Source organism: Paracoccus sp. SSJ, assembly GCF_030234105.1.
In the GTDB taxonomy this organism is placed as follows: domain Bacteria; phylum Pseudomonadota; class Alphaproteobacteria; order Rhodobacterales; family Rhodobacteraceae; genus Paracoccus; species Paracoccus denitrificans.
This window is the reverse complement of record NZ_JASSPE010000005.1, coordinates 1-112,177: the sequence shown is the minus strand read 5'-3', so window position 1 is coordinate 112,177 and position 112,177 is coordinate 1. Positions and strand designations below refer to the sequence as shown.

108 protein-coding genes and 2 pseudogenes (1 of these 110 cut by a window edge) are annotated in these 112,177 nt (G+C 68.0%); 57 read left to right on the top strand and 53 right to left on the bottom strand.

Annotated features, from left to right (window positions below):
* The 5 genes in view from QPR87_RS07125 to QPR87_RS07105 are tightly spaced (at most 45 nt apart) and all read left to right on the top strand, a layout consistent with a single transcriptional unit that may run on beyond the window.
* A protein-coding gene (locus QPR87_RS07125) for a chromosome segregation SMC family protein (RefSeq protein WP_285049031.1) crosses the window boundary here: on the top strand, positions 1-574 show its 3' portion. It extends 2,870 nt beyond the left edge of the window; 574 of the gene's 3,444 nt are visible here — the last part of the coding sequence; its start codon lies off the left edge, out of view; the stop codon is at positions 572-574.
* A 45-nt stretch (positions 575-619) separates the two neighbouring features.
* Positions 620-1,072, top strand: coding sequence for a YbjN domain-containing protein (locus QPR87_RS07120; RefSeq protein WP_011749012.1), 453 nt, complete (start codon positions 620-622; stop codon positions 1,070-1,072).
* 9 nt (positions 1,073-1,081) lie between these two features.
* Positions 1,082-1,522 carry a RidA family protein gene (locus QPR87_RS07115; RefSeq protein ID WP_011749011.1) on the top strand — a complete coding sequence of 147 codons (441 nt, stop codon included), beginning with the start codon at positions 1,082-1,084 and terminating at the stop codon, positions 1,520-1,522.
* Complete coding sequence (locus QPR87_RS07110) at positions 1,522-2,277, top strand: glycerophosphodiester phosphodiesterase family protein (protein ID WP_285048915.1); 756 nt, start codon at positions 1,522-1,524, stop codon at positions 2,275-2,277. Before QPR87_RS07115 ends, QPR87_RS07110 begins: the two co-directional genes overlap by 1 nt.
* Positions 2,278-2,309: 32 nt before the next feature.
* Complete coding sequence (locus QPR87_RS07105; RefSeq protein ID WP_285048913.1) at positions 2,310-3,455, top strand: GNAT family N-acetyltransferase; 1,146 nt, start codon at positions 2,310-2,312, stop codon at positions 3,453-3,455.
* Here the strand turns inward: QPR87_RS07105 and QPR87_RS07100 are convergent.
* Both QPR87_RS07100 and QPR87_RS07095 read right to left on the bottom strand, forming a co-directional pair.
* Positions 3,442-4,239: a TIGR02186 family protein gene (locus tag QPR87_RS07100; RefSeq protein ID WP_011749008.1), complete on the bottom strand. Its 798-nt coding sequence runs from the start codon at positions 4,237-4,239 to the stop codon at positions 3,442-3,444. The genes QPR87_RS07105 and QPR87_RS07100 overlap by 14 nt on opposite strands.
* A complete protein-coding gene (locus QPR87_RS07095) occupies positions 4,236-5,159 on the bottom strand; it encodes a sulfite exporter TauE/SafE family protein (protein WP_011749007.1) in 924 nt (307 codons plus the stop codon). The genes QPR87_RS07100 and QPR87_RS07095 overlap by 4 nt, the downstream gene beginning before the upstream one ends.
* Positions 5,160-5,350: 191 nt before the next feature.
* Here QPR87_RS07095 and surE point away from each other — a divergent pair, with 191 nt between their 5' ends.
* Genes surE through QPR87_RS07080 form a run of 3 tightly spaced genes read left to right on the top strand, consistent with a single transcriptional unit; the run spans position 5,351 to position 8,005 of the window.
* Entirely contained in the window at positions 5,351-6,145 is a 795-nt protein-coding gene (gene surE / locus QPR87_RS07090) for a 5'/3'-nucleotidase SurE (protein ID WP_011749006.1), read from the top strand.
* An 8-nt stretch (positions 6,146-6,153) separates the two neighbouring features.
* The gene (locus QPR87_RS07085) at positions 6,154-6,804 is read left to right on the top strand and encodes a protein-L-isoaspartate(D-aspartate) O-methyltransferase (protein ID WP_011749005.1); all 651 of its coding nucleotides are present in this window, start codon (positions 6,154-6,156) and stop codon (positions 6,802-6,804) included.
* 31 nt (positions 6,805-6,835) lie between these two features.
* Positions 6,836-8,005, top strand: coding sequence for a M23 family metallopeptidase (locus QPR87_RS07080; RefSeq protein WP_011749004.1), 1,170 nt, complete (start codon positions 6,836-6,838; stop codon positions 8,003-8,005).
* Positions 8,006-8,082: 77 nt separating this feature from the next.
* Here QPR87_RS07080 and QPR87_RS07075 read toward each other — a convergent pair whose 3' ends face one another.
* From QPR87_RS07075 to QPR87_RS07035, 9 genes are all read right to left on the bottom strand, one after another.
* The gene (locus QPR87_RS07075; RefSeq protein ID WP_285048909.1) at positions 8,083-8,871 is read right to left on the bottom strand and encodes a hypothetical protein; all 789 of its coding nucleotides are present in this window, start codon (positions 8,869-8,871) and stop codon (positions 8,083-8,085) included.
* Between the two features lie 26 nt (positions 8,872-8,897).
* Positions 8,898-10,292, bottom strand: coding sequence for a TolC family outer membrane protein (locus QPR87_RS07070; RefSeq protein WP_011749002.1), 1,395 nt, complete (start codon positions 10,290-10,292; stop codon positions 8,898-8,900).
* A 22-nt stretch (positions 10,293-10,314) separates the two neighbouring features.
* Positions 10,315-10,968 (bottom strand): protein-L-isoaspartate O-methyltransferase family protein, encoded by a 654-nt coding sequence (locus tag QPR87_RS07065; RefSeq protein ID WP_285048906.1) that lies wholly within the window; start codon positions 10,966-10,968, stop codon positions 10,315-10,317.
* Positions 10,969-11,290: 322 nt separating this feature from the next.
* Positions 11,291-11,710 carry a PaaI family thioesterase gene (locus QPR87_RS07060; protein ID WP_285048904.1) on the bottom strand — a complete coding sequence of 140 codons (420 nt, stop codon included), beginning with the start codon at positions 11,708-11,710 and terminating at the stop codon, positions 11,291-11,293.
* Between the two features lie 67 nt (positions 11,711-11,777).
* Positions 11,778-12,143 carry a hypothetical protein gene (locus tag QPR87_RS07055; RefSeq protein ID WP_285048902.1) on the bottom strand — a complete coding sequence of 122 codons (366 nt, stop codon included), beginning with the start codon at positions 12,141-12,143 and terminating at the stop codon, positions 11,778-11,780.
* A 94-nt stretch (positions 12,144-12,237) separates the two neighbouring features.
* Entirely contained in the window at positions 12,238-13,281 is a 1,044-nt protein-coding gene (selD, locus tag QPR87_RS07050; protein ID WP_285048900.1) for a selenide, water dikinase SelD, read from the bottom strand.
* Positions 13,278-16,376: an efflux RND transporter permease subunit gene (locus QPR87_RS07045; protein WP_285048899.1), complete on the bottom strand. Its 3,099-nt coding sequence runs from the start codon at positions 16,374-16,376 to the stop codon at positions 13,278-13,280. Before QPR87_RS07045 ends, selD begins: the two co-directional genes overlap by 4 nt.
* A gap of 3 nt (positions 16,377-16,379) precedes the next feature.
* Positions 16,380-17,549 carry an efflux RND transporter periplasmic adaptor subunit gene (locus QPR87_RS07040; protein ID WP_285048897.1) on the bottom strand — a complete coding sequence of 390 codons (1,170 nt, stop codon included), beginning with the start codon at positions 17,547-17,549 and terminating at the stop codon, positions 16,380-16,382.
* Positions 17,550-17,707: 158 nt separating this feature from the next.
* Positions 17,708-17,881, bottom strand: a complete 174-nt coding sequence (locus QPR87_RS07035; RefSeq protein WP_036751458.1) for a DUF1674 domain-containing protein — start codon at positions 17,879-17,881, stop codon at positions 17,708-17,710.
* A 54-nt stretch (positions 17,882-17,935) separates the two neighbouring features.
* Between QPR87_RS07035 and QPR87_RS07030 the strand changes: the two genes are divergently transcribed.
* From QPR87_RS07030 to QPR87_RS06985, 10 genes are all read left to right on the top strand, one after another.
* Positions 17,936-19,210, top strand: coding sequence for an RsmB/NOP family class I SAM-dependent RNA methyltransferase (locus QPR87_RS07030; RefSeq protein ID WP_285048893.1), 1,275 nt, complete (start codon positions 17,936-17,938; stop codon positions 19,208-19,210).
* A gap of 30 nt (positions 19,211-19,240) precedes the next feature.
* Positions 19,241-20,890 (top strand): heparinase II/III family protein, encoded by a 1,650-nt coding sequence (locus QPR87_RS07025; RefSeq protein ID WP_285048891.1) that lies wholly within the window; start codon positions 19,241-19,243, stop codon positions 20,888-20,890.
* A 39-nt stretch (positions 20,891-20,929) separates the two neighbouring features.
* Positions 20,930-22,519 carry a bifunctional phosphoribosylaminoimidazolecarboxamide formyltransferase/IMP cyclohydrolase gene (gene purH, locus QPR87_RS07020; RefSeq protein ID WP_285048889.1) on the top strand — a complete coding sequence of 530 codons (1,590 nt, stop codon included), beginning with the start codon at positions 20,930-20,932 and terminating at the stop codon, positions 22,517-22,519.
* Positions 22,519-23,205, top strand: a complete 687-nt coding sequence (lspA, locus tag QPR87_RS07015; protein ID WP_350310447.1) for a signal peptidase II — start codon at positions 22,519-22,521, stop codon at positions 23,203-23,205. The genes purH and lspA overlap by 1 nt, the downstream gene beginning before the upstream one ends.
* 31 nt (positions 23,206-23,236) lie before the next feature.
* Entirely contained in the window at positions 23,237-23,809 is a 573-nt protein-coding gene (locus QPR87_RS07010) for a DUF3035 domain-containing protein (protein ID WP_011748991.1), read from the top strand.
* Between the two features lie 100 nt (positions 23,810-23,909).
* The gene (locus QPR87_RS07005; protein WP_285048886.1) at positions 23,910-25,328 is read left to right on the top strand and encodes a M16 family metallopeptidase; all 1,419 of its coding nucleotides are present in this window, start codon (positions 23,910-23,912) and stop codon (positions 25,326-25,328) included.
* Positions 25,325-26,638, top strand: a complete 1,314-nt coding sequence (locus QPR87_RS07000; protein WP_285048884.1) for a M16 family metallopeptidase — start codon at positions 25,325-25,327, stop codon at positions 26,636-26,638. The genes QPR87_RS07005 and QPR87_RS07000 overlap by 4 nt, the downstream gene beginning before the upstream one ends.
* Before the next feature lie 43 nt (positions 26,639-26,681).
* Positions 26,682-28,502 carry a DNA mismatch repair endonuclease MutL gene (mutL, locus tag QPR87_RS06995; protein WP_285048883.1) on the top strand — a complete coding sequence of 607 codons (1,821 nt, stop codon included), beginning with the start codon at positions 26,682-26,684 and terminating at the stop codon, positions 28,500-28,502.
* Entirely contained in the window at positions 28,499-29,146 is a 648-nt protein-coding gene (locus tag QPR87_RS06990; protein WP_011748987.1) for a sulfotransferase family 2 domain-containing protein, read from the top strand. Before mutL ends, QPR87_RS06990 begins: the two co-directional genes overlap by 4 nt.
* 49 nt (positions 29,147-29,195) lie before the next feature.
* A complete protein-coding gene (locus tag QPR87_RS06985; RefSeq protein WP_011748986.1) occupies positions 29,196-29,567 on the top strand; it encodes a DUF3775 domain-containing protein in 372 nt (123 codons plus the stop codon).
* 183 nt (positions 29,568-29,750) lie between these two features.
* Here the strand turns inward: QPR87_RS06985 and QPR87_RS06980 are convergent, their stop codons facing one another.
* The 6 genes from QPR87_RS06980 to QPR87_RS06955 all read right to left on the bottom strand — a co-directional run bounded on the left by QPR87_RS06980 (position 29,751) and on the right by QPR87_RS06955 (position 34,774).
* Positions 29,751-30,707 (bottom strand): PQQ-dependent sugar dehydrogenase, encoded by a 957-nt coding sequence (locus QPR87_RS06980; RefSeq protein ID WP_285048879.1) that lies wholly within the window; start codon positions 30,705-30,707, stop codon positions 29,751-29,753.
* Positions 30,704-30,934, bottom strand: a complete 231-nt coding sequence (locus QPR87_RS06975) for a hypothetical protein (protein ID WP_285048877.1) — start codon at positions 30,932-30,934, stop codon at positions 30,704-30,706. The genes QPR87_RS06980 and QPR87_RS06975 overlap by 4 nt, the downstream gene beginning before the upstream one ends.
* Before the next feature lie 63 nt (positions 30,935-30,997).
* Positions 30,998-32,053, bottom strand: coding sequence for a saccharopine dehydrogenase (locus QPR87_RS06970; RefSeq protein WP_285048876.1), 1,056 nt, complete (start codon positions 32,051-32,053; stop codon positions 30,998-31,000).
* A 22-nt stretch (positions 32,054-32,075) separates the two neighbouring features.
* Positions 32,076-32,924: a C40 family peptidase gene (locus tag QPR87_RS06965; RefSeq protein ID WP_285048874.1), complete on the bottom strand. Its 849-nt coding sequence runs from the start codon at positions 32,922-32,924 to the stop codon at positions 32,076-32,078.
* A complete protein-coding gene (locus QPR87_RS06960; RefSeq protein WP_285048872.1) occupies positions 32,921-34,324 on the bottom strand; it encodes a leucyl aminopeptidase family protein in 1,404 nt (467 codons plus the stop codon). Before QPR87_RS06960 ends, QPR87_RS06965 begins: the two co-directional genes overlap by 4 nt.
* Before the next feature lie 72 nt (positions 34,325-34,396).
* A complete protein-coding gene (locus QPR87_RS06955) occupies positions 34,397-34,774 on the bottom strand; it encodes a hypothetical protein (RefSeq protein WP_041530300.1) in 378 nt (125 codons plus the stop codon).
* A gap of 143 nt (positions 34,775-34,917) precedes the next feature.
* Here QPR87_RS06955 and QPR87_RS06950 point away from each other — a divergent pair, with 143 nt between their 5' ends.
* The 4 genes and pseudogenes from QPR87_RS06950 to QPR87_RS06935 all read left to right on the top strand — a co-directional run bounded on the left by QPR87_RS06950 (position 34,918) and on the right by QPR87_RS06935 (position 38,733).
* Complete coding sequence (locus QPR87_RS06950) at positions 34,918-35,568, top strand: carbonic anhydrase (RefSeq protein WP_285048868.1); 651 nt, start codon at positions 34,918-34,920, stop codon at positions 35,566-35,568.
* A gap of 914 nt (positions 35,569-36,482) precedes the next feature.
* Entirely contained in the window at positions 36,483-36,866 is a 384-nt protein-coding gene (gene tnpA, locus QPR87_RS06945) for an IS66-like element accessory protein TnpA (RefSeq protein ID WP_285048866.1), read from the top strand.
* Between the two features lie 28 nt (positions 36,867-36,894).
* Positions 36,895-37,158, top strand: coding sequence for an IS66 family insertion sequence element accessory protein TnpB (gene tnpB / locus QPR87_RS06940; protein ID WP_285049029.1), 264 nt, complete (start codon positions 36,895-36,897; stop codon positions 37,156-37,158).
* A gap of 150 nt (positions 37,159-37,308) precedes the next feature.
* Positions 37,309-38,733 (top strand): annotated as a pseudogene (locus QPR87_RS06935) (IS66 family transposase).
* A gap of 21 nt (positions 38,734-38,754) precedes the next feature.
* Here the strand turns inward: QPR87_RS06935 and QPR87_RS06930 are convergent.
* The 6 genes and pseudogenes from QPR87_RS06930 to QPR87_RS06905 all read right to left on the bottom strand — a co-directional run.
* Positions 38,755-39,146: pseudogene (locus QPR87_RS06930) on the bottom strand (transposase); the annotation flags it as partial.
* 110 nt (positions 39,147-39,256) lie between these two features.
* Positions 39,257-40,357 carry a flagellar basal body P-ring protein FlgI gene (locus QPR87_RS06925; protein ID WP_285048864.1) on the bottom strand — a complete coding sequence of 367 codons (1,101 nt, stop codon included), beginning with the start codon at positions 40,355-40,357 and terminating at the stop codon, positions 39,257-39,259.
* Complete coding sequence (locus QPR87_RS06920) at positions 40,354-41,373, bottom strand: flagellin N-terminal helical domain-containing protein (RefSeq protein ID WP_285048862.1); 1,020 nt, start codon at positions 41,371-41,373, stop codon at positions 40,354-40,356. The genes QPR87_RS06925 and QPR87_RS06920 overlap by 4 nt, the downstream gene beginning before the upstream one ends.
* A complete protein-coding gene (gene flgK, locus QPR87_RS06915) occupies positions 41,370-42,830 on the bottom strand; it encodes a flagellar hook-associated protein FlgK (RefSeq protein ID WP_285048860.1) in 1,461 nt (486 codons plus the stop codon). The genes QPR87_RS06920 and flgK overlap by 4 nt, the downstream gene beginning before the upstream one ends.
* Before the next feature lie 55 nt (positions 42,831-42,885).
* On the bottom strand, positions 42,886-44,226 hold the full coding sequence (locus QPR87_RS06910; RefSeq protein ID WP_011748976.1) for a flagellar hook protein FlgE: 1,341 nt from the start codon (positions 44,224-44,226) through the stop codon (positions 42,886-42,888).
* An 87-nt stretch (positions 44,227-44,313) separates the two neighbouring features.
* The gene (locus QPR87_RS06905; RefSeq protein WP_285048858.1) at positions 44,314-45,114 is read right to left on the bottom strand and encodes a flagellar motor protein MotB; all 801 of its coding nucleotides are present in this window, start codon (positions 45,112-45,114) and stop codon (positions 44,314-44,316) included.
* Positions 45,115-45,376: 262 nt separating this feature from the next.
* Between QPR87_RS06905 and QPR87_RS06900 the strand changes: the two genes are divergently transcribed.
* The 5 genes from QPR87_RS06900 (at position 45,377) to QPR87_RS06880 (ending at position 49,983) form a co-directional block, all read left to right on the top strand.
* Entirely contained in the window at positions 45,377-46,057 is a 681-nt protein-coding gene (locus QPR87_RS06900; protein WP_011748974.1) for a paraquat-inducible protein A, read from the top strand.
* A complete protein-coding gene (locus QPR87_RS06895) occupies positions 46,054-46,713 on the top strand; it encodes a paraquat-inducible protein A (protein ID WP_011748973.1) in 660 nt (219 codons plus the stop codon). Before QPR87_RS06900 ends, QPR87_RS06895 begins: the two co-directional genes overlap by 4 nt.
* Complete coding sequence (locus tag QPR87_RS06890) at positions 46,710-48,776, top strand: PqiB family protein (protein ID WP_285048855.1); 2,067 nt, start codon at positions 46,710-46,712, stop codon at positions 48,774-48,776. Before QPR87_RS06895 ends, QPR87_RS06890 begins: the two co-directional genes overlap by 4 nt.
* 1 nt (position 48,777) lies before the next feature.
* The gene (locus QPR87_RS06885) at positions 48,778-49,428 is read left to right on the top strand and encodes a PqiC family protein (RefSeq protein ID WP_104493842.1); all 651 of its coding nucleotides are present in this window, start codon (positions 48,778-48,780) and stop codon (positions 49,426-49,428) included.
* Between the two features lie 78 nt (positions 49,429-49,506).
* Positions 49,507-49,983, top strand: coding sequence for a DUF2867 domain-containing protein (locus tag QPR87_RS06880; protein ID WP_230999554.1), 477 nt, complete (start codon positions 49,507-49,509; stop codon positions 49,981-49,983).
* Between the two features lie 6 nt (positions 49,984-49,989).
* Here QPR87_RS06880 and ferA read toward each other — a convergent pair whose 3' ends face one another.
* From ferA to QPR87_RS06860, 4 genes are all read right to left on the bottom strand, one after another.
* Positions 49,990-50,535, bottom strand: coding sequence for a flavin reductase FerA (gene ferA, locus QPR87_RS06875; RefSeq protein WP_011748969.1), 546 nt, complete (start codon positions 50,533-50,535; stop codon positions 49,990-49,992).
* A gap of 60 nt (positions 50,536-50,595) precedes the next feature.
* The gene (locus tag QPR87_RS06870; protein ID WP_104493843.1) at positions 50,596-51,417 is read right to left on the bottom strand and encodes a 3'(2'),5'-bisphosphate nucleotidase CysQ; all 822 of its coding nucleotides are present in this window, start codon (positions 51,415-51,417) and stop codon (positions 50,596-50,598) included.
* On the bottom strand, positions 51,404-52,756 hold the full coding sequence (locus tag QPR87_RS06865) for a TldD/PmbA family protein (protein ID WP_285048852.1): 1,353 nt from the start codon (positions 52,754-52,756) through the stop codon (positions 51,404-51,406). Before QPR87_RS06865 ends, QPR87_RS06870 begins: the two co-directional genes overlap by 14 nt.
* Positions 52,757-52,851: 95 nt before the next feature.
* A complete protein-coding gene (locus QPR87_RS06860) occupies positions 52,852-54,402 on the bottom strand; it encodes a DUF2125 domain-containing protein (protein ID WP_230999553.1) in 1,551 nt (516 codons plus the stop codon).
* Positions 54,403-54,488: 86 nt separating this feature from the next.
* Between QPR87_RS06860 and QPR87_RS06855 the strand changes: the two genes are divergently transcribed.
* Complete coding sequence (locus tag QPR87_RS06855; protein WP_285048849.1) at positions 54,489-55,106, top strand: enoyl-CoA hydratase/isomerase family protein; 618 nt, start codon at positions 54,489-54,491, stop codon at positions 55,104-55,106.
* Positions 55,107-55,190: 84 nt separating this feature from the next.
* Here QPR87_RS06855 and QPR87_RS06850 read toward each other — a convergent pair whose 3' ends face one another.
* The 4 genes from QPR87_RS06850 to QPR87_RS06835 form a co-directional block, all read right to left on the bottom strand.
* Positions 55,191-55,532, bottom strand: coding sequence for a DUF2853 family protein (locus QPR87_RS06850; RefSeq protein WP_011748964.1), 342 nt, complete (start codon positions 55,530-55,532; stop codon positions 55,191-55,193).
* 77 nt (positions 55,533-55,609) lie between these two features.
* A complete protein-coding gene (locus QPR87_RS06845; protein WP_104493846.1) occupies positions 55,610-56,059 on the bottom strand; it encodes an HIT family protein in 450 nt (149 codons plus the stop codon).
* A 62-nt stretch (positions 56,060-56,121) separates the two neighbouring features.
* Complete coding sequence (gene ahcY, locus QPR87_RS06840) at positions 56,122-57,513, bottom strand: adenosylhomocysteinase (protein ID WP_011748962.1); 1,392 nt, start codon at positions 57,511-57,513, stop codon at positions 56,122-56,124.
* 69 nt (positions 57,514-57,582) lie between these two features.
* Positions 57,583-58,026, bottom strand: a complete 444-nt coding sequence (locus tag QPR87_RS06835) for a hypothetical protein (protein WP_285048846.1) — start codon at positions 58,024-58,026, stop codon at positions 57,583-57,585.
* 163 nt (positions 58,027-58,189) lie between these two features.
* On the opposite strand from QPR87_RS06835, the gene QPR87_RS06830 reads away from it, so the two are divergent.
* The 7 genes from QPR87_RS06830 (at position 58,190) to QPR87_RS06800 (ending at position 69,885) form a co-directional block, all read left to right on the top strand.
* Positions 58,190-59,113, top strand: coding sequence for a glucokinase (locus tag QPR87_RS06830; protein WP_011748960.1), 924 nt, complete (start codon positions 58,190-58,192; stop codon positions 59,111-59,113).
* 91 nt (positions 59,114-59,204) lie between these two features.
* Positions 59,205-61,088: an autotransporter assembly complex protein TamA gene (locus tag QPR87_RS06825; protein ID WP_011748959.1), complete on the top strand. Its 1,884-nt coding sequence runs from the start codon at positions 59,205-59,207 to the stop codon at positions 61,086-61,088.
* Positions 61,088-65,593: a translocation/assembly module TamB domain-containing protein gene (locus QPR87_RS06820; RefSeq protein WP_285048845.1), complete on the top strand. Its 4,506-nt coding sequence runs from the start codon at positions 61,088-61,090 to the stop codon at positions 65,591-65,593. Before QPR87_RS06825 ends, QPR87_RS06820 begins: the two co-directional genes overlap by 1 nt.
* 120 nt (positions 65,594-65,713) lie before the next feature.
* Entirely contained in the window at positions 65,714-66,145 is a 432-nt protein-coding gene (locus QPR87_RS06815) for a MarR family winged helix-turn-helix transcriptional regulator (protein ID WP_041529991.1), read from the top strand.
* Positions 66,142-67,803, top strand: coding sequence for an efflux MFS transporter permease (locus QPR87_RS06810; protein ID WP_285048844.1), 1,662 nt, complete (start codon positions 66,142-66,144; stop codon positions 67,801-67,803). The genes QPR87_RS06815 and QPR87_RS06810 overlap by 4 nt, the downstream gene beginning before the upstream one ends.
* Complete coding sequence (locus QPR87_RS06805; protein WP_011748955.1) at positions 67,800-68,882, top strand: HlyD family secretion protein; 1,083 nt, start codon at positions 67,800-67,802, stop codon at positions 68,880-68,882. The genes QPR87_RS06810 and QPR87_RS06805 overlap by 4 nt, the downstream gene beginning before the upstream one ends.
* A gap of 106 nt (positions 68,883-68,988) precedes the next feature.
* A complete protein-coding gene (locus QPR87_RS06800) occupies positions 68,989-69,885 on the top strand; it encodes an alpha/beta hydrolase (protein ID WP_285048842.1) in 897 nt (298 codons plus the stop codon).
* Between the two features lie 69 nt (positions 69,886-69,954).
* Here the strand turns inward: QPR87_RS06800 and QPR87_RS06795 are convergent, their stop codons facing one another.
* From QPR87_RS06795 to QPR87_RS06785, 3 genes are all read right to left on the bottom strand, one after another.
* Complete coding sequence (locus QPR87_RS06795; protein ID WP_285048841.1) at positions 69,955-72,639, bottom strand: DNA translocase FtsK; 2,685 nt, start codon at positions 72,637-72,639, stop codon at positions 69,955-69,957.
* Positions 72,640-72,642: 3 nt separating this feature from the next.
* The gene (locus QPR87_RS06790; protein WP_285048840.1) at positions 72,643-73,836 is read right to left on the bottom strand and encodes an aminotransferase class I/II-fold pyridoxal phosphate-dependent enzyme; all 1,194 of its coding nucleotides are present in this window, start codon (positions 73,834-73,836) and stop codon (positions 72,643-72,645) included.
* Between the two features lie 128 nt (positions 73,837-73,964).
* A complete protein-coding gene (locus tag QPR87_RS06785) occupies positions 73,965-75,290 on the bottom strand; it encodes an amidase (protein ID WP_285048839.1) in 1,326 nt (441 codons plus the stop codon).
* Positions 75,291-75,383: 93 nt separating this feature from the next.
* Here QPR87_RS06785 and QPR87_RS06780 point away from each other — a divergent pair, with 93 nt between their 5' ends.
* Both QPR87_RS06780 and QPR87_RS06775 read left to right on the top strand, forming a co-directional pair.
* Entirely contained in the window at positions 75,384-76,643 is a 1,260-nt protein-coding gene (locus QPR87_RS06780; protein ID WP_011748950.1) for a UbiH/UbiF/VisC/COQ6 family ubiquinone biosynthesis hydroxylase, read from the top strand.
* 89 nt (positions 76,644-76,732) lie between these two features.
* Entirely contained in the window at positions 76,733-77,329 is a 597-nt protein-coding gene (locus QPR87_RS06775; protein WP_285048838.1) for a LolA family protein, read from the top strand.
* A gap of 14 nt (positions 77,330-77,343) precedes the next feature.
* Here QPR87_RS06775 and QPR87_RS06770 read toward each other — a convergent pair whose 3' ends face one another.
* From QPR87_RS06770 to QPR87_RS06750, 5 genes are all read right to left on the bottom strand, one after another.
* Positions 77,344-77,922, bottom strand: coding sequence for a transglycosylase SLT domain-containing protein (locus tag QPR87_RS06770; protein ID WP_011748948.1), 579 nt, complete (start codon positions 77,920-77,922; stop codon positions 77,344-77,346).
* 74 nt (positions 77,923-77,996) lie between these two features.
* Positions 77,997-79,052, bottom strand: a complete 1,056-nt coding sequence (modC, locus tag QPR87_RS06765; protein WP_285048837.1) for a molybdenum ABC transporter ATP-binding protein — start codon at positions 79,050-79,052, stop codon at positions 77,997-77,999.
* Positions 79,052-79,756 carry a molybdate ABC transporter permease subunit gene (gene modB, locus QPR87_RS06760; protein ID WP_011748946.1) on the bottom strand — a complete coding sequence of 235 codons (705 nt, stop codon included), beginning with the start codon at positions 79,754-79,756 and terminating at the stop codon, positions 79,052-79,054. Before modB ends, modC begins: the two co-directional genes overlap by 1 nt.
* Entirely contained in the window at positions 79,753-80,493 is a 741-nt protein-coding gene (gene modA, locus QPR87_RS06755; RefSeq protein ID WP_285048836.1) for a molybdate ABC transporter substrate-binding protein, read from the bottom strand. Before modA ends, modB begins: the two co-directional genes overlap by 4 nt.
* 66 nt (positions 80,494-80,559) lie before the next feature.
* The gene (locus QPR87_RS06750; RefSeq protein WP_104493856.1) at positions 80,560-80,916 is read right to left on the bottom strand and encodes a winged helix-turn-helix domain-containing protein; all 357 of its coding nucleotides are present in this window, start codon (positions 80,914-80,916) and stop codon (positions 80,560-80,562) included.
* 104 nt (positions 80,917-81,020) lie between these two features.
* On the opposite strand from QPR87_RS06750, the gene QPR87_RS06745 reads away from it, so the two are divergent.
* Positions 81,021-82,202 carry an acetyl-CoA C-acyltransferase family protein gene (locus tag QPR87_RS06745; RefSeq protein ID WP_285048835.1) on the top strand — a complete coding sequence of 394 codons (1,182 nt, stop codon included), beginning with the start codon at positions 81,021-81,023 and terminating at the stop codon, positions 82,200-82,202.
* A 404-nt stretch (positions 82,203-82,606) separates the two neighbouring features.
* Here QPR87_RS06745 and QPR87_RS06740 read toward each other — a convergent pair whose 3' ends face one another.
* From QPR87_RS06740 to QPR87_RS06715, 6 genes are all read right to left on the bottom strand, one after another.
* Entirely contained in the window at positions 82,607-83,221 is a 615-nt protein-coding gene (locus QPR87_RS06740) for a queuosine precursor transporter (protein ID WP_011748942.1), read from the bottom strand.
* A gap of 98 nt (positions 83,222-83,319) precedes the next feature.
* Positions 83,320-84,453, bottom strand: a complete 1,134-nt coding sequence (locus tag QPR87_RS06735; RefSeq protein ID WP_285048834.1) for a serine hydrolase domain-containing protein — start codon at positions 84,451-84,453, stop codon at positions 83,320-83,322.
* Entirely contained in the window at positions 84,450-85,418 is a 969-nt protein-coding gene (locus tag QPR87_RS06730) for an esterase-like activity of phytase family protein (protein ID WP_011748940.1), read from the bottom strand. Before QPR87_RS06730 ends, QPR87_RS06735 begins: the two co-directional genes overlap by 4 nt.
* Positions 85,391-86,263, bottom strand: coding sequence for a penicillin-insensitive murein endopeptidase (gene mepA, locus QPR87_RS06725; RefSeq protein WP_285048833.1), 873 nt, complete (start codon positions 86,261-86,263; stop codon positions 85,391-85,393). The genes QPR87_RS06730 and mepA overlap by 28 nt, the downstream gene beginning before the upstream one ends.
* The gene (locus QPR87_RS06720) at positions 86,260-87,618 is read right to left on the bottom strand and encodes an MFS transporter (RefSeq protein WP_285048832.1); all 1,359 of its coding nucleotides are present in this window, start codon (positions 87,616-87,618) and stop codon (positions 86,260-86,262) included. Before QPR87_RS06720 ends, mepA begins: the two co-directional genes overlap by 4 nt.
* Positions 87,619-87,684: 66 nt before the next feature.
* Positions 87,685-88,257 carry an acyl-CoA thioesterase gene (locus QPR87_RS06715; RefSeq protein ID WP_285048831.1) on the bottom strand — a complete coding sequence of 191 codons (573 nt, stop codon included), beginning with the start codon at positions 88,255-88,257 and terminating at the stop codon, positions 87,685-87,687.
* A gap of 142 nt (positions 88,258-88,399) precedes the next feature.
* Here QPR87_RS06715 and QPR87_RS06710 point away from each other — a divergent pair, with 142 nt between their 5' ends.
* On the top strand, positions 88,400-88,693 hold the full coding sequence (locus QPR87_RS06710) for a YggT family protein (protein ID WP_024842699.1): 294 nt from the start codon (positions 88,400-88,402) through the stop codon (positions 88,691-88,693).
* A 2-nt stretch (positions 88,694-88,695) separates the two neighbouring features.
* Positions 88,696-90,729 (top strand): DNA helicase RecQ, encoded by a 2,034-nt coding sequence (gene recQ / locus QPR87_RS06705; RefSeq protein WP_285048830.1) that lies wholly within the window; start codon positions 88,696-88,698, stop codon positions 90,727-90,729.
* 107 nt (positions 90,730-90,836) lie between these two features.
* On the opposite strand, the gene QPR87_RS06700 is transcribed toward recQ, so the two are convergent.
* The 7 genes from QPR87_RS06700 to fliF form a co-directional block, all read right to left on the bottom strand.
* The gene (locus tag QPR87_RS06700) at positions 90,837-93,932 is read right to left on the bottom strand and encodes an efflux RND transporter permease subunit (RefSeq protein WP_285048829.1); all 3,096 of its coding nucleotides are present in this window, start codon (positions 93,930-93,932) and stop codon (positions 90,837-90,839) included.
* Positions 93,929-95,029 (bottom strand): efflux RND transporter periplasmic adaptor subunit, encoded by a 1,101-nt coding sequence (locus tag QPR87_RS06695; RefSeq protein ID WP_104493864.1) that lies wholly within the window; start codon positions 95,027-95,029, stop codon positions 93,929-93,931. The genes QPR87_RS06700 and QPR87_RS06695 overlap by 4 nt, the downstream gene beginning before the upstream one ends.
* Entirely contained in the window at positions 95,026-96,090 is a 1,065-nt protein-coding gene (locus tag QPR87_RS06690) for an efflux RND transporter periplasmic adaptor subunit (protein ID WP_285048828.1), read from the bottom strand. The genes QPR87_RS06695 and QPR87_RS06690 overlap by 4 nt, the downstream gene beginning before the upstream one ends.
* A 222-nt stretch (positions 96,091-96,312) precedes the next feature.
* Positions 96,313-97,038, bottom strand: coding sequence for a flagellar type III secretion system pore protein FliP (gene fliP, locus QPR87_RS06685; RefSeq protein ID WP_011748932.1), 726 nt, complete (start codon positions 97,036-97,038; stop codon positions 96,313-96,315).
* Entirely contained in the window at positions 97,035-97,292 is a 258-nt protein-coding gene (locus QPR87_RS06680) for a FliM/FliN family flagellar motor switch protein (RefSeq protein ID WP_011748931.1), read from the bottom strand. Before QPR87_RS06680 ends, fliP begins: the two co-directional genes overlap by 4 nt.
* Positions 97,293-97,294: 2 nt before the next feature.
* Positions 97,295-97,855 (bottom strand): FliH/SctL family protein, encoded by a 561-nt coding sequence (locus tag QPR87_RS06675; RefSeq protein ID WP_285048827.1) that lies wholly within the window; start codon positions 97,853-97,855, stop codon positions 97,295-97,297.
* Complete coding sequence (fliF, locus tag QPR87_RS06670) at positions 97,852-99,417, bottom strand: flagellar basal-body MS-ring/collar protein FliF (RefSeq protein WP_285048826.1); 1,566 nt, start codon at positions 99,415-99,417, stop codon at positions 97,852-97,854. The genes QPR87_RS06675 and fliF overlap by 4 nt, the downstream gene beginning before the upstream one ends.
* A gap of 102 nt (positions 99,418-99,519) precedes the next feature.
* Between fliF and QPR87_RS06665 the strand changes: the two genes are divergently transcribed.
* From QPR87_RS06665 to kynU, 16 genes are all read left to right on the top strand, one after another.
* The gene (locus QPR87_RS06665) at positions 99,520-100,002 is read left to right on the top strand and encodes a flagellar basal body-associated FliL family protein (RefSeq protein WP_011748928.1); all 483 of its coding nucleotides are present in this window, start codon (positions 99,520-99,522) and stop codon (positions 100,000-100,002) included.
* On the top strand, positions 99,999-100,346 hold the full coding sequence (locus QPR87_RS06660; RefSeq protein WP_011748927.1) for a hypothetical protein: 348 nt from the start codon (positions 99,999-100,001) through the stop codon (positions 100,344-100,346). The genes QPR87_RS06665 and QPR87_RS06660 overlap by 4 nt, the downstream gene beginning before the upstream one ends.
* Positions 100,339-100,881 (top strand): MotE family protein, encoded by a 543-nt coding sequence (locus tag QPR87_RS06655; RefSeq protein WP_011748926.1) that lies wholly within the window; start codon positions 100,339-100,341, stop codon positions 100,879-100,881. Before QPR87_RS06660 ends, QPR87_RS06655 begins: the two co-directional genes overlap by 8 nt.
* Positions 100,882-100,889: 8 nt before the next feature.
* Positions 100,890-101,756, top strand: coding sequence for a flagellar motor stator protein MotA (motA, locus tag QPR87_RS06650; RefSeq protein ID WP_104493866.1), 867 nt, complete (start codon positions 100,890-100,892; stop codon positions 101,754-101,756).
* Positions 101,753-102,022 (top strand): hypothetical protein, encoded by a 270-nt coding sequence (locus tag QPR87_RS06645; protein ID WP_104493867.1) that lies wholly within the window; start codon positions 101,753-101,755, stop codon positions 102,020-102,022. Before motA ends, QPR87_RS06645 begins: the two co-directional genes overlap by 4 nt.
* A complete protein-coding gene (locus QPR87_RS06640) occupies positions 102,019-104,103 on the top strand; it encodes a flagellar biosynthesis protein FlhA (protein WP_285048825.1) in 2,085 nt (694 codons plus the stop codon). Before QPR87_RS06645 ends, QPR87_RS06640 begins: the two co-directional genes overlap by 4 nt.
* Complete coding sequence (locus QPR87_RS06635) at positions 104,100-104,858, top strand: flagellar biosynthetic protein FliR (RefSeq protein WP_285048824.1); 759 nt, start codon at positions 104,100-104,102, stop codon at positions 104,856-104,858. The genes QPR87_RS06640 and QPR87_RS06635 overlap by 4 nt, the downstream gene beginning before the upstream one ends.
* Positions 104,855-105,961, top strand: a complete 1,107-nt coding sequence (flhB, locus tag QPR87_RS06630; protein WP_285048823.1) for a flagellar type III secretion system protein FlhB — start codon at positions 104,855-104,857, stop codon at positions 105,959-105,961. The genes QPR87_RS06635 and flhB overlap by 4 nt, the downstream gene beginning before the upstream one ends.
* Complete coding sequence (locus QPR87_RS06625; protein WP_041530287.1) at positions 105,958-106,344, top strand: hypothetical protein; 387 nt, start codon at positions 105,958-105,960, stop codon at positions 106,342-106,344. Before flhB ends, QPR87_RS06625 begins: the two co-directional genes overlap by 4 nt.
* On the top strand, positions 106,341-106,493 hold the full coding sequence (locus tag QPR87_RS06620) for a hypothetical protein (RefSeq protein ID WP_285048822.1): 153 nt from the start codon (positions 106,341-106,343) through the stop codon (positions 106,491-106,493). Before QPR87_RS06625 ends, QPR87_RS06620 begins: the two co-directional genes overlap by 4 nt.
* A 3-nt stretch (positions 106,494-106,496) precedes the next feature.
* Entirely contained in the window at positions 106,497-106,709 is a 213-nt protein-coding gene (locus tag QPR87_RS06615; RefSeq protein WP_285048821.1) for a hypothetical protein, read from the top strand.
* Between the two features lie 152 nt (positions 106,710-106,861).
* A complete protein-coding gene (locus QPR87_RS06610) occupies positions 106,862-107,506 on the top strand; it encodes a TetR/AcrR family transcriptional regulator (protein ID WP_285048820.1) in 645 nt (214 codons plus the stop codon).
* Between the two features lie 120 nt (positions 107,507-107,626).
* Positions 107,627-107,965: a hypothetical protein gene (locus QPR87_RS06605; RefSeq protein WP_104493871.1), complete on the top strand. Its 339-nt coding sequence runs from the start codon at positions 107,627-107,629 to the stop codon at positions 107,963-107,965.
* Between the two features lie 3 nt (positions 107,966-107,968).
* A complete protein-coding gene (locus QPR87_RS06600; protein WP_285048819.1) occupies positions 107,969-108,256 on the top strand; it encodes an I78 family peptidase inhibitor in 288 nt (95 codons plus the stop codon).
* Positions 108,257-108,571: 315 nt separating this feature from the next.
* Positions 108,572-109,600 (top strand): substrate-binding domain-containing protein, encoded by a 1,029-nt coding sequence (locus tag QPR87_RS06595; protein ID WP_285048818.1) that lies wholly within the window; start codon positions 108,572-108,574, stop codon positions 109,598-109,600.
* A gap of 17 nt (positions 109,601-109,617) precedes the next feature.
* The gene (gene kynU, locus QPR87_RS06590; protein WP_285048817.1) at positions 109,618-110,862 is read left to right on the top strand and encodes a kynureninase; all 1,245 of its coding nucleotides are present in this window, start codon (positions 109,618-109,620) and stop codon (positions 110,860-110,862) included.
* A 9-nt stretch (positions 110,863-110,871) separates the two neighbouring features.
* Here kynU and QPR87_RS06585 read toward each other — a convergent pair whose 3' ends face one another.
* The gene (locus tag QPR87_RS06585) at positions 110,872-111,642 is read right to left on the bottom strand and encodes a DeoR/GlpR family DNA-binding transcription regulator (RefSeq protein WP_011748899.1); all 771 of its coding nucleotides are present in this window, start codon (positions 111,640-111,642) and stop codon (positions 110,872-110,874) included.
* A gap of 189 nt (positions 111,643-111,831) precedes the next feature.
* Between QPR87_RS06585 and QPR87_RS06580 the strand changes: the two genes are divergently transcribed.
* Positions 111,832-112,177: FGGY family carbohydrate kinase (locus QPR87_RS06580; protein WP_285048816.1), on the top strand; the 346-nt coding region annotated here is incomplete at its 3' end.

The following is a 112,177-nucleotide window of genomic DNA, read 5'->3' as shown; positions in this document are numbered from 1 at the left end:
GACCGAGCGCGACCGGCTGGCGACCGAGAAAGAGGACCTGACCGAGGCGATCCGCAAGCTGCGCCAGGGCATCGGCAGCCTGAACCGCGAGGGACGCGAGCGCTTGCTGGCCGCCTTCGACACGGTGAACGCCAATTTCACCACGCTGTTCACGCATCTTTTCGGGGGCGGCGAGGCGCGGCTGGTGCTGGTCGAATCCGACGACCCGCTGGAGGCGGGGCTGGAGATCATGTGCCAGCCTCCGGGCAAAAAGCTCAGCACGCTCAGCCTATTGTCGGGTGGCGAGCAGACGCTGACGGCGTTGGCGCTGATCTTTGCGGTCTTCCTTGCCAATCCGGCGCCGATCTGCGTGCTGGACGAGGTGGACGCGCCGCTCGACGATGCCAACGTCACCCGGTTCTGCGACCTGATGGACGAGATGACCCGGCGGACCGAGACGCGCTTTCTTGTGATCACGCACCATGCCGTCACCATGTCGCGCATGGACCGGCTGTTCGGCGTGACCATGGTCGAACAGGGCGTCAGCCAGTTGGTCAGCGTCGATCTGAAACGCGCGGAAGCTCTGGTGGCCTGACGCGCAAAGCGGTAATCAGCGCGCGATTCCGTGACGGAGAAAATGATGCGAACCTTGGTTCCCCTTGTGCTGGCGGCGCTGATGCAGGCGCCCGCGGCGCAGGCACAGGTCATGGGCGATCCCGAGGTGATTCGCCTGATGATGATGGATTTCGGCCTGCCGACCAAGCTGACGACCGATGCCGCCGGCGATCCGCTGATCGAAAGCCGCATCGACGGCACCAGCTTTCAGGTCTATTTCTACCAATGCGAAAAGACCTGCGCCGCGATCCAGTTCTCGGCCGGGTTCGATCTGGACGATTCGATGTCCGAAAGCATGGCGAACCGCTGGAACCGCGAAAAGCGGTTCGGCAAGGTCTGGCTGGACGAAACCGGCGATCCCTTCATCGAGATGGATATCGGGGTTGCAGGCGACGGCATCGGACGCAAGAATTTCGACGATGCGCTGGACACCTGGCGCATCGTGCTGAGCGATTTCCGCGACTTCATCGACTGGTAGGAGGATAGCATGTCCATCGAGACGAAACTGGCAGAGCTGGGGATCACGCTGCCCGACGCACCCGCGCCGGCCGCGAATTACGTGCCCTATGTGATCACGGGCAACCTGCTGTTCGTCTCGGGCCAGATCAGCCCGGCCAAGGGCCGCCTGGGCGCCGATCTGGCGGTCGAGGAGGGCGCCGAGGCGGCGCGCGGCTGCGGCCTGGCGCTCTTGGCGCAGGCGCGGGCGGCGCTGGGGTCGCTGGACCGGGTGGTGCGCGTGGTCAAGCTGACTGGCTTTGTCAACTCGACGCCTGAATTCACCGACCAGCCCGAGGTCATCAACGGCTGTTCGAACCTGATGGTCGAGGTGTTCGGCGACAAGGGCCGCCATGCCCGCGCCGCCGTTTCGGCTCCGGCCCTGCCGCGCGGCGTCGCGGTCGAGGTCGAGGCGATCTTCGAGTTCGCCTGATGCGCCTTGCCCCGGATTTCCTGCGCTTGCCCATCGCTCATCGTGGGCTGCACGGGCCGGGCGTGCCGGAAAACAGCATGGCGGCGTTCCGCGCCGCCATCGCTGCCGGCTACGGCATCGAATGCGACATCCAGCGCGCCTCGGACGGCACGGCGCTGGTCTTTCACGACGACGACCTGCCGCGCCTGACCGGGGCCGAGGGGCTGGTCAGCGCCCTGGGCATCGACGCCTTGTCGCAATTGCGCATCATGGGCAGCGCCGAACCCATCCCGACGCTTGCCGAATTGTTGGACGAGGTTGCGGGCCGGGTGCCGCTGCTGATCGAGATCAAGGACCAGAGCCTGCGCATCTCGGCCGAGGTCGGCGATCTGCAGGCCGAGGTGGCGCGCCTGCTTTCCGGCTATGACGGGCCGGTCGCGGTCATGTCCTTCAACCCGCATGCGGTGGCGGCCTTCCATGCCGCGGCGCCGGGGGTGACGGTGGGGCTGACCACCTGCGGTTATGAGGCCTGGGACTGGCCGATGCTGGACGAAGCCACCCGCGCGCATCTGGCGGCGATCCTCGATTTCGACCGGGTCGGGGCCAGCTTCATCTCGCATGACCGCACGGATCTGGACAATCCGGCGGTGGCGGCGCTGAAGGCGCGGGGCGTGCCGGTGCTGTGCTGGACCGTGTGTTCGCCCAAGGAAGAGGCGATTGCCCGCCGCGTGGCCGACAATATCACATTCGAGCATTACCTGCCCGCCAAGCCCTGACAATCGCCGCGCCCGCGCCTATGTTTCCCGCCATGAGCGAGCTTGCCGTTTCCGTCCTGCCTGCGATTTCCGGGATCGACGCCGCCGAATGGGACGGCTGCGGGGCGGGCGCCAATCCCTTTACCACGCATCGCTTCCTGTCGGCGCTGGAGCAATCCGGCTCGGTCGGCGACGAGACCGGCTGGCACCCCAGCCATCTGGTCGCGCGGCTGGACGGGCAGGTCGCGGGCGTCGCACCCTGCTATGTCAAGACCCACAGCCAGGGCGAATACATCTTTGACCACGGCTGGGCGCAGGCCTATGAGCGCGCGGGCGGGCGCTATTACCCCAAGCTGCAATGCGCCGTGCCCTTTACCCCGGTCAGCGGGCCGCGGCTGATCGCCTCCAGCCCTGCCGTGCAGCGCGCGCTGCTGGCGGCCATGGCGCAATTCGCGCAGCAATCGGGCCTTTCGGGCGCGCATGTCACCTTCTGCACCGAGGCCGAGGCGCAATTGGGCGAGGCGGCCGGCTTTCTGCCCCGCGCCAGCGAACAGTTCCACTGGCTGAACCAGGGATATGAAAGCTTCGACGACTTCCTGGCGCAACTGTCCTCGCGCAAGCGCAAGGCGATCCGCAAGGAACGCGAGCGGGCGCAGGCCTTCGGCGGCAGCATCCGCAGCCTGATGGGGGACCAGATCCAGCCCGGGCATTGGGATGCCTTCTGGACCTTCTACCAGGATACCGGCGGGCGAAAATGGGGCCGGCCCTATCTGACGCGCGCCTTTTTCGACATCCTGCACCACACCATGCGCGACGACTGCCTGCTGGTCCTGGCCGAGCGCGACGGCCGCCCCATCGCCGGGGCGCTGAACCTGATCGGGCGGGACGCGCTTTACGGCCGCTACTGGGGCTGCGTCGAGGACCACCCCTTCCTGCATTTCGAACTGTGCTATCACCAGGCCATCGACTGGGCCATCGCCCATGGCATTCCCCGCGTCGAGGCCGGGGCGCAGGGCGAACACAAGCTGGCCCGCGGCTACATGCCCAGCCAGACCCATTCGCTGCATTGGGTTGCGGATCGCGGCTTTCACGGCGCCATCGCCGATTACCTGCAACGCGAGCGCGAGGCCGTCGGCGAGGAAATGGCGATCATGGCCGAGATGGGGCCGTTCCGTCGCGGCGAGGTCAGGGACGCTTGACCAGCCGGAACGCGGCCGAGGCGGCCCAGCCCGCCGCCACCGCGATCGCCAGCGACATGATGCCGTAGATGAAGGGCTGCTCCAGCGCCAGGCGATAGAGCCAGCGTTCCAGCCCGACCTTGCGCACCTCGATGGGCGCGCGGAAGGTGTCGATGACCTGGCCGTCGCGCAACAGGAAGATGCGTGTGCTGTAGAAGCCCTCGACCAGGTTCGCGGGCAGGCGGACGTCGGCGCGGAACAACGTCTGTTCGGCCAGCCGCACCGTGCCGTCGTCCTGGCGGTAAAGCCCGTTGGCCTGACGCAGGCGGATCAGCGCCGCGGTATAGGGCACGGCGTCCTCGACCTCCATCGGTCCGGCAAAGGCGCGCATCGCCAGCGGAATCGAGACGCGGTAACGCTGGTCCTCGGCCGGGGGCAGGATCAGGTGCAGCGGCCGGGTCGTCGCCACGGCATAGAAGCTGGGCGCCGAGCCGATGCTGACCCGGCCGGTATTGATCCAGATGCCCAGCCGGCGTTCCTTGTGGCGCACGGTCAGGGTCTGGGCCGGGCCCTCGACCGCGACGATCACGTCCAGCGGATGGCCCTGCGGAATGCGTGTCTCGCGCTTGATGGCGCCATAGATGATGATCTCGGAGCCGTCGAAGCTGGTGGTGATGTCCACGTCGTCCCGCGACAGCCCGGCGACGATCTGCTCGGAGGGCGGGGCAGGGGCCGGCGCCTGCTGCGCGGCCAAGGGCAGGGCCAGCAGCATCAGGGCCAGCAGCGGGGCAAATGCGCGTCTCATCGCAATATCCCCGGCGTGATCGAGTAAAGCTCGTCCGGGCGCAGGAACAGGTCCAGCGCCAGCCTGCCGCAGACGGCCAGCACCAGAAGCGCCAGCAGGATGCGCAACTGCTCGGCCCGCAGCCGCGCGCCCAGATGGGTGCCGATCTGCGCCCCGGTGACCCCGCCGACGATCAGAAGCACCGCCAGCATCACGTCCACCGTGTTCGACGAGACCGCATGCATCAGCGTGGTATAGGCCGACAGGAATGTGATCTGGAACAGCGAGGTGCCGATGACCACCTTGGTCGGCATGCCCAGCAGATAGATCATCGCCGGCACCATGATGAAGCCGCCGCCGACGCCCATGAGCGCACCCAGAACGCCCACCGCGGCGCCGACCAGCAGCACCGGGATCGAGCTGATGTAAAGCCCCGAGGCGCGGAACTTCATCTTCAGCGGCCATTTGTGGACCCAGCCGTGCTGGTGGCGGCGCATCGGCTTGATCGGCCCGCTGCGGCGCGCGCGATGCAGCGCGCGCAGGCTTTCCTGAAGCATCATCGCGCCGATGAGCCCCAGGAAGACGACATAGCAAAGCTGCACCACCAGGTCGACCTGGCCCAGCCGCGACAGCAGGTTGAACAGCAGCACCCCCGCGGACGAGCCGACAAGGCCCCCGGCCAGCAAGACCCAGCCCATGCGGAAATCCACGGTCTTGCGCTTGACATGCGCCAGCACGCCGGAAAAGGACGAGGCCACGACCTGATTGGCGCCGGTCGCCACCGCGATGGCCGGCGGAATGCCGATGAAGAACAGCAGCGGCGTGATCAGGAAACCGCCGCCAACCCCGAACAGGCCGGACATCAGCCCGACGATGCCGCCAAGACCGATCAGCGTCAGCGCATTGACCGCCACTTCGGCGATGGGAAGATAGATCTGCATGTCCTGCCCGGCTTATTGCCTTGTTCCGATGCTGCCCCGGCAACAGCCCTGCGTCAAACGCTTCCATGGCTCTTCCGGCGGGTTGTCGCAAGGCTGTGGCGCGGATAAAGCAGATGTGACAGGCAGATAACGGCGAGAGGCGCGGGCGGCGCGGACAACGCCCCCGGCGCGGCGGCCGGACAGGGAAAAGCATGCGCATTCTGATCACCAACGACGACGGCATCAACGCTCCGGGGCTCGAGACGCTGGAGGCGATCGCGACCGAAGTCGCTGGACCTGCGGGCGAGGTCTGGACCGTCGCCCCGGCCTTCGAGCAATCGGGCGTCGCGCATTGCATCAGCTACGTTCACCCGACGCTGATCGCCGAACTGGGGCCGCGCCGCTTTGCCGCCGAGGGCACGCCGGCCGATTGCGTGCTGGCCGCCATTGCCGACGTGATGCGGGACAATCCGCCGGACCTGGTGCTGTCGGGCGTGAACCGCGGCAACAACTCGGGCGAGAACGTGATGTATTCCGGCACCGTGGGCGGTGCGATGGAGGCGGCGTTGCAGGGCCTGCCCGCCATCGCCCTGTCGCAATACATGGGAAGCCGCACCGCGGTGCTGGACGATCCGTTCCAGGCGGCGCGGATGCACGGGCCGCGGCTGATCCGGCAATTGCTGGATTACGGCGACTGGACCTCGGACGAGGATTTCCGGCTGTTCTACAACATCAACTTCCCGCCCTGCGACGCGGGCTCGGTCAAGGGCACGCGGGTGGCGCCGCAGGGCCGGCGCCAGGGCGTGCGCTTCGAGGTCGAGCCCTATCACGCGCCGAACGGGCGGCGGTTCCTGTGGGTGCTGGGCGGCTCGCAGACCGCCGAGGCCACGCCGGAGAGTGACGTGGACGCAAATATGCGCGACTATATCTCATTGACGCCGATGCGGCCGGACCTGACCTGCCACAAGACCCTGGCCGAACTGCGCGGCGTTCTCGAAGAGGGCTGAACCTGGGCATGAGCGACGATCCCGAGACTGCCGAACGCAAGATGCGCTTCCTGTTCGCGCTGCGGCAGCGCGGGGTCACCGATCCGCGGGTGCTGGAGGCGATGGAGCGCATCGACCGCGGCGAATTCGTGCGCGGCCATTTCGAGGATCGCGCCTATGACGACACGCCCTTGCCCATTCCCTGCGGGCAGACCATCAGCCAGCCTTCGGTCGTGGGGCTGATGACCCAGGCGCTGGAGGTCGGGCCGCGCGACAAGGTGCTGGAGATCGGCACCGGCTCGGGCTACCAGGCGGCGGTGCTGTCGCTCTTGTGCCGGCGGGTCTATACCATCGACCGCCACCGCCGTCTGGTGGCCGAGGCCGAGGCGCTGTTTCGCCACCTGGGCCTGCCCAACATCACAGCGCTGGTGGGCGACGGTTCGCGCGGGCTGCCCGAGCAGGCGCCCTTTGATCGCATCATGGTGACGGCGGCGGCCGAGGATCCGCCAGGGCCGCTCTTGGCGCAGTTGAAGATCGGCGGTATCATGGTGGTGCCGGTCGGGCAGTCGGATGCGGTCCAGACCCTGATCCGCGTGCGCCGCGGCGAAAACGGCTTTGACTATGACGAATTGCGGCAGGTGCGCTTCGTGCCGCTGGTCGAGGGGTTGGGACAGACATGACCCCCGGCCGTCCAGAGTGAGGAACGGGCAGATGATCAAGATCAGGCAGTTGGCGATGCTCGCCGGCGCTGCGGTGGCTTTGGTGTCATGCGGGCCGCAGGGTGGCCTGGATTTCAGCAATTTCGACCCCGACCTGCGCCGCTGGGGCGGCGGCGGGTTGGAAACCGCCCAGGCCGCGGCGCGCGCCCAGCCTCGGCCGGCCCCCGACCAGCGCGGCGTGATCTCCTATCCAGGCTATCAGGTCGCCATCGCGCGGCAGGGGGATACCGTGGCGACGATTGCTGCGCGGTTGGGGCTGAACGCGGCCGAACTGGCCAGATACAATGCCATCGAGGCCAATACCGTGCTGAACCCCGGGGCGGTGGTCGCCCTACCGCGTCGCGTTGCTGCCGGGGCTCCTGCGGCGGCGCCCATCGTGTCGTCGACCGGGCAGGTCAGCGATCCCTTTGCCGGACAGGGGATCAAGCAGCCGAACGTGCCCGCGGCCTCGGGCGCCGGAGCGGTGACGTCGCAGACCCTGCCGGCTGCAAGCCAGCCCAAGCAGCATGTCGTGGCGGCGGGCGAGACGGCCTGGTCCATCGCGCGCAAATACAACGTCTCGGTGAACGACCTGGCCCAGTGGAACGGGCTGACGCAGGATATGACCCTGCGCACCGGCCAGCGCCTGCTGATCCCCGTCGCCGGGCAAAGCCGCCCCGCCACGGCGGCCGTCACCGCGCCCGGAACGGGCAGCCCGACGCCGAGCCCGCCGTCTTCGGCCCAGCCGTTGCCGAACGAGAAGACGCAGCCCGCCGCGAGCCCGGTGGACAAGCCGGCCGGACCCGATCTGGGCAAGACCCGCACCGCCGCCTCGGGCAGCGGCAAGTTCCGCATGCCCGCCAATGGCGCGATCATCCGCACCTATCAGAAGGGCAAGAACGACGGCATCGACATTGCCGCCGCACCGGGCAGCACCGTTGCAGCCGCCGGTAGCGGCACCGTCGCCGCGATCACCCGCGACACCGACCAGGTGCCGATCATCGTCGTTCGGCATGACGGCAACCTGATGACCGTCTATGCCGGCCTCGAGGATGTCGCCGTGACCAAGGGCCAGACGGTCAGCGCCGGCACCCCGCTGGGCAAGACCCGCAACCAGGGCGTCGTGCATTTCGAGGTGCGCAACGGTTTCGACAGCGTCGATCCCGAGAAATACCTGAACTAGCCTGCCGGGATCCTTCTTTCGGTCCCGGGGCCGGCAAGCTGCCAGCCGGACGGTTTTGCCGGCCCGGTGCGGCGTGCTCAGTCCCGCTCGCACATCTGGCGCAGGGCCATTTCGATCTCGTGACGGATCATCTGTTGCAGGTTGCGGCTGAGCCGGTCGCCGATTTCGCCCTGAAGTTCCTGCCGGATCGCCTCGCGGATCATGCCGCGCAGATGGGTGCCCTTTGGCGTATCCTGATCTTGCGGCGCGAAAAGACGCGGCTCGCCATTGTCGCAGGCGATGGCCTCGGCGGCCCGAGCGGCGGCGGCGGGATTGATCGGGGTCGCGGAAGCATTCGCGTGCAGCATGGTTTCCTCCAATTGTCGGGTGGCGGCGGTCGGCGCCGGCGAAGAAGGCTGGGTCGGTCCTGGATCGATGTCGGAAAAAAGCGAGGGCCCGGAGGAACCGGCCGAAGGCTCGGCCATATTCGCCCGGTCGGCATGGGTTGCGCCGATGGCAGCCCCTTTGTCCGGTGGAACGGGCGGCCAGGCATCCAGTCGCCCCGGCTCGGTGGAGTGCAGTTCTGCCGAGGTCTCGCCCCTTCCCACCGCCTCGATCCGTAGCACGGGATCGGGCGCGACCAGAGTGCTGTTGTCCAGCACCAAGGGGGTGATTCGCGTCGAAGATGGGGGACGGGCCGGCTGCACCAGCTTGATCGGAGCGGCCGGCGGGCCGTCCTGTTCCGGCAGCCGTCCGTTCAGCGCCGGGTTCTGGATCCGGCATCCCGCTCCGTCCTGCGCGATGAGCCGCCGGATCGAGGCCAGCACGTCGCCGACATTGTCCGATCCGGGCGAGGGGACCGGATGGCGCATCGCTTCATGTTGCATGATGCGCCCCCGGATCGCGGGCGGTGTCAGTCCCTGCCGATCGCGCGCAACACCCGGTCAAGGCTTTCGCCCTGCCTGCTGGTATAGGGTGCGTCCTGCACCGCATTGTAATAGGCTGATGGGTCATAGGTCGGTATCCCCAGTTTCAGGTTTTCCACCGTCAACAGACCCATAGCAGCCAGAAGTTGATAATGTGCTAATTGCAGATTGGCCTCGGCCGAAATCTTGTCGGCCCGCGCTTCGAGCAGCGATTGCTCGGCATCCAGCACGTCCAGAGTGGTGCGAGCGCCCAGCGTCGCCTCCTCGCGCACGCCTTCGTAGGCCTGCTGCGCGGCGACGATCTGCTCGTCGATGGCGCGGATCTGTGCCCGCGCCACATCGATTCCCGCCCAGGCCCGGCCGACCGCTTCGTCGACCTGGCGCGAAACCTGAAGCAGTCCCGCCCGCGCCTCGTCCCGCCGCGCCATCGCCTTGCGATGGGCCGAGGGCAGGCGCCCGCCGGAATAGATCGTCTGCGACAGGCTGAGCGAGGCGCCAAGGCTGTTGCGGGTCGATTCCTGACCCTGGATCGAAAGCTCGTGCGAGCGGCCGATGCTGGCCTGGCCGCTCAGCGTCGGATTGCGCTCGGCGGCAGCGGCGGCGACGCCCAGTTCGGCGGCAGCAGCCAGGCGCTGTGCCTGCGAGATCGCGGGATGGCTGCGCTGGCCGATCTGCCGTGCCGTCTCCAGCGAGGCGGGCAGCGACGGGGTGGGCGGCGGCGGATCGAGCTGGCCAGGCGCCCGGCCGGTCGCGGCCCGATAAACTTCGCGCGCCACCTCCAGATTGCCTCGTGCGGCCGCGAGGCTGGCGCGCGCCGCGGCCAGGGCGGCATCGGCCTGCGACACGTCGGTCTGAGTGATCTCGCCCACCTCGAAACGATCTGCGGCTGCCTGCTGTTCCTGCCCGATCACGCGCACGGAATTGGATTGCAGATCAACCTGTTCGGTCGCGCTGCGCACATCCAGATAGGCCTGGACCGCGCCCAGAAGCACGTCCTGTTCGACGCCCACCAGCGCGGCGCGAGTGGCCAGCACGGTTTCCTTGGCGGCGTCGATGGCGATGGCGTTGCGACCCCAGTCGTAAAGCGTGATCTGGGCTTGCAGGCCGATGCTGGTCGAGCGGCCGATCGCCAGGCCGTTGATCTTCTGGAAACTGTGCTCGGCGATCCATTGCACAACGGGGCGCAATTGCGCCAGGGCGGTCGCCGCATCCTCGTCCGCGGCGCGCAGGACGGCGCGGTTCTGCTCCAGCAATGCCGAATGGCGATAGGCTGCGACCATGGCATCGGCCAGCGATTCGGCGCTTGCCGGAACGGCCGTCGCGCCAGCGAACAGGGCCGCGATCAGCGGGCGCCGCAGTGTTCTCAGCGTTTTGCGAAACATGCCATGGCCTTTCCTGTCGGCATCACAAGACGAAGCCCCGCGGGCGCGCAAAGCCCGGCAGCAGCGGGGCGACGGCATTGAAGGCAAAGCGCCAGTTCACGCGCCCGTCCAGCTTGTGGCCAAGGCGGACGATGCCCAGATTGCCCTCGCGGAACAGGGCGACGATGCGGCCGCCCTCGCGCAGTTGCTCGGTCAGCGCCTCGGGCACCTGCTCGACCGCGCCTTCGATCAGGATGACGTCATAGGGGGCCTGGCCGGGGCAGCCCTCGGCCAGCGCGCCCTGGACGACGGCGACGTTGAACACGTCCTGCGCGGCCAGCCGGCCTTCCGCCTCGGCAGCCATCGCGGCATCCTCCTCGACGGCGACGACGGCCTCGGCGATGCGGGCCATGACCGCGGCGGAATAGCCGTAGCCGCAGCCGACATCCAGAACCAGGTCGCCGTTCTGCAGGTTCAGGATATCCATCATCTTGCCCAGCGTGCGCGGCTCCAGCAGCACGCGGCCGGGGGCAAGGTCGATATTGTTGCCGACATAGGCGACATCCCGGCGCGATTCGGGGACGAACTGCTCGCGCGGGACGTTCAGCATCGCCTCGATCACGGGATAGCTGGTCACTTCGTTCGGACGAACCTGAGTATCGACCATCATGGTGCGGCGCTGCGCGAAATCGGTCATTTATGCGAACCCTGCTCTCGGTTGGCTTTGTGCTCTCTTGCCACGAAAATCCGATGCGGGCAACGGCGCCGGAGGTTCTTGCCGCGACGGTGTGGCCGTGGCGGGTCAGCGGGCACGAGCGGCCATCCGTTTCCCCGCTACCGCCTGTTGCGCCGCCTGTTTCGGCGCTGGAGGCGGGATTCCCCATCAACCGCCTTTTCCGCGCCGGCCACGACCATGCTGCCCATGCCCGCCAAGATGCTCTGCGAGGCGCTGTTTCCTTTCCGAAAATGCGGCCCTGCGGTGCGGCAAAGTGGCGCGACCATCGGTCCGGCGAAACGGATCAGGCCGGCTCCTTCCATTCCAGCACCAACTGGGTCTGGATCACCACGGCGGCGAGCTTGCCGTCGCTGCGCAGGATATCGGTCTGCCAGATCATCGTGGTCCGGCCCAGGTGCAGCGGCCGGGGTCGCGCCTCGGCCACGTCGCCCAGCCGAATCGGCCGCAGGAAATTCGTCTTGCTCTCCAGCGTGGTCGTGGCGGCGCCGGGCGGCAGGCGCAGATAGGTGGCGGTGCCGGCGGCATGATCGGCCAGACTCATGATCGCGCCGCCATGCAACACGCCGTTGCGATTGGTCAGCGTCCGCGTCACCGGCATGCGCAGGATGACCTCGTCCAGGGTTGCCGCAACCACCTCCATCCCCAGCGATTCGGAATAGGGCGAATGCGCCTCGATGGCGGCGGGCATCTGGCTGTCGTTCATCACGCTCCCCTTGTTTTCCCGCATCTTCGGCGGCGGGAGGGGCCGCGTCAATCGCCCGTCGCGCCGGTCAGCAGGACGGGACGGGTTCGGCACGTCCCGCAAGGTCGAGGCCGCGGGCGGTGGGCGGCTGCCAGGTCCTGGTGGCATGATGCGCGCCCGAGGGGTTGGTGCCGATCTGCGACCCGCCGGTGCCGCCGGTCCAGCCGGTCGAGCCGGAATTGTCCGGTGCCGTGCCGTCGGTCGAGGCGGTCTGGGGTGTCGCGGGTTCGGCCATGCCGGCCGCGGGCGGGCATTCCCCGGCAGGGGCGGCGGTGGCGGCGGCCTGCGCTGGCTTGGGCGCGTCGGCCGGGGCGGTCTGGGCCGAAAGCGGCGCGGCCAGGCAGGCCAGCGCAAGGCTTAGGGCCAGCGAGGGCAGTGAGGGAAACTGGGGCATGGGCTGCGTCCTCCTGCGCCCCAACGCCCGCCACTGCGCCGGGTTCCGCATGGCCCCGGCTTCACCGTTTCCCAAATACTCGAGAATCCCGGCGCTATTCGACCGAGATACCCGCAACCCCCTGCTCGGCATGGCCGACGATGGCCGCCAGCGGGAAACCCGCATCGCGGATGAAATCCAGAACTTCACCGGCCGCCTCGGGCGCGCAGGCGACCAGCAGCCCGCCCGAGGTCTGCGGATCGGTCAGTAGCGCCCGCTGCCACAGGGGCAGGCCCTCGGGCAGCGCCACCTCGGCGCCGTAGGCGGCCCAGTTCCGGGTCGAGGCGCCGGTGACGAAGCCTGCCTCCGCCAGCTCTGCCGCCCGCGACAGAAGCGGCAGGTCCGTGAGCCGCAGCCGCAGCCGCAGCCGGGCGCCGCGGGCGATCTCCAGCCCGTGGCCCAGGATGCCGAAGCCGGTCACGTCGGTGATGGCATGGACATCGGCGCGCTTTGCCAGATCGGCGCCGACCCGGTTGAGCGTCGTGGCCGATGCGACCATCTCGGCCACGCCGGCCTCGTCCAGCGCGTCTTTCTTGATCGCGGCGGAATAGATGCCGACGCCCAGCCCCTTGGTCAGGATCAGCGCGTCGCCCGGCCGCGCATCGGCATTGCGGCGCAACTCGGACGGATGGCAAAGCCCGATCACCGCCAGGCCATAGATCGGCTCGGGCGCGTCGATGGAATGGCCGCCGGCGACGGGGATGCCGGCCTGATGGCAGATCTCGCGCCCGCCCTCCAGGATCTCGCGGATCTGTTCGGGGGCGAGCTTGTCGATGGGCATGCCCAGGATGGCCAGCGCCATGATCGGCCGGCCGCCCATGGCATAGATGTCGGAAATCGCATTGGTCGCGGCGATGCGGCCGAAGGCGCGCGGATCGTCCACCATCGGCATGAAGAAATCGGTGGTGGCGATGACGCAGGTGTTGTCGTCGACCTGCCAGACCGCGGCGTCGTCCGAGGTCTCGGTCCCGACCAGCAACTGCGGAAAAGCCTGCGCCATGGGCTGATCGGCCAGCAATTCGCGCAGGACCGAGGGCGCCAGCTTGCAGCCGCAGCCGCCGCCATGCGCCAGCGAGGTCAGTCTGGGAAGGTCGTTCATGTCCGGGCTCTCCTGTCGGTCAGCCGCCGCACGGTAACGTAGAATGCCGGGACCATGAAGATGCCAAGGAAGGTCGCCGCGATCATGCCGCCCATCACCCCGATGCCGATCGAGTTCTGCGCCGCGGCGCCCGCGCCGGTGGCGATGGCCAGGGGCAGCACCCCCAGGATGAAGGCCATCGAGGTCATCAGGATCGGCCGCAGCCGCAGCCGCGCCGCCTCGACCGCGGCCTCGACGGTGGCCCGGCCCGATTGTTCAAGCTCGCGTGCGAATTCGACGATCAGGATGGCGTTCTTGGCCGCCAGGCCGATGGTGGTCAGGATGCCGACCTTGAAATAGACGTCGTTGGCCTGACCGAAGGTCAGCGCCGCCACCACCGCGCCCAGGACCCCCACCGGCACCGCCAGCATGACTGAGAACGGGATGGACCAGCTTTCGTAAAGCGCCGCAAGCGACAAGAACACCACCAGTGCCGAGAGCGCGAAAAGCCAGGGCGCCTGGTTGCCCGATTGCCGCTCCTGGTAGGACAGGCCCGTCCAGGCCGTGCCATAGCCGCCGGGAAGCTGCGCCACTAGTTCCTCCATGGCCGCCATCGCCACGCCGGAACTGGCGCTGTCGCTTTGCTGGCCGGTGATCTCGATGGCGTCGATGCTGTCCATGCGCGACAGGCTGGGCTCGACCGGCTCCCAGCGGGTGGTCATGAAGGCGGTAAAGGGCACCATCTCGCCATCGGCGTTGCGGGCATACCAGCTGTCCACGTCCTCGGGTTGCATGCGGTTCGCCGCCGCCCCCTGCACGACCACCGGGCGCAGCTGCGCGCCAAGCGCGAAATCGTTCACCTCGGTCCCGGCGAAGATGGTCGAGAGCATGGCGTTCACGCCCGACAGGCTGACCCCCAGGCTTTCCGCCTTTTGCTGGTCGATGTCGATCTTCAGCGCCGCCTCGGTCTCGGTGCCGCTGCTTTCGACGCTTTGCAGGCGGGGGTCCTCGGCGGCGGCCAGTTCCAGCGCCTTGGCGGCCTGGGTCAGCGCCTCGGCTCCGCCGCCGGACTGGTCCAGCAGGAACATGCTGAACCCGGCCGCATTGCCCAGCCGGGGGATCGCCGGCGGCTGCAGGAAGGTGATCCGCCCCGCCCGGTGCTTTTCGAAGCGCGCATTGGCACGCGAGGCGACCGCGCTGGCCGCAAGCGCGGGGTCCTTGCGCTGGTCGAAATCGCGCAGCTTGACAAAGACCATGGCCCGGCTTTGCGAGGTGCCCGAAAAGCCGAAGCCCATGGCGACGAAGACCGATTCCACCGCCGCCTTTTCCTCGGTCAGCATGTAGTTCTCGATTTCCTGCACGACGGCGGCGGTCTGCTGCGCGGTCGAGCCCTCGGTCAGGGTGATGCGCGATTGCAGCACGCCCTGGTCCTCGCCGGGGATGAAGGTGGTGTGCATGCGGCCGAAAAGATCGGTCGCGCCGTAGCTGATGGCCGCAAGCAGCAGCATGACCAGCATCGGCCGGCGCAGGCTGCGGCGCACGGTTGCGGAATAGCCGCGCGTCACCCGCTCGAACCCGGCGTTGAACCAGCGGGCGGGGGCAAAGCGCGCCGGGCCGTGGCTTTGCCGCAAAAGGCTGGCGCACATCGCCGGCGTCAGGATCAGCGCCACCAGCAAGGACAGCACCATCGCGGTGATGATCGTGACCGAGAACTGGCGATAGATCACCCCGGTCGAGCCGGGCATGAAGCCCATGGGCAGGAACACCGCCGACAAGACCAGCGCGATGCCGATCAGCGCGCCGCTGATCTGGCCCATGCTCTTTTCCGTGGCCTCGACGGGGCCCAGCCCGTCCTCCTGCATCACCCGCTCGACATTTTCGACCACGACGATGGCGTCGTCCACCAAAAGGCCGATGGCCAGCACCATCGCGAACATGGTCAGCGTGTTCACCGAATATCCCAGCGCCGCCAGCATGCCGAAGGTGCCCAGCAGAACCACCGGGATGGCGATGATCGGGATCAGCGTCGCCCGCCAGTTCTGCAAGAACAGCAGGATGACCAGGAAGACCAGCCCGATGGCTTCGATCAGCGTGTGATAAACCTTCTCGATCGACAGCTCGACGAAGGGCGCGGTGTCATAGGCGATATGCACCTCGACCCCTTCGGGCAGGGCGTTCTTCAGCCCCTCCAGCGTGGCGCGCACGGCGCTTGCCGTCTCGACCGCATTGGCGCCGGTGGCCAGGTTCACCGCAAAGCCCGAGGCGTTCATGCCGTTGAAGCGCGAATCGCGGCCATATCGGGTCTGGCCGATCTCGACCTCGGCCACGTCGCCCAGGCGCACGGTGGCGCCGTCCTCGCCGGTCTTCAGCAGGATGTTGCGGAAATCCTCGACCGAGGTCAGCTGGCTTTGCGCGGTGATGTTGGCGGTGAATTGCTGGCCCGCCACCACCGGCTGCTCTCCCAGTGCGCCGACCGACACGGTGCTGTTCTGCTGCGCCACGGCGGTGGTCAGGTCCGTGGGCGTCAGCTGGAACTGCGCCAGCCGCAGCGGGTCCATCCAGATCCGCATCGCATAGCCCGAGCCGAAGACGTTGACCCCGCCCACGCCCTCGGTGCGCTTGACCGGGCCCTCGACCACCTGTTCCAGCAGGTTGCCCAGCTCGATGGTGGAATGCTGCCCGGTGGTCGAGACCAGCGAGCCGACCATCAGGATCGACGAGGACGAGCGCGTGACCGAGACGCCGTCGTTCTGGACCGGAGTGGGCAGCCGGCTTTCCACCGAGCGGACCTTGGACTGCACCTCGTTCAGCGCATCGACCGGCTCCACGCTGTCGTCGAAGGTCAGCTCGATGACGCTGCGTCCGGTCGAGGCAGACGAGACGGTATAGAGAAGCCCGTCCAGCCCGGTCAGCGCATCCTCGATCGGCGTGGTGACCGAGTTCTGCACCGCCCGCGCCGTCGCGCCGGAATAGTTGGCGGTGATGCGGATCGTGGTCGGCGCGATGTCGGGATATTGCGAAACCGGCAGGCCGATCAGCGACCATGTCCCGATCAGCATGGTCACGATGGCCAGCACCCAGGCAAAGACCGGGCGGTGAATGAAGAATTGCGCCATGTCCTAGCCTTCCCCGCGCTCATCGACCTCGCGCACGACGCCCTGGGCGTCGATGGTGACGGGGACGGTGGCGATCTCGGTGCCGGCGCGCAGGTTGTCCAGCCCGTCCACGATCAACTGCTCGCCCGGATTGATGCCCTGGGTGACGATCCAGCTGTTGCGATGGCTGCCCTGTTCGCTCAGCGTGACCTGCTGGGCCTTGCCGTCGCGGGCGACAAAGGCGGTCAGCGTGCCGTCCGAGGCGCGGCTGGTCGCACGCTGCGGCACCAGGACGGCGCGGGTCGTGCCCAGCGTCAGCTTCACGCGCAGGAACTGGCCGGGCAGGATCATCTGGTCGGGATTGTCGAATTGCAGCCGGATCGGCACCGTCCCGGTGGTGGGCGAAACCGTGATGCCGGGGCTGACGATCCGCCCCGCGCCCTGGTATTCCTCGCCGGTCTCCAGGATCAGCTGCGTCCCCACCCCGCCGTTGACGGTCAACTGGCCGGCACTGATGCGCGCCCGGTTGCGCAGCATGCGGGCGCTGGATTCCGACACGTCGACATAGATCGGGTCGAGCTGGGTGATGGTGGTCAGCGATTCGGACTGGCTCGCCGTCACCAGATCCCCGACCGAGACCGCGGCCACATCCGCCACGCCGTCCAGCGGGCTCCTGATCTCGGTGCGCTGCAAGGCCAGCCGCGCCGCATCCCGCGCGGCTTCGGCGGATTTCAGGTCGGCCTCGGCCTGTTTCAGCGCCACCTCGGCATTGGCGCGGTCCACGGCCGAGACGCCCGAGCCCTCCAGCCGGCGATAGCGGGTGACGGTGTTCTGCGCCTGGGTCAGGCTGGCTTCGGCGCCCGCCACGGCGGCCTCGGCTGCGGCCAGCGCCGCGGCCAGGGTCTCGGGATCCAGCCGGAACAGCACGTCGCCGGCCTTGACCGGCCTGCCCGGATCATAGGCGATTTCAAGGACTTCGCCTCCGACCTGCGGCCGGATGCCGGTCTGCTGATAGGCGATGGCGCGGCCGGGCAGGGTGACGGTATAGGGCACGTCCTCCTCGGCGGTGGCCATCACGCCGACCTCGGTCGGACCCTGCGGCCCGCGCCTGCCCGGCCCCTGTTGCGCGAAAGCCTGGCCCGCCAGCAGGATCGCCAGCGCCGCCCATCTCATCATCCCCTGCCCAGAGGCCATCTGCCGTTCCTTGCGGTTTGGTGGTTGGCGCATTGTTTAGACGGCAAACCCCAATGGCAAGTAAACGACCGGCTCACCCCCGATCACGGATTCGCCAGCGGGCCCGGCCTTCACCGTTCTCCAAATACTCAGCCGACCGCGCGCAGGGGCCCGGCATCTCAGAAATCGACGCAGATGCCCTTTTTCTCGTAATCGCCATAGCGCACCGGCTCGGGCCCGTCGCGCCCGCCCAGTTCGACCGGCAGGTCCAGCGGCTTCGCCTTGCGGCGGCGCTCTTCGGCCTCGGCCAGCGCGCGCTGTGCGGCGGGCGGCAGATCCTTGCGGTCGGTCATGGCGGTTTCCCCTGCTTCGCGCTAGACGAAGTCAATCTAGGCAAGAGGCAGGCTTTGAACAAGACGCGCACGCAGGGACAGGCAAGGGACGGGGCAAGATCGGGCGCGCTGCGCCTGCTGGCCGCGGTCGACGATGGCGCGACGCTGGACGAGGCCGGCGCGCTGACCGACCGCCTTGCCCCCGCCGAACGGGCCCGCGCCCGCCGGCTGGCGCTGGAGGTCCTGCGCAGGGCCGATCGGGTCGACCTGCTGCTGGCGCCGATGCTGGCCCGCCGCCCGCGGCCCGAGATCATGCACATCCTGCGGCTCGCCGTGGTCGAGATGCTGGCCCTGGGCGAGGCGCCGCATGGCGCGGTCAATGCCGCCGTGGCGCTGGCCCGCGCCTCGGGGCGCAAGGGGCAGGCCGCGGCCGGCATGGTGAACGCGGTGCTGCGCAAGATCGCCGGCGCCGCCGAGGCCTGGGCACGGCTTTCGCCGCAGAAGATGCCGTTCTGGCTGCGCGCCCCGGTCGTGGCCGCCTGGGGCGACGATGCCGCCCGCGCCATCGAGGCCGCGCATGAGGCCGGCGCGGCCCTGGACCTGACGCCCAAGGGCGCGGATTGCCCGGGCGAGGCGCTGCCCACCGGCTCGCACCGGCTGCCCGCCGGCACCCGGGTCTCGGCGCTGCCGGGCTATGCGGCGGGCGACTGGTGGGTGCAGGACGCGGCGGCGGCGCTGGCGGTCCGGGTGCTCGATCCGCAGCCGGGCGAGCGGGTCGCCGACCTTTGCGCCGCGCCGGGCGGCAAGACGCTGCAACTGGCCGCAGCCGGGGCCGAGGTGACGGCGGTGGACATTTCCGAGCTGCGCCTTGCCCGCGTGGCCGAGAACCTGGCGCGCTGCGGCCTCCAGGCCCGGCTGGTCGCGGCGGATGCGCTGGACTGGCGGCCCGACCAGCCGCTGGACGCGGTGCTGCTGGATGCGCCCTGTTCGGCCACCGGAACCATCCGTCGCCATCCCGAACTGCCGCGCATCCGCGACGGCGCCGGCCTTGCCGAACTGACCGGATTGCAGGCCCGGCTGATCGACCATGCGCTGGACCTGCTGAAACCCGGCGGCCGGCTGGTCTATGCCACCTGCTCGCTCCTGCCCGCCGAGGGCGAGGATCAGCTTGCCGCCGTTCTTGCCCGCCATCCCGGCCTGGTGGTCGAGCCGCCCCGCGCGCCCGGCGTCGAGCCGGACTGGATCACGCCCCAGGGCGGGCTGCGGCTGCGCCCGGACCTGTGGCCGGAACGCGGCGGTATGGACGGGTTCTTCATCGCGCGCTTGCGAAAATCCGCCGAGCGGACCTAAGGTTGCGCCGTCCTAGTGAATGCGTTGCCCATGACCGATAGCTCCGTCGCGCCCAGGGGGTTTCTGCGCCGCCCCGAACCCAAGGCCATCGGCCATCCCGGTCGCGGCGAGCAGATCGTCGGCGGTGCGCTGCACTTGGGCGGCATCACGCTTTCCGGCGATTTCTTCGCCGCCGACCTGCCGGCCAGCGTCGCGGCCGAGTTGCACGGCTTCGGCTGGCTCGACGACCTTGCGGCCGTGGGCACGCCCCGCGCCCGCGCCATCGCCCAGGACCATGTGCTGCGCTGGCTGCGCCGGCACCGCCAGCCGCAGCCCGAGACGCCGGAATGGGTGCCCGAGGTCACGGGGCGGCGGCTCTTGCGGTGGATCTTCCATGCCGGGATGATCCTGCCGGGCCTGGACCGCGACGGGGCCGAGCCCTATTTCCGCGCCCTCGACCAGCACCTGATCCATTTGCGCGACAGCTGGTATGACAGCGTGGACGGGATCTGCCGGCTCGAAGCGCTGGCGGGGCTGGCCGTCGGCGCCATGTCGCTGCGCGACCGCCAGGCCATGGCGCAGCCGGCCCTGATCGCCCTGGCCGAAGAGGCCGATGCCATGGGCGTCGCCACCCTGTCCGAGGCGCGCTCGCCCGAAACGCTGCTGGAGGCTATGGCGCTGCTGGTCTGGGCGCAGGAGGTGGCCGAGGAGGTGGGGCTGGACTGCCCGTCCGAGCTGCGCGCCACCATCGCCGAGATCGCGCCGATCCTGCGGGCGCTGCGCCATGCCGACGGGGCGCTGCCCGCCTTCCACGGCGGCGGGCGCGGCGCGGCAGGCCGGCTGGACCGCTGCCTGCGCGCGGCCGAGGGCGCGGCGCTGCCTGCGCACGGGCTTGCCATGGGCTTTGCCCGCATGGCGCGGGCGCGCACGACGCTGATCCTGGATGCCGCGCCGCCCCCGGGCGGTCCGGCGGCGGTGCGCGCCCATGCCTCGACGCTGGCCTTCGAGCTGACCGTGGCGCGCCAGCCCCTGATCGTGAATTGCGGCCCCGGCGACGGCTTCGGCCCGCTTTGGGCCCGGGCCAGCCGCGCCACGCCCTGCCATTCGGCGTTGTGCCTTGCCGGCCTGTCCTCGTCGCGGCTGAACCCGAACCGGCAGGAGGGCGAGCCCGACATCCTGGCCGAACGTCCCGATCTGGTCTGGGCCGGCGATTGCGATGCGCTGGGCAACCTGACCGCCCCGGATTGCGGTCCGGCGCATTCGCCCGAATCCGCGCATCTGCTGGCCGGCCATGACGGTTGGCTGGCCAGCCACGGGCTGACCCACCTGCGCGAGCTTTGGCTGGATCCCGACGGCATGGGGTTGCGCGGCGAGGATTCGCTGGCGGCGCTGGATGCCAGCGCGCAGGCCCGGCTGGACCAGGTCCGCCCCGAAGAGGGGCTGGCCTTCGACATCCGCTTCCACCTGCACCCCGAGATCGAGGCCCGCCAGCAAGGGCATGAGGTGCATCTGACCCTGCCCAATGGCGAAGAATGGCTGTTCGCCCATGATGGGGTGGGGCAGTTGCGGCTGGAGGCGTCCTGCCTGCTAGACCGTGCCCTGGCCGAGCCGCGTCCCTCGCGCCAGATGGTGATTTCCGCCCATCTGCTGGGCCGGGCCATCCAGATCGGCTGGACCTTGGCGCGTTCCGAGGGTAGGTGACGGGCCAAATCCGCCATCCATCCCACGGGGCACCGACCGATGACCGACCGCATTCCGCTGAAGCGCGCGCTGATTTCCGTTTCCGACAAGACCGGGCTGGTCGATTTCGCGCGGGCGCTTTCCGCGCGGGGCGTCGAGATCCTGTCCACCGGCGGCACGGCCAAGGCGCTGCGCGAAGCGGGGCTGAGCGTGGTGGACGTGGCCGACGTGACCGGCTTTCCCGAGATGATGGACGGCCGTGTCAAGACGCTGCACCCAGTGGTGCATGGCGGCCTTCTGGCGCTGCGCGACAATGACGAGCACATGGCGGCTGCGAAATCGCACAGGATCGGCATGATCGACCTGCTGGTCGTGAACCTTTATCCGTTCGAGGCGACGGTGGCCAAGGGCGCGGCCTATGACGACTGTATCGAGAACATCGACATCGGCGGCCCGGCGATGATCCGCGCTGCCGCCAAGAACCACGCCTTCGTGACGGTCGTGGTCGATGTCCAGGATTACGCCGCCGTGCTGGCCGAGCTTGACGCCAACGACGACCGCACCGGCCTGGCCTTCCGCCAGCGGCAGGCGCAGATCGCCTATGCAAGGACGGCCGCCTATGACGCCGCCGTCTCGACCTGGATGGCGGGCGCGATCGGCGAAGAGACCCCGCGCCGCCGCAGCTTTTCGGGCCAGCTCGCGCAAAGCCTGCGCTATGGCGAGAACCCGCACCAGTCCGCCGCCTTCTACAGGGACGGCTCGGATCGCCCGGGCGTCGCCACTGCGCGGCAATGGCAGGGCAAGGAGCTTTCCTACAACAACATCAACGACACCGATGCGGCTTTCGAGCTGGTGGCCGAGTTCGACCCGGCCGAAGGCCCGGCGGTGGCGATCATCAAGCATGCCAACCCCTGCGGCGTCGCGCGGGGCGACAGCGCCGTCGATGCCTACCTGCGCGCCTTCGACTGCGACCGCACCTCGGCCTTTGGCGGCATCATCGCGCTGAACACCACGCTCGACGGCGAGACGGCGCAGGCGATCACCGAGATCTTTACCGAGGTGGTCATCGCCCCCGACGCCACCGACGAGGCGAAGGAAATCTTCGCCGCCAAGAAGAACCTTCGCCTGCTGACCACCGGCGGGCTGCCCGATCCGGCCGCGCCGGGCCTGGCCTTCCGCCAGGTCGCGGGCGGCTTTCTGGTGCAGGGCCGCGACAACGGCCGCATCCTGCGCGCCGACCTGAAGGTGGTGACCAAGCGCCAGCCGACCGATCAGGAACTGGCCGACCTGCTTTTCGCCTGGACCGTGGCGAAGCATGTGAAGTCGAACGCCATCGTCTATGCCCGCGACCTGGCGACCGTCGGCATCGGCGCCGGCCAGATGAGCCGCGTCGATTCGACCCGCATCGGCAAGCGCAAGTCCGAGGACATGGCCGAGGCGCTGGGCCTCGCGCAGGCGCTGACCATCGGTTCCTCGGTGGCCTCTGACGCCTTCTTCCCCTTCGCGGACGGGGTCGAGGCGCTGGCGGCGGCGGGCGCGCGGGCGGTGATCCAGCCCGGCGGCTCGATGCGCGACGCCGAGGTGATCGAGGCCGCCGACCGGCTGGGCCTGGCCATGGTCTTTACCGGCCAGCGGCATTTCCGTCACTGATGGCCGAGACCGCGACCCCCAAGCCGCGGAAAAGCCCGGCGGCCCGGAAGCGGCGCTCGAAAAAGCCGCCGCCGCCGCGCGTCTGGCGCAATGTCTCGCTGGTGGCGGGGCTGGTCTTTCTGCTGGACCAGGCGCTGAAATACCTGGTCGTGCATGTGCTGCGGCTGGACCAGCTGCGCGAGATCGACGTGATCGACCCCTGGCTGAACCTGCGCATGGCCTGGAACCAGGGCATGAACTTCGGCCTGTTCGCCAGCGATGTCGAGGTGATGCGCTGGGTGCTGATCGGGATCGCGCTGGCCGTCTGCCTTTGGGTCGGGATCTGGATCGGGCGGGCCAAGCCCTCGCGGTTTGCGCAGGTTTCGGCCGGGTTGCTGATCGGCGGGGCGCTGGGCAACGTCGTGGACCGGCTGACCTATGGCGCGGTCGCGGACTTCCTGAACATGTCGCTGCCGGGCTGGCGCAACCCCTACAGCTTCAACGTGGCCGACATCGCGATCTTCCTGGGCGCGATGGGGCTGGTGCTGCTGCCGCCGGAAAAGAAGCCGGCGGCGAAAAGGCGCAAGACGCCTGCCAGGCCGCGCCCGGCGAAATCCCGCGCGCCCGACACCCCGTCGGAGCCCGAGGGGCAGGGCGAGCTGGCGCTGGACGACAAGACCCGTGACGAGGCCGGCAATACGCGCTAAGAACGGGCCGGACGAACAAGAGGGACGGAAGATGCGGGCGATCGCGCTGACCATGACCACGCTGCTGCTGGCCGCTTGCAGCAGCGATCCGCATCTGATGAACACCAGCGCCGGCCGCTCCAGCCCGGACGAGTTCTCGATCCTGCCGACCAAGCCCTTGCAGATGCCCGCCGACCTGAACGTGCTGCCCACGCCGACGCCGGGCGGTGCGAACATCACCGATCCGACGCCCCATGCCGATGCCGTGGCGGCGCTGGGCGGCAATCCGGGCCAGCTTTCCGTGCAGGGTGTCGGTGTTGCGGATGCGGCGCTGATCGCCCATGCCTCGCGCCTGGGCCGCGACCCGGCGATCCGCCAGACCACCGCGCAAGAGGATCTTGCCTGGCGCAGCCGCCATTCCCGCCGCGCGCTCGAGGTGCTGGCGCGGACCAATGTCTATTATCGCGCCTACGATCCGATGACGCTGGACAGCTGGTCGGAACTGGAGCGCTGGCGCCCGACCGGCGTGCAACTGCCCGCGGCACCGCCCCGCGGCCTGAGCCAGGGGGGCGAAGTCGCCCCGCCCAGCGTCCACGACCGGGTGCCTATCCTGCGCGAGGACTAGGCGCCTCGCGCGCCGATCACGCCGAGATGAGGGGCGGCAGGCTTGCGCGCGGCCGTCCGCGCGGGCAGGTTCGGGGCGCAACCCGGAACCGGAGCCTGCCATGACCATCCTGACCCGCCTTGCGCCCGTTGCGCTGCTGCTGGCCGCATCCCCCGCGCTGGCCGAAATGCCCAAGGGGATCAGCCATTTCACCCTGGAAAACGGACTTGAGGCCGTGGTGATCGAGGATCACCGCGCCCCGGTCGTCGTGCAGATGCTGTGGTATCGCATCGGCTCGGCCGACGAGCAGCCGGGCAAGTCGGGCATCGCGCATTACCTGGAACACCTGATGTTCAAGGGCACCGACAAGCTGGGGCCGGGCGAGTTGTCCAAGACCGTGACCGCCAATGGCGGCCGGGACAACGCCTTTACCAGCTATGACTTCACCACCTATTTCCAGCGTATCGCCAGCGACCGGCTGCCGCTGATCATGGAGATGGAGGCCGACCGCATGGCCAATCTGAAGATCGGCGAGGATGACTGGCAGGCCGAGCGGCAGGTGGTGCTGGAGGAGCGCTCGCAGCGCACCGACAGCGACCCCGGTGCGCAATTCTCGGAAGAGCGCAGCGCGGTGCAGTTCTACAACCACCCTTACGGCCGCCCGGTGATCGGCTGGCGGCAGGAGATGGAGGGGCTGACGCGCGAGGACGCCATCGCCTGGTATGACGCGCATTACGCCCCGAACGCCGCCGTTCTGGTCATCGCCGGCGACGTGACGCCCGATCAGGTGCGCGAACTGGCCGAAGAATATTACGGTCCCGTCACGCCCAAGCCCGATGCGACCCGCAAGCCGCGCCCGCAGGAGCCGATCCAGCGCTCGCCCCGGCGGATGGAGCGGGTGGATGCCCGCGTCGCCCAGCCGGTGATGATCCGCACCGTGATCGCACCCGAACGCAACCGGGGCGAACAGCAGACCGCCGCGGCGCTGACCGTGATGGCCGACCTGCTGGCGGGTTCGGCGCAGACCTCGGTCCTGGCGCGGGATCTGGTGCTGACCGGCAAGGCGCTTTACGTCAACGCCTCCTATGACGGGTTCTCGGTCGATCCGACGACCTTCGGCATCTCGATGGTGCCGGCGCCGGGCGTGTCGAATGCCGAGGCCGAGGCGGCGCTGGACGCGGCGCTGGCGAAATTCCTGTCCGACGGTCCCGACCCGGCGCAGCTGGAGCGGGTCAAGACCCGGATCCGCGCCGCCCGCATCTATGCCCAGGATTCGGCGCATGGCCGGGCCTATGACTATGGCCAGGGCCTTGCCACCGGCCTGACCGTCGAGGACGTGAACGACTGGCCCGACATCCTGGCCGCCGTCACGCCCGAGGATATCCGTGCCGCCGCGAAACTGGTGCTGGAGAGCAAGGGCAGCGTGACCGGCTGGCTTCTGCCGCCCCCGGATGCGCAAGTCGAGGCCGGGGCCCAGCCTGTTCCCGCGGCCCCGCAACCCGTCTCTGCCGATGCCGCCAACCCGGGAGAAGCCGAATGATCCGCGCTCTTGCCACCCTTGTCTTCGTCCTGCTGGCCAGCCTGCCTGCCCGCGCCATCGAGATCCAGCAGATCACCTCGCCCGGCGGCATCAGGGCCTGGCTGGTCGAGGATCACTCGATCCCCTTCACCGCGCTTTCGCTGATGTTCAAGGGCGGCGCCAGCCTCGATGCGCCCGGCAAGCGCGGCGAGATGAGCCTGATGACGGCGCTGCTGGAGGAAGGCTCGGGTCAGATGGATTCGGTGCAATATGCCGAGGCGGTCGAGGCGCTGGGGGCGCAGAACCGTTTCGACGTGGGCGACGACGCGCTGATCGTGAGCGCCCGCATGTTGACCGAGAACCGCGACGAGGCGGCCGAACTGTTGCGCCAAGCGCTGGCCGAGCCGCGCTTCGACCCGGATGCCGTCGAGCGGGTGCGGGCCCAGTTGCAGGCGGTGATCCGCTCCGAGGCGACCGATCCCAACGCCATCGCCAGCAAGGAACTGGCGCGGCTGGCCTGGGGCGAGCATCCCTATGCCACCTCGATCAACGGCACGCGGGATTCTGTCGCGGCGTTGACCCGCGAGGATCTGGCCGCGGCCAAGGATCGCATTCTGGCCCGCGACCGCGTGGTGGTGGCGGCAGCAGGCGACATCACCGCCGAGAACCTGGGCAAGTTGCTCGACAAGGTGCTGGGTGGGCTGCCCGAGCAGGGCTCGGCGCCGCTGCCGGAAAAGGCCGCGCTGGAACTGACCGGCGGGGTGACGATGATCGACTGGGACAGCCCGCAAACGGTGGTCAGTTTTGCCCAGCCCGGCCTGCCCATGTCCGACCCGGATTACTTTGCCGCCTATGTCGCCGATCACATCCTGGGCGGCGGCGGCTTTTCGTCGCGGCTGATGGACGAGATCCGCGAGAAGCGCGGGCTGACCTATGGCGTGCGCACGGGCCTTGCGAACGGCGTCTATGGCGAGACCTGGCAGGGCGGCATGGCCAGCGCCAACGACAAGGTGGCCGAGGCGGTCGGCCTGATCCGCAGCGAATGGGACCGTTTCGCCGAGGGGGGCGTGACGGAAAAGGAACTGGCCGACGCCAAGACCTATCTGACCGGCGAATATGCGCTGCGCTTCGACGGCAACGGCAAGATCGCCGGCATCCTGGCCGGGATGCAGCTGATCGGCCTGCCGGCGGATTACGTCAACACCCGCAACGGCAAGATCGAGGCGGTGACGGCCGAGGACGTGCAGCGCGTGGCGCAGCGCCTGCTGCATTCCGACCAGATCCGCTTCGTGCTGGTCGGCCGGCCGGAAGGCGTCGACGCGACGAACTGACGAATCCTTTCCCGGAGCGCCGGGAAATGCTAGATCTGGGGGCATGAACACTCATGCCCCCAAGATGCGCCCGATTATCCGGCAATTGGACGAGGCCGCCGCCAACCGCATCGCCGCCGGCGAAGTGGTCGAGCGCCCGGCCTCGGCGGTCAAGGAACTGGTCGAGAATGCGCTGGACGCCGGCGCCTCGCGCATCGAGGTCGCCATCGCCAAGGGCGGCAAGGCGCTGATCCGGGTCAGCGACGACGGCTGCGGCATGACGGCCGAGGATCTGCCGCTGGCGCTGGCCCGGCACGCGACCAGCAAGATCGACGGCAGCGACCTTCTGGACATCCGCAGCTTCGGCTTTCGCGGCGAGGCTTTGCCCAGCCTGGGCGCCGTGGGCCGGCTGTCGATCACCAGCCGCGCCGCCGGTTTCGACGGCGCGCAGATCGCGGTTGCGGGCGGGCGCATCGGCCCGGTCAAGCCTGCGGCGGGCAATCGCGGCACGGTGGTGGAACTGCGCGACCTGTTCTTTGCCACGCCGGCACGGCTGAAGTTCCTGCGCTCGGATCGAGCCGAGACCCAGGCGGTGGCCGAGGTGATCCGCCGCCTTGCCATGGCCGAGCCCTATGTCGGCTTCACGCTCTCGGACGAGGACGAGGGCCGCGTGCTGTTCCGCGCCGATGCCGAGCAGGGCGAGCTGTTCGGCGCGCTGCAGACCCGGCTGGCCCGCGTCATGGGCCGCGATTTCATCGACAATGCGTTGGCCGTAGACGCGACGCGCGACGGCATCACCCTGACCGGCTTTGCCGCCCTGCCGACCTATTCGCGCGGTGCGGCGGTGGCGCAGCATCTTTATGTCAACGGCCGCCCGGTCCGCGACAAGCTGCTGACCGGGGCGCTGCGGGCGGGCTATATGGACGTGCTCGCCTCGGGCCGGCATCCGGCGGCGGTGCTGTTTCTGACCTGCGATCCGCATCAGGTCGATGTGAACGTGCATCCGGCCAAGGCCGAAGTCCGTTTCCGCGAGCCCGACATTGCCCGTGGGCTGGTGGTCAGCGCCTTGCGCCATGCGCTGGCGGGGGCGGGGCATCGCGCCTCCTCGACCGTGGCGACGGCGGCGCTGGGGGCGGCGCGGCCCGAGCCCGCTTCCGAACAGCCGCGCCGCTATCAGGCGAGCTACGCCCCCGCCCGCCCCTCGGCCCCGGCCATCGCCGCCAGCCTGGCCTTTCAGGCGCCGGGCTTTGCCGAGGCGCCCACCGCGCGGGTCGAACCGCAACCCGAGGCCCTGCCCGAACCCGCCCAGGCACCGCTGGGTGCCGCCCGCGCGCAGCTGCACGAGAACTGGATCGTCGCCCAGACCGCCGACGGCATCGTCATCGTCGACCAGCATGCCGCGCATGAGCGGCTGGTCTATGAGCGGCTGAAGGCCCAGCTTGATGCCACCGGCATCGCCAGCCAGGCCCTGCTGATCCCCGAGATCGTCGAACTGTCCGAAGCCGACGCCCATCGCATCCTTGCCATTGCCGGGGAACTGGGGGCGCTGGGGCTGGTGATCGAGCCCTTTGGCGGCGGCGCCGTGGCGGTGCGCGAGGTGCCGGCGCTGATCCAGCGGCTGAACGCCGCGGCCCTGATCCGCGACATCCTGGACGACCTGGCCGATCAGGGGGCATCGGACCGGCTGCGGGCGCGGGTCGATGCGGTGCTGTCCTCGATGGCCTGCCACGGTTCGGTGCGCTCGGGCCGGCGCATGTCGGCGGACGAGATGAATGCGCTTTTGCGCGAGATGGAGCGCGTGCCGAAATCCGGCCAGTGTAATCACGGCCGACCGACTTGGATCGAGTTGAAGCTGGCGGATATCGAGCGGCTTTTCGGGCGATGATCATCTCGCACCGGCACCGCTATGTCTTTGTCCATATTCCGAAAACCGGCGGCACCTCTTTGACGATGGCGCTGGAGGCGCGGGTGGGCAAGGATGACATCATCCTGTCCGACACGCCCAAGGGCCGCAACCGCCGCCGCCGGGTCAGGGGCGTGGCCGCGCGCGGGCGGTTGTGGAAACATTCGACGCTGGCCGATATCCAGGGGCTGGTCGATGCGGCCGCCCTGGCCGACTATCTGGTCTTTACCCTGGTGCGGAATCCCTGGGCGCGGGCGCTGAGCTATTATTCCTGGCTGCGCGGTCAGGGCTTTGCGCATCCCTCGGTGCGGCTGGCCAAGGCGGCCGGCTTTGCCGATTTCCTGCGCGACCCGATGACGCAGGCGCAACTGGCGGTTCCGGCCCGGCATTACCTGACCGGCCCGCAGGGAGAGCGCGCGGCGCTTTGCCTGCGGCTGGAACATCTGGGCGCCGACCTGCCGCAGCTCGAGGCTCGGCTGGGCTTTTCCCTGCACCCGCTGCCGCATGAGAACCGCTCGGAGCATGGGGACTGGCGCCTGGCCTATGACGCCGAAACCGCCGGCATCGTCGCACGCGCCGCGGCCGAGGACATCGCCCGCTTCGGCTATCGCTTCGATCCCGATTGACCCGGGCGCCCGTCGGGGCGACAAATGGACAGATCCCGGAGGAGCCGTCATGCTGGAAATCAGTCCCGAAAAGATCGCCCATGTCGTCATTCGCGCCCGCGAATACGACAGCGGCGTGAACGCCTGGGCGCATAGCGGGCATCGCAAGGGCCATGGCACCCAGACCGAACTTGCCGAATTCATCGCCAGCCTGAACGAGGACGAACAGGCCAGCCTTGTCGCGGTGATGTGGATCGGCCGCGATACCTTCGGCCCCGAGGATCTGGACGAGGCGATCGAGACCGCCAAGGCCGAGCGCAGCTCCCCGACCGAGGACTACCTGATGGGCGAGCCGCAACTGGCCGATTACCTGGAGGCGGGGATGGAGGCCCTGGGCATTTCGCCCGAAGAGGTCGAGGACGAGTTGCAGCGCCCCGTCTAGCCGCCCGAACCGGATCGGCAACCGTTCTGTTCGAGCCTGCGGAAGCAAGCGCAGGCTCCCGGCTCTCGGCGGATCATGCCGGGGTCGTGGGGTCGATGCCAAGCTTTGGGTCCAACGCCGTGATCGGAACCGGGCATCGGCGACCGGGCCTGCCCCCATGCTTCGGAGGCGAGTATCCCGCCGTCAGCCGCGCGCCAGCCGGATCAGCTCTCCGGCATCGGTCAGGATCAGCAGTGCACCATCCGGCGCCAGTTCGATGTCGCGCACCCGGCCGATGCCCTCGACCAGGCGCTGCTCTCCGGTCACGCGGTCGCCCTCGATCCGCAGCCGCACCACCGCCCCGGCCTGCAAGCCACCGATCAGCGCATCGCCCCGAAGCTCCGGGAACATCGCGCCGTCATAGAACAGCATGCCGCTGGGCGCGATCACCGGATCCCAGTAATAGACCGGCTGCTCCATGCCTTCGCGGCTGGTGATGCCCTGGCCGATGGGGGCGCCGCTGTAATCCTGGCCATAGGTGATGACCGGCCAGCCGTAATTGCGCCCTGGCTCGGGGCGGTTGAGTTCGTCGCCGCCCTGCGGGCCGTGCTCGACCGTCCACAGCCGGCCCTGCGCGTCCAGCGCCGCCGCCTGGATGTTGCGATGGCCCCAGGACCAGATCTCGGGCCGGGCCTGGCCGTCGCTGAACGGGTTGCCGGGCGCGGGGCCGCCGGTGGCGGGGTCGATGCGCAGCACCTTGCCCAGATGGGTGTTCAGATCCTGCGCGAGTTGCCGCGGTTCCGGCCGCGAGCGCTCGCCGGTGGTGACGAACAGCCGGCCCTGCCGGTCGAAGACCAGGCGCGAGCCGAAATGCAGGTTCGAGGCCCAGGCCGGCTCCTGCCGGAAGAGCACGCGCATTTCCTCCAGCGCGGTGCCGTCGTCCGACAGCCGCCCGGTGCCGACCGCGGTGGCGTTCCGCCCGTTGCCACGCGGTTCGGAAAAGCTGAACCAGACCTGCCGGGTGCTGGCGAAGTCCGGCGCCACCGCCACGTCCAGCAGCCCGCCCTGGCCGCGAGCATCGACCCGGGGCAGGCCCCGGATCGGCTCGGACAGCCGGCCGTCGCGATAAAGCCGCAGCGTGCCGGGGCGTTCGGTGATCAACAGCCCGCCATCGGGCAAAAGCGCCATGCCCCAGGGATTGCCGAGCCCCGGATCAGCGGCGTCCGAGAGATGGGGATCTGCTGGTCGATCTCGGCCGCGCGGGTCTGGCCTGGAAAGGCCGGCTCCTGCCCCCTGGCATTCGGCGGCCGGTCGTTCAACTCGGCCAGCGCCGGCAAGGCGGCAAGGCACAGGGCAAGGCTGGCGGCAAGGGCGCGTCGCGGCATCATGGTCGCATCCGTCTGGCAGGGTCGCGCCTCAACGCGCCTGCCGGCGCTTGCGTTCCCGCGCCGTCACAGCGCCGAGAGGTGGTCCTGGAAGGTCGCCCGCGCCCGGCCCCATGCCCCCTCGTCGATGCGGTCCAGGCCCTTCAGCACCGGCAGCAACTGCCCGGCATAGTCCAGCGCGCTTTCGCGCGGCAGCAGCGAGGGCAGGTTGTCGATCGCCATCACGTCCAGCGGCGGATGATCGGCGACGCGGATCACCGGCCCGGCCCAGTCGGTCGCGCGGTCATAGACCTTGACCGGGTTGAAATCGCTGGAAGGATCGCAGGCGACATCGCCGATCACCCTCAGCCGCCGACCGGGATCGACCGCTTCGGGCGGCACGAAGACCGGGGTTCGTGGCCCGGCCAGGATGCAGTTGATGAACAGTTCATGCGCCAGTATCTCGGGGAACGGGCCGCCGCTGGCGGTCTCGGCCATGTCCCATTTCGTGACCCGCACCCCCATTGCTGCCAGCAGGTCCGAGGCACCGCCGCCGACCCGTCCCAGCGCGCCGATCACGATGGCATGCGGTCGCGGCGCGCCGGTCGCGTCCAGCTCGGCCCGCAACTCGTCCTGCATCGCCTCTTGCGATGGCCAGCCGGCGACCGGCGCGCAGATGCCCCCCTGTCGCTGCGTCGCCCAGGCTTTCAGCGTGACCGCAGCCCCTGCGAAACCGGCCCAATAGCCGAATGCCGCCAGCCTGCGGCCGTCGCTGTCGGTCAGGTATTCCAGATCGTAAAGCGTGCCGCCGCCTTCGCGAAAGCGGCGCAGCAGCGCCAGCCCGGCCGGCTGGCCCTTGTAGGCATGGCCGAACATGATGTGGCGATGCGACAGGGGCGTGCCGTCCTCGGGCAGTTCCTTGAGGCCGAAGATGACGGCCTCGGCCGGGGCACCCGGCCAGGCGCCTTCGGGCGCGATCTCGGCCCCGGCTGCGGCGTAATCGGCGACGGGCAGGATGCGATGCGGGCTTTCCTCGACCGTGACGTGGAAGCCCTGCGCGATCAACTCGCGCACACCCGCAGGAGTAATGCCGACCCGCCGTTCGTTGGCGCGGCTTTCCGTGCGGACCCAGAGATGAACCATAGGTGCCTCCTTATGCTTGGGGCTAGGGAAACCGGGCCTGCGCGGCAAGCGAGGGCCGCCGCGCGCCGCGAAACGGCCCTTGCCCGGTGGCGTCGATGCGGGCGATGGCCTGGGCGATGGGCTCGACGATCACCGCCATGGCGAAGGCGGTGGCATGGATCATGTGCTCGCCGTTCAGCGCCAGGGCGACATGGCCGGGCCAGAACAGCAGGTCGTTGCGGCGGACCCGGTCGTCGGCCGGGGCGAAGGCAGCCTCCTGCAGGTCGCTGTCGCCGGGGCAGGGCACGGCGCAGGCCGCCAGCGCCGCCTGCGCCAGACCCGAGCAGTCGATGCCGCAGCGGCTGTTGCCGCCCCACAGATAAGGCGTGCCCAGGAAACGCTCGGCCACCGTGGCGGGATCGCGCTCGGGCCGGTCCGAGATATGCTGGGCCGGCACCCAGCCGCCCTGCGCCAGCCGGGCGAAACCGTCCTGCATGGCGATGACCGACAGCCGCGCACCCAACGACAGGCGCATCGACTCGGGCGTCTTCATGTTCGGCTCGGCATAGACATGGGTGGCAGGGGCGCTGACGCGATGGGTGATCGCGGGCATCTGCCCGTCCAGCCCTTCGGCCCGGACCCATCCGCAATAGCCATCCGCCGCCGCCTGCACGAAGGCCCAGCCATCCACCTGTTCCAGCAGCACAAGATCCGCGCCGAAATTCAACTGACGGTCGCGGGCGCCTCCGGGCGCACGGCACAGGTCGGCCAGCGGCACCGCCAGCCGCACCGGCTGGCCGGGGGTATAGGCCGGACGTTGCAGGATGCCGCGCAGGCAGTCCAGCGCAATACGCTCGGTCGCCGGCGTCAGGCGGCGGTCGGGTGCCGTCATCGCAGGATCTCCGGCAGGGCGTGCAGGATGGCGCGCATGGCCTGGCCCGCGCCGCCCTTGGGCCGGCCCGGTGCGGCGCTGGGCTGCCAGCCGTAGATGTCGAAATGCGCATAGGCCCGCGCCTGGCCGGTAAAGCGGCGCAGGAACAGCGCCGCAGTGATCGCTCCGGCGAAGCCGCCCGAGGGTGCGTTGTCCAGATCGGCGATGGCGGGCTCGATCATCGCCTCGTAAGGCTCCCAGAAGGGCAGGCGCCAGACCGGGTCGGCATGGGCCCGGCCCGCGCCCTGGATCGTGGTGGCCAGCGCGTCGTCGTCGCAGAAGAACGGCGGCAGTTCGGGACCAAGCGCGACGCGGGCGGCGCCGGTCAGCGTCGCCATCGAGACCAGCAGATCCGGCGCCTCCTCATCCGCCAGCGCCAGCGCGTCGGCCAGCACCAGCCGGCCCTCGGCATCGGTGTTGTTGACCTCGACCGTCAGGCCCTTGCGGCTGGTCAGCACGTCGCCGGGGCGGAAGGCGTTGGCAGAGATGGCATTTTCGACCGCCGGGATCAGTATGCGCAGCTGCATGGCGCGGTGCAGGCCCAGGCGGGCCAGGGTCTCGGCCAGTCCCAGCACGTTGGCGGCACCGCCCATGTCCTTTTTCATCAGCGCCATCGAGGCGGACGGCTTGATGTCCAGCCCGCCGGTGTCGAAGCAGACCCCCTTGCCGACCAGCGTGAGCCGCGGCCCCTCGCCCGGGAAGCGGATGTCGATCAGCCGGGGCGGCTGCGCGCCGGCCCGGCCGACGGCGTGGATCATGGGGAAATTCCGCGCGAGCAGATCGTCGCCGCAAGTCACCTCGATTTCCGCGCCATGCCTCTGGGCCAGTTCGCGGGCGGCCTGCTCCAACTCGCCCGGCCCCATGTCCGAGGCCGGGGTGTTGATCAGGTCGCGCGCCAGATACTCTCCTGCCGCCATGGCGATCAGCCGGTCGCGATCCAGCCCGTCGGGGCAGACGAGCCGGGCGTGCGGTGCCTCGATCCGCTTGTAGCGGTCGAAGCGGTATTGCGCGAAAAGCCAGCCCAGGGCGCCTTGCGTCAGGTCGAAACCTTGCGGGCGATTTGCCAGGTGCCAATTGCCGGCAGGCAGGGCCTCGGCCGCTCGTGCCAGCGCAAAGCGTTCGCGCGCCGGGCGATCCGCGGCCGCCGGTTCGGGGCCGATGCCGAACAGCGCCCCGTCGAGCCCGCCCTCGGCCGAGGGCAGCAGGCAGACTTGTCCCGGCTTGGCCGCGAAACCCTGCGCCCTGGCCCAGTTCGCCGCAAAGGGGCCGATTTCGGGCGGCAGGACGGGCTCGGCTTCGCCCGGCCGGATCAGCCAGAGCGGAAGCGAGGGGGCATCGGAATCGGCGAATTCGGGAATCATCGGCTTGCTCGTGATCTCTTGACCTTTGTGGCACCCTAGCGCCCGGGTGCGAGGCTGCAAGGCGCGATCCGCTCAGCGGTCGTCCGGCGGATCCCACAACTCGGTCAGGGAGCGATTGCCGATCCGTTCCAGCCGGCGGACCGTGGCGGCCAGGGCAGGGGGATCCCGGCGTTCGGCGCAAGCACCGACATCGATGGCGACCCCGGCCAGGGTGACCAGCCCGACTTGCCAGGCCAGCCGCGAAAGCTGGTCGGCACTGGCGACAATGGCCCCGAGATCGCCGCGCTGCGAGGCCGCGACCGTGCGGCGCAGTGCCAGCGCAAGCTGTTCCAATGCCGCGCCGATGACTTGTGCCGCCGCCGGCTCACCCAGTTCACGAATGATCTGCTCAAGCCTTTGCACGTCGATCCGGACGGTTTCGTCCATGGCCAGAACTGCAATCTTGGTCATCCCTGCTCCCATGTCGAGCCCTGTCGCGCCGATGCGCAAACTGGCAGCAATCCATCAAGAAAAGGTTATGAGGCTTGCGCTAAACCACTCGAACTTTATCGGTTCAGCCGCTATCACTCGTTCGATCGGTAGATGAGGAAGCAATGAGAGAAGCACGTCCACTGCCGCAGTATCTGGTCCAGCGCTATCATGGTTGGCGCGCCACAGCCTTTGTCGAGAATCGGGTCTGGTATCGCCGGTTGGCCGATGACGGCCAGCACCCCCGCGCCATGGTCATTGCGTGCTGTGATTCGCGCGTGCACGTGACCTCGATCTTCGGGGCGGATACCGGCGAATTTTTCATTCATCGCAACATCGCGAATCTGGTCCCCCCCTATGCGCCGGATGGCGAGCAGCACGGCACCTCGGCCGCGGTCGAATATGCGGTGAACACGCTCAAGGTCGCGCATATCGTCGTCGTCGGGCATACGAATTGCGGCGGCGTGCAGGGATGCCATGCCATGTGTTCCGGCCATGCGCCCGAGCTTGAGGAGAAATCCAGCTTTGTCGGTCGCTGGATGGACATCCTGCGTCCGGGGTATGAGCGCGTGACCCCGCTGCCGCCAGAGCAGCAGATTCGCGAACTCGAACGGCAGGCGGTGCTGATTTCGCTCGAGAACCTGATGACCTTTCCCTTCGTGAAGACGGCGGTCGAATCGGGCAACCTGTCGCTGCACGGGGTCTTGCACGATATCGCCGAGGGAATGCTGGAGCAGTACGACCATCAGGCCGGAGGTTTCGCACCGATCGTCTGAACGGTCGCTGCGGCGGTTCCCGGGGGCAGCCCGCAATTTCAGGTGCCGGCGGGTGAATGCCTGGTCGGCCCTGATGCTGGTATGGGTCGGGGTTGTGGCAAAACTCTGCGTCGCTTGCGCATCGGCAGGGGCTGCTGTGCGTTTCGTGCTGTATCAGCAAGACCCGTGCCGATTTTTGGGTGCCCTTGCGCCTGATCATCCCGGTATGGCCGCTATCAGATGTCGGATGCCGACCACTTACTTGATGTTGTAGGTTAGGCCTTTCGGCACCATCTCGGTGCGGACGTTCTTGAGTTGCCGGGTCAGGAAGTGGGTGTGGCCCGTCCAGGCTTTCATGGTGCTGAACGGGTGCCCTACCGTCCAGCGGCAAGGAGGCATAGGGTTGCGGCCGAGCCGCTCTAGCGCGATGTCGAGCAGATCCTTGTGCTCCTATCGGGTGATCCGGTGCTCCTTTCCGCAGGTCGCACCCGTTCCGAACGGGATGGGTCCGGCATGTGTCGGTCCAATATGGCCGGAGCTGAAGCCTACGTTCCTCATCCTGTATAGCGGTGAATCAACTCCTGGTCAGCCGGGCAGATACAGACATCAGGCGCTTTGTCTCAGGGGAAGTCGGCCCTCAAATGCATGTCCTTAGCCTCACTGTCCGAGACGATCCGGTGCGGCACGGTCGTGATAATGCTCGCCTCATGACAGGCCGGAATTTCAGGGCTGCTGAAATACCTCCTGTCGGTGACGGCGTGCAGATTGTCGGTAACCGCCCGGTTCCCACCACCTGCCTGAGTTTGGGTCGATCCGCTATGGGACGTACATAACGAGTAACGGCCCGATTGTTACTGCCTGCCTGAGTTTGGGCTGATCGTTTAAGGCACGTGCATAGTGACGTCGTTAAGGACGTGTCTTATGGGGGACTTGTGATGCGGGGCGATATTCTTGGGCTCGACCGTCGGCGGCGGTGGAGCGACGAGGAGAAGCTCGAGATCGTTTTGTCGGTCGGCGTGGACGGGGCGACAGTGACGCAGGTTGCACAGCGGCACGATGTAACACGGCAGCAAATCTATGCCTGGCGGCACCAACTGAAGAAGAAGGGCGTGGTTTCGCCCTTGCCGGAGGCGCTGTTTCTGCCGGTGGAGTTGGACCGGCAGACGGAATTGGCGGTGCCGGTGCTGATCGCGGACACCGCAGCGCGGCGCCCTGCCCAGGTCGAGTTGCAACTGGCGAATGGCCGCTGCCTGCGTTTCGATCCGGCTCTGGACGCGATGACGTTGAAGCAGGTGATCCGGGTGGTCGAGGCAGCATGATCGGCCGGGAACTGGCGTCCGCGTCTATCTGGCCTGTGGCGTGACCGATATGCGCAAGGGGATCGAGGGCCTTGCAGCTCTTGCCCAGGATCATCTGCGCCAGAAGCCGACCGGCGGCGCGGTCTTTGCCTTCCGTGGGCGTCGCGGCGACAGGTTGAAATTGTTGCATTGGGACGGGCAAGGCTTCTGCCTGTATTACAAGGTGCTGGAAAAGGGCCGCTTTCCCTGGCCTACACGTGGTGATGGTGCGGCTCGTCTGACCTCGGCGCAGCTGGCGATGCTGTGGGAGTGAGCGGGTGAACGCCACCGGTTCGAGAGAACCCGCGAACGTTGACTGGCGCAGGCCGGACTGGGGCGCGCCGCCGGCCCGGGTGGGCTGATTTACCCTGCTGAAACGCCTCGTTTTTATGGTCAGGATCGCTGCCCTGTGGTAGTCGGACGCATGTCGAATGCGGCCCAGATCCTTCCCGATGATCCGGCACTTCTGAAGGCGCTGATCGCGGCGTTGCAGGCGGAAAACGCGAAGATCTCGTTCGCCGGTTCACTCGAACCGGTGGGGTGACCGGCTCACCGTTGCGCGCCTATGACCAGCTGATCCAGTCCCTGCGGCTGCGCATCGCCAGGCTGAAGAAGCAGGTCTTCGGCCAGGCCTCGGAAAAGATCGAACGCGAGATCGAACAACTGGAGCTGGCGCTCGAGGATCTCATGATCGCAGCGGCCGAAGGCCTGCCTGACGTCGTGAACGACGGCCAAAACGATGATGGGTTGGCAACGGCACCTGCCGATGAAGCCGGTGACCGCCCATCCCGCCGCGCGAGCGGCGGGAGTTCGATCCTGGCAGTTGCTGCCCCGATTGCGGTGGTGATCTGCGCCTGGTGGGCGAGGATGTCAGCGAGATGCTGGATCTGATCGCGGCGCGGTTGAAGGTCGTCCAGATCGCCCGGCTGGAAAAGTCCTGCCGCCGCTGTGAGCGCATGGTGCAAATACCGGCCCCCAGCCGGCCGATCCCGGGCAGCATGGCAGGCGCGGGCCTGCTCGCCCACATCCTCGTCTCCAAGTTCGACGACCACCTTCCCCTGTATAGGCAGCACGAGATCCTTGCCCGGATGGGGGCTGATATTCCCGACAGCACACTGGTCGACTGGTGCGGTCGCGCCATGAAGGTGCTGGCACCGCTGACCGAACGGATCGAGGTGGATGTGATGGCCAGCGACCCGGCTCGCATGGCGATGACACACCGATCCGGGTGCTGGACCGCGCGGGCCGCGACAAGGGGTTGGGCAAGGGTGTGAAGAAGGGCCGGATCTGGGCCTATGTCCGCCGTCGCTTCGCGAAGCGCGTCGAGAACGAGGGCTCGCCCATCGCCGAGGAGATGCTGCGCCAGATCTCGGCTCTCTACGGGATCGAAAAGTTCGTGCGCAGCAAGGCGCCGGCCGTCCGCCTGGCCGCCCGACGCGAGCAGTCCGCCCCGATCATCGCCGCGCTCAAGCCCTGGCTGGAGAAGCAGCTCTCGCGCATCCCGCAGAAATCCCTGCTGGCCGAGGACATCCGCTACACCCTCGCGCACTGGCCCGGCCTGATCCGCTTCCTGGACGACGGCACCATCGAACTCGGCACCAACCCGGTCGAGAACCAGATCCGCCCGATCGCGCTGACGCGGAAGAACGCCCTCTTCGCCGGCAACGAGGTTGGAGCTCAGAATTGGGCCATGCTCGCTTCGCTCGTTGCTACCTGCAAGATGTCCGGCGTGAATCCCGTCGACTATTTCGCCGAAACCCTCCGCGCCATCCTCGACGGATACCCCAAATCCCATATCGAAGACCTCATGCCTTGGCGGCACCAAAAGCCGTCAAGCCTCGCTGCATAGGGCCGCGTCATCGCGCTTACCTTTGAACTTGCAGCCGACGATGACGATGCAAGCACCCCTCAGCACGCCAATCCGGCGGCATGGCTGGACGAATTGCGCATAAGTTTGCGGATAGCCGGCCGCTATCGCGCCGGACGTCGACAACGGTTTTGTGGGCGGACGCCAGTCTGCCGATCAACCACATTACTTCGACATTCCTGCCGATCTTACGCTCCGATTGGACGGGACCCGGTTCAGGTGGCCATAGATGAGCAGCTTGAGCAGCACTGCCGGGCGATAACCGGGCTGACCGGTCCTGGCAGAACTGACTGCACGAAACCCTGCAGATCCGGTTCACTTGCGAACAGATCGACGATCCAGACCAGACGATCATCGCCGATCCAGTCCTCCACCCGATCCGGGAACAGTGCCATCTGGTCGCGCCGAGCACCATCGATGAAACGACCATGGCACCACTCCTGATCTCGCAGAACTGTAGTATGGCAATAAGTCTTGATGCTCCTCCTGCCGTTCCGTTTCGGTTTCAGTTCACGATGAATTCGGCATGCAGCGCCCCGGCGGCATGCACTGCCTTCAGGATATCGATCATATCACGGGGTCTGATGCCTAGCGCATTGAGCCCCGCGACCACGTCCGACAAAGATGATTCGCCGGTTATTTCGGCAAAGCCGATTCCTGGCTCCTGCGTGATTTCGGCCTGCGTCCTAGGCAGGGTTACGGTCTCTCCCGGTGCGAAGGGGTTGGGCTGTGACACGACGGGAGTTTCGCGGACCCGCAGCGTCAGGTTGCCCTGTGAGACGGCCACGCGCGAGATGCGCACGTCCTCGCCCATGACGATCGTGCCGGATTTATGGTCGATGACGACTCGTGCGGCCATCTCGGGCTCGACAGTAATATTCTCGATTTGCCCCATCAGACGCGCCGGATTCACCCGGCCCAGAACGGTGGAGTCGATCACGATGGTTCCCGAATCGACAAGTTCGGCCAGTCCACGCCCCAGCTTGCGGTTTATCGCGGCCTCCACACGTGCAGCGGTGGTGAAGTCAGGGTTTCTCAGTGCCAAGCGCAGATTCGTCGTCTGGGAGAAATCGAAGGCAACCTCTCGTTCCACCCTGGCGCCAGAAGGAATCGCACCGGTCGTGGGAACGCCCTGAACGACCGAAGCGGCTGTGCCAGAAGCCTCGGTGCCGCCCGCCAGAACCGAACCCTGCGCAACGGCGTATATTTCACCGTCCGCCGCGTTCAGCGGCGTCATGACCAGCGTGCCGCCCAACAGGCTTTTCGCGTCGCCTATCGCCGCGACGCTGACATCAATCTGCGAACCGGAGCGTGCAAATGGCGGCAGGGTTGCGGTGACGATCACTGCCGCGACGTTCTTGGGACGAAATGCTTCGTCGGTGACGTTCACGCCCAGCCTCTCGAGCAAGCCGGCCATGATTTCTTCGGTAAAGGGCGAGTTCCGCAGGCTGTCGCCCGAGCCGTTGAGCCCGACCACCAGACCATAACCGACCAGGTCGTTGCCCCGAACGCCGTCGATATTGGCAAGATCCTTGATGCGCACCGGGGCGGTAAGACCCGGACTGGCAAGGCTGAACAGTATCAGGATAAGGCAGAGAAACCTCATGACAGGTAGTCCGTCAGGTTAAGGCGGGAAAGCCGGGCCGTAATGGCATACAGGCTTTGAATTTTTGCTTCGGTCTCCTCCAGGGCGGTCACGGTTTCAAAAGGATCGGCGCCGATCAGGTTCATGCGTGCGATCGAAAGCGCCGCCGTTTCTGCTGAGTTTCTGGTTTGCGCTTGGGTGACGATCGCTTGCTGTCGGCCCAGGTCGGCCTGGGCGCTGATCAACCCGGCGGCACCCTTGAGCAGCCGGGTTCCGGCCTCGGAAAAGAGATCCCGCAAGGTTGCCGTGTCGATTGCCGCGCCTGCTTCGGATGCATAGGCGATAATCGCCATTCCCTTCAGCGTATTGCGCAGTGCCGTCGAATTCGCTGTCAGGGAGTTGTCGATCTGGCGATCCGGTGAGATCGAAAACCGGGTGCTGCCATTGTCGTCGCCTTGATAGATCCTGTCGGCAAAACCTCCCATTCCGGCGGGTGCGTCGAACCACGCATCAATGCGATCTGCGATATCTGCAGCCGTAGTGACACCTGCGACCGTGCTGGTCAGTTCCGCGAGCATCACGTCGAAACTGCCAAGCGGTGCACTGTCGGTTCGGCTGCCTGCAAACAGATATTGCCCACCGATACTGGTGTTCAAGGCGCTGAACATCGACCGGAAATCCTGCTTGGTACTGTCGGCGCGCGCTCTCAGATCGTGCTCGCCAGAGATGTTGGGCTCACTCAGCAGTCGAGGGCCCAAATCGTCCACGACGCCATACACCTGCTCAAGTGCCGCCTGCATCGTGGTGAGCCGGTTCTGTGCTTCCGACGCGTTTTGCTGGAAGGTGGTCAGAAGCTGCAATCGCGATTCAATATGCGAAATTCCAGCCAAATCGCCGCGAAGCGCCTTGGGAATATCCGATTTGACCCCGGAGATCATCTCTTGGGTCAAGTGGTCCAGCTTGGTCCTGAGCCCGTTCTGGCCAAGCCGGAGTTGATAGGAGCGGGACAGATCGCCGATGGAATGAAACGAAGTCATGTCAGCCTCAGAATAGCGTCGAGCATATCGTTTGCGGTCTGAAAGACCTTGGCGTTGGCGGCATAGGCGCGCTCCAGGGCGAGCAGGCTTTCCATTTCCTTGTCGCTGTCGACCCCTTCTGCGAGGAGGGCCGCCTTGAGACCGGACTGGTGCGAACTGCTTTGCAGCGCGCTGGCTTCGGAACGAATGCGATTCGTGGCTGCGCCCGAAGACATCTCTGCGGAAAGTGTCTGCAAGCTACGCGGTGCGTTGGAAAGATGGGCGGAAGCCGGAGAGCGCGAGGCCGAGATTGCCGAGCTTAGACGGTCAAGCAATGCGCTTTCCCCCGAATTGCCGGGGTCGGGTGCGTGGATACCGGCGCGAATCCGCCACAGCTGTCCGCCCGTCTCAGGGCTCACCAGGAAAGTTACGGCGATACGGCCAGCGAAACCGGATTCGTTGGTGGGGTCGAAGGCGCCTTGTGCATCCGTGAACAGTCCCGGGCCGCCGGTATTCAGGGAAGAGTCGATCATGGGATCGGACAGCCGGTCATACAAATCGCGGGCGAAAGCGTCGATCTGCTGCTGATAGGCAGGAGCGATCTGGTCGCGAATGGCGAAATTCGCACCCAGGCTTCCGCCGCTCAGCATGGTCTGCTGCTGCGGGCCGGTAAGCGGCTTGCCGTTGAGGGTCAACGCAGAAAGGGCGCTGCTGCCGATGGACATCTCGGCGGTGATGCCGGGGACGGCGCTGAACTCGATCCTCGCCGGCTCGGTTCCGTCCAGCAGAATGGCTCCGTCGGGTGTGAACAGGGCGATCCTGCCGTTCTCGCGCGGCACCTCCTTGATCGGCAGGATATCCGAGATACCGTCTATCGCCGCCTGGCGGGCATCGACCAGCGAGGAAGCATCCTTGCCCTGCGCTGTGATCGTAACGATCTGTGCATTCAGTTTCGCCACCTGCTGCAACGCCGCATTGAGCCGTGAAACGTCGCTTTCGATGGCCTGTTCGGCCTTGCTGCGCTCCGCCTGGATCGTTGTGGATATGTCGTTGATCTTCTTTGCCAAGGCGGTGGCGGTGTCGAGCACATTCGATAGGCGCATATCGCTGTCGGGTCGTGATGCCGCACTGGTCAGGGCGGATTCGAAATCCGTCAGGCTTTGCCCGAGCGAGGAGATCCCGGTCCCGGTGCCGAAGGCTTTTTCCATGGCCGCGTGGAATGCGGCGACGGTTCGGGACGAGCCGACACCCGCCTCGGCCAGCCGATTGTCTGCAATCAATCCGGCGGTGAATATCCGGCTGACACCATCGATGTTTACGCCGCCACCGTGCTCGGACGGGCGCGACGACAGGTCGAGTTCCCGGCGCGCATGGCCGGGCGTCAGGGCGTTTGCGATATTGGAGGATACGATCTCGATGCCCCGCGAGGCTGCGGTCAGGCCCGAAACGGCGTTGGAGATGGCGGACGAAATGCTCATGGACAAGCTCCGGTTTCTGGGCGCGGGGTGCGGTCTGGATCAGCCCCGATCAAGGTCAGCGTTTGAGATTGGCCGTTTCCTGCAGCATCTCATCGACGGTCTGGATGACCTTGGCGTTTGACGTATAGGCGCGCTGGGTCTGGATGAGGTCGGTCAGCTCGGCCGCGACATCGGTCGTCGATGCTTCGCGTGCATAGCCCGCGACGGCTCCGGTGGGACCATCGCCGGCATTCCAGAGATAGAACGCGCCGGATCGGGGCGAGATCTTGTAGGTCTGGTTGTCCATTGCGATCAGGCCGTTCGGATTGGGAACATCCACCAGCGGCACCTGATACAGGGTCCGTGTGAAGCCCGTGTCGTAGGTGGCCTGGAGATAGCCGTTCTCGTCGATCTCAAGCGCGGTCAGGTTGCCGACGGGTGAGCCGTTCTTGCTGACATTGGTGGGGGAAAAGCTGGCGCTGAGCTGCGTGATCCCCTGGTTGTCGCCATATCGGCCCAGATTGATGGTCATGGGGCCGTTCGCGCCGGGAACCGTCAGCAGGCCTGTTGCCGCGCTATAGGCGCCACCGGCCGCCGTCGTGACATTCGCAAGGGTGCCGCCGCCGGCCTGGCTGTTGTCGAATTCCAGCGTATAGATGCCAATCAGGGATTCGTCGGCGGGCGTGGCCGGATCGTTGATGATCGCCGAGTCGCGGATTTCCATCGTCCAGCGATTCGTCTGAGCCCCGGCAGCGCCGGTGATGTCCGGCCTGAAGGTGACGGTCATTCTTTCGGAATTGCCGAGATTGCCGAAATATTCGACCTCCATCTCGCGTTCGGTGCCGGTGGCACCGCCGACCGCTTCGCCGGCGGGCAGGTTCACGCGCAGGTTGATCCGGGTCGTCGGGTCTGCCGCGGTTTGGCTGGGACTGATCATGATCGGCTGCAGGCCGGTCGTGGAATCTCGCGGTTGGCTGGGAATCGTGCCGTCGGAGTTGGCCGGCCAGCCCATCAGCACCAGACCGGAATCGGTGCGCAGGTAGCCCTGGTCGTCGGTGCGAAACGAGCCGGTTCTGGTCATCACCAGGTCGCTTGACGTGGCCGTCCCTGAATCCAGGGATGCGGAATATATGACCGGAAGCATCCCCCGCCCTGAAATCGCAATGTCCAGCGGATGCGAGGTGGGAACCAGGTTGCCGCGCTCATCGACTATCCGGCTGGTGGCGGCGCGGACCCCGTTGGCGGTATAAAGCCCGCCGCCGCGGCCCTGGTTGATCACCATGCTTTCAAAACTGGTGTCCACCCGCTTGTAGCCATAGGTGCCGGAGTTCGCGATATTGTCGGAGATGGTGGCCAGGCGCGTCGAATTGGCGGCGAGCCCGGACACCCCGGCGCTGAGGGCAGATGAGATCGACATTTTATTGTCACCCCTGTGTGAGTCGTTTCGCGTGAAGTTTGGCGACCGGGGGTTAACATGCCGCTAACGGCGCCCTGCCGCGGCGGGTCATCTCAGTAAAATCACTTCGATCCTGTTGTTGTCCGGGTCCATTGGGTTGACCGATCGGTTGCGCCTGTCGGCGAATGCGGTGACGCGCTGGATACGCGTGGTGTCGAAACCCGCGCCCTCCAGCAGGTTGCGCAGGGCATGGGCACGGGCGTCGGACAGCGCCCAGACCGGGGATTGGATCAGCATCTCGGGGTAGGCGCGGACATGGCCGGTCAGGGCGATCTCGTTCCTGACGCGCCCCAGCACGCCCGAGAGAATACCGGCCAATTCCTTCATGGCGGGGGTTGGCTGGGCGCTGTCCCCGACGAAAAGCGGCTCGTCCATCAGGTCGGTCAGTTCGATGACCAGCCCTTCGTCCGTCATGCGGGTCACGACGTGGCGCAGCAGGTTGACCTTTTGCAGGGATTCCGCGCCGCTGCCCGTCAACTGGTCCTGGATGTGGCGAGCCATGTCCTCGAAGCCGGTATCACGCCCGTCCTGGGTGCGGGCGGCCAAACTGTCGCGCGAGGCGCCGGCACCCTTGCCGGAATTGGTCTCGGCATCCTGCACCTCGCCCCCGAAGGGACCGTCATGGCCGCTGCGGGTCGATTGGATCAGCGTCGGGTTGAAATAATCCGCCAGCCCCTGTCGCTGCTTTTCGGTGGTTGCGTTCAACAGCCACATGAGCAGGAAAAAGGCCATCATCGCAGTCACGAAATCGGCATAGGCAACCTTCCAGGCGCCGCCGTGATGGCCGGCGTCGCCCCCGCCCTGAACCTTCTTGATGGTGATCGGGGCGCTGCCGCCGTTCCCGGCCATGAGCCATTCCTTTCGCTGCCTGCACGCAAGGTCAGGTGCGGGGCGGTGAAATTCCAGTTAATGGCTCAAATGCCGGCTATTTCCCTTGGGTGCTCCTGTCAGGCGGAGTTTTTATGAAGGGATATCAATCCCATCTCCGGCCGGCATCGCCGTGCGCGATGAAGTAGCCGCCGGCCGGAGCCGTGCGGAATCGTCCAAGGCCGACGAATCGGCCGCCGCCGTGGCATCTTGCGCCGGCCCCGCGCCCCTATATTCTGCCCCGATGCAGACCGAGGGCGAATATGACCTGTCCACCGGCGCGGGGCTGATCGCCTGTCCGCGCTGCGACGCGTTGCATGTCGAGCGCGAGCTGGAACCGGGCGAAACCGCCCGCTGCGTGCGCTGCAACACCGTTCTGGCCAGCCCCCGCGCCGGCGCCTTTACCCGGATCATCGCGCTGTCCCTTGCCTCGCTGGTGCTGATGGTGGGGGCGGTGTTCTTTCCCTTCCTGGAGATCTCGCGCATGGGGTTCGGCAACGAAACTTCGCTTTTCGGGGTGGCGCTGGCCTTTTCGCACGGGGCCCTGATGCCGCTGACCGTGGCGGTTCTGGGCATGATCGTCGGCCTGCCGGTGCTGCGGGCGGTGCTGCTGGTCTATACGCTGCTGCCCCTGTCGCGGAACCGGGCGCCCTATGCTCATGCCGTCCCGGCCTTTCGCCTGTCCGAGGCGCTACGGCCCTGGTCCATGGCCGAGATATTCGTCATCGGCACCGCCATCGCGCTGGTCAAGGTGGCGGGTTTGGCGAATATCAGCCTGGGCCCGGCATTCTGGGCCTTTTGCGGGCTGATCCTGGTCAACGCCGCCAGCAACGCCTTTACCAGCGCCACCACGATCTGGGACGCCATCGAGGATGCCGGGATGGCCACCGATGGGCGCGAGATCGTGCCGGAGACGCGGGCATGAGCGCGCCCCAAGCCCCGGCGCCGGTGCTGACCGCGCATCGCGCCGGGCTGGTCGGCTGCCGCAGCTGCGGCCGGGTCTGGCCCGAATCCGAAACCACATGCCGCCGCTGCGGCGGCGCGCTGGTGCCGCCCGACCGGCGCTGCCTGAACGCGGTCTGGGCCTGGCTGGCGGCGGGGTTCGTCTTCTATATCCCGGCGAACCTGTTTCCGATGCTCAAGACCTCGACCTTCGGCGGGCTGCGCGGCAACAGCGAATCCACCATCCTCGGCGGCGTGGTCGAGCTGATGCACTATGGCAATTACGGCGTCGCGGCGATCGTCTTCCTGGCCTCGATCGTGGTGCCGATCGGCAAGTTCATCGCCATCAGCTGGCTGGCGCTGGTCGCGGGGCGCCCTGCGACCGTCCGGGCCGCGCATAAGCGCCTGCATCTTTACGAAGTGGTCGAGTTCATCGGCCGCTGGTCGATGATCGACGTGTTCATCGTGGCGATCCTGTCGGCGCTGGTGCAGCTGGGCTTCGTCGCCTCGATCCATCCGGGGCCTGCCGCGGTGTCCTTTGCGCTGTCGGTTGCCTTCACCATGCTTTCCGCGCAAAGCTTCGATCCGAGATTGATCTGGCGCGGCCTTCCGCTGCGCAGCCGCAAGGACCACGAATGACCGACAGGCCCTCGCCCGAGCGCAGCGACGCCCCCCTGAAACCCGCAGAACCCGCCCGCAAGCCTGCGGCCCGCGCCGTGCGGGCCGGGCTGCCGCTGATCTGGCTGGTGCCCATCGTGGCGCTGATCGTGACGTTGGGCGTGGGCTGGAACGCCATCGCCAGCCGTGGCACGCTGATCTCGGTCGCCTTCAAGGACGCGACCGGCATCACGCCCGGAGAGACGGCGCTGAAATTCCGCGAGATCACCGTGGGCAAGGTGGAATCGGTCCGCTTCACCGAGGATCTGCAACAGGTCGAGGTGAACATGCGCGTGGACAAGGACCTTGCGCCCTATATCGACAAGGATGCGCAGTTCTGGATCGTGCGGCCGCAGGTTTCGGCCCAGGGCATCTCGCGGCTGGATACCGTTCTGACCGGCTCTTTCGTCGAGGGTTACTGGGACAACCAGGTGGACGGTCCGCAGACCAGGTTCCAGGGCCTCGACAAGCCGCCGCTGACGAGTTTCGGCGAGAAGGGCACCTGGATCGTGCTGGCGGCCGAACGCTCGCGCGGCATGACCGAGGGCGCGCCGGTGCTGTTCCGTGGCCTGCCGGTGGGGCGGATGCAGAACCTGCGGCTTTCCGAAACCGACGAGGGCGTACTGACCGACGTCTTCATCGCCGCGCCCTATGACGAGTTGCTGACCACGAACACGGTGTTCTGGGACACTTCGGGCTTTTCGGTCTCGCTGGGCGCGCAGGGGGTTTCGCTGAACGTGAACTCGCTGGCCTCGGTGCTTCAGGGCGGCGCGGAATTCGCCACGCTGACCTCGGGCGGGGCGCCGGTCGAGAACGGGCACGTCTTTTCCCTGCAACCCGACCGCAGCGCGGCCGAGGCGAACCTGTTTGCCGACGAAAGCAGGGCGCTGCGCCTGACCATGCTGATCGACGAGTCGGTGAAGGGGCTGGAGACCGGCGCCGACGTGCAGTTCATGGGCCTGACCGTCGGGCGCGTCACCAGGCTCGCCGCGCGTATCGTCCAGGATGTGGACGACCAGGACCGGGTCGAGCAGGAAGTGACGCTGGCCCTTACGCCCGAGCGGTTGGGCCTGTCCGGCGACGTGACGCCGGAGCAGGCGCTGGACTTCATGGCCGGCCAGGTCCGGGGCGGCCTGCGCGCCCGCCTGGCCAGCGCCGGCTTCTTCGGCACCTCGCTTCAGGTCGAGCTGGTCGAGTTGCCCGATGCCGAACCGGCCGAGCTGGACCGCGAGGGCAGGCCCCATCCGATCATCCCCTCGGTTCCCGGCGACATTTCCGATTTCAGCGAGACCGCGCAGGGCTTCCTGACCCGCGTCGGCAACCTGCCCATCGAGGAAGCGCTGAAATCCGTCACCGACATGATGAACAGCGTCACCGCCATCGCCAGCAGCGAGGACACCCGCGCCATCCCCGGCGCCCTGCGCGGCACGCTGGAGGATGCGCAGGCCGCTGCCGGCGAGATCCGCCAGGTCACTACCGAGCTGCGCGAATCCGGTGCCGTGGGGCAGTTGCGCCGTATGGTGGACGAGGCCGCAGCCGCCGCCGAGGCGGTCAAGCTTGCCGCCGCCGACGTGCCGGCGATGGTCGACCAGATCGATGCCGCCGCGGTCAAGATCGAGGCGGTGGATTACGCCGCCATCGGCACCGAGGCCGAGGGCATCCTCAGGGATGTGCGTGCGCTTCTGGGCACCGAGGATGCCGAGCAACTGCCCAGGAACCTGTCCGAGACGCTGAAATCCGCCTCCGGCCTGCTCAACGACCTGCGCGACGGCAATGCGGCGGGCAGCCTCAACAACGCGCTCGCCTCGGCCAGCACCGCGGCGCAGGATGTCTCGGATGCGGCGAAGCGCCTGCCGCAGCTTTCCGCGCGGCTCGAGGCGCTGGCGGCACGGGCCGATGCGGTGATCGCCGCCTATGGCGACCGCTCCAGCTTCAACAACGAGACCATCAACCTGATGCGCGAGATGCGCCGCGCCGCCAATGCCTTCGGCAGCCTTGCGCGGACCATCGAACGCAATCCGCAAGCCTTCATCCTGGGACGATAAGATGCGCCTGATCCTTGCCTCTGCCGCCTGTCTCGCCCTGCTCGGCGCCTGCTCGAACGGCGAAAAGACCGCGCGCTACCTGATCGACCCGCCGGCCACGGGCGAGCGGGTCGCCGACCGGCTGGGCACGGCGGAGCTCAAGGACGTGTCCTTGCCGGAATACGCCTCGGGCGGCGAGGTCAGCTGGCAGACCGGGGACGGTGCCGTGCGCTCGAACACGAAACAGCTCTGGGCGGACGATCCGCAGCGGGCCTTTACCCTGGTGCTGGCGCGGGCGATCTCGGACCTCTCGGGCGCCACGGTGATCGCCGAGCCCTGGCCGCTGGCCGAGCCGCCGCGGCGGCGGCTGGAGGTGCGCGTCGAAAAGGCGCTGGCGCAGGCCGACGGGCTTTATCGCCTGACCGGGCGCTATTTCGTCTCGGACGAGGGGGCGGGCGGCGCCAACCAGGCGCGCAGCTTCGACATTTCCGTGCCGCTTGCCGACCAGAACCCCGCGGCCATCGCCCGCGCGCAGTCGCAGGCCATTGCCCAGCTTGCCCGCCAGATCGCCACGCTGTCCGGGCCGGGCCGGTCGATCCGCACCAGCACCGCGCCGGTGCCGCGGATCGACGACATTTTCTCGCAGCCGCTGCCGCCGCTGGAGGGCAGCTGAGCCCGGCTGCGACAGTTTGACGGCTTTCCGCAGCACCGTTCCCGCCTAGACTGCGCCCATACCGGCGGCGGAGGGCCAATGCGGACCGATCAGATCCAAGGGGTGCCGCTGCTGGCACCGCCCGGGCGGCTGAACTATCTCGACCGACAGGCGGTGCTGCTGCCCGCGCCGATCACCCCGCTGGAGGCGTGGAACCGCATTCGCAGCCAGCCCTTGCCCCTGCTGGGCTTGGCCTTTCGCATTCGCGACGCGGTGTCGGCGCGGTTCGGGGTGCGGCGCATCGGCGGGCTGGGCAAGGCGCCCAGCGATAGCGTGCGCGCCGGTCAGCGCCTGGATTTCTTTTTGGTCGAACATGCCGCGCCCGACCTGCTGGTGCTGACCGAGCGCGACCGGCACCTGGACGTGATGACCTGCATTTCGACCCAAGGGGCGGAACTGGCGATCACCTCCTCGGTGATGACGCATAACCGTTTTGGCCGGGCCTATATGCTGGTGGTGGGGCCGGCGCATCGGCTGATCGTGCGCGCCATGCTGCGCCGGCTGATGCGCGGCTAGCCCGGCCTAGCCGGCATCCGGCTCGAACTGGCCGAAGCGGCCGGCGGCAAAGACCAGCGGATGATCGCCCGGCCCCGCCACGGTCACGCGCAGCACCCGCCCGATCAGCACCGAATGGTCGCCCGCTTCGTGCGCCGCATGGGCGGCACAGTCGAAACGCGCCGCCACGCCCGGGATCACCGGCACGCCCTCGGGGGTCAGCACCGTGTCCAGCCCCTCGAACTGGCGACCGCCGCGGGTAAAGCGCAGGCAGGTCTCCAACTGCTCCGAGCCCAGGACATGCACCGACCAGGCCCCGGCCTCGGCAAAGGCCGCGTGGCGGGCCGAGGTGCGGGCCGGGCACCACAGCACCAGCGGCGGCTCCAGCGAGACGCTGGAAAAGCTGTTCACGGTCATGCCCAGCGGTCCCTGTGGTCCGGCGGTGGTGACCACGGTGACGCCGGTGGCGAACCGCCCCAGCGCCTCGCGCAGCAGCCGCGCCTCGGCCGTGGCGGGATGGAAGGTGATCTCGTCGGCCAGCCGGTCGCGGGTCGCGGGGGGAAGACGGCTCATGTTCGCGCCCTGTCGTCGTCTGCGGGACTAGACCAGAGCGGCTCCGGCCTTTTCCCCTTTCTAGCCGCCGCGCGGCGGGGCATCAAGCTGGCTGGCGGCGCGCAGCCTGTGCGGGGTCATCGCCGCAAGCAACTGATCGTGCAGGGCGGGTGGTGCCACCACCAGCCCGTCGGCCAGCGGCCGGGCCGCGTTGAAGCGCATCGGCGCGCCGGTAAGGTCGCTTGCCACGCAGCCGGCACGGGCGGCGATCAGGCTGCCCGCCGCCACGTCCCATTCCCAGGCCGGCCGGGTGGACAGCGTGGCGTCGAACTGCCCGTCCGCCACCAGGCACAGCCGCCAGGCCAGCGAGGGGCGGAAGCCGCGCTTGAGCGGCGGCGCCACGCCGCGCCAATGCACGGGGTCGAGGCTCGGCTTGCCGGTCAGCACATGCGCGCCCTCGAACCCATGCGCCGAGGGTGCGATGGGCTTGCCGTCGCGCAGGGCCGGCCCCTCGGCCGAGGCGGCATAGGTGGTGCGCTGCGCCGGCAGATGCACCACGCCCGCGACCACCCGGTCGCCGCGCGCGATCGCCAGCGCATTGGAAAAGCCGACCTGCCCGTCGATAAAGGCGCGGGTGCCGTCGATCGGGTCGATGATGAAGCAATGCTCGGCCTGAAGCCGGGCCGGATCGTCGGCGCTTTCCTCGCTGAGCCAGCCGTAATCGGGGCGGGCGGTGCGCAGCAGGCGCTCCAGATGTGCGTTGACGGCCAGGTCGGCCTCGGTCACCGGGCCGGCGCCGTTGCCCTTGTCCCAGACCCGGGGATCGCGCCGCCAGTATCGCAGCGCGATCTCGCCCGCCTCATGCGCGGCCTGTTCCAGCAGGGCAAGGTCACTCGCCGGCAACGGTCATTCCCTCGACCAGCAGGCTGGGCACGCGCATTGCCCGCCAGTCGGGCAGGTCGCTGGCGGCGGTCATGCGCAGCAGCATGTCGCGCAGGTTGCCGGCGATGGTGCATTCGTTGACGGCATAGGCGATCTCGCCGTTCTCGACCCAGAAGCCGCCGGCGCCGCGCGAGTAATCCCCGGTCGTGCTGTTGATCGAGGCACCCAGCATCGAGGTCACGACCAGCCCGCGCCCCATCTCGCGGATCAGCTCCTCGCGCGATTTCTCGCCTGGGGTCAGCTCCAGGTTGGTCACGCCGGGCGAGGGCGGGCTGCCGGCGCCGCGCATGGCGTTGGCGGTCGATTCCATGCCCAGCTTGCGGGCGGTGGCCAGGTCCAGCGTCCAGCCTTGCAAGACGCCATCCGCCACCATCAGCCGCGGCGCGGTCGTCAGCCCCTCGCCGTCGAACAGGCGCGAGGAACCATAGCGCGGCCGGTGTGGATCCTCGCGCAGGTCGAACCCCTTGGGCAGCACCTGTTCCCCCAGCGCGTCGCGCAGCCAGCTGGCGCCGCGCGCGACCGAGGCGCCGTTCACCGCCGCAACCAGGTGGCCGATCAGCCCCGAGGCGACGCGCTCGTCGTAAAGGATCGGAAAGGCGCCGGTCGGGGGTTTCCTTGCGCCGCGGCGGGCGACCGTGCGAAGGGCGGCCAGCCGGCCGATCTCTTCGGGCGAGGGCATGTCGGCGGCATGGACGCGGCTTTCGCCGGCCCAGTCGCGCTCCATCCCCAGCCCCTCGCCGGTGATGGCGACGGTGGACAGGCTGTGGCCGCTGCGCCCGTAGCCGGCCGAGAAGCCGTTCGTCGCCGCCAGCCACATATGCCGCTGAGAATGGCTGGCGCCGGCGGATTCGATCTGCGAGACGCCCTCGACTGCCAGCGCCGCCGCCTCGGCCCGCAGGGCCACATCCTGCAATGCTTCGGGCGTGGGCTCGGGGCTGGAATCGTAAAGGCCCAGCCGGCCGCTGTCGGTGTCGCGGGCCAGTTGCTCGGGCTCGGCCAGGCCCAGCGTGTCGTCCACCGGCGCCTCGCGCGCCATGGCGACGGCGCGGGCGGCCATTTCCTCGATGGTGCGGGCCGAGCGGTCCGAGGCCGAGACGCAGGCCTGCCGCCCGCCGACCAGAACCCGCAGCCCGATCTCGACCCCCTCGGCGCGCTCGGCATGCTCCAGATGGCCGGCCCGCACATCCACCGAGACGGCGGCGGCTTCCAGCGCCACGGCATCGGCCTGGTCGGCGCCCGCCTTGCGCGCCGCCGCCAGAAGCTGCTGCGCCAGGGCCTCGAGTCGATGGTATTCGGACATTCGGTTTACCTTCGATAAGCGCGGGGGCCGCGACGACAACGCCCGGCCCCCGCAATGCGATCCGTCAGGGCGCACCGGGCGCCGCGCCGGACGGATTACTTGATCTGCTGGCCGTTGGCAAAGATCGAGCCGTCTTCCTTGAACTCGAGCCTGGTTTCCAGCTTGTCCTCGCCCTCGGCGACCGGCTTGGCGAACATGGCCATCATCATGCGCACGCCCATGATCTGGTCCTCGGGGATCAGGCCCATGGCGCCCAGCTTGTCGATCAGCCCGTTCACGCCCTCGTAGCTGGCGTTGACCTCGCCGACCGGGGTGGTCATGTCGCCGCTTTCCGGTGCCTTCAGCGTGCCCTCGGCATTCACCTTGGCGCCAAGCGCGTTCAGCGCGAACTGGTTGATGGCGACCTCGACCGGCTCGAAGGGCTGCGGCGAGGCTTCCGCCGCGTCCATGTCCTCGCTGCCGTCCTCGGGTGCCTCGTCGGCGGCGGGCGCCATGCTGGCCGGGTCGAAGATGTCCTTGGTCACCTTGATCTGCCCGGTCACGTCGATGTCCAGCGAGGCCGGGTCGCGCGGCAACTGGCCCTGCGCGTCGAACAGGTTCCAGATCGCATCGCCCAGCGTCAGGCCGGCCAGCGAATAGGCGAACTTGAAGGGCTGTGCCTCGTCGGACTGCATCACCGGCAGTTGCATGTCGAAGCTGCCGCTTTCGATCGCGTAGTTGATCGGGAAGGGCATGTCGCTGCTGGTCAACTCGAAGCTGCCGGCGTCCGAGCCCGCCTGATAGGCCATGCCGTCCTGCGACAGCGCATAGCTCAGCTCGAAGCCCTTGCCGTCGTATTTGCCGGCGCCGCTGGTCGGCTGCTCGTTCTCGTCCGTGCCGGCAAAGTCGAAGTTGGCGACCAGCGCGCCGGATTTCAGCACGCCGCTCATGGCAAGCCCGGCCTTCAGCGCGGCGTTCATGTCCTCTTCGATCTTGGTGCCGCCGGGGACGGCCATCTCGCCGGTGGTTTCCAGATCGCTGAGGCTGCCCTCGAACTTGACGGTGCCGCCTTCCTCGCTGCTCACATCGCCCGAGAAGGTGATCGCGCCCGATTTCATCGCATAGTCGTATTTCGCGGGCGAGCCGGCGACGATGTGGAAGGTGCCGGTCGAATCCGCCACGCCGACCTTGATCGGCAGCGGGGTTTCCTTGTCGCCGCTCTTGATCGTGGTCAGGGTGAAATCCATCGTGGGATAGTCGAACTCATGCGTCATGTCCTCGGGCGCGCCCGAGGTGACGATGACGTTGCCCGGCATGTCCACGGTAAAGGGCAGGCTGTAGCTTTCCCCGTCGGGATCGGTGCCTTGCGCCTCGCCGGTCATCTGGTCGGCGAAGACGGTCTTGACCTTGCCGTCGCCGCTGTCGCTCAGCGTGACCTGGGGGATGCTGAAGCTGACCTGGCTGTCGGGCACGCCGCCGCTGATGGCGATGTCGCTGAGGGTCAGCGTATCGCCGGCCTTGTCGCGCTTGCCCTCGGTCACGGTATAGCCAAGCGATTGGTAGTAATCGACCCAGGACTGCCACACCTGTTCCGAAGTCACGTCGGCGAAGGCCGGGGCGGTCATCGCGGCAAGCGCCAGGGCAGAGCTTGTCAGTCGCAGGTTCATTTCATAACACCTTTTCGGCGAGAATTGCATAAGAAACACCAACCCGGCTTTTGCCACAGCCAGCGCGCGGGTCCAAGGAGGGAATGATGATCGCAAGGGAATTCGTCGGCGGAATCGGCCGCATCACCATTGCGCGCCCGGCCAAGGCGAACTCGCTGACCGGCGCCATGCTGGCCGACCTGACGGCGGCCTTTGACGTCCTTGCCGCCGAGCCCGGCCTGCGCGCCGTGATCCTGACCGGCGAGGGCGCGGTGTTTTCCGCCGGGGCCGATCTGGACGAGGCCCGTGCCGGGCTGGCCCTGTCCCCGGAATGGGAGCGGCTGTCCGCCCGCGTCGCCTCGATGCCCTGCCTGACCATCGCCGCGCTGAACGGCACGGCGGCGGGCGGATCGCTGGGCATGGTGCTGGCCTGCGATTTGCGGCTGGCGGTGCCGGGGGCGAAAATCTTCTATCCGGTCATGCGCTTGGGCTTCCTGCCCCAGCCCAGCGACCCGGTGCGGCTGCGCGCGCTGGTCGGGCCGTCGCGCGCCAGGATGATCCTGATGGCCGGCCAGAAGATCCCCGCCGAAGAGGCGCTGGCCTGGGGCCTGATCGACCGGCTGGTCGCGCCCGAGGCACTGCTGGACGAGGCCGCGGCACTGGCCGGCGACGCCTGTGCGGCCGATGCCGGCCATGTCGCGGCGATCAAGCAGATGCTGGGCTGACGCTCCCGCCTTGCGCCCGCCCGCAGCGCGGCGGGCAGGGATCAGTCGCGAAATGCGGTGTGACGTTGCGTCACAGCACGGCCTTCAGGCATAGGCCGACTGTTTGCCGAAATGCGTGCAGAGCATGTAATAAACCACCGCGCGATACTTGTTGCGGTTCGAGCTGCCGTATTTCGCCACGACATCGTCGATGGCCGCGGAAAGCTCGGGGCCGTCCGGCAGGCCCAGTTTCTTCACCAGGTAGCTGGTCCTGATGCGCTCGAGTTCGGTCTTGTCTGACCCGGCCACGGTCTCGCCGTCGGCATTGTAGATCGAAGGCCCGCAGCCGATGACCACCTTGGTCAGCAACTCCATGTCGGGCGTGACGCCCAGCTTTTCCTTCATGTCGGCGGCGTATTTGGCGATCAGATCGTCGCGCTTGCTCATTGCTCTGTCCCCTTCGGATTGGTCATCCGAGGGAAAGCCTAGCGCCGGGCGGGCAAATATCAACTGAAACTGCGCGCCTACGGCGCGACATCCTGTCCCGCGAAGGCCGGGGCCAGCGCCTGGGCGATCCGGGCGCCCTCTTCGGCCGGCAGTTGCGGCGGCGCCGAAAAGCTGCCGATGCCGTCCTGCAGATAGGCCTGGGACGAGACGTCGTGCACATGATGCATCGGCACGACATGCGCATGGGCATGGGCGACATGGATGCCGGTATAGAACAGCGCCACCCGCTCGACCGCGTAGATCGTCTTCATCTGCCGGGCGAGGCGCTGCGCGCAGGAGGTGATCCGGGTGGCAAGATCTTCGGGCAGATCCTCGAACCAGGGATAATGCCGCTTGGGGATGATCAGGCAATGGCCGGGGCGGATGGGATGCAGATCCAGAAAGGCCAGGATCTCGTCGTCCTCATGGACCCGGTGCGCCGGCAATTCGCCGCGTGCGATGCGGCAGAACAGGCAATCGTCTGACATCTGGCAACCCCCTTGCCGCTATGCGGCGCAGGCCCCGGGGTGCCCGGGACCCGCGCAAATGCTCAGTAACGGTAATGCTCCGCCTTGAACGGCCCTTCCGGGGTCACGCCGATGTAATCGGCCTGTTCCCGGCTGAGCTTGGTCAGCTTGACGCCGATCTTGTCCAGATGCAGCCGGGCGACCTTTTCGTCCAGCGCCTTGGGCAGGATATAGACCCCCGGCGCATATTCGTCGTTCTTGGTCCACAGCTCGATCTGGGCCAGCACCTGGTTGGTGAAGCTTGCCGACATCACGAAGCTGGGATGCCCGGTCGCGTTGCCCAGGTTCAGCAGCCGGCCTTCGGACAGCAGGATGATGCGATTGCCCGAGGGCATCTCGATCATGTCCACCTGTTCCTTGACGTTGGTCCATTTGTGGTTGCGCAGCGCCGCGACCTGGATCTCGTTGTCGAAATGGCCGATATTGCCGACGATGGCCATGTCCTTCATCTCGCGCATGTGCTCGATGCGGATCACGTCCTTGTTGCCGGTGGTTGAGACGAAGATGTCGGCGGTTGCGACCACATCCTCCAGCAGCACCACCTCGAACCCGTCCATGGCGGCTTGCAGCGCGCAGATCGGATCGACCTCGGTCACCTTGACGCGTGCGCCGGCGCCGCGCAGCGACGCGGCCGAGCCCTTGCCCACGTCGCCATAGCCGCAGACCACCGCGACCTTGCCGGCCATCATCACGTCGGTGGCGCGGCGGATGCCGTCGACCAGCGATTCCTTGCAGCCGTACTTGTTGTCGAATTTCGACTTGGTGACGCTGTCGTTCACGTTGATCGCCGGGAAGGGCAAGAGCCCCTTCTTGTGCAGGTCGTAAAGCCGATGCACGCCGGTCGTGGTTTCCTCGCTGACGCCCCGGATCGCATCGCGCTGCCTGGTGAACCAGCCGGGCGAGGCTTCCAGCCGCTTGCGGATCTGGGCGAACAGCGCCTCTTCCTCCTCGCTGGTCGGCACGTCGATCAGCCCGGTTTCGCCGGCCTCGACCCGCGCGCCCAGCAGCACATACATGGTCGCGTCGCCGCCATCGTCCAGGATCATGTTCGCCGGACCTTCCGCGAACTGGAAGATCTGGTCGGTATAGGACCAGTATTCCGGCAGCGTCTCGCCCTTGACGGCAAAGACCGGGATGCCGGCTTTCGCGATGGCCGCCGCCGCATGGTCCTGGGTCGAGAAGATGTTGCAGGACGCCCAGCGGACCTCGGCCCCCAGCGCCACCAGCGTCTCGATCAGCACGGCGGTCTGCACCGTCATGTGCAGGCTGCCGGCGATGCGGGCGCCCTTCAGCGGCTTCGCCTCGCCATATTCCGCGCGCAGCGCCATCAGGCCGGGCATCTCGGTTTCGGCGATGTCCAGTTCCTTGCGGCCGTAATCGGCCAGGGCGATGTCTCGGATGATGGAATCGGTCATGGGGCCCTCGCGCCTTGTGCTGTCGGCGCGGCCTTACCATTCCCGGCGCGGTCCTGCAAACCCAAGCGGTCAGCCGTTGAAACCCGCCTTGACGAAGAACACCTGCGGGCTGGTCGCGTCGCTGAACCCGATCCCCGAGGCGATCACGCAGCTTGTCGCATCCGGCCGCTCGAACACCACCGTCCAGGTGCCCAGCACGTCCGAGCCCCACAGCGTGACGCCATCGGTCCCGGTGGCGATGCGGGCCTCGCCGAAATCATGGCTCAGGGTCTGCTCCAGATCGGCCTTGTGCTCGCACCAGGGCTGGTCGTCCACCGCGTCCTCGGACAGTGGCAGGGTGCGTGCGACCTCGCGGACGGCGCGCGGGTCCATGCCGGCGATGGCGGACCATCCGCGCGGATCGGCCATGTTCTCCTCGCGGGTCTGGATCGACGCCTGCGCGGATTGGCCGGGCAGGGCCAGCAGCACCGCCAGCAGGGCGGGTGCGATGCGGGGGACCAGGGTCATCTTCATTGCCTCAACCTTTCGCTTGCGCGGGTGATCGACGGAAAAACCCCCGCCAGCCCGCCGGGGTTCCCGAAAAGTTCTGGCAAGGATACGAATGTGAGCGCTAGCAGGACCGTGCCGGATGGCTTAGAAGGGCCCGAACGAGGCTACGCGGCAAAGGGGGGAAGGCATGGCGATCCTGTTGGCGGATGTGGGCGGCACCAATGCGCGGATGGCGCTGGCGCGGGACGGCGCGCTTGCGTCCGGGACCATCACCCGGTTTCGCGGCGACGACCATGCCAGCTTCGACGAGGTGGTGACGAAGTTCCTGGCCCAGCAGGGCAGCCCGCGGATCGACGCGGTCTGCGTCGCCGTCGCCGGTCCGGTCTGGGGTGACGAGGCGCGGCTGACCAATCGCGACTGGACCTTTTCCGAGGCGCGGCTTTGCGCGCTGTCCGGCGCCCCGCGCGCCCGGCTGATCAACGACCTGACCGCCCTGGGCTATGCCACGCCCGCGCTGGACGGCGAGGCGGCGGGTTTCCTGCGCGCGGCGCCCGAGGGTGCGTTGTCGAACGGCCAGCGGCTGGTGGTGAATGCCGGCACCGGCTTCAACGTCTGCGCGGTCAAGGTGCTGCCGGACGGCGGGATCGCCTGCCTTGAGGCCGAGGAAGGCCATACCCGCCTGCCGCTTTCGGTGGCCGATCCGCTGGCCGAGGCACTGGGCGATGCCGGCCGTGCGATTGATTCGGTCGAGGAGCTGTTCGCCGGCCGCGGCCTTGCCCGGCTGCACGCGCTGCGCATGGGCACGCCGCAGGGCCGGGCCGAAACCGTGGTCGCCGCCGCCGCCGAAGGCGATGGCGCGGCCGAGGAAACGCTGGCGCTTTATGCCCGGCTGTTCGGGCTCCTCTGCCGCGAACTTGCCTTGCGATTCATGCCGATGGACGGGATGTTCCTGGCCGGCAGCGTCGCCCGCTCCTGCACCGATCGGTTCGAAATTTTCGAACGCGCCTTCCTCTCCGACCCGCTGATGGCGCGGATTCCGCAGGCGGTCCCGGTCGGCGTGATCCGCGACGACATGGCCGCGCTGCATGGCTGTCTGGCCGCAATCCGCTGAAAATCGCCCGAATTCGGGCTGCTGCGCTGGATTTTGTTAACGCGGCCTGCGATGCTTCCGGCAAAACCGCCAGAAGCAGGGCAATCAGGCAATGAAAAGCTGGATCAAGGCAGGAACGGCTGCCGTAATCGTGCTGGGAACCGGCGCGGGCATGGTCTGGGCGCAGTCCTCGGGCTCGCCTTCCTCCTCGCCCTTTTCGGGCTGGTTCGGCAGGGACAGCAATGACGGCTCGCCCGTCAACCTGGATTTCCAGGTCGATGGCGGCGACGACGACCTGCTTCCGGCGATCCGGCAAACCTCGCTTCTGGTCAGCGCGCAGGACGAGGGGCGGGTGACCGGGCAGGACATCCTGGCTGCCGCGCGGGGCGATTACGCCCGCATCCTGGGCGTGCTTTACGATCAGGGCTATTATTCGGGCATCATCGACATCTCGCTGGACGGGGTCGAGGCGGCCAGCATCGCACCGCTGGACGCGCCGAAGGTGGTGCAGAAGGTGGTGGTCTCGGTCCAGCCGGGGCCGCGCTTTCGCTACAGCCGCGCCGAGATCGCGCCGGTGGCGCCGGGGACCGAGCTGCCGCGCGGCTATCGGCGGGGCGAGGTCGCCCGCACCGGCGACATGAAGAACGCCGCGACCTCGGGCGTTGCCGGCTGGCGCGATGTCGGCCATGCCAAGGCCGAGGTGGCCGAGACCGAGATCATCGCCGATCACGCCACCAACCTGATCGACAGCCGCATCCGCCTGGCGCCCGGCCCCGAACTGCGCTTCGGCCAGCTGACCATTCGCGGCTACCAGCGCATGGACCCGCGCCGCCTGCGCAAGATCGCCGGTTTCCCCGAGGGTGAGCGCTTCGATCCCGAAAAGCTCGACGACGTGCGCAAGCGCCTGCGCCGCTCGGGCGTGTTCTCGGCCATCACCCTGACCGAGGCCGACCAGATCGGCCCCGGCAATACGCTGGACGTCGACCTGCTGGTGGCCGAGCAAAAGCTGCGCCGGCTGGGCGCGGGTTTCGAATACTCCAACACCGACGGGCTGTCGCTGACCGGCTACTGGATCAACCGCAACCTGTTCCGCGGCGGCGAGCGGCTGCGCGTCGATGCCAGCATCTCGGATATCGGCGGCGATACCGGGCGCGACTACAGCCTGGGGCTGCGCGTCGACCGGCCGGCCACCATCACCGCCGACACCACCGGATATGTGCTGGCCAAGGTCGAAAGCCTTCAGGAAGAGGATTACGACCTCAAGTCCGGCACCTTCGGCCTGGGGTTCACCTGGATTCCCAGCGACGAACTGACGGCCGACATCGCCCTGCAATACCGGGCGCTGCGCGTCGACGACGATAGCGGCCGCACCAATTTCCGGCTGTTCGCCCTGCCGACTCTGGTCACCTGGGACAAGCGGGACGAGCCGAACGACGCCAAGCGCGGCTATTGGCTGTCGGGGGGCATCACCCCCTTTGTCGGCCTGCAGGACGAGACCGGCTCGGGTGCGCAGATATTGGCCGAGGGTCGGGCCTATTACAGCTTCGGCACCGAGGACCGCTTCACGCTGGCCGGCCGGGCGCGGCTGGGCACCGTGGTCGGCCCCGAGATCGAGGAAACCCCGCGCGACTATCTGTTCTGGTCCGGCGGCGGCGGCACGGTGCGCGGCCATTCCTATGAATCGCTGGGCGTCGAGGTCATCCAGGGCCCCGACGGCCCGGTCAGGACCGGCGGCATGTCCATCGTCACCCTGACTGCCGAGGCCCGCATCCAGGTCCGCGAGCGTATCGGTCTGGCGCTTTTCGCCGATGCAGGCCGGGTCTGGGAGGACAGCAGCTGGTCCGGCGCCAGCGGCTGGCAGGCCGGGGCCGGCGCGGGCATCCGCTACAAGACCCCCATCGGCCCGATGCGCTTCGACATCGCCACCCCGGTCGGCGGCGGCGATGGCGACGAGGGCGGGGTGCAGGTCTATATCGGTCTGGGGCAGGCGTTCTGATGCGTGATCTGGCTTATCGTCTCGTTGTCGCACTCGGCCTGGCCTTGGCCGTTCCTCTGGCCGCGCTGGCGCAGGACACCGCTGCCGAGATCTCGCAGGAGGTCGAGGACGACCGCGGCTTCATCACCCGCTTCCTCGAGGAAAAGCTGTCCGGTGCCGGGCGGCAGGTGGTGATCGAGGGGTTCCGCGGCGCGCTTTCCTCGCGCGCGACCTTCGACCGCATGACCATCGCCGATGACGACGGGGTCTGGATCACGCTGGAAAACGGCGCGATGCAATGGACCCGCTCGGCGCTTTTGTCCCGGCGGGTCGAGATCAACGAGCTTTCGGCCGAGCGCATCATCCTGCCGCGCCTGCCGGGCGGCGGCGACAGCGCGCCGCAGGCCGAGGCGCGGGAGTTTTCCCTGCCGCAACTGCCGGTGGGGGTGAACATCGATCGCATCGCCGTCGAACGGGTGGAACTGGGCCAGCCGATCATCGGGCAAGAGGCGGTGATCGCGATCGACGGCTCGATGAACCTGTCGGGCGGCGAGGGCGAGACCAAGCTGACCATCAACCGCGTGGACGGGCCGCGCGGCGAGTTTGCGCTGGATACGAGCTTTTCCAACGAAACGCGGGTCCTGCGCCTGGACCTCAAGCTGGACGAGGATCGCGACGGGCTGTTCGCCAATATCGTCAAGCTGCACGACCGACCCGCCGTCCGCGCCGAGATCGCGGGCGAAGGGCCGATGTCGGACTTCAACGCCAACATCCAGCTTGCGACCGACGGCCAGCCGCGCGTGACCGGCCTCGTCTCGGTCGATGCGGCCGAGCGCGACGGCGCCCCCGGCACCGCCTTCCGCGCCGAGCTTGGCGGCGACGTGGCCGCGCTTGTCCCGCCGCAGCATCGCGCCTTTTTCGGCACGCAATCCCAGCTTCTGGCCGAGGGCTGGCGCGGGCAGGACGGCCGGCTGGTCATCCCCTCGCTGCGGCTGGCGACCGAGGCGCTGCGGCTGGACGGCAACCTTGCCACCACCAGTCGCGGCGCGCCGGAAAGCGCGCATCTGACGCTGCTGCTGGGCGAGGACGCTGGCGCCACGCAATTGCCGGTGCGGCTGCCCTGGGCCGACCGGCCGACCACCGTGCGCTCGGGCAGCCTGCGGCTGGATTACGACGCGGCGCAGGGCTCGGGCTGGGTGCTCAAGGGCGTGGTGGGCGATATCGTTCGCGACGACGTTGCGCTTTCCGAATTGCGGATGGACGGGCGCGGCCGTATCGCGCTGACCCCCGAGCAGGCGCTGGAAGAGGTGCGCGGCTGGATCGCCTTCGGCATGGACGACCTGGCGCCGGCCGATCCGGGCATGGCGCAGGCCCTGGGCCGGACGCTGAACGGCGGCCTGAACTTTGCCTTCACCCCCGGCAATGCGCTGCAGCTTTGGGGCATGAACATCAACGGCGAGGATTTCGGCTTCAAGGGCGAGACGACCGTTTCGGGCCTGCGCTCGGGCATCACGCTGTCGGGCGACATCACCGCGCAGCATCGCAATGTCGGCCGCTTCTCGACCCTGGCCGGGCGCGAGCTTGGCGGCACCGCCGATGCCCATATCAAGGGCCGCTATGCGCTGCTGGGCAAGGGCTTCGATGTCGAGGCGCAGGTCCTGGGCAACGACATCCGCATCGGCCAGGACCATGCCGACCGCATGCTGGCCGGCCAGTCGCGCATCGAGCTCAGCGCCCGGCGTGACACCTCGGGCATCAACCTGCGCAAGCTGACGGTGAACGCCCAGAACCTGACGGCCGAGGCGCAGGGCCGGCTGGACAGCTATTCCAGCACCCTGACCGCAACCATCGCCATGCCCGACCTGTCTGTCGCCGACCCGGATTTTTCGGGCAGCGTCCGCACCGAGGCCCGCGTCACCGGCGCTGCCGGCACGCGCAAGATCACCCTGACCGGCAAGGCGCAGGACCTCGTCACCGGCATTGCCGAGCTCGACGGTGCGCTGAAGGGCGAAACCGACCTGCTGGTCGAGGCCGCCGAGGCGCAGGGCAGTTTCGAGGTGCAGACCTTCCGGCTGACCAATCCGCAGCTTGATGCGCAGGGCCGGGGCAATTTCGCCAAGGGTGCGATGGATGCCGCGCTGGACCTGTCGATGCCCGACCTTGCGGTGCTGGGGCGCGGCTTCTCGGGCGGGTTGACCGCCGAGGCGACGGCGGTGGAACAGGACGGCGTTCGCCGGATCGAGCTGACCGGGCGCGGCACCGAACTGCGCTTCGGCCAGCAGGACGTCGACGGCGCGCTGACCGGCGTGACCGACCTGCGTCTTTCGGCCGAGCAGCGCGGCGACGAGATCGCCGTGCATGATTTCAACCTGACCAACCAGCAGATGCTGGCGACCGCGCAGGGCCGCATCGCGCCCAGCGGCACCGACATGACCGGCCGGGTCGAGGTAAGGTCGCTGGCCAGCTTCGGCCGCGGCTGGCGCGGTGCGCTGAACGCGCAGGGCAGCTTCAAGGACGACGGTTCGGGCGCGCGGCGGCTGGACGTGACCGGCACCGGCACCGACCTGTCCTTTGGCCAGGCACAGGTCGATGGCGCGCTGGCGGGCGAGACCCGGCTGGCGCTGCACGGGGTCGAGCGCGACGGCGTGTTTTCCATCGAGACCGCCACGGTCGAGAACCCGCGCCTGAACATTGGCGCCGAGGGCCGCGTGGGCCAGGGCGCGACCGACCTGACCGCGACGCTGCGTGCGGACGACCTGCGCTTTCTTGGCCGCGGCTTCCGGGGCGCGGTCAGCGCCTCGGGCCATGTCGTGGACCAGCAGGGCGGCGGGCGTCAGATCACCGCCAACGGTTCGGCGCGCGGGCTGGGCGTGGGCAATCCGCAGGCCGATGCCGTGCTGGCGGGCGAGACCAGCTTCGACCTCGACGCCGCGCAGCGCCCCGATGGCAGCCTGACCGTCAGCCGGCTGCGCGCCGGCAACGGCCAGTTCAGCATTACCGGCGACGGCAACCCGACCGAGGGGCTGAACCTCGATGCCCGGCTGAACGACCTGGGCCTTGTGGTGCCGGGCTTTCCCGGGCCGGCCACCGTTGCCGGCACCATCCGCAACACCGGCCGCGCCTATGACGTGAACCTGACCGCGACCGGGCCGGGCAATACCCAGGCAAGGGTGACCGGCACGGCGGCGACGGATCTGTCCACTGCCGATATCACGGTCAGCGGCAGCAGCAATGCCGCCGCGGCGAATCCCTTCCTGCGCACCCGCTCGGTCGAGGGGCCGCTGAGCTTCGATCTGCGCCTGAACGGCCGGCCGGCGCTGGAATCGCTGTCGGGCCGGGTGGCGCTGACGAATGGCCGGCTGGCCGAGCCGCGCTTCGGCCTGGCTGTCGGCAGCCTGAACGCCAATGCCGATTTCAACGCCGGCCGCATCGCCGTCGATCTGCGCGGCGCGGTCGAGGCCGGAGGGACCATCACCGTCAGCGGTCCGGTCAGCCTGGTGGGCGACCGGCAGATGAACCTGGACGTGCGGCTGTCCGACGTGGTGCTGCGCGACCCGAACCTTTACCAGACACTGGTGAACGGCGCGATCAACGTCGCGGGCACGGTGGGGCAGGGGCCGCTGGTCTCGGGCCGCATCGATGTCGGCCATACCGAGCTGCGCATTCCCTCGACCGGGCTGGGCGGCGCCAAGGCGATCCCGGACATCATCCACCGTTCCGAACGCCCGCCGCAGCGCCAGACCCGCGCCAAGGCCGGGCTGCTGGAATATCCCAGCGAAGCCTCGCGCCAGGCCGGCATGGCCGCGCCCCCGGCGACGCCGCCGGCCAATCCCGCGCGGTTCGACCTGCTGATCTCGGCCCCTTCGCAGGTCTTTGTCCGCGGTCGCGGCGTCGATGCCGAACTGGGCGGCGAGTTGCGCCTGACCGGCAATGCCCGCCAGCCCATTCCCATCGGCCAGCTGGAACTGATCCGCGGCCGGGTCGACCTGCTGGGCAAGCGCTTCGACATGACCGAGGGGCTGATCGAATTGCAGGGCAGCCTGATCCCGGTGATCCGGCTGGTGGCCGAGACGGTGCAGGACGGCATCACCACCCGCATCATCATCGACGGCGAGGCGCAGGATCCCGAGATCACCTTTGAATCCTCGCCCGAGATGCCGCAGGAAGAGGTGCTGTCGCAACTGCTCTTCGGCCGTGGCCTCGACAATATCAGCGCCTTGCAGGCCGCGCAGCTGGCCAGCGCCGTCGCGACGCTGGCCGGGCGCGGCGGCGAGGGGATCGTCGGGCGGCTGCGCGCCTCGACCGGGCTCGACGACCTGGACCTGGCCACGGACGATCAGGGCAACGTCTCGGTCCGGGCGGGCAAGTATCTGTCCGAGAACCTCTATACCGACGTGCAGGTCGGCGGCGACGGCAAGACCAAGCTGAACCTGAACCTGGACATTTCCCAGACCCTGACCGCCCGCGGCTCGGTGGACAGCGAGGGCGAAAGCACTATCGGCCTGTTCTACGAACGCGACTACTGACCCCGGCCCTGCAAAGGCCGCAGCAATGGACCCCGCCCGCAGCCGCGCGGCGGGGTCTTGAATACCTGCGACAGTTTTATTAGCTAGCTAATGAAATTTGCGAAAACAGCGGAAGCACCCATGCCAGACCGTCCCTTCACGCTTGTGGAAACGCTGATCGAACTGACCCGGGCGCTGCGCGCGGCCTTTGAGCAGCGCGTCGAACGGCACGGGCTGACCTATGCGCGCGCCCGGTTGCTGACCACCATCGGCCGCCACGAGGGCGCAAGCCAAGCCGAACTGGCCGCGATTCTGGGTATCGAGACCCCGACGCTGAAGCGCCTTCTGGACGCGCTGGAGGACCAGGGTCTGGCCGAGCGCCGCCCGATCCCCGAGGACGCGCGCAAGCACGCTATCCATCTGACCGAGGCGGCGCGGATCGAGCCCCTGCTGGGCTTTCGCGCCGAGGTCGATACCGCGCTGGCCGAAGGCATCACGCCCGAGGATCTGGTGGTGACGCGCCGGACATTGGCGCGGATGGCGCAGAATGTGGACAGGCTGAGGCAGGCATGAGCCAATCCCCGGCCGGCCCCGCGGTGCCTGTGCCCGCGTCCGCAGCCCCGGCTGCGCCGCCCTTCGTGCCGATGTCCTGGCCGGCCACGCTGGGCTATATCGGCGCCTCGATCACCATCGGGCTGACGCAGGGACTGGCGCAGGGCTTCGTCAGCACCAATATCCCGCAGATCGCCGGGGATCTGGGCGCCACCACCACGCAGGCGACCTGGCTGATGGCGGCGTTCATGATCCCGCGCGCCTCGATGCCTCTTTTGCTGATCAAGATCCGCACGCAATTCGGCCTGCGCCGCTTTGCCGAGGTTGCCATCCTGGTCTATCTGGCGGTTTCGCTGGCGGCCTTTGCCATCTCGGACCTGCGCTCGGCGGTGGCGGTGCAGTTCTTTGCCGGCATGGCCTCGGCTCCGCTGTCCACGCTGGCCTTCATGTATATGCTCGAGCCGCTGCCGCCCCAGTGGAAGATGCGGCTGGGACTGCCCATGGTGCTGGCCACGGTCGCCACCGGGCCGATGCTGGCGCGGGTGATCTCGCCGGCGCTGATGGGCGATCATGGCTGGGACGGGCTGCATTTCATGGCGCTGGGGCTGGCGGCGGTCTCGCTGGGGCTGGTCTATGCCCTGCCGCTGACCTCGGCCCCGCGCGTCAAGGTGATCGCGGCCATGGACCTGGTCAGCTGGCTGCTGATCGCCACCGGATTCGGTGGGCTGACGGTCGCCTTCGTCATGGGCTCGCTTCATTGGTGGACGGATGCGGACTGGCTGGGCTGGGTTCTGGCGCTGGCCATCGTGGCGCTGACGCTGGCCGTGGTGATCGAGCTGCACCGCAAGGCGCCGCTTCTGGACATCTGCTGGCTCGTCAGCCCGGCCATGCTGCACCTGACGGCGACATTGCTGATCTTTCGGCTGGTGCTGTCCGAGCAAAGCTCGGGCGCACCGCGCATGTTCCAGGTGCTGGGCGTGACGCAGGACCAACTGGTGCCGCTTTTCGCGCTGATCTCGGCCGCGACGGTGCTGGGCGGGCTGGCGCTGATCCCCTTCATGAAGCCCGAGCGCGTGCCGCTGTTCCATGTCATCGCGCTGGTGCTGATCGCCGCCGGTGCCTTCATGGACAGCCATGCCACCATGGACACCCGGCCGGCGCAGATGATGCTGAGCCAGGCGATGATCGCCTTTGCCGGCTCGTTCTTCCTGGCGCCGGCGATGATGCGCGGGCTACTTTCGGCCTTGGCGCGCGGGCCGAACTACATCCTGTCCTTCGTCATCGTCTTTCTGTCCACGCAATCGCTGGGCGGGGCCATCGGCTCGGGCCTGTTCTCGACCTTCATCAACCACCGGCAGGTGCTGCATCTGCAGGTGCTGCGCGAGGAACTGGTCGCTGCCGACCCGCTGACCGCGGCCGAGATCGCGCAGCGCAGCATGGCGCTGGCGCCGCAGATCGCCGATGTGGCGCAGCGCAACGCGCAGGCGGTGGCCCAGATCGCGCAGGATGCCGGCGTGCAGGCCTATGTCATGGCCTATAACGATGCCTATTTCCTGACCTTCCTGGTGGCGGCGGCGGCGCTTTGCGCGCTGCTCCTGCACCTGTTCCGCGACTGGCTGGCGGCGCGCATCAAGCCGCTCTCCTCCAGCACCCCAACCCATTCCGAGCCCAAGACATGACCAAGAACCACCTTATCCCGACGCTGATTGCCCTGGCGGCCGGCCTGGCCGGCCTGTTGATCGTGCTTTACGCCTGGCACCTGCCGCCATTCCGTCCGGCGCATCCGCAGACCGAGAACGCCTATATCCGCGGCCAGCTGACCACCATCGCGCCGCAGCTTTCCGGCTATGTCGCGGCAGTCGAGGTGCGGGACTTCCAGCCCGTGACCCGCGACCAGGTCATCGCCCGCATCGACGACCGGCAATATCGCCAGAAGCTTGCGCAGGCCCAGGCCGTGCAGCAAGGCGCCGAAGCGGCGCTGGAGATCCAGAGCCAGGGCGTCCATTCCGCCCGGGCCAGCCTGCAATCGGCCCAGGCCGCGCTGACGGCGGCACAGGCGGCGCGGGATACGGCGGGATCGACCTGGGACCGCGCGCAGGCCCTGCAATCGCGCGGCGTCACGGCGCAAAGCTCGGCCGACCAGACCGAGCTGGCGCTGCGTCAGGCCGAAGCCGCCGTCACCCAAGCCGAAAGCGCCATCGCGGTCGCGCGCGAGAACGTCAAGGGCGCCGAGGTGGGGCTGGCCGCGAAACGCGCCGAGATCGCCTCGGCCAAGGCGGCGGTGGAACTGGCGCGGATCGACCTGGACAACACGGTGATCCGCGCGCCATCGGACGGCCGGCTGGGCCAGGTCGGCGTGCGCGTGGGCCAATATGTCACCGCCGGCACGGCGCTGGTCAGCCATGTCGGCCCCGAGGTCTGGGTCATCGCCAATTTCCGCGAGACCGAGTTGCACGGCATCCGCATCGGCGACCGCGCCACCTTCACCGTGGACGCCATGCAGCACCGCTCCTTCACCGGGCGGGTCGAGGCGTTCTCGCCTGCCACGGCCTCGGAATTCAGCCTGTTGTCCGCGTCCAATGCCACGGGCAACTTCACCAAGGTCGCGCAACGCCTGCCGGTGCGCATCGCGATCGATCCGGGGCAGGAGATGGCCGAGTATCTGGAGCCGGGCCTGTCGGTGGTGGTGACGGTGGACGAGGGTTCGGGCGCCGACCGTTCGGCCCAGGCCCGGCCGATCATGGGGCATGAGGGCTGATCCTGCCCGACGGGAAGCGGCCTTGCGCCCGCCTGCCTTGCCCGCTACCCGTTGCGGGCAAGGGCAAGCCCGCTTCCGCCAGCCCATCGATGGACCGGAGGCGACGATGCAGATTCTCCTTTCCCGACGCGGCCTTCTGGCGGCATCGCTGATCGCCTTGGCCGGCGGCATGGCGCGGGCGCAGGATCGCCGGCCGCGCGGGCTGGAGCCGGCCGAGCGGATCGACCATCCCCGTGCCAGCCATTTCGACCTTGGCCCGGCCAAGGCGCCCTGGCGCATCTTTCTGGGCCTGCCGCAGGCCCCGGCGCCGCAGGGCGGCTATTCCGCGATCCTGGCGCTGGACGGCAACGCGACCTTTCCGATCCTGTGGCATCTGCGCGAAAGGCTGGCGCCCGAGGCGCCGGTGGTGCTGGTCGGCATCGGCTATCCGGTCGAGACCCGCTTCGATCCCGCCCGCCGCTGGTTCGACCTGACCTCGCCCGGCAAGCAGCCGGTGCCGGCGCAAGACGGGCTGCGCGGTCCCGGCGACCGTCCGACCGGCGGGCAGGACGCCTTTCTCCAGATGATCGCGGCGCAACTGCTGCCCGAACTCGGCCGCCGCCTGCCGCTGGATGCCGGCGACCTGACGCTGTTCGGCCATTCTTTGGGCGGGTTGTTCGTGCTGAATGCGCTGTTCACCCAGCCAGGGCTTTTCGCCCGCTATGCCGCTGCCGATCCCTCGACCTGGTGGAACGCCGGCGAGCCCCTTCGCGAGGCCCGCGCCTTTCGCGGCGGCATCATGGCGGCGGGCGGGCGGCTGGAGCCGGCGGTGCCGCTGCTGATCGCCAATTCGGCCGGGCGCGCCTCGGCCCCGGCCGTGCCGCCGCTGATCGTGACCCTGCTGTCGGGCATTCCGGGGCTCGACCTCATCCACCGGCCCCATCCTGCGGAAAACCACGGCTCGCTCATCGGCCCCGCGGCGCGCGAGGCGCTGGAGCTGCATCTGGGCAGGCCGGCCGGCTAGGCCGCAGCAGGGCGCGGAACGAAAAAGGCCGGGCGCAACGGCCCGGCCCTTGGTTCCGATGCGGCCGACCTAGACCTCCGGCACCAGCACCTCGCGCTTGCCGACATGGTTCGCCGGGGTGACGACGCCCTGTTCCTCCATCTGCTCGACCAGCCGCGCGGCCTTGTTGTAGCCGATGGCCAGCTTGCGCTGGATATAGGAGGTCGAGCATTTGCGGTCCTTGGCCACGATGGCGACGGCCATGTCGTAAAGCTCGGCATCGCCGCCTTCGCCGGTGGACAGGCCCAGCACCTGGTCGATGCTGTCGGCGCGCTCTTCGTCCGGCCCCTCGACCACGCCGGCCATATAGGACGGCGGGCCAAAGGATTTCAGGTGGTTCACGACCTCCTCGACCTCTTCGTCGCTGACGAAGGGCCCATGGACACGGGTGATGCGCGAGCCGCCGGCCATGTAGAGCATGTCGCCCTGGCCCAGCAATTGCTCGGCACCCTGCTCGCCCAGGATGGTGCGGCTGTCGATCTTGGACGTGACCTGGAAGCTGATCCGGGTCGGGAAGTTCGCCTTGATCGTGCCGGTGATGACATCGACCGAGGGCCGCTGCGTCGCCATGATCAGGTGGATCCCCGAGGCGCGGGCCATCTGCGCAAGGCGCTGGATGCAGGCCTCGATCTCCTTGCCCGCCACCATCATCAGGTCGGCCATCTCGTCCACGATGACGACGATATAGGGGAAGGTCTCGGGCTGGAATTCCTCGGTCTCGAAGACGGGCTCGCCGGTATCCTCGTCAAAGCCGGTCTGGACGGTGCGCTTGAACAGCTCGCCCTTGTCCAGCGCCTCGCGCACGCGGCCGTTATAGCCCTCGATGTTGCGCACGCCCATCTTGGACATCTTGCGATAGCGTTCCTCCATCTCGCCCACGACCCATTTCAGCGCGACGACGGCCTTCTTGGGATCGGTGACGACGGGGGAAAGCAGATGCGGGATGCCGTCATAGACCGACAGTTCCAGCATCTTGGGGTCGATCATGATCAGCCGGCACTCCTCGGGCGAGAGCTTGTAGAGCAGCGACAGGATCATGGTGTTGATCGCCACCGACTTGCCCGAGCCGGTGGTCCCGGCGATCAGCAGATGCGGCATCTTGGCCAGGTTCGCCACCACCGGCCCGCCGCCGATATCCTTGCCAAGCGCCAGCGGCAAAGGCTGGGTGCCGTCGCCGTAAGCCTTGGATGCTAGGATCTCGCGCAGCACCACCTTTTCGCGCCGGGCATTGGGCAGCTCGATGCCGATCACCGACCGGCCGGGCACGGTCGATACGCGCGCCGACAGCGCCGACATCGACCGCGCGATGTCGTCGGCCAGGCCGATCACCCGGCTGGCCTTCAGCCCCGGCGCGGGCTCCAGTTCGTAAAGCGTGACCACGGGGCCGGGGCGGACCTCGGTGATCTGGCCCTTGACGCCGTAATCGTCCAGCACCGCTTCGAGCATGCGGGCGTTCTCCATCAGCGCCTCTTGCGAAAGCTGGTGGCGCTCGACGGTGGTCGGTGCGGTCAGAAGCGACAGCGGCGGATGTTCGTATTGGCTGGCGGCCTCGTCGAAGCGCAGTGCCGGCTGCGCCTCGGATTGCGCCTGGCGCGAGGGGACGGGCTTTTTCGGCGGCACCACCACGCGCGGCGTCCCGGCGCCGAAGGGTGCGGCGGTGACGGGGTCGGCGAAATCCTCGTCCTCATCCTCGTCGGCGCTCAGCGGCGGCTCATGGCGGTCAGGCGCGGCGCGGCCACCGGTCAGGCGCGCGGTCACCGCCGACAGCAGGCCCCTGCCTTCCGAACGGGCGCCCTCCGAACGGGTGCGGATCGCGTCGGTGATGCGGGCGCTGATCGCGGCGTTCGAGGGCGGTTCGTCATCGTCGGCGTAATGCGTCTCGGGGTCGATCAGTTCGGGCTCGGGCGCAAAATCGCGGTCCTCGGCCAGAGGTGCCGGGGCGGGGCGCAGGCCCGGCAGGCCGCTGCGGGGCGCCTGCGGCAGCGCGGCAGAACCGGCGCGGCCGACACGCTCGCGACGGGCCTCGGCGCGGGACTTGAGCCCGTGCGCAGCACCCGAGGACAACCGCGCCCCGCGATCCACCGCATGCAGCGCCAGGACGCGGGCGGTGGCCAGCCCTTCGCGCAGGAAGGTGCCGATGGTCGTCAGCTCCTTGCGGTCGAAGCCCAGCACGAAGGCCAGGAAGGCCACGGCGCCGATGGCGGTCAGCAGCGCCAGCAGCTTGATCGCGATGGACGCCTTCATCGGCATCGCCGAAAGCATGCCCCCCATCAGCATGTCGCCCAGATGCCCGCCAAGGCCGAAGCTTTGCGTCCATTCCGGGGGCGGCGCCATCGAGGTGGCATAGATCGACACCAGCACCATGGCGATGGGCAGGAAGATGCCGCGCATCAGCCGCTCTTCGCCCCGGTGCAGCATCAGCCGCAGGCCCCAGACGACCGCGCCGACCACCAGGACCCAGGTGCCGTAGCCGGTGATCATGAACAGCGCCGAGGCGACATAGGCGCCGAAGCGGCCCAGATAGTTCTGCGCCGGCTGGTCGGTCGCCGACATGAAGCTGGGATCGTCGGGGGAATAGCTGACCAGCATCAGCGCGATCAGCACGCCCAGGATGACCAGGCCCGCGCCCAGCAGTTCCTTGCCGCGCCGTTCCAGTGCCGCCTGCGTGCTCTGGTCAAACAACGGATCGCGATGTTTCGCCTGCCAGCTCGCCATGCGTCAACCCCCTTGATACAAACAGTTTTTCAGGCGGTTCAGGGCCGCCTCGGTCTGGTCCGCCGCTGCGACCAGCGCCACGCGGATGAAATTCCGGCCCGGATTGCCGCCGGCCGTGTCGCGGGCCAGATAGGCGCCGGGCAGCACCTGGATTCCGGCCTCGGCCCACAGCTTCTTGGCGGCGTCCTCGCTGTCGCCGACGCTCTCGGGCACCGGCAGCCACAGGAAAAAGCCGCCCTGCACCGGCTGATAGCCCGGCACGTTGCCCAGCACCCGGTCGGCGATGGCGTATTTCTGCTGGTAAAGCGCACGGCTTGCATCCACATGCGCCTCGTCCGTCCAGGCCATGGTGCTGACGCGCTGCACCGGCAGCGGCAGCGGTGCGCCGGCATAGTTGCGCAATTGCCGCAACTGGGCGATCTGCGTCGCGCCGCCTGCCGCAAAGCCCGAACGCAACCCCGGCAGGTTCGAGCGTTTCGACAGCGAGTTGAACATCACCACCCGGTCGGGCAGGCCCATGCGCGTGGCCACCGCCAGCGCGCCCGGCGGCGGCGTGTCGCGCCAGATCTCGGAATAGCACTCGTCGGCGAAGATCAGGAAACCGTGCCGGTCGGCCAGCGCGATCAGCTCTTCCAGGTAATCCTCCGACGCGATGCTGCCCTGCGGATTGGCGGGCGAGCACAGATAGGCCACGGTGGCACGGTCCAGCACCTCGGCCGGCAGGCCGGAAAAGCGCGGCAGGTGGCCGGTCTCCGGCACGGCGGGGACAAAGACCGGCTCGGCGCCCACCGCCGCCGCGGCGACCGCATAGACCTGATAGAACGGGTTCGGGATCAGGATCGCGGGCTGCTGGCCGTTCTTGCGTTTCGGCGCCAGTGCCAGGGCGGCGTTGAACAGCCCCTCGCGCGTGCCGTTCAGCGCCATGATGCGCTCGGGCGCGACATCCAGCCCGTGCCGGCGCTGGAGCCAGCCCGAGATCGCGGCCAGCAGTTCGGCCGTTCCCTCGTTCGAGGGGTATTTGCCGAAATCGGCGATGCTTTCGGCCATGACCGGGCCGACGAAATCCGGCAGCGCATGGCGCGGCTCGCCGATGGTCAGGATCAGGGGATCGCCCCCGGGCTCGATGCCCGCGAGCAGTTTCCGCAGGCGCGGAAATGCGTAATCCGGCAGGTTCGAGAACCGCTCGGGAATTGCCATGGCTGCCTCTCAGTCGGGGTCGTCGCGCCCCGTTTTGCGGCAAGATTACCGGCAATCCCCCCATGCGTCCAGAGTTTCACGGCCAGATTGCGCCCGCCCGTGCCGGATTTGCCCGGAAAATCCGCGGCTCAGCGCAATGCCGCCTCGGCTGCGGCGGCCGCCGCCAGCAGGGCGCGGTCCCCGCCGGTGCGGCCCATCATCATGATGCCGCAGCCCGGATGGCCGGTCGGCAGGCTGATCGAGGGCAGGTCCAGCAGGTTGCCGATGCGGGTGTTGCGCAGCGTCAGCAGGTTCTCGCGTGCGAAGAATTCCTCCTCGGCCAGCAGCCGGTCGACCGGCGGCGGCAGGATCGGCGCCGTCGGCAGGATCACCGCATCGAAGCCGGCGACCAGCCGCGCCCAGTTGGCGCGCAGCCGGCCAAGTTCTTCCCAGGCGGCGATGTAATCAGCCGCCAGCACGAACTGGCCGCCGCGAAAGCGCTCCAGGATCGGCGGATACATCAGTTCGGGCGCCGCCTCGATCTGCTCGCGCCAGATGCCGTAGGCCTCGGGGGCGAACAGCAGCGGCGCCAGCACCATGGCCTCGGCCACGCAGGGCGGCGCGGCATGCGTGATGCGGGCGCCGGCGCGGGACAGGCGGCTCACCGCATCCTCGAAACCGGCGACGGGCTCCTTGCGCGCCTCGTCGAAGGGCACGCCGTCCAGCACCATCAGCCGCAGCCCGCGCGGGCCGGCATCCGTCAGGTCGGGCGCGGCTTCGCCGCGCAGCACGGCGAAAAGCTCGGCGCAGTCCTCGACCGTGCGGGCGATGGGGCCGGCTACGTCGAAGCGCCGGCACAGCGGCACGATGCCCGTGCCGCTGACCGCGTCGGTGGTCGGCTTGAAGCCCACGAGCCCGTTCCAGGCCGCCGGCACCCGGATCGAGCCGCCGGTATCCGAGCCGATGGCCGCCGCCGCCAGTCCCAGCGCGACCGAAACCGCCGCGCCCGAGCTCGATCCGCCCGGGGCCAGTTCCTGGTCGATGCTGTTCGGCGGCGTCGCCGTCATCGGGTTCACGCCCAGCCCGGAAAAGGCCAGCTCGGTCATATGCGTCTTGCCCAGGCAGACCAGCCCGTCCAGCGTGGCTCCGGCCAGGATCGCGGCGTCCTGCCTTGGCGTGCGGCCTTGCAGCAGGCGCGAGCCGGCCTCGGTCGCGATGCCGGCGCTGTCGATATTGTCCTTCCAGTTGATCGCCACCCCGTCCAGCAGCCCGCGGCGCAGCCCGGCGCGGGCGCGGTCATGGGCGGCGATGGCTTCGGCCCGGGCGCGTTCCGGCGTCAACCTGGCATAGATGCGGTCGCCATAGGGGTGGCGGGCCGCGGCGTCCAGATAGGCCTCGGCCTGCTCGACAGGGCTGATCAGACCGGCCAGGATCGCCCGTCCCTGTTCCGCCGCAGATGCCCTGAGCCAATCCATGCCCTTCCCCCGACCAATGTCCAAATGCCAAATAAGATACAGGCTATCCCGGCGCGGGCAGGCCCGCAATGCGCTTGGTGGCGGCTGTGCCGCATGGACATTGCCCGGCCGAAGGTCATATTGCGCAGCATGAGGACCGATTTCGACATCCTGATCGCGGGCGGCGGGCTGAACGGCCCGGCCCTTGCCCTGGCGCTGGCCGATGCCGGCCTGTCGGTGGCCGTCGCCGATGCCCGCCCGGCCGACGCCCGTGCCGGCGACGCCTTCGACGGCCGCGCCTATGCGCTGGCGCTGGCCTCGCAGCGGCTGCTGTCGGCGCTGGGGCTGTGGCGCGACCTGGCCCCGAACGCGCAGGAGATCCGCAAGGTCGAGGCGACGCAAGGCGTGCCGGGCGAAGGCGCCGGCCCCTTCGGCCTGCATTTCGACGGCGCCGAGATTGAAGAGGGCCGTCTGGGCTATATGCTCGAGGATCGGTTCCTTTACCGCGCGCTTCTGGCCGCGATGCAGGGGCGGGTCACGCATCTGCCGGGCCTGTCCGTCACCGGGCAGGAGGCCGAGGGCGCGGCGATCCGCGCCAGCCTGTCGGACGGGCGCAGCATCACCGCCCGGCTGCTGGTCGGTGCCGACGGACGGCAATCGGGCGTGGCGGCGCGGGCCGGCATCCGGCGCATCGGCCACGACTACGGCCAGATCGCGCTGGTCGCGGCGGTCGATCACGAATTGCCGCATCACGGCACTGCGCATCAGTATTTCATGCCGACCGGCCCGCTGGCGATCCTGCCGCTGCCGGGCAACCGCAGTTCGATCGTCTGGTCCGAGGCCGAGGCCAGCGCCCGTGCCATCATCGAGCTGCCCGACGCGGATTTCCTGGCCGTCCTGCGCCCGCGCTTCGGCGATTTCCTGGGCGAGATCCGGCTGGCCGGCCCCCGATTCTCGTATCCGCTGAACCTGACGCTGGCCGAGCGTTACGTCGCCCCGCGCGTCGCGCTGGTCGGCGATGCGGCGCATGGCGTGCATCCCATCGCCGGGCAGGGGCTGAACCTGGGCCTGCGTGACGTGGCGGTGCTGGCCGAAGTGATCGTCGCCGCCCGCCGCCGGGGCGAGGATATCGGCGCCGATACGGTGCTGGCCCGCTATCAGGACTGGCGGCGGCCGGACGCGACGGCGCTGGCGCTGGGCATGGACGGGGTGAACGCGCTGTTTTCCAATGCCAACCCGTTGCTGCGCACCGCGCGCGAACTGGGCATGGGGCTGGTCGATGCCATCCCGCCGCTGCGGCGCGGCTTCATGCGGCAGGCGGCGGGGCTGAGCCTTGATCCGATGCCGCGCCTGCTGACCGGGCAGCGGCTTTAGGGAACGCTCACGCCGCCGTCAGCGTTGGCCCCGCGCGCATCCAGCGAACGTGATGTGCATGTCTTTGGAGGATCGGTATCATTCCGCTCATGAAACTGAAAACGCTCGCCCTTGCGCCCGTCCTGTGCCTGGCCATGGCCTTTCCCGCCCTGGCCGAAAAGATTCCGTTGAACGAGATCTCGCGCTATCTCAACAGCCTGAAAACCGCCAAGGCGGATTTCACCCAGGTGAATGCCGACGGCTCGATCTCGACCGGGATTGTCTATATCCAGCGCCCGCAGCGGGTGCGCTTCGAATACAAGGGCGACCGCACGCTGGTCATGGCCTCGGCCGGGAACGTCGCGGTGTTCGACGGCAAGACGCGCGGCGCGCCGCAGCAATATCCGTTGTCCAAGACGCCGCTGTCGCTGATCCTGGCGCCGAATATCGACCTGAGCCGCGCGCGCATGGTCACCGGCTATACCGAGAAGAAGAACACCACCGTCGTCACGGCGCAGGACCCCCAGCACCCGGAATACGGCAATATCCAGATGGTCTTTACCGCCAACCCGACGCAGTTGCGGCAATGGGTGGTGACCGACGACACCGGCAAGCGCACCACGGTGATCCTGGGCGACATGCAGACCGGAATGTCCTTCCCGGCCTCGACCTTCGCCATCCAGAACGAGATCGCCCGCCGGAAATAGGCGGGCGAGCGCGATCAGCGGCAGGAGGCGAGCTGGCTGCGATAGGCCTCGGAGCGGGTCTGGACCTTGCCGGCCACGTTCATCAGCCAGGGCTTCGAATTGTGCGAGCCCCTGGCAAAGCCCGAGCGGCCTTCGTGATAGGCCAGGTATTGCGAGGCGGCGTCCCATTTGGAAATACCCAGTACCCGCGCCGAATCGTTCATGTACCAGCCCATGAAGTCGGTGGCGTCGCGGATGTTGTCGCGCCGGGCGCGGCGATTGCCGGTCTGCTTGCGGTAATCGTCCCAGGTGCTGTCCAGCGCCTGGCTGTAGCCATAGGCCGAGCTTTGCCGCCCGATCGGAATCAGCCCCAGCGCATATTGATGCGGCGTGCGGGCATTGCCGATGAATTTCGATTCCTGGTGGATCGTCGCCATCTGGACATGGACCGGAACGCCCCAGCGCCGCTCGGTCGCCTTCATCGCGCGCATATAGGCGGGCCGCTCGGCCGCGATGGCGCAGGCGTTGTCCAGATTGCGCGGCGCCTTGTAGTTCCCGCCTCCTCCGCAAGAGGCCACCAGCCCGACGATGGCGAGCTTGAGAAACCTGTTCATACTGCCCTCATATTTTTTGCAGGCAGGATAAGCGAAATTGCCGGGGCCGCGCAAATGACAAAGGCTCGACCCGGCTAGCTGGGCAGGACCGAGACCGACTTCACGATGGCATGGCAGGCGGTTCCCGGCTGCAATTCCAGTGCCTTGACCGAGCGCGGCGTGACCTGCGCAAGCATCCGCTCATGCTGCGCGCCATGACCCAGCGCCAGTTGCACCAGCCCGCCCTCGATGCGCGTCACCGCAACCGGCAGCGCGTTCAGCGCCGAAAGGCCGCGCGGCGCCTCGCGTGCCAGAATGACCTCATGCGCCAGGATTCGCAGCCGCAGCACCCGGCCGGGGGCCAGATCCAGCTCGGGCAGCAGCATCGGGCCGCCCGCGGTCGCAACCCGGGTCAGGCCGTCGGCCTCGCGCGCCTCGACCGTGGCGCGGATCAGCGCGCCGGCCTCGCGCGCGCCCAGTTGCGGGGCAAGCTCGGGATCGGCCAGGATGTCCGCCAGCGCGCCGGAATGGGTGACGCGGCCCTGCCGCATCAGCACCACCGTGGTCGCCAGCCGCAGCACCTCGGGCACCGAATGGCTGACATAGAGGATCGGCAGCCGGATCTGGTCCCGCAGCCGCTCCAGCCAGGGCATGATCTCGGCCTTGCGCGCCTCGTCCAGCGCCGCCAGCGGCTCGTCCATGACCAGTAGCGCCGGGTCCGACAGCAGCGCCCGGCCGATGGCGACGCGCTGGCGCTCGCCCCCCGACAGCGTGCCGGGGCGGCGATGCAGCAGCGGCCCCAGCGCCAGCATCTCGGTGATGCGGTCGAAATCGCGCGCCGCGCCGCGTCGCCAGCGCGAGGGATAGCGCAGGTTCGCCGCCACCGTCATATGCGGGAACAACCGTGCGTCCTGGAACACGCAACCGATGCGCCGCGCCTGCGGTGAAAGGTTCGTCGCACCGTCGAAAAGCACCCGCCCGTCCAGCGCGATCCGGCCCTGGTCGGGGCGCAGCAGCCCGGCGATGGCGTTGATCGCCGTGCTCTTGCCGCAGCCCGAGGGGCCGAACAGCGCCGTCACCCCGCCCGGCGCCTGGAATGTGACCTCCAGCGAAAGTCCGGGAAAGCGGTGGCGAAAGGCGACCTCCAGCATCAGCGCCGCGCCTCGATGCGCTCTGCCATGCGCCGGGCCAGCCATTCCGAGACCAGCACCGCCCCCATGGCGATCACCACCGAGACCAGCACCAGCCGCAGCGCCGCCGCATCGCCCGAGGGCACCTGCAACAGCGCATAGATGGCCGAGGGCAGGGTCTGGGTCTGGCCGGGAATGTTCGAGACGAAGGTAATGGTGGCGCCGAACTCGCCCATCGCCTTGGCAAAGCCCAGCGTGGCGCCCGCCAGGATCGCGGGCATGATCAGCGGCAGGGTGACGGTCAGGAAGATCCAGGCCCTGGGCGCGCCAAGGGTGGCGGCGGCCTGTTCAAGCTTGGGGTCCACGGCCTCGAAGCCCAGCCTAATGGCGCGGACCATCAGCGGAAAGCTCATGATCCCGCAGGCCAGCGCCGCGCCGGTCCAGCGAAAGGCAAAGACGATGCCCAGCGGTTTCAGCAGGCTGCCCACGGGGCCCTGCGTGCCGAAGGTGACCAGCAGCAGGTAGCCGGTCACCACCGGCGGCAGGATCAGCGGCAGGTGCACGATGCCGCTGACCAGCCCATGCCCCGGAAAGCGCCGCCGCGCCAGCAGCCATGCCACCGCGACGGCCAGCGGCAGGCTGGCCAGCGTGGCGACGGCGGCCACCCGCAGGGAAAGGCGCACGGCCTGCCATTCCTGAGGGCCAAGCCAGTCGGTCGGGATCATTGCGTGACGGTAAAGCCTTGCGATTCAAAGACCGACTTTGCCGGGTCTTGCGACAGGCTGTCAAGGAAGGCGGCGGCCTGCGCCGTGTCGGCGACCTTGGTCACGGCGGCGGGATAGGTGATCTCTTCATGGCTGTCGGCCGGGAAGGTCGCGACCACGCCAACGCCCGGCTCGGCCACGGCATCGCTGCCATAGACGATGCCCAGCGGCGCCTCGCCGATCGCGACCTGCTTCAGCGCGGCGCGGACGTTGTCGGCCTGGGCGATCTGGCTTTCCACCTGGTCCCAAAGGCCCAGCGAGGTCAGCGCCTCTTTCCCGTATTGCCCGGCGGGCACGGAATCGACCAGCGCCATGGCCAGCTTACCCTCGCCCAGCAGCGCAGGCAGTTCGGTCACGGGCGCTTCGGCCGGCGTGCCGGTGCCGACCAGCACCAGCGTATTGCCCAGAAGATCGCGGCGGCTCTCCGGGTCGATGTCGCCGGACTCCTGCACCGCATCCATCCACGCGGTCGAGGCCGAGATGAACAGGTCGGCTGGCGCGCCCTCCTGGATCTGCTTGGCAAGCTGCGAACTGCCCGCATAGGAGATCACTACCATATCGTCATGGTTCTTCTGCCAATCGGCGGCGATCTCGTCCAGCGCGTCCTTGAGGCTGGCAGCGGCGAAGATGGTGATCTCGTCTGCCTGCGCGGCGGGGGCAAATGCGATCAAGGCGGCGGCAAGAAAAGACAGGCGCATCGGATTGGTCCATTCATTGTGTTCAAACGGACATAACCAAGCGGCGGCGCGGCTGGCAACCGTTATTTACGACGAAGCAGAACGCTGGCCGCCGCGAAGCCGCGCCAGCAGGCCCGCGCCTTGGTCGCGCAGCAATGCCTCAAGCGCGCGATAATCGGACAGCGCCTGCCGGCCCCGTTCGGTCAGCTGGGCGCCGCCGCCCTTGGCGCCGCCGCGGCTGCTGTCCACGAGGGGCGTGGCAAAATGCAGGTTCATCTCTTCGACCAGCGACCAGGCGCGGCGATAGCTCATCCCCATCCGCCGCCCGGCGGCCGAGATCGAGCCTTCTTCGTCAATGGCTTGCAGGAGGTCGGCCTTGCCGCGACCAAAGGTAAGGCCGGATTCGAAATGCAGGCGCAGGCTGATGCGTGGATCGTTCGTCATGGCCGTATCTTGCCCGGTTTCCGTTACGTTGCAAGAGGTCGGGTCTTTTCCGTTCGCCGTGGCGCGACTACGAGTAATAAAATTCCAGCATGACCGGAGGAATCATGTCCGAGAACGAAATCGTCATCCTGTCGGGGGCGCGCACGGCCATCGGCACCTTCGGCGGCAGCCTCGCGGGGGTGCCTCCGATCCAGCTTGCCGCGACGGTCACCCGTGCGGCGATCGAGCGCGCGGGGATCGGCCCCGAGCGCATCGGCACCGTGGTCTTCGGCCACGTGCTGAACACCGAGCCGCGCGACATGTATCTGTCGCGCGTGGCGATGCTGGACGCCGGCGTGCCCGATACCACGCCGGCGATGAACGTGAACAGGCTCTGCGGTTCGGGGGCGCAGGCCATCGTCTCGGCCACGCAGGCGCTGATACTGGGGGATGCCGACTTTGCCGTGGCGGGCGGTGCGGAATCGATGAGCCGCGCGCCCTACGCCGTGCCGGCGGCCCGGTTCGGTGCCAAGATGGGCGACGTGCAGATGCTCGACATGATGGTTGGTGCGCTGACCTGCCCGATGGGCACCGGCCATATGGGCGTGACGGCCGAGAATGTTGCGCGCGAACATGACATCTCACGCCAGGCGCAGGACGAGTTCGCGCTGGAAAGCCAGAAGCGCGCTGCGGCCGCCATCGCCGAGGGCCGCTTCAAGGAGCAGATCGTTCCCATCGAGATCAAGACCCGCAAGGGCATGGTGGCCTTCGATACCGACGAGCACCCGAAAGCGACCGATCTGGAGAAGCTGGCGGGACTGAAGGCGGTTTTCCAGAAGGATGGCACGGTCACCGCCGGCAATGCCTCGGGCATCAACGACGGCGCGGCGGCTCTGGTGCTGGCGCGCGCGGACGCGGCCAGGGCGGCGGGCGCCAAGCCGCTGTTCCGGGTGCTCGGCTATGCCGTGGCGGGCGTGCGTCCCGAGGTCATGGGCATCGGCCCGGTCCCGGCGGTCGAGGCGCTGCTCAAGCGCACCGGCCTGAAGGTCGGCGAGTTCGACGTGATCGAGTCGAACGAGGCTTTCGCCGCGCAGGCCTTGGCGGTGAACAAGGGGCTCGGCCTCGATCCGGCGAAGGTGAACCCGAACGGCGGCGCCATCGCCTTGGGCCATCCGGTCGGCGCGACCGGCGCCCTCGTCACGGTCAAGGCGATGTATGAATTGATGCGGACCGGCGGCAGCAAGGGGCTGATCACCATGTGCATCGGCGGCGGCCAAGGCATCGCGCTGGCTATCGAGCGCATCTGATCCCGCTTCGACCCGGCTTCTTATCGGGGCCGGGTTTTCTGCCTGCCATGCAGCATGAGTATTTGGGGAACGAAGAAGCGCCGGTTTGGCTTCTTCGTTCCAAAAATACTCAAGGGGCCTTTCAAGCTTTACCGAGCTTGCCGGTCGCGAACCGATCTGCAAGGACAGGCGGCTGAAATGGAACGGGCCGCTCTGCTGGAGAACGGCCCGCGAGATCCACGGAGATGGTCCGGTTAGGGTTGGTGTCCACCGTCCCAGCCAGGGTTTACGACCCTTGGGGCTGCCCTCAGGCCACGGCCCCCCTGACTGTCCCGACACCTCTCTCCAATATCACTCTCGACACTGGACCACCTCCTTTCAATAAGTTGCCGTATGGGTTCAGCCTGCCACAGAACCTCCGACAGTCAATTAGTTTGCGCGCGACGCTGGATCAAATTTCCGACGACGATGCGGAAGGGCACGAGCGCCAGGACCGCCTGCGCAAGCTTCACCCCGCAATCGGCGACCGCCAGCGATACCCACAGCGGCTGCACGGGGCCGTGGCCGAGCAGCGGAACCAGTTCATTTGCCCAGGAAACATCATCCGCGGGGAAGATCGGCGTCAGCTGCGAGGCGAAGGCGATGGTGAAGAAAACGGTGGTGTCGAGGATCGAACCGGCGACGCTTGCCGCCAGGGGTGGTAGCCACCAGTTGTATTTTCGCAACTGGTTGAAGACCGAGATGTCCATCAACTGCGCCGAAAGGAAGGCCGCGCCCGAGGCGACGGCGATGCGCAGCGTGGTCTTGTCCATGCCGGCGGCGACGAGCGAGCACAGCACGCCGGTCACGAAACCGGCATAGACCACCTTGCGTGCGGCGGTCGGGCCATAGACCCGGTTCATGATGTCGGTCACCAGGAAGGCGACCGGATAGGTCAGCGCCCCCCAGGTCAGCCAGGAGCCCAGCAGGTGCTGGACCAGGATGTTCGAGGCCACCACGACTGCGGCCATGGCGATGACGCCGGGAAGAATACGGGGCATGTCTGGTTTTCCGTTTTGGCAAGGTCGCGGAGACTCGGCCCCGTCCGGGGCAAGGCCGCATAAGGCCGGCCGGGGTTTCTGTCAACCGTCACGCGCGGTCATAGCGCGGCTGCGGCTGCGATTTCCACCGCAAAGGCGCCGTTCATGCCTTCGACCGCGGTATTGGTCAGCGCGACCAGGCTGCGGCGGCGGGCGGGATCGACGATCCAGCTGTGGCCGTAGATGCCGCCCCAGCTGAGGCAGCCTTGCGGCAGGCCGATACCGGCCGCTTCGGCATCGGTGATGACCGCGCCCGCCCAGGCATGGCCCCAGCCGGGCCCGCGCAGCGGGTGACGCTGGCGGATGCGGTTGCGTTGCGCCTCGGCACGCAGGCTTTCGCCCAGGAAAGAGCCGTCGCGCAGGGTTTCCAGCAGCGCCAGCGCGGCCTCGGCCGTGCCCGCCATGCCACCGCCGCCCGAGGGATAGGCCAAGGGGTCGCGGATGCGCTCGGGCAGGTAGGCATAGCTCTGCTCGGGCTGCAGCGGGTTCCTGACCCGGGTCGGGCCGCGCATCCGCTGCGGCTGGGGGCGGGCATCGGCGTAGTTCGCGGCCAGGTCGGCGGAGTCCGGGGCGTGGAAACCGGCCTCGATGCCCAGGGGGTCGGTCACCAACTCGGCCATGGCCTGGGGCAGCGGCATGTCGGCCGCCGACTGGATCACTGCGCCCAGCACGTCGGTCGCTATCGAATAGCGCCAGCGCGTGCCGGGCGGCCGGTCCAGCGGCACCGAGGCGATGCGGCGCAGGTTCTCGGCCAGCGAGATGCCGCTGTCGCCGATCCCGTCCGAGACCCCGGCGCGGGCATAGGGGCCGTCCTCGGGCTGGTTGAAGCCGTAGTCCAGCCCCGCCAGATGCGACATCAGCTGATCGACGGTGATCACGGGGCGGCTGCCGTCGGGCAGCGCGGGGGTGAAATCCGGCAGCCAGCGCGTCACCGGATCCTCGGGCGCGAGCCGGCCCGCCTGCATCAGCCGCAGCGCCGCGACCGTGGTGAAGGGCTTCGAGACCGAGGCATAGCGCAGCCAGGTGTTCTGGGCCATCGGCCGGCCTGCCTCGCGGTCGGCAAGGCCCTCGGCGCGGGCATGGACCAGCCGGCCATCCTCGGCCAGCAGCACCACGCAGCCGACGATCCGCCGCTCGGACAGTGCATTGTCGACGGCACGGTCCAGCGCGGCGATGCTGACAGAGAGGCTCATTCCGTCACCCGATACTCGACCAGTTCGGTGCGTTGCAGCCATCCGAAATTGTCGTCCGAAATCATGGTGATGCGGATGCCCTGCCCGTCATGCCAGACCGAGATCCCCTCAAGGTTGTCATATTGCAGCGGGCGCGATTCCAGCAGCACCCGTTCGTTCGAGACGCCGCTTTCCGACAGGTCGAAGCGCCGGACGCGCGCACGAAAGCCCAGCAGCCCCTTGAAATCGCGTTCCAGCAGGTAGAAGCGGCCGTCCGGGCCGATATCGGCGCCGACCGCCAGCCAGTCGCCCGAGCGCGGGATCGAGAAGGGCTGGTCCCATTTGCCGTCCCGCCAGCGCCAGACCGGAAAGGGCCGGGTCAGGGCGCCCGACCGTTCGGGCAGGGTCAAAAGCGTGCCGTCGGGCAGGATCGCCAGCGCCTCCAGCGAGGAATTGCGCTGCATCGCCTTGAATTCGGGCGGCCGGGGCAGGGGCTTGGCCGGGCTGTCGGGCGTGTCGTAGCGGGCGACGCGGGTCAGCCCCTCGAAGCTGATCCAGATCGTGCCGTCGGGGGCGATGGCCAGCCCCTCGCTGTCGCCCTGCCAGCCGGGCTTCAGCGGCTTGCCGGCGCTGTCGCGCAACTGGGCGCGGCCGGCCAGTTCCAGCCCGCGGATACGGCCCTGCGCGTCGCGTTCGACGCTGCCCCAGCGGATCGTGGCGCGATCGGAAAGCGCGGTGAAACGGTCGCCGTCGGCGCTGATCTCGATGCCCGAGAAGCCGCCGAAAGACTCGTCCTCCATCCGCCAGACATAGGTCGCGACGTAATCCACCCTGGGCGCCGGTTGCGGCGCCGGATCGGCCGCACAGGCCGAGGAGGCAGAGAGAAGCAACAGCGACAGCGCAAGGCCCGGCAGGCGGCGGGGCCGCCCTGCCGCGCCGCCGGCCCTGCCGCCGCGCCTTAGCGGGCGGTGGCGACGACCTGGCATTGACGGGGCATCTCGCTCAGCCGGAAGCTGCGGGGGTGGCGATAGTTCGGATCGGGCGGCACCGGCTTGACCCGGCTGGGATCGATGCGGTTCTTGATCCACTCTGCCGCCTCGGCGCAGCCGTCCCCGGGCGGGGGCGCGTCCTGCTGCTGGCAGATCGAGCCCGCCGGACAGGCCATTCGGACGTGGAAGTGATAGTCGTGGCCGTTCAGCGGGCGCACCTTGCGCAGCCAGGTGCGGTCTCCGGTCTCCATCTGGCACATCGCCACCTTGGCGACCGGATCGACGAAGATGCGCTCGACCCGCGGGTCGCGGGCGGCGGCGCGCATGATCGCCATGTGTCCGCCGCTCCACAGGCCCGAGGGCGCAGTGCCGGCCTTGTTCACCACCGATTGCGACGAGATCTTCTCGCGTTGCGCCGCGCTCAGTTGCAGGCTTTGGGGCGGCAGCATCCAGATGTCGGCATCGAGGCCGGACTGGTGGCTGGCATGCCCCGAGGTCATAGGGCCGCCGCGCGGCTGGCCCATGTCGCCGATGTAAAGCCCCTGCCAGCCGACCTGACGGGCGGCCTGCGACAGGCCGATCAGGAAGCCGACCAGTTCGGGATGGCCCCAGTTGCGGTTCCTCGACAGGCGCATGGCCTGCCAGGTCGGGCCGGATTCGGGCAGCTGCACGGCGCCCGAGACGCAGCCCTTGGAATAGAACCCGATCGAGACGGGGGCGCCCCCCGTCGGGCCGGGAACGGCGCCGAAGACGCTGCGGGCCAGCGGGTCGGCCCCGGCGGGCTGGACCAGGCCAAGCCCGGTCAGCGCCAGCACGGCGGCGGTCAGGAATTTGCGGATCACTGCTCGGCCTCTCCTTTTGCTTTGACCCAAATTAGCAGAACCAACGCCAGAAGGAACATCACGATGAGCGGAGAGATGCCGAGCCGTTGGTTGCCGGTCACATCCGTCACCGTGGCGATCAGGAGCGGCGCGAGGAAAGCCGTCGCCTTGCCCGAAAGCGCGTAGAGGCCGAATGCCTCGGTCGCGCGCTCGGCCGTGGCGTGGCGCACCATCATCGTGCGGCTGGCCGATTGCAGGGCGCCGCCGGCACCGCCGATCAGCGCGCCGCACAGGAAGAACAGCGCATCGGGCAGGCGCGAGCCCTCGGCCAGCGGCAGGCCCAGGACCTGCTGGCGGCTCATGCCGATGACGAGGATGCAGACGCCGATCAGCACCAGCGTGCAGGCGACGATCACCGGCTTCGGCCCCCAGCGCCGGTCGGCGCGGCCGCCGATCCAGCTGATGACGGCGGCCGAGACGGCGCTGACCACGCCGAAGACCCCGGCCAGGAAGACCGGCCAGCCCAGCACCGTGCCGGCATAGACGCCGCCAAAGGCGTAAAGCGCGTTCAGCGCATCGCGCGAGAACATGGACGAGGCCAGCCAGGCCGCCAGCGAATGCCGGTATCGCAGGCTGGCGAGCAGGCGGCCCAGTTCCGCCATGGCCGCGCCCAGATGCAGCGGCCGGCGCGGCCCCCGCGTTTCCGGCACCCAAAGCGCGAAGGGGATCATGAAGGCCAGATACCACAGCGCCGTGAACGGCCCCACGGCCCGCGTGCCCTCGCGCAGCGCCGGATCGAGGCCCAGCACCGGAGGGATGCCCAGCATGGTGCGGCCGGTCTGGGCGTTCTCGGCCAGAAGCAGCAGCACCGCGGCCAGCGCGATGACGCCGCCGAGATAGCCGAAGGCGAAGCCCGAGCCCGAGATGCGGCCGATTTCCCGATGCGGCGCCAGCCCTGGCAACAGGGCATTGGTGAAGATGGTGGCGAACTCCATGCCGATCAGCCCGATGCCGAAGGACAGGATCGCCAGATGCAGGTTCGGCTGGTCGGGCATCAGGAACCACAGTCCCCATGACCCCGCCATGTAGAAGGCGGAAAAGACCCAGACCCAGACCAGCCGGCGGCCGGTATTGTCGGCGATGGCGCCCAGCACCGGGGCGAGCACCGCGATGATGACCCCGCAGATGCCCAGCCCGTAGCCCCACAGCGATTGCGCCGCCGCGCCCGCCGCCTCGGGCGTCATGCCCTGCGCGGTATAGTGCTGGCGGGCGATCTCGGCGTAATAGACCGGGAAGATGAAGGTCATCAGCAGCGTCGCAAAGGGCTGGCTGGCCCAGTCGAAGAACCACCAGCCCCAGATGCGTTTGCGTTCCATGCCGCGCCCCTCTTGCCCCCGGGCCGTGCCCGTTCCGCAGCCCGGGCGCATAAGGCCCCAGCGGGTTCAGGCTGGCAAGTCCGGATTGCGCTCGGCAGGCAGGATGGGCGGCAGCACCGGCGGCCAGGGCCGCTGGGCATCCGCCGCGATCCAGGATTGCACCCAGCCCGGTAGTCCCGGGCTGACCGGGTCGCGCCCCGCCGCCTGCATCAGCCGCGCCGGCGCCACGATGCCCTGGTCCGAGGTGATGGCGCCGCGCAGCAGCATGTGGTTGCAGCACTCGCCCGCCCGCCACATGCTTTGCTCCATGTAAAGGAAGCGTTCGTCCCAACCGAGGGTGCGCGAAACCATGGTGAAGCGGTTGAAGGCCTTGATCCGGCGGCGATAGCGCACCGTGTTGCCCGCCACCGTGATGCCCCAGCGGTTCTGCCGCATCGTGTCGATGATCCCGGTCCTGACCGCCATCGGCAGCCGCCCGAGGTCGTAGAGCGTGAGCGTGCGGCCGTTGTTCAGCTCGATCCAGGGGTCCAGGTCCCAGGGCCAGCAGCGATGGGTCGAGACATGCGCCTCCAGCACGCCGATGCGGGGGCTGCGGCGGAACTTCAGCATCTCCTTGGCAAAGCGGAGCATGGGATACATCGGCGGCTTCTCCTGCCTTGGGCACCGAAGCGGGCTAGCCCTGGCCGGCACGGGCGTCAATCGGAACGCTGCGGCCAAGCTGTGCCTTGCGCAACGCGGATGCCTGCCTTACCTGTCCACGGAACAGCCGGAAGGGAATGGAATGGGCACGCTCTACGAAGCCTTGATGCTGATACTCGACGTCGTCTGGTTCGTGATGATCGCCCATATCATCATGTCATGGCTGATCAACTTCCAGGTGCTGAACCTGCGCCAGCCGCTGATCTGGCAGGTCTGGAACGGGCTCAACCGCCTGCTGGAGCCGATCTACGGCCCCGTCCGCTCGATCCTGCCGAACACGGGCGGGCTGGACCTGGCGCCGCTGGTCGTCTTTATCGGCATCATCATCCTGCAACGCGCGCTCGCCAACAACGCGGCTTGGTTCTACGGCTTCTAGGCATGTCGGCCGCGCCCCTTTTGCGGCAGGTCTTCGGCTTCGACGCCTTTCGGCCGGGGCAGGAAGAGATCGTCGATGCCGTGGCCGCCGGCCGCGACGTGCTGGCGATCATGCCGACCGGCGGGGGCAAGTCGCTGTGCTACCAGCTGCCGGCGCTGATGCGGGACGGGCTGACGGTGGTCATATCGCCGCTGATCGCCCTGATGCGCGACCAGGTTCGCGCGCTGACCGAGGCGGGCGTCGCCGCCGCCGCCCTGACCAGCGGCAATTCGGACGAGGAAAACAGCGAGGTTCTGCGGGCGCTGAACGCACGGGAATTGCGGCTGCTCTACATGGCGCCCGAGCGGCTGGCCTCGGGTGCGACCATTCCGATGCTGCGCCGCGCGGGCGTCCAGGCCATCGCCGTGGACGAGGCGCATTGCGTCAGCCAATGGGGCCATGACTTCCGTCCCGATTACCTGCGCGTGGGCGAGTTGCGCCGGACGCTTTCCGTGCCGCTGGCCGCCTTTACCGCCACCGCCGATGCCGAGACCCGCGAGGAAATCGTCAAACGCCTGTTCGACGGTGCGCAGCCGCAAAGCTTTCTGCGCGGTTTCGACCGGCCGAACATCCACCTGGCCTTCCAGCCCAAGGACGGGCCGCGCCGGCAGATCCTGGATTTCGCCGCCGCGCGCCGGGGCCAGTCGGGCATCGTCTATTGCGGCACCCGCGCCAAGACCGAGACGCTGGCCGGCGCGCTGAACGAGGCCGGGCTTGCCGCCGTCGCCTATCACGGCGGCATGGAGCCCGACCAGCGCCGCGAGGTCGAGGCGCGGTTCCAGCGCGAGGACGGGCTGATCGTAGTGGCGACCGTGGCCTTCGGCATGGGCATCGACAAGCCCGACATCCGCTGGGTCGCCCATGCCGACCTGCCGAAATCCATCGAGGCCTATTACCAAGAGATCGGCCGCGGCGGCCGCGACGGTGCCCCGGCCGAGACGCTGACGCTTTACGGCCCCGACGACATCCGCCTGCGCCGCGGCCAGATCGACGAGGGGCTGGCCCCGCCCGAGCGCAAGGCTGCCGACCATGCCCGGCTGAACGCCCTGCTGGGCCTGGCCGAGGCGACGGCCTGCCGCCGTGTCGCCCTGCTGCGCTATTTCGGCGAAGAGGCCGCGGCCTGCGGCAATTGCGACATCTGCGACAACCCGCCCGAATGCTTCGATGCGACCGAGGCGGCGCAAAAGGTGCTGTCGGCCGTGCTGCGCACCGGCCAGACCTATGGCGCGGGCCATATCATCGACGTGCTGACCGGCACCATGACCGACCGCATACGCCAGCGCGGCCATGACCGGCTGCCGACCTTTGGCGTCGGGCGCGACATGGCCAAGCCGCAATGGCAGGCGGTCATCCGGCAGATGCTGGGCCGCGACCTGATCCGCCCCGATCCCGAGCGTCACGGCGGCCTGGCCATCACCGCCGCCGCCCATCCGGTGCTGCGCGGCGAAGAGCGTATCACCCTGCGCCGCGATGCCATGACACGCGCACGCCCCGCCGTGGTGGTTCGCACGCAGGTCGATGAAGAGGATGCGCCGCTGCTTTCCGCGCTCAAGGCCAAGCGCCGGGCGCTGGCCGAGGCGGCGCGGGTGCCGGCCTATGTCATCTTTCCCGACCGCACGCTGATCGAGATGGCCCAAAGCCGCCCCCGCACGCTGGACGAGATGGCCCGGGTGAACGGCGTCGGCGCCAAGAAGCTGGAAAGCTATGGCGAGGAGTTCCTGCGCGTCATCGCCGGTGAGGTGGCGCCGATGCATCCCGCGCGCCGTGCGCTGGCCGGCCGGGCCTCGGGCGATCTGTTCGACCGGCTGGCCGAGGCGCAGGCCCGGCTGATGCGGGGCGAGGACGGCACGGAAAAGCCACTATCCGTCAGCAACTCCGCCTTGCGCCGCATTGCCGAGGACCGACCACGCGACCTGGCGCGCTATCTGGACGTGGCGCGGTTGGACCGTTTCGGCGCCGCCTTCGCCGCCGAGATCGCCGCCGACCCCGAGGGCTGAGCGCCCTTGCGGCCCGGTGCAGATCTGGCGGCTGCCGCAGGTGCGCCTCCCAAGCGGCGCGGCAATCGACCGCCCCGCTTTTGTCGGCGGATAGGCCCTTGGCGGCCTTATTCCTGCGCGGCGGCGCAGGCGCGGTCCTCGGCGCTGGGCATCGGGTCGCCCTTGGGTGGGCGGACGCCGAATACCGCGCAGTAAAGCGCCGGGACGAAGATCAGCGTCACCAGCGTGCCGGCGATGATGCCGCCCATCATGGCAAAGGCCATCGGCCCCCAGAACACCTGGCGCGAGATCGGGATCAGCGCCAGGCTGGCCGCCGCCGCCGTCAGCAGGATCGGGCGGGCGCGGCTGTCGGATGCCTCGAAGACCGCGTCCCATTTCGCATGGCCCTTGGCGATCAGCTCCTGGATCTCGTGCACCAGGATGACCGAGTTGCGGATCAGGATGCCGATCAGCGCCAGGATGCCGAGGATGGCGACGAAGCCCATCGGCACCCCAAAGGGCAAGAGTGCCGCGACCACGCCGATCAGCCCCAGCGGTGCGGCGGCAAAGACGATGAAGGACAGCCGGAAGCCCTGCATCTGCACCATCACCAGCGAGGCCATGATCAGCAGCATGATCGGCACCACGGCGGCGATGGGCTCCTGGCTTTCGGCCGAGGTCTCGACCGTGCCGCCGACCACGACCTTGACCCCTGGCGGCAATCCGGCCTGGAAGCGCGCAACCTTGTCGGCCAGCGTCTCGACCAGCGTGGCGGGCTGGTCCTTGCTGGCGATATCGGCCTTGACGGTGACGGTCGGCAACCCGTCGCGCTGCATGATCAGCGGTTGCTCGGTATCGTATTCCAGCTTGGCCAGCGAGGCGAGCGGGATCGGCGTGCCGGTCGGCGTCGCCAGTTGCAGGTTCTGGATCGAGGCCAGCGATTCGCGATCCTCCTGAGAGCCGCGGGCGGTGACGTTGATCAGGAAGATGCCGTCGCGCAACTGGGTGATCGTGCGGCCGCTGAAGGTTCCCGACAGCGCCCCCGAAATATCCTCGTTGGTCAGGCCCAGCCGGCGGGCCTGGTCCTGGTTCACCTGCAACCGCACCACGCGCGCAGGCTCGTTCCAGTCCAGCGCGATGTCGCGCAGCCGCGGCTCGGTCGCCAGCACCGCGGCAAGCTCGCGCGCCGCGTCGCGCGCCTGGTCTAGGTCGGGCGACGAGACGCGATACTGCACCGGCTTGCCGACCGGCGGCCCGATTTCAAGGTTCTTGACATAGATGTCGGTGCCGATCAGTTCGTGCCCGGCGAATTCGATCAGCCGCGCCTTGAGCCTGTCGCGCGCCGCCAGATCGGGGGTCTGGATCACGATCTGGCCCATATAGGGGCCGGGCGTGGGCACATCCATCGAGAGAACGAACCGCGGCGCGCCGCGGCCGACATAGGTGGTCCAGAACAGCGCGTCCCGTTCCTCGGCCAGCATCGCCTCAATCCTGGCCATGTCGGCATCGGTCTTGGCGATCGAGGCATTGGCGCGCTCGGTCACGTCCACGATGATCTCTGTCCGGTCCGAAGTCGGAAAGAACTGCTGCTCGACGAAGCGCATTCCCACCACCGAAATCGCGAACACGGCCAGGGTGACGGCGATGGTCAGCCATTTGTGGTGCATGCCCCACAGGAGCAGGCCGTGGAACCGCCGGCGCAGCCAACTCGGCCGCTCGGATTTATGCACCATGGTCGCGGGCAGCATGGTGACGCCCAGAAGCGGCGCAAACAGCACGGCGACGATCCAGCTGACGATCAGCGAGACGGCGATCACCACGAAAAGCGAAAAGGTGAACTCGCCCGCTGCCGAACTGTTCAGCCCGATGGGGATGAAGCCCGCCACCGTCACCAGCGTGCCGGTCAGCATCGGGAAGGCGATGGAACTCCAGGCATGGCTGGCGGCGCGTTCCAGGCTGTCGCCGACCTCCAGCCGCGAGATCATCGTCTCGATGGCGATCATCGCGTCGTCGACCAGCAGTCCCAGGGCGATGATCAGCGCCCCGAGCGAGATCCGCTGCAACGTGATGCCATAGATGTCCAGGATCACGAAGGTGATCGCCAGAACCAGCGGGATGGTCAGCGTCACCACGAAGCCGGCGCGCAGGCCCAGGCTGACAAAGCTGACCAGCAGCACGATGGCCACCGCTTCGGCGAGGGCCTGGACGAAATGGCCGACGGCCTCGTCCACCACATGCGGCTGGTCGGCGAACTTCGCCATCTCGATCCCGATGGGCAGGCCGCGCGCCACCTCGGCCATCAGCGCATCGACGTGCTGGCCGAATTCCAGGATGTTGCCGCCCTCGCGCATGCCGATCTGAAGGCCGACGGCCTCCTTGCCGTTATAGCGGAACAGCGCGCTTGGCGGGTCTTCGTAGCTGCGGGTGACTGTGGCCACGTCGCCGATGTTGAAGAAACGGTCGCCGACCCGCAGGTTCACCGCCGCGATCGATTCGGCGTCGTCGAACTGCCCGCCCACGCGCACCAGCACCTGTTCCGGCCCGGCCTGCACGATGCCTGAGGGAGAGATCGCGTTTTGCAGCGCCAGTGTCTGCACCACCTGGTTGTGGTTCAGCCCCAGAGCCGCCAGCCGCGCCGAGGAGAATTCCAGGTAGATCTGTTCCTTGCGCACCCCCAGAAGCTGGGTCTTGCCTGCCATCGGCAGCGCCTGGACCTGTTTGCGGATATCCTCGACCCGGTCGCGCAATTCGCGCTGGGTAAAGCCGTCCGAGGTGAAGGCATAGATATTGCCGAACACGTCGCCGAAATCATCGTTGAACTGGAAACCCTGGAATTCCTGCGGAAATTCCGGGCGGATGTCCGACATCATGTTGCGCACGCGCTTCCAGACCTCGGGCACCTGCGGGCCGCGGATCGTCGGGTCAAGCTCCAGGTAGACCACCGACTGGCCCGGCATGGTGACCGAGCGGGTGAATTTCAGCTCGTCCAGTTCCTCGAGCTTGGTCTCGATCCGCGTGGTGACCTGGTTCAGCGTGTCCTCGATGGTGGCGCCGGGCAGCGAGGCGCTGATCACCATGATCTTGATGGTGAAATTCGGATCCTCCTCGCGGCCGAGGCGCAGATAGCTGAGCGTGCCTGCCACTATCGAGATGATCAGCAGGAACCACACCAGGGAACGGTGATGCAGAGCCCAGTCGGACAGGTTGAAGCCGCGGTTGGTCATGGTGTCACGCTTTGTCCCACGGATTGGCCTTCGGTCAGGGAATGGATGCCGCGGATCACCACCTCCTCGCCCGGGGCAAGGCCCGAGGCGACGGCGATGCGCCCGCCGACCGGCGGACCCAGGGTCTCGATCCGGCGCAGGGCGACCGTGCCCTGTTCGCCGTCGCGGCTGACGACCCAGACATGTTCGGCGCCGTCCTGTTCAATGATGGCGGACTGGGGCAGCACCAGCTGCGCGGCGGCAGCGCCGGCGATGCGCGCGCGTACCAGCGCCCCCAGGCGCAGATCGGCATCCTGCCCAAGCGCAAGATGGATGCGCCGCGTCCGGGTCGCGGCATCCGCCACCGGCTCGATCTGCGAGACCGTCGCCGGCAGGATGCGGCCGGGGTCGCTTTCCGACCATACCTCGTAAGGATCGCCCTGCCTGACGCGCGACAGCACGATATCGGGCAGGTCGATCACCGCCTCGATCCCGTCCTGGGTCGAAAGCCGCAGCACCGGTTCGCCCGCGCTGACCACGGCGCCGGCATTGATGAAAACCGCACTGACCACCCCGTCGAAGGGCGCGCGCATCTCGGCGAAGCCTTCGGCGTCGCGGGCGCGGATCAATTCGGACTGGGCCTGCTGCTCGGCGGCCTGCGCGGCGGCCAGCGTGCGTTCGGCCTGTTCCAGCTGCGCGGTCGAGGCGACGTTGCGCTGGACCAGCGATCGCGTGCGCTCGGCCGTGGCCCGGGCGGTGCGCAGTTCCACCTGCGCCGCTTCGACCGCGGCCTGGGCGGTGCGGACATCGCCTTGCAGGTCGTCGGGATTGAGCGTGGCGAGCACCTCGCCCTGGCGGACGACATCGCCGATATCGACATTGCGCGCCGTCACCCGGCCAAGGGTCTGGAAGCCCAGGGCGACCTCGATCCGGGCGGCGATCACGCCGGGGATGGAGTGGCCGGCCGCCTGCGTGTCGCTGACAAGGATGCTCACCACCGGGCGGGGGGCTGCGGCGGCCTCGACCTTCGGCTTTTGCCAGGGCAGGGTGAAGCCGGCCGCGCCGCCGGCAAGCGCGACCAGGATCAGGACCGCCGGGATCAGGGCCTTGCGCATCATTCCTGCCTCGCCGATGGGGACGCGTTCGTGACCTCGCGGCTGGGATAGAGCATCTGCGACCCCGCGCCGACCACCGTCTGCCCGGGCTCGATCCCTCCGCTGAGGATCACCGTGCCGTTGGCGAATCGCTCGATCTGGACCGATGCCAGCGAAACGCGATTGTCGTTGCCCACCAGCCAGACCGCCGGCTTGCCGTCCGCCGAGGTCAGCGCCGTCCAGGGCACGGCGATGCCGCTGCCGGCCGGGAAATGCACCGCCCCCCGCACTGCCGCACCCAGGAGGCTGGCGGCCGGCGGGGCATTGTCGATCTCGGCCCGCACCGTGACCGAGCCCGTGGCGGGATCGACCAAGGGCGCGATCTCCGTCACATGCGCGGTCATGTGAAGATCGGGGAAATCGATCCCCCTGAGAGTGACCGGCGCACCGATCGCATCCCGCAGCAACGGCGTATCCGAGGTCTGGAACACCGCCTCGCGCCCCGTCGCGGAAGCCAGCGAGATCACTGCCTGCGCCGCCCCTACGATCTGTCCCGGCTCGGCCCGGCGTGCGGTGACGATGGCGTCGGCGGGTGCGCGGATCACGGTATCCTCCAGCGCACGTTGGGCCTGGCCCAGGGCAGAGCGCGCCTGTGTCAGCCCGCCGCTGGCGGCCGACAGGGCCTGGCTTGCGGCGTCGAGCGCCGCGCGCGTGCCCACGCCGCGGCTGAGCATCGCATCGGCGCGCTGAAGCGCCTGGCTGGCCTGCGCCTCGGCCGCCTCGGCCGAGGCCACGGCGGCCTGGGCCACACGCAGCGCCTGTTCCTGTTGCAGCGGATCGGTCCGGGCCAGCGCTTGCCCCCGGGTGACGCGGTCGCCCTCGCGCACCAGGACTTCGGTGACGCGTCCCCCCAGCCGGAAGCCGATATCGACGCTGTCCTTGGCATGGACGGCTCCGGTCAGGGCGGCGTCGAAGGTCAGTTCGGTCTGCTCGACCTGTACGAACTCCACACGCAAGGGGGGCTGGGCCAGGGCTGGCTGGGTCGCGAAAAGCAGCGCCAGGACCAGCGGCATCAGGCGCGGCATGACGGCCCGGTCGCCTGACCTATCGTGCGTTTCCGATCGGATGCTCAAGTTCGCTGCTCCTGAAAAGATCCCGAACGACATGACCTCGCGGATGCATCCGCCCCGGCTCATACCCGCCGGTGACACGCGACAAAACAAATGCGGCATCCCGCAAGCCGTCCGACCCGCCGCATGGGGACGCTTTCGGCAGTTCTGGCCCCGAATGCGCGACGGAACGGTCGGCTATTGATAGCTTCGCACCAGCGCGGCCGCAATCATGCCCCAACCGTCAACCACGACAAAGAATGCCAGCTTGAAGGGCAGGGCCACCACGACCGGGGGCACCATCATCATGCCCATCGACATCAGCACGGCCGAAACCACCAGGTCGATGATGAGAAAAGGCAGCGCGACCAGGAAGCCGATTTCGAAGGCGCGCTGAATCTCGCTGATCATGAAGGCGGGGATCAGCACGGAAAGCCGGTCGGGCGCTGCCTCGGGGTCGGGGGCGATCTCGGCAAGCGTGGCCAGCATTTCGGGATCGGTGCGATGCTCCATGAAGCCGCGAAAGGGCACGATGCCGCGCTCGAACGCCTGCTCGACCGTGATCCGGCCGTCGCGCAACGGTGCGCCGGCGACATCCCAGGCTTCGGTCAGCACCGGGTTCATCACGAACCAGGTCAGGAACATGGCCAGGCTGACGATCAGCATGTTCGGCGGCGACTGCTGCAGCCCCAGGGATTGGCGCAGGATTGAAAGCACCGTCACGATGAAGGGAAAGCAGGTCACCATGATGGCGATGCCCGGCGCCAGCGACAGCGCCGTCATCACTGCCAGAAGCGTGATCGCATGCCGGCCGACGCCGCCTGCGACCGCATCGAGGCCCGCCGCGTCGATCAGCGGCAGATCCTGGGCCGACCCGGGCTGGGGCAGCAGCAGCACCGCAAGGACAAGGACGAGCCTGATCACGATGCGCCGGCCGGGCCAAGGATGCGGACGCAAAGCCGGTTGTCGGTTTCGTCGCCCGAGACGAGTTCGCCGCGGGCGATGACCTTGTCGCCGACGCAGATCTCGACGCCGTCCGACATGTCCTGGTCCAGCGTCAGGATGTCGTCGGGCCGCAGGCGCGAAAGCTCGGCAACGGTAAGTTGCGTTCCGCCCAGCCGGATGGTGATTTCCACCTGGATCTGGTCGGTTGCGATCAGGCTTGCAAGATCGTCCATGATCATTCCCCGGTCTTGATGTCGTTGATGATGGTTTTCAGCTCGGTGGCGGCGCGCGAAGGATCGAAGATGATCGCACCATGGCCGGCGACCAACTCGACCATGTCCTGGCCCGCCCGAAGGCTTTCGATCCGCACATGGGGGAACAGCCCGCTGCCAAGGCAATCCGCCACGTCCGCGTGCAGGTCTTCGGGACATCGGACGATCAATGTCCGATCCGGCGCATGCTCGATGATCCGCGCCATCTCCTCGGCCAGTGAAAGCCGCAACCGCTCCTTTTCCGAGCAAGGGCCGAGCACATCCACGATGGCGTGCAGGATCGGCACCAGCGCGTTGCGGATATCCCCGCGCAGCGCGGCTTCAGCTTCGTGCCCGGCCTGCATGTTCTGGCGGAGATCGTCCAAGGCCCGGGTCAACGCATCCAGGCTGGCCTCGCGGCCTTCGGTCAGGCCCTTCTCGTAGCCGTGCTGAAAAGCTTCCTCGCGCCCGGTCGCCGCAGCCAGCTGCTCGTCGCCCACGGCGCCAAAGGAAAACGAATCGAGGCGAAGCGCGGCGGGTCTCATACGGCGTCCTCACGCTTCTCGATCCAGCCTGACAGGATTTGCAGGCTTTCGTCCTTGCGCGATTTCATCAGCTCCTTGAGCCGCCCCACCGGATCGCTGCCGTCCGTCCCCGCGGGCGCGAAGTCGATCTCGGGAACGACATTGGCAACGGCGGGGGCCGGGGCGCCTTCGGTCCTGGCACCCGCAAGAGCCGGCGGCCGTTCCGGGCGATCCAGCATGGCCTGGCCCGGACTGCCCGCAGGTTTCGACCTCAACAGCGGGCGCAACAGGAATGCCGCCAGTGCCAGTGCGAAAAACCCGACCAGGGCGATGCGGATCAGCCCGTTCAGGTCCAGCCTCGACAGGAAACCGCCGGCGCTGGCCAGCGTGCCTGCCTGGGAAAGCGAGGCGAAGGGCAGCGATTTCACCGTGATCGCATCGCCCCGCCCTTCGTCGAAGCCCACGGCCGAGGCGACCAGTTCTCGGATCGCCTGAAGCTCGGTCTCTTCGCGCGGCACCAGCGTGGCTTCGCCGTTGGCCTCTGTCCGGGCGACCCCGTTCACCAGCACGGCCACGGTCAGGCGCCGGGTGGCGCCGGGCTGGCGCGTCACCTCGCGCGTGATCTTGCTGACCTCGAAGTTCGAGCGCTGGCGGGTCTCCGACCGCGAGGAGCGGCTCTGGTCTCCGGCACCGTCCTGGCCCTCGGGCAGGTTCGAGGCGGCGGTGACCGTGCCCTGTTGCGCATTGCTGCTTTGATCGGCGCTTTCCTCGCTTTCCTGCGAGATCAGCGCCCTTTCCTGCGGGTCGAAACGCTGCTCGGTCAGCAGTTCGGATTCGTTGACCACGTCCAGATGCAACTCGACGATGGCATTGCCGTGGCCGACATGCGCGGCCAGGATGCGCTCGACATTGCGCTTCATCTCGGCCTCGCGATCCTCGCCCGAGGAAATCACGCCGCGTTCGCTGTCGATCACCGCGACCCGATCCGCCGTCATGCCCGGAACGCCAGATGAGATAAGGAACTTCAATGCTTTCGCCTGATTGCGACTGATCGGCGTGCCGTCGGTCGTCAGCGTGACCGAAGCGGTCGCCTCGGCCTCGCGCCGATAGCCGCGGCCCTGCGGCACGGCCAGATGCACGCGCGCCGCCTTGACGTTCGGCAAGGCCAGGATGGTGCGCGCCAATTCGCCTTCCTTGGCACGCCAATAGGCGGCATCGAACATCTGCGAGGTGGTGCCGAAGCCCGACATGCCGTCGAGAATCTCGTAGCCCGAGCCGCCGGCCGAGGGCAGCCCCTCGCCGGCCAGCGTCATGCGCAATTCGTCCCGGCGGCTTTCCGCGACCCAGATGGAATCGCCCCGGATCTCATAGGGGACGCCGGATTTTTCGACCGCGGCCATCACTGCGCCGGACTGCTGCGGATCGAGCCCGGAATAGAGCAACGCCATGCCGGGCCGGCTGGCCATCCAGGACAACCCCGCAATGGCGGCAAATGTGAACAGGAAGGCCGCCGCCAGCATGGCCCTCTGCTTCGTGCTTCTGTCGCGCCAGTAGTCCTGCAGTTTCAGCAAAACCGCCCCCATCGAATCGCCGTGATCCTTGTCGCGACCTTGATGGCACGGGGGCGATTAAGAATTGGTTAGCCCGCGAGTGATATCCAGGCCCTGGACGGATGGAGAATCACCATGACCGATGTCGCCGACATCAACGCGGAAGGAAAACCAGGCGGAGGAATCGGCCGCATCCTGTTGCCGCTGGGCCTGGCCCTTGCCTTGGGTGGGGCCGGCTTTGCCTCGACCTGGCTGGGATTCTGGTCGCCCATGTCGCTTTTCTCGGCGAAGGAGCAGGTCGCCCAGGCCGAGGCCGCGCCGTCCCTTGCCTTCGTCGATATCCCCCAGATCGTGCTGACGCTGGCCGGACCCCGGGCGCGAACCCTGGTGATGACGGTCAAGATCGAGACCGACCAGGGCCACCGTGCCGAGGTCGAACACCTGATTCCGCGCCTGCTGGACAGTTTCAACGGCTTTCTTGCCGATATCGACGGCACGGCCTTCGAGAAACGCGGGATATTGGACATCGTCCGGGACGAGCTGGCAACGCGCGCCGTCTTTGTCCTGGGCAGGGAGGCATTCACCGATGTCCTCATCACGGAGTTCAGGGTCCAATGACGATCGCGCAGCTTTTACAGGTGGTCCTGATCGCCTTTACCATCGGGCTGTCGGGATTTTGCTTCATGCTGGCACGTCGGCTGCGCAAGCTGAACGACCTGGAAACCGGACTGGGCGGCGCCATCGCCGTCATGACCAGCGAAATTGGCCGGCTGGAGAAATCCATCCTACTGGCCAAGGCCGAGGCCACTGCCGCAACCCAGGCGCTTGCCGACGAGATCGAGCGTGCCAAGCAGGAGCGCGCATTCTGGATGTTGCAGCAGAAGTTCGCCGAGGCTGGCCCATCGCGGCCCGCCCGCTTGCAGCGCCGCCGCCGTCGCGAAGGAACGGTGGCCAATGCGTAAGCCGATCCTGTCGATCCTGGGCGGCGTAATGATCCTGGCCGCGGCCGGCCAGGCGGTGATGCTGATGGACGGGCTGTCGCGACTGTCGGCGAATGCCGAGCCTTCGGAATTGATGGCGGGCTGCACCGACGTTCCCGAAGCTGTTGCCCTGGCCGAGACGCTGCGCGAGCGCGCCCTGCGCCTCGACCGCTACATGCAGGAGATCGAGCGGCGGAAGGCCGAAATTGCCGCTGCCGAAAAGCGGCTGACCGAGAGGCTGGTCGAACTGCGCAAGCTGAAGCAGCGGATCGTCCAGGGCAACCAGGGCCAGAGCCAGGCGCAGACCGAGGATATCGCGCGGCTGATCGCGGTCTATGACCAGATGAAGCCCGAACAGGCGGCCATGGTCCTGTCGAACCTGCCGCCGGATTTTGCCGCGCAGATCCTTGCCCGCGTTCAGCCCGAAACGGGTGCCCGGATCATGGCCTCGGTCGAGCCGGGCCATGCCGCGATCCTGACGTCATACATGGGCGCCCTTCGGGCCGCCGGGAAATAGGTGAATACATGTTCGGCATGATCGGCATCGTCGTGACCTTCGCGATGGTCTTCGGTGGATACATCCTGGCAGGCGGAAAGCTGGGGGTCATCCTGCACTCGCTGCCCTTCGAAATGATGATGATCGGCGGGGCGGCCGTCGGCTCGTTCCTGCTGTCGAACGAGACGGCGGTCATCAAGCAGGCGCTGGGGGGCATCGGCCGCTCGCTCAAGGGGCCGCGCTGGCACGAATCCGACGTGCAGGACGTGCTTTGCCTGCTGTTCCAGCTGCTGCGGATCGCACGCGCAAGCCCGGTCGAACTGGAAGAGCATATCGAGAAGCCCGAATCGTCGTCGATCTTCCAGGCTTACCCCCGGATTCTGGCCGATGAGCATGTCGTGACGCTGATCGCCGACACGCTGCGCTCGGCCAGCCTGAACTACGACGATCCCTATCAGGTCGAAGAGATGCTTTCACAGCGTATCGGCCTGATGAACGAAGAAACCATGCACGCCCCGCATGCATTGCAGAACATGGCCGATGCGCTGCCCGCGCTGGGAATCGTCGCGGCCGTCCTGGGCGTGATCAAGACCATGAGCTCGATCGACCAGCCGCCCGAGGTGCTGGGCAAGATGATCGGCGGCGCGCTTGTCGGCACGTTCCTGGGCGTGTTCCTGGCCTATGCGATCGTCGCCCCCTTCGCCCAGCGGCTGGGGGCCGTGACCAAGCAGGACCAGGCCTTTTACGACGTGATCAAATCCGTCCTGGTGGCGGGCCTGCATCAGCATGCGACCAATCTGTGTGTCGAGGTCGGCCGGCAATCGGCGCCCGATCATGTCCGTCCCTCGTTCGGCGATCTCGAGAACGCGCTGCGCGAGCTGAAGAGGGCGTCGTGATCGCGGCGCTGATCCTGTCCGCCGCGCTGGCCGAAGCCGCCGCAGGCGGGGTGCCGACCCGAGAGGGCATGATCCGCGACGCGACGGACCGGCTGCTTTACGGTGAGCCGCTGCCGGCGGATATCGACGACAGGCTGATGCGGCTTTCGCCCTCCGACCGGATCGAGGTCCTGATCTTTCTCAGGCGGTCGGGCATGCTGATCGGTCCGGCCTGGAGCATCGAGCGCCTGCTGGAACCGGCAAGACCCCAGGGAGCACAGGAATGAGCATTGCCGAAACACCCGCAGCGGGCTGGGCGGTGCGGCCGCTGATCATCACCGGGGTTTTGCTGCTGATCGTGCTGTCCATGGTCATCCCCATGTCGGCGCGGCTGCTGGACCTGGGGATCGCGCTGTCCATCGCCAGCGCGACATTGATCCTGGTGATGGCCTCGCTTGTGGAAAAACCCACGGATTTCCAGGCTTTCCCGGTCCTGCTGCTGGTCTCGCTGCTGATCCGGTTGTCGCTCAACATCTCATCGACCCGGCTGATCCTGACCAATGGCCAGAACGGTGCCAATGCCGCCGGCCATGTCATCGAGGCCTTCGCCGAATTCGTGGCCGGCGGCTCGCTTCTGGTCGGGCTGACGGTCTTTGCCGTGATCACGGTGGTGAACTTCATGGTCATCACCAAGGGGTCGGGGCGCATGGCCGAGGTTTCGGCCCGGTTCGCGCTGGATTCCCTTCCGGGCAAGCAGCTTGCCATCGACGGCGACCTGAACTCGGGTGCGATCGACCATGACGAGGCCAAGCGCCGCCGCGCCCGCGAGCAACGCGAGATCAGCTTTTTCGGCTCTCTCGACGGGGCATCGAAATTCGTCAAGGGCGATGCCATCGCCGGTCTGGTCATCACGCTGATCAACCTGTTCGTCGGTCTGGCCGCGGGCGTGATCCTGCACGGCATGCCGGTGGCCGAGGCCATGTCCACCTATTCCCGGCTGACCATCGGGGACGGGCTGGTCAGCCAGATCCCGGCGCTGATCACCTCGATGGCGGCGGCGCTGCTCTTGTCCCGCGGCGGGGCGACCGAGACGACCGCCGATCTGCTGTCGCAGCAATTCCTCAGCAACTGGCAGGTGCCCTTCATCTGCGCGGTGGGCATGCTGTTCATCGGTCTGGTCCCCGGCATGCCGACGCTGGTCTTTTTCGGCCTGGCTGCGGTGCTGGGCGTGGCGGCCTGGTTCATTCGCGCCCGGCAGGACAAGACCAGACCCGAGGATGCGGCACCCGTGGAATCCCATGCCGCCGCCTCGGCGCAGACCCGCATTGGCGACGTGCTGGATACCGATGAGATATGCGTCGAGATCGGTGCGGGCCTGATTCTCAGTGCGCTTGATCCGGTGCGCGGGCTGGGCCAGCGCATCACCAACCTCAGGCTGCACATTGCGCGCGCCTATGGGATGATCCTGCCCGATGTCCGCATCACGGACGGCACCGGCTTTCAAGAGGGCGAGTATGTCGTCCGGTTGCAGGGCGTCGTGCGCGGCAAGGGTGTCCTGCGGCCGCAGGGCGTGCTGGCGTTGGGTGCGGAAGCCACGCTCGACGAACTGGACGGCGAAAACGTGCACGAGCCGGTCTATGGCAGCGCCGCGCGCTGGATCGCGCCGGAATGGCAGGACGAGGCGGCGATCGCCGGCGCCACCGTCGTGACCCCGATGGAGGTGCTGTCCACGCATCTGATGGAGGTGGTCAAGACCAACCTGCCCGCGCTTTTGACCATGTCCTCGATGCAGCGGATGATCCGCGAACTCTGCAGCGTCTCGGACGAGCATCGCGCCCAGCTGAACCAGCGGTTCTTCGACAGCATGGTGCCGGACAAGGTGCCGCCCGAGATGCTGCTGGCCGTCCTGCGCGGCTTGCTGGAAGAGCGGATCTCGGTCCGCAACCTGGTGCTGATCACCGATGCGGTGCATGAGGCGCGCGGCGGTGCCTCGCCCGAGGCCGTCTATGAGCAGGTGCGCAAGCGGCTGCGTGGCCAGATCACCGAGCAGTTCTTGGACGAGGACGGCTATCTGGAATTGCTGCAACTGCATCCGCAATGGGAGGCAGAGATTGCCCGCAGCGAAGCCGAAAGTGCAAGGGCGGGGAATGGCGCCATCTCGCAGATCCAGAAACGGCTGGCCGATGCCCTGCAGGCCACGCTGAGCGGTTTGCCACCCGGCATCGAGGTGGTCCTGGCGGTGCCCGATCACCGTCGGCGCCTGGTGCGGATGATGCTGTCCTCGGCCGGGATCGCGACCCCGGTGCTGGGGCTGGACGAGATCGACCCGGGCGCACAGGTCAGGCTGCGGGGAACGGTCGGGCCATGACCCAGTTGCTGGCGGATCCGCGCCTGGCGGCCATGCTGGCCGGGCTGCTGCTGACCTATTGCCGGGTGCAGGCCTGCTTCCTGATGCTGCCGGTTTTCTCCGAGCGCGCCATGCCGGTCCGGGTGCGCGCGGCGCTGGCCATGGCGATCACGCCCCTGCTGGCGGAACATGCGCAATCGGTGGGTGGAATTGACGGTTTGCTGCATCTCGCCGCCCTGGCAGGGGCCGAGATCCTGTCCGGGCTGGTGCTTGGCGGGCTCGTGCGGCTGTTCGCCGTTGCGCTGAACATCGCTGCCACGGCCATCGCTGCGACCGCGTCGCTGTCGCAGCTGATCGGCGCGGCCAATGAATATTCCCCGCACCCCATCGGCAACCTGATGCATCTGGCCGGATTGGCCGTCCTGATGGCTCTGGGCTTTCCGGTCCTTGCATGCGACCTGTTGCGCGAAAGCCTGGTGCTGCGGCCTCTTGGGGATTGGCCGCAGGTCTCCGAGGCCCTGCCCAGCGCAGTTTCACTGGTCCGGCAAAGCTTCGTTCTGGCCATGCTGCTGGCGGCCCCGTTCATCCTGGGCGGTTTCCTGTTCCAGGTCCTGTCGGGCATGATCAGCAAGGTCATGCCGACCCTGCCGGTGATCTTCATCGGTGCGCCGGGGGCGATCCTGCTGGCCTTGCTGGCGCTTGTGATGCTGGCGCCCTCGATCCTTTCGGTCTGGGTCGATGCGGTTCTCGGCAAAATGGGAACACTGCTGCGATGAGCCGGGAAAACAACGACGACAAGCAGTTCGACGCCACGGAAAGCAAGCTGCGCAAGGCCCGGCAGGAAGGCGATGTCCCGCGCTCGGCGGAACTGCAATCGGCGCTGATGTATCTGGGTTTCTGGTTCGCGGCGCTGTTCGCCACGATCTGGGCCGTGCCGGCATGGCTCGGCATGGCCGCGCGCGTCCTGGGCGGCGAGCCATGGCCCGATGCCGAAGGGCGCGCGGTCGCCGATCTGGCGCGTGCCCTGGCGGGGCAGGCCGGGCTGGTGACCGTTGCGGGGGTCGCGATCATGGCGCTGCCGATCCTGCTTGGCATGGTGGCGCAGCGTTCCGTCGTGCTGACACCCAAGAAGCTGTTGCCTGACTTCAAGCGTGTCAACCCGGTCAAGAATGCCGCGCAGAAATTCGGCAAGAGTGGGCTGGTCACCTTTGCCATCTCGCTGGGAAAGGCCCTGTTGGTCGGCGTGGGAGGCTGGTTTCTCTACGCCTCGCTTTTGGCCTGGCTGATGACTTCGGGCGCCATGCAGGATCTGCAATGGGTCGAGGGGCTGGGTCTGATCCTGCGCCGGGCGGTGCTTCTGGCGCTGGGGATCGGTGCGATCTTCGCCATCATCGACCTGATCTGGAAGCGGCTCGAATATCTGAAGCGGCACCGCATGTCCCGGCAGGAGATGCAGGACGAACACAAGGAAAACGAGGGCGATCCGCACCTGAAGGCCGCGCGGCGGCAAAAGGGCGTGGACATCGTGCTCAGCGCCATGCTGGCCGATGTCCAGAAGGCCGACGTGATCATCGTCAACCCGACCCACTATGCGGTGGCGCTGGAGTGGAAACGCGGCAGCGGCCGGGCTCCGGTCTGCCTGGCGAAAGGGGTGGACGACGTGGCCCGCCGCATCCGCGAGCGCGCGCAGGATCATCGGGTGCCCATCTGGTCCGATCCGCCCTGCGCCCGTGCCCTGCACGCCACGGTCGAGATCGGACAGGAGATCAAGGCCGAACATTTCGCTCCGGTCGCCGCCGCCATCCGCTTTGCCGAGGCCATGCGCAAGAAGGCGCGCGAGGGATGGGGCAGCCCGCCCCGGCGCAGGGAGGGGATATGAGGCGCGTCAGCGATGCGCTTGCCGGGCTGGAACGGATCGCCCGGCTGAAGGCGGATATGGAAATGCGGCGCCTGGCCGCCTTTCGCGCGCATGTCGAGGCGGCGCGCCATCGGATCGGCCGGCTGGAGGCTGAGCTCGAGGCGATCTATCGCTCGGACCAGCCGTTCTCGATCCCCGAGGCGCGGTTGACGAATGCCCTGGCGGGCGAACGCAGCCGGGCCCTGCTGGCGGCCGAGGGCGAGCTGGCCCGGATCCTGCCCGGCTATGAACAGGTCCGGCAGGCTGCCGCACGCGAATTCGGCCGCGGCGAGGCCGTGCATGCCTTGCGCAAGGATCTGGCCGGGCAGGCTCGGCGGGACAGGCTGCGGCGCGATGGCGCATGACGATGCAGGGCCTCGGCAAGAAGCTGGCTGGAGCCGGGGCGATCAGCACCAATCGCGGCCGGGGATGCACGGCCCCTGCCGAATCGCGCCTGACGATCCGGGCTGGCCTCGTCTCCGATATCAGCGGCCGTTATGATCTCGGGGCGTGAATCGTGAAAACGGCCCTTGCCTTGCCTGGTTTCACGGCAAGGGCCGGTGTATTTTCCATCGCCCTGCCGGCGCGGCTGCAAGGCAGGTCGCAGGGGATCACGGAAAAAGGCATCGGTTCTTCCGGTTCTCTCGGTTCGCGCTGCAAGGCCGCGCCGATTCCGATGATCCCCCTGCGATCCATGATGAGTCCCGCGACAATCCACGACAAGTTTTAGACATATTGCGCTTCATGCCGCGCAGAAGCTTTGCAAAGAATCTGGTTTGCCCTTATGAACGGAAAGGCTCGATTTCGGCGGCGTTCCGGTGTCTGTGTTTTGTCCCGCGGTTTCGCGAGACAAGTTAAGGAGTAATCAGGGGGTACTCGTGGATGCCTAAGGCTCTTCCAGTAACGCGCGGTCGCAAATTCCTGCAGGTGCTAGAGGGCGCCAGGACGATCTTTCTGCGCGATGGGTTCGAGGGGGCAAGCGTTGATGACATTGCCCGAGAGGCGGGTGTGTCCAAGGCGACACTCTATAGCTATTTTCCCGACAAGCGCGTCATGTTCATGGAGGTTTTTCGTAACGAGCTTTCCCGCGAGGCTGCCGATGCCAGCGCGCTGATCGAGGTCGAGCTTCCGGTCGGGCAGGTTCTGCCCTTTATCGTCCAGATCATCTCGGCGCATATGATCTCGGAGTTCGGGCTGCGCATCTTCAGGGTCAGCGTGGGCGAGGCCGAGCGTTTCCCCTCGCTCGCGCAGGAGTATTACGAATCCGGGCCGGCGCTTTTGCGCCAGCAGCTGATCGGTTATCTGGAGCGTTGCGTCCAGCGCGGGGAATTGCGCATTCCCGACCTGGAACTGGCGGCCGACCAGCTTATCGAATTGGCCGGGGTCACCATCCACGACCGTGCGCTGTTCCTGGGTCCGCAATCGGTGGACAAGGAGCTTTTGCGCAAGGTGAACCGCAGCGCGGTCGCCATGTTCCTTGCCTGCTACGGCGATGGCGGGAACGCGCTGGTCGCTGCGGCCGAATAGGCATTGACCGGCGCGGTTCTGCTGCAACGCTGCGCCGTATTCGTCGACGGGCCGCTTCTCATTTGCATGACGCACCCTTATGATGGCGCGCCAGAAATTCCCTTATTGGATGATTGCCTGATGACCCGAGCCCTGATCGCGCTTCTTGCTCTTGCCCCGCTTGCCGCTTGCACCCCGGCCTATGCGCCGGCGCCCGAGCCGGCTCCGGCCGTCGCGCCTCTGCCGCCCGTGCCGGTGGCCGGCGTCAGCGGGCTGGAATCGCGCGAACCCGATGCCTGCCATGCCAAGAACTATGTCTCGGCCCTGGGCCAGCCCGGCAGCATCATCCCGACCTTGGGCGTGAACCGCGACTATCGCGTCGTCGAATATCGCGGCATCGAGCCGCAGGAATACGATCCGCTGCGCATCGTCTTCCGGCTGGATGCGGCAGGCAATATCTACAATATCGATTGCGGCTGACGGATGCGTGGGATCAAGCGGTTCCTGTTGCTTGCGCCGATTTGCGCGCTTGCCGCCTGTGTCGAGGCGACGCCTCCGGCACAGGTGCCCCAGCCCGGGGCCGACAGCTGCAACGCTGCATCGTTTCGCGGCTTGGTCGGCCAGCCGCGCGGGGTGCTGGACAGGATGACCTTGCCGGCCGGCACGCGCATCATCGGCCCGCGCGATGCGGTGACGATGGATTTCAACGCCGGCCGGATGAACTTCGAGATCGGCGAGGACGGCCGGATCGCCAAGATCGGCTGTTATTGAGACAAAAGGGCGCGAGGACGGGATCGTCGCGCCCTTTTTCGACGGGCTTGCGGCATGGCAGGGGCGGCACCTTACCGATGCTGCCAGTTCTTTGGACCGACCACGCCGTGAGGGAGCCCCCTGCCGGGCATGGTTCTGGCCGAAAGCGGAATGCGCCGGCCCGCACCGCGCGATCAGGCGATGCCGCGCCCGGCCATGGCGCTTGCCCGGGCCGGGATCGCGGCTATGGACCGGCCGGGGCGGATGTTCTAGACATTTCATGGGGCAAGCGGGCGGCCGGGGCTGGCCCGAGAGGTTGCCGGGGGAGCTGGGGAATTGGCCACGCTGAAGGATGTCGCGCGGGCAGCCGGGCTGTCGGTCACGCAGACCAGCCGGGCGCTGAACGACCATTCCGACGTGAACGAGATGACGCGCAAACGGGTCAAGGCCGTGGCGCGGTCGCTGAACTATCAGGCCAATATCTCGGCGCGCAAGCTGGTGACCGGCCGTTCGGGCATGGTCGCGCTGGTGGTGCCGCAATCCACCAACCTGTCCGAGGACGGGCTGTTCATCGAGGGCGTCGCCGGGCTTTCGGCCCAGTTCTCGGGCCGCGGCATGCAGTTCGTGTTGCATGTCGCGCGCCAGGACGAGCCGATCACCGAGGTCTACAAGCGCCTGATCGGCAACGGCATGCTGGACGGTTTCGTGCTGTTCAGCCCGTCGGATAACGATCCGCGCGCCGCTTTCCTGCGGGAAAACTGCATCCCCTTCGTCGTGCACGGCCGCATCGGCCCGGCGCCCGACCACGCCTATTTCGATATCGAGAACGAGGGCATCCTCTATCAGATGACCAGCCACCTGACCGGGCTGGGCCATCGGCGCATCGCGCTGATCAATGGCCGGCAGGGGCTCAGCTTCGCCTCGGCCCGGCTGCGCGGCTATCGCCGGGCGCTGGACGCGGCGGGCATCGCATTCGACCCCGCGCTGACCCGGCATGGCGAGATGACCGAGGCGCTGGGGCTGGTCTCGACCGTCGAGATGTTCCGCCTGGGCGGGCCGCTGCCCACTGCGATCATCTGCAGCCACGTCCATATCGCCAAGGGGGTCTACAAGGCGCTGGAGGCGCTGGAGCTGTCGATCCCCGGCGATGTCTCGGTCATGGCACATGACGATCACCTGCCGGCGCTGCGGGCCTCGGCCTTCTTTCCGGCGCTCAGCGTGACCAAGGCGCCGCTGCGCGACAGCTGGGAACCGCTGGCCGATTGCCTGGCCGGCCTGCTGAAGGGCCGGCCGCTCAGGGAATTGCAGCGCGTCGGCCCGCATGAACTGATCATCCGCAACTCGACCGGCCCGGCGCCGGAATGAACAGCCAAGGACAAGCCATGACCCTTCCCGACCGTGCCGCGATCGAGGCGATGGATGCGCAGGACCCGCTGCGCCACTTGCGCGACGCATTCATCCTGTCCCCGGACGAGGTCTATCTGGACGGCAACTCCCTGGGCGTCCCGACCCGCGCCGCGCAAGAGGAGTTGCTGCGCGCCGCCCGGGATGAGTGGGGCGGCGAGTTGATCCGCAGCTGGAACAGCGCCGGCTGGTTCGACCTGCCCATCGAGCTGGGCGACCGCATCGGGGGGCTGATCGGTGCGGCGCCGGGGCAGGTGGTGGTGGCGGACACTACCTCGGTCAACATCTACAAGGTGCTGCATGCCGCCATGGGCCTGCGGCCGGGGCGCAGGACCGTCGTCGCGGAAAGCGGCAGTTTCCCGACCGATCTCTATATCGCCGAGGGCGTGGTCTCGACCCTGCCCGGCGCGCGGCTGCGGCTGGAGGGCGTGGACGGCGCGACCATCGAGGACATGCTGGACGCCGATGTCGCCGCCGTGCTGGTCAACCATGTGAACTACAAGACCGGCGAATTGCGCGACATGGCCGCGCTGACCGCCCGCATCCACGCGGCGGGCGCCGTCGCCGTCTGGGATCTGTGCCATTCGGCCGGTGCGCTGCCGGTGGAACTGGACGCGGCCGGGGCGGATTTTGCCGTGGGCTGCACCTACAAATACCTGAACGGCGGGCCGGGCTCGCCCGCCTTCGTCTATGCCGCGCACCGGCATCAGGGGCAGGCGCGCCAGCCGCTCAGTGGTTGGTGGGGCCATGCCCGGCCCTTTGCCTTCGAAACGGGTTACGAGGGCGATCCCGGTATTCGCCGCTTTCAATGCGGCACCCAGCCGATCCTGTCGATGCGGGCGCTGAAGGGTGCGCTGGCGATCTGGGACGGGGTGGACATGGCCGTGCTGCGGGCGAAAAGCCTGGCGCTGACCGGCCTGTTCATCCGGCTGGTCGAGGCGCGCTGCGCCGGTCTGGGGCTGGAGCTGGAAAGCCCGCGCGACGATGCCCGGCGCGGCAGCCAGGTCGCCTTTCGCCACGATCATGCCTGGCCGGTGATGCAGGCGCTGATCGCCCGCGGCGTGATCGGCGATTTTCGCGCACCTTCGACGCTGCGCTTCGGCTTTGCGCCGCTTTACCTGCGCCATGTCGATGTGCTGCGCGCGGCCGAGACGCTGGAGGAGGTCCTGAAAAGCGAAAGCTGGACGGACCCGCGCTTTGCCGCTCGGGCGGCGGTGACCTGAGGGCCTGGCCTAGCCTGCCGGCGGACAGATCCGCACCTCGGTGCGCCATTCGGCGCAGCGCCGGACCAGATCCTCGGGCAGGGGCTGGTCGGTGAAGATCGTGTCCAGTTCGGACAGGCTGGCGATGCGGGCGGGTGCGGGGCGGCCGATCTTGGAATGGTCGGTGACCAGGAAGGCGCGGCGCGACTGGCGCAGGATGGCGCGGCTGACCCGCACTTCCGCCAGGTCGAAATCCAGCAGATCGCCGTCATGGTCCAGCGCCGAGGTGCCGATGACTGCGTAATCCACCTTGAACTGCTCGAAGAACTGGGTGGTAAGTTCCCCCACCAGCCCGCCGTCCGAGCGTCGCAGCGCGCCGCCCGCCACCATGATCTCGCAGCCCGGATTGGCCAGCAGGATGTTGGCGACGTTCATGTTGTTGGTGACGACGGTGATGTTGGAATGGTGGATCAGCGCGCGGGCCACCGCCTCGGTCGTGGTGCCCAGGTTCAGGATCAGGCTGCAATTGTCGGGAATTTCCGCCGCGCAGGCCGCGCCGATGGCGGCCTTGGCCTCGGCGTTCATGCGCCGCCGCGCCTCGTAGCCCAGGTTGACCGCGCCGGCGCGCGGCACCGCCCCGCCATGCACGCGGTCCAGAAGGCCCGCCCCCGCCATCTCGCCCAGGTCGCGGCGGATCGTCTGCAATGTCACGTCGAAGCGCTGCGCCAGATCGTCGACCAGCACCCGCCCCTCGGCACGGGCGAGTTCCAGGATTTCGTTCTGGCGTATGCTGAGGGCCACGGGGCGCGCTCCATCGGCTGGACCGCGATCACTCTATGCGATCCGGCCCCGCGCGCAAGCGTTCCCTGCGGGACAGGAGGGTGTCGCCGATGTTCGCATCGCCGGCGATCCGCCCGGAAACGAAAGCCGCTTGACCGGCTGTTTGCCGCGGTGCAGCCTGCCCATCACCCCGGATACAGCAGGCCGCCGATGACCCATATCCTCGCCATCGACCAGGGCACCACGTCCTCGCGCGCGATCCTGTTCGATGCGGGGCTGCGCGTGGTGTCCAGCGCCCAGCACGAATTCCCGCAGCACTACCCCTCCTCCGGCTGGGTCGAGCACGATGCCTCGGACCTTTGGGTGACGGTGGCTGGGGTGGCGCGTGCGGCGGTGGAAAAGGCCGGGCTGCATGCCGGCGACATCGCTGCCATCGGCATCACCAACCAGCGCGAGACCACGCTGCTCTGGGACCGCCGGACCGGCCAGCCGCTGCACCGCGCCATCGTCTGGCAGGACCGCCGCACCGCCGGGCTGTGCGACCGGCTCAGGGCCG

Excerpts from the sequence above, each read along its gene's own strand:
- QPR87_RS07005 (WP_285048886.1), top strand. The coding sequence starts at position 23,910 with ATGACCATCCTGACCCGCCTTGCGCCCGTTGCGCTGCTGCTGGCCGCA.
- QPR87_RS07100 (WP_011749008.1), bottom strand. The coding sequence starts at position 4,239 with ATGAGACGCGCATTTGCCCCGCTGCTGGCCCTGATGCTGCTGGCCCTG.
- QPR87_RS06810 (WP_285048844.1), top strand. The coding sequence starts at position 66,142 with ATGAGCCAATCCCCGGCCGGCCCCGCGGTGCCTGTGCCCGCGTCCGCA.
- QPR87_RS07040 (WP_285048897.1), bottom strand. The coding sequence starts at position 17,549 with ATGGCCTCTGGGCAGGGGATGATGAGATGGGCGGCGCTGGCGATCCTG.
- QPR87_RS07000 (WP_285048884.1), top strand. The coding sequence starts at position 25,325 with ATGATCCGCGCTCTTGCCACCCTTGTCTTCGTCCTGCTGGCCAGCCTG.
- QPR87_RS06830 (WP_011748960.1), top strand. The coding sequence starts at position 58,190 with ATGGCGATCCTGTTGGCGGATGTGGGCGGCACCAATGCGCGGATGGCG.
- QPR87_RS06660 (WP_011748927.1), top strand. The coding sequence starts at position 99,999 with ATGACGATCGCGCAGCTTTTACAGGTGGTCCTGATCGCCTTTACCATC.
- QPR87_RS06805 (WP_011748955.1), top strand. The coding sequence starts at position 67,800 with ATGACCAAGAACCACCTTATCCCGACGCTGATTGCCCTGGCGGCCGGC.
- ahcY (WP_011748962.1), bottom strand. The coding sequence starts at position 57,513 with ATGACCGATTCCATCATCCGAGACATCGCCCTGGCCGATTACGGCCGC.
- lspA (WP_350310447.1), top strand. The coding sequence starts at position 22,519 with ATGGCCGAGACCGCGACCCCCAAGCCGCGGAAAAGCCCGGCGGCCCGG.
- QPR87_RS07045 (WP_285048899.1), bottom strand. The coding sequence starts at position 16,376 with ATGGCGCAATTCTTCATTCACCGCCCGGTCTTTGCCTGGGTGCTGGCC.
- QPR87_RS06600 (WP_285048819.1), top strand. The coding sequence starts at position 107,969 with ATGCGTGGGATCAAGCGGTTCCTGTTGCTTGCGCCGATTTGCGCGCTT.
- QPR87_RS07085 (WP_011749005.1), top strand. The coding sequence starts at position 6,154 with ATGAGCGACGATCCCGAGACTGCCGAACGCAAGATGCGCTTCCTGTTC.
- QPR87_RS06680 (WP_011748931.1), bottom strand. The coding sequence starts at position 97,292 with ATGGACGATCTTGCAAGCCTGATCGCAACCGACCAGATCCAGGTGGAA.
- QPR87_RS06790 (WP_285048840.1), bottom strand. The coding sequence starts at position 73,836 with ATGGCAATTCCCGAGCGGTTCTCGAACCTGCCGGATTACGCATTTCCG.
- QPR87_RS07080 (WP_011749004.1), top strand. The coding sequence starts at position 6,836 with ATGATCAAGATCAGGCAGTTGGCGATGCTCGCCGGCGCTGCGGTGGCT.
- QPR87_RS06970 (WP_285048876.1), bottom strand. The coding sequence starts at position 32,053 with ATGGTTCATCTCTGGGTCCGCACGGAAAGCCGCGCCAACGAACGGCGG.
- QPR87_RS06860 (WP_230999553.1), bottom strand. The coding sequence starts at position 54,402 with ATGAACCTGCGACTGACAAGCTCTGCCCTGGCGCTTGCCGCGATGACC.
- QPR87_RS06950 (WP_285048868.1), top strand. The coding sequence starts at position 34,918 with ATGAGAGAAGCACGTCCACTGCCGCAGTATCTGGTCCAGCGCTATCAT.
- QPR87_RS06890 (WP_285048855.1), top strand. The coding sequence starts at position 46,710 with ATGACCGACAGGCCCTCGCCCGAGCGCAGCGACGCCCCCCTGAAACCC.
- QPR87_RS07065 (WP_285048906.1), bottom strand. The coding sequence starts at position 10,968 with ATGACCGATTTCGCGCAGCGCCGCACCATGATGGTCGATACTCAGGTT.
- QPR87_RS06900 (WP_011748974.1), top strand. The coding sequence starts at position 45,377 with ATGCAGACCGAGGGCGAATATGACCTGTCCACCGGCGCGGGGCTGATC.
- QPR87_RS07120 (WP_011749012.1), top strand. The coding sequence starts at position 620 with ATGCGAACCTTGGTTCCCCTTGTGCTGGCGGCGCTGATGCAGGCGCCC.
- recQ (WP_285048830.1), top strand. The coding sequence starts at position 88,696 with ATGTCGGCCGCGCCCCTTTTGCGGCAGGTCTTCGGCTTCGACGCCTTT.
- QPR87_RS06745 (WP_285048835.1), top strand. The coding sequence starts at position 81,021 with ATGTCCGAGAACGAAATCGTCATCCTGTCGGGGGCGCGCACGGCCATC.
- QPR87_RS06855 (WP_285048849.1), top strand. The coding sequence starts at position 54,489 with ATGATCGCAAGGGAATTCGTCGGCGGAATCGGCCGCATCACCATTGCG.
- tnpA (WP_285048866.1), top strand. The coding sequence starts at position 36,483 with ATGCGGGGCGATATTCTTGGGCTCGACCGTCGGCGGCGGTGGAGCGAC.
- QPR87_RS06850 (WP_011748964.1), bottom strand. The coding sequence starts at position 55,532 with ATGAGCAAGCGCGACGATCTGATCGCCAAATACGCCGCCGACATGAAG.
- flgK (WP_285048860.1), bottom strand. The coding sequence starts at position 42,830 with ATGAGCATTTCGTCCGCCATCTCCAACGCCGTTTCGGGCCTGACCGCA.
- fliF (WP_285048826.1), bottom strand. The coding sequence starts at position 99,417 with ATGGGGGCGGTTTTGCTGAAACTGCAGGACTACTGGCGCGACAGAAGC.
- QPR87_RS06795 (WP_285048841.1), bottom strand. The coding sequence starts at position 72,639 with ATGGCGAGCTGGCAGGCGAAACATCGCGATCCGTTGTTTGACCAGAGC.
- QPR87_RS07060 (WP_285048904.1), bottom strand. The coding sequence starts at position 11,710 with ATGAACGACAGCCAGATGCCCGCCGCCATCGAGGCGCATTCGCCCTAT.
- QPR87_RS06635 (WP_285048824.1), top strand. The coding sequence starts at position 104,100 with ATGACCCAGTTGCTGGCGGATCCGCGCCTGGCGGCCATGCTGGCCGGG.
- QPR87_RS06605 (WP_104493871.1), top strand. The coding sequence starts at position 107,627 with ATGACCCGAGCCCTGATCGCGCTTCTTGCTCTTGCCCCGCTTGCCGCT.
- QPR87_RS06975 (WP_285048877.1), bottom strand. The coding sequence starts at position 30,934 with ATGATGCCGCGACGCGCCCTTGCCGCCAGCCTTGCCCTGTGCCTTGCC.
- modC (WP_285048837.1), bottom strand. The coding sequence starts at position 79,052 with ATGCTGGAGGTCGCCTTTCGCCACCGCTTTCCCGGACTTTCGCTGGAG.
- QPR87_RS07110 (WP_285048915.1), top strand. The coding sequence starts at position 1,522 with ATGCGCCTTGCCCCGGATTTCCTGCGCTTGCCCATCGCTCATCGTGGG.
- QPR87_RS06905 (WP_285048858.1), bottom strand. The coding sequence starts at position 45,114 with ATGGCCGGGAACGGCGGCAGCGCCCCGATCACCATCAAGAAGGTTCAG.
- surE (WP_011749006.1), top strand. The coding sequence starts at position 5,351 with ATGCGCATTCTGATCACCAACGACGACGGCATCAACGCTCCGGGGCTC.
- modB (WP_011748946.1), bottom strand. The coding sequence starts at position 79,756 with ATGATCCCGACCGACTGGCTTGGCCCTCAGGAATGGCAGGCCGTGCGC.
- QPR87_RS06885 (WP_104493842.1), top strand. The coding sequence starts at position 48,778 with ATGCGCCTGATCCTTGCCTCTGCCGCCTGTCTCGCCCTGCTCGGCGCC.
- QPR87_RS06985 (WP_011748986.1), top strand. The coding sequence starts at position 29,196 with ATGCTGGAAATCAGTCCCGAAAAGATCGCCCATGTCGTCATTCGCGCC.
- QPR87_RS06825 (WP_011748959.1), top strand. The coding sequence starts at position 59,205 with ATGAAAAGCTGGATCAAGGCAGGAACGGCTGCCGTAATCGTGCTGGGA.
- QPR87_RS06625 (WP_041530287.1), top strand. The coding sequence starts at position 105,958 with ATGAGGCGCGTCAGCGATGCGCTTGCCGGGCTGGAACGGATCGCCCGG.
- QPR87_RS06715 (WP_285048831.1), bottom strand. The coding sequence starts at position 88,257 with ATGTATCCCATGCTCCGCTTTGCCAAGGAGATGCTGAAGTTCCGCCGC.
- QPR87_RS06785 (WP_285048839.1), bottom strand. The coding sequence starts at position 75,290 with ATGGATTGGCTCAGGGCATCTGCGGCGGAACAGGGACGGGCGATCCTG.
- QPR87_RS06720 (WP_285048832.1), bottom strand. The coding sequence starts at position 87,618 with ATGGAACGCAAACGCATCTGGGGCTGGTGGTTCTTCGACTGGGCCAGC.
- QPR87_RS07105 (WP_285048913.1), top strand. The coding sequence starts at position 2,310 with ATGAGCGAGCTTGCCGTTTCCGTCCTGCCTGCGATTTCCGGGATCGAC.
- QPR87_RS07010 (WP_011748991.1), top strand. The coding sequence starts at position 23,237 with ATGCGGGCGATCGCGCTGACCATGACCACGCTGCTGCTGGCCGCTTGC.
- QPR87_RS06865 (WP_285048852.1), bottom strand. The coding sequence starts at position 52,756 with ATGTCCGAATACCATCGACTCGAGGCCCTGGCGCAGCAGCTTCTGGCG.
- QPR87_RS06730 (WP_011748940.1), bottom strand. The coding sequence starts at position 85,418 with ATGCCAGGTCGTCGCCACCGCCCGCTAAGGCGCGGCGGCAGGGCCGGC.
- QPR87_RS06690 (WP_285048828.1), bottom strand. The coding sequence starts at position 96,090 with ATGCCGCGCCTGATGCCGCTGGTCCTGGCGCTGCTTTTCGCGACCCAG.
- QPR87_RS06610 (WP_285048820.1), top strand. The coding sequence starts at position 106,862 with ATGCCTAAGGCTCTTCCAGTAACGCGCGGTCGCAAATTCCTGCAGGTG.
- QPR87_RS06955 (WP_041530300.1), bottom strand. The coding sequence starts at position 34,774 with ATGACCAAGATTGCAGTTCTGGCCATGGACGAAACCGTCCGGATCGAC.
- QPR87_RS07095 (WP_011749007.1), bottom strand. The coding sequence starts at position 5,159 with ATGCAGATCTATCTTCCCATCGCCGAAGTGGCGGTCAATGCGCTGACG.
- QPR87_RS06920 (WP_285048862.1), bottom strand. The coding sequence starts at position 41,373 with ATGACTTCGTTTCATTCCATCGGCGATCTGTCCCGCTCCTATCAACTC.
- QPR87_RS06620 (WP_285048822.1), top strand. The coding sequence starts at position 106,341 with ATGACGATGCAGGGCCTCGGCAAGAAGCTGGCTGGAGCCGGGGCGATC.
- QPR87_RS06775 (WP_285048838.1), top strand. The coding sequence starts at position 76,733 with ATGAAACTGAAAACGCTCGCCCTTGCGCCCGTCCTGTGCCTGGCCATG.
- modA (WP_285048836.1), bottom strand. The coding sequence starts at position 80,493 with ATGCGCCTGTCTTTTCTTGCCGCCGCCTTGATCGCATTTGCCCCCGCC.
- QPR87_RS06740 (WP_011748942.1), bottom strand. The coding sequence starts at position 83,221 with ATGCCCCGTATTCTTCCCGGCGTCATCGCCATGGCCGCAGTCGTGGTG.
- QPR87_RS06820 (WP_285048845.1), top strand. The coding sequence starts at position 61,088 with ATGCGTGATCTGGCTTATCGTCTCGTTGTCGCACTCGGCCTGGCCTTG.
- kynU (WP_285048817.1), top strand. The coding sequence starts at position 109,618 with ATGACCCTTCCCGACCGTGCCGCGATCGAGGCGATGGATGCGCAGGAC.
- QPR87_RS06835 (WP_285048846.1), bottom strand. The coding sequence starts at position 58,026 with ATGAAGATGACCCTGGTCCCCCGCATCGCACCCGCCCTGCTGGCGGTG.
- QPR87_RS06960 (WP_285048872.1), bottom strand. The coding sequence starts at position 34,324 with ATGATTCCCGAATTCGCCGATTCCGATGCCCCCTCGCTTCCGCTCTGG.
- QPR87_RS07025 (WP_285048891.1), top strand. The coding sequence starts at position 19,241 with ATGACCGATAGCTCCGTCGCGCCCAGGGGGTTTCTGCGCCGCCCCGAA.
- QPR87_RS06910 (WP_011748976.1), bottom strand. The coding sequence starts at position 44,226 with ATGTCGATCTCATCTGCCCTCAGCGCCGGGGTGTCCGGGCTCGCCGCC.
- QPR87_RS06640 (WP_285048825.1), top strand. The coding sequence starts at position 102,019 with ATGAGCATTGCCGAAACACCCGCAGCGGGCTGGGCGGTGCGGCCGCTG.
- QPR87_RS07055 (WP_285048902.1), bottom strand. The coding sequence starts at position 12,143 with ATGCCCCAGTTTCCCTCACTGCCCTCGCTGGCCCTAAGCCTTGCGCTG.
- QPR87_RS07070 (WP_011749002.1), bottom strand. The coding sequence starts at position 10,292 with ATGTTTCGCAAAACGCTGAGAACACTGCGGCGCCCGCTGATCGCGGCC.
- QPR87_RS06665 (WP_011748928.1), top strand. The coding sequence starts at position 99,520 with ATGACCGATGTCGCCGACATCAACGCGGAAGGAAAACCAGGCGGAGGA.
- QPR87_RS06895 (WP_011748973.1), top strand. The coding sequence starts at position 46,054 with ATGAGCGCGCCCCAAGCCCCGGCGCCGGTGCTGACCGCGCATCGCGCC.
- purH (WP_285048889.1), top strand. The coding sequence starts at position 20,930 with ATGACCGACCGCATTCCGCTGAAGCGCGCGCTGATTTCCGTTTCCGAC.
- QPR87_RS06815 (WP_041529991.1), top strand. The coding sequence starts at position 65,714 with ATGCCAGACCGTCCCTTCACGCTTGTGGAAACGCTGATCGAACTGACC.
- QPR87_RS06675 (WP_285048827.1), bottom strand. The coding sequence starts at position 97,855 with ATGAGACCCGCCGCGCTTCGCCTCGATTCGTTTTCCTTTGGCGCCGTG.
- QPR87_RS06780 (WP_011748950.1), top strand. The coding sequence starts at position 75,384 with ATGGACATTGCCCGGCCGAAGGTCATATTGCGCAGCATGAGGACCGAT.
- ferA (WP_011748969.1), bottom strand. The coding sequence starts at position 50,535 with ATGAGCCGTCTTCCCCCCGCGACCCGCGACCGGCTGGCCGACGAGATC.
- QPR87_RS06770 (WP_011748948.1), bottom strand. The coding sequence starts at position 77,922 with ATGAACAGGTTTCTCAAGCTCGCCATCGTCGGGCTGGTGGCCTCTTGC.
- QPR87_RS07075 (WP_285048909.1), bottom strand. The coding sequence starts at position 8,871 with ATGCAACATGAAGCGATGCGCCATCCGGTCCCCTCGCCCGGATCGGAC.
- QPR87_RS06965 (WP_285048874.1), bottom strand. The coding sequence starts at position 32,924 with ATGACGGCACCCGACCGCCGCCTGACGCCGGCGACCGAGCGTATTGCG.
- QPR87_RS06655 (WP_011748926.1), top strand. The coding sequence starts at position 100,339 with ATGCGTAAGCCGATCCTGTCGATCCTGGGCGGCGTAATGATCCTGGCC.
- QPR87_RS06800 (WP_285048842.1), top strand. The coding sequence starts at position 68,989 with ATGCAGATTCTCCTTTCCCGACGCGGCCTTCTGGCGGCATCGCTGATC.
- selD (WP_285048900.1), bottom strand. The coding sequence starts at position 13,281 with ATGAACGACCTTCCCAGACTGACCTCGCTGGCGCATGGCGGCGGCTGC.
- QPR87_RS06735 (WP_285048834.1), bottom strand. The coding sequence starts at position 84,453 with ATGAGCCTCTCTGTCAGCATCGCCGCGCTGGACCGTGCCGTCGACAAT.
- QPR87_RS07035 (WP_036751458.1), bottom strand. The coding sequence starts at position 17,881 with ATGACCGACCGCAAGGATCTGCCGCCCGCCGCACAGCGCGCGCTGGCC.
- QPR87_RS06880 (WP_230999554.1), top strand. The coding sequence starts at position 49,507 with ATGCGGACCGATCAGATCCAAGGGGTGCCGCTGCTGGCACCGCCCGGG.
- mutL (WP_285048883.1), top strand. The coding sequence starts at position 26,682 with ATGAACACTCATGCCCCCAAGATGCGCCCGATTATCCGGCAATTGGAC.
- QPR87_RS06925 (WP_285048864.1), bottom strand. The coding sequence starts at position 40,357 with ATGAGGTTTCTCTGCCTTATCCTGATACTGTTCAGCCTTGCCAGTCCG.
- QPR87_RS06845 (WP_104493846.1), bottom strand. The coding sequence starts at position 56,059 with ATGTCAGACGATTGCCTGTTCTGCCGCATCGCACGCGGCGAATTGCCG.
- motA (WP_104493866.1), top strand. The coding sequence starts at position 100,890 with ATGTTCGGCATGATCGGCATCGTCGTGACCTTCGCGATGGTCTTCGGT.
- QPR87_RS06700 (WP_285048829.1), bottom strand. The coding sequence starts at position 93,932 with ATGACCAACCGCGGCTTCAACCTGTCCGACTGGGCTCTGCATCACCGT.
- flhB (WP_285048823.1), top strand. The coding sequence starts at position 104,855 with ATGAGCCGGGAAAACAACGACGACAAGCAGTTCGACGCCACGGAAAGC.
- QPR87_RS06695 (WP_104493864.1), bottom strand. The coding sequence starts at position 95,029 with ATGATGCGCAAGGCCCTGATCCCGGCGGTCCTGATCCTGGTCGCGCTT.
- QPR87_RS07115 (WP_011749011.1), top strand. The coding sequence starts at position 1,082 with ATGTCCATCGAGACGAAACTGGCAGAGCTGGGGATCACGCTGCCCGAC.
- QPR87_RS06750 (WP_104493856.1), bottom strand. The coding sequence starts at position 80,916 with ATGACGAACGATCCACGCATCAGCCTGCGCCTGCATTTCGAATCCGGC.
- QPR87_RS06710 (WP_024842699.1), top strand. The coding sequence starts at position 88,400 with ATGGGCACGCTCTACGAAGCCTTGATGCTGATACTCGACGTCGTCTGG.
- QPR87_RS06990 (WP_011748987.1), top strand. The coding sequence starts at position 28,499 with ATGATCATCTCGCACCGGCACCGCTATGTCTTTGTCCATATTCCGAAA.